This is a genomic window from Lactococcus allomyrinae (genome assembly GCF_003627095.1).
GTDB classification, from domain to species: domain Bacteria; phylum Bacillota; class Bacilli; order Lactobacillales; family Streptococcaceae; genus Lactococcus; species Lactococcus allomyrinae.
The window spans coordinates 1,672,475-1,787,817 of record NZ_CP032627.1 but is presented as its reverse complement, the minus strand read 5'-3'; the positions used below and the strand labels follow the sequence as shown (position 1 = coordinate 1,787,817).

Annotated in this window: 108 protein-coding genes and 1 pseudogene (2 of these 109 running past the window's edge); 86 read left to right on the top strand and 23 right to left on the bottom strand. The window is 37.0% G+C overall.

What is annotated here, in order from left to right:
• The 3 genes from D7I46_RS08240 to D7I46_RS08230 all read left to right on the top strand — a co-directional run.
• On the top strand, positions 1-107 hold the 3' end of the coding sequence (locus D7I46_RS08240; protein ID WP_240424382.1) for an RNA polymerase sigma factor. It extends 349 nt beyond the left edge of the window; the window shows 107 of its 456 coding nt (coding positions 350-456); its start codon lies beyond the left edge, outside the window; its stop codon occupies positions 105-107.
• A complete protein-coding gene (locus D7I46_RS08235; RefSeq protein ID WP_120772461.1) occupies positions 95-1,207 on the top strand; it encodes an anti sigma factor C-terminal domain-containing protein in 1,113 nt (370 codons plus the stop codon). The genes D7I46_RS08240 and D7I46_RS08235 overlap by 13 nt, the downstream gene beginning before the upstream one ends.
• Before the next feature lie 160 nt (positions 1,208-1,367).
• Positions 1,368-1,865, top strand: coding sequence for an ECF transporter S component (locus D7I46_RS08230; RefSeq protein WP_162930863.1), 498 nt, complete (start codon positions 1,368-1,370; stop codon positions 1,863-1,865).
• Positions 1,866-1,891: 26 nt separating this feature from the next.
• Here the strand turns inward: D7I46_RS08230 and D7I46_RS08225 are convergent, their stop codons facing one another.
• Positions 1,892-2,599 (bottom strand): gamma-glutamyl-gamma-aminobutyrate hydrolase family protein, encoded by a 708-nt coding sequence (locus D7I46_RS08225; protein ID WP_120772459.1) that lies wholly within the window; start codon positions 2,597-2,599, stop codon positions 1,892-1,894.
• Between the two features lies 1 nt (position 2,600).
• Positions 2,601-4,892, bottom strand: coding sequence for a Xaa-Pro dipeptidyl-peptidase (locus D7I46_RS08220; RefSeq protein ID WP_120772458.1), 2,292 nt, complete (start codon positions 4,890-4,892; stop codon positions 2,601-2,603).
• A gap of 280 nt (positions 4,893-5,172) precedes the next feature.
• Here D7I46_RS08220 and gla point away from each other — a divergent pair, with 280 nt between their 5' ends.
• Entirely contained in the window at positions 5,173-6,045 is an 873-nt protein-coding gene (gene gla / locus D7I46_RS08215) for an aquaglyceroporin Gla (RefSeq protein WP_120772457.1), read from the top strand.
• 133 nt (positions 6,046-6,178) lie between these two features.
• Here gla and D7I46_RS08210 read toward each other — a convergent pair whose 3' ends face one another.
• Positions 6,179-7,060: an Rgg family transcriptional regulator gene (locus D7I46_RS08210; RefSeq protein WP_120772456.1), complete on the bottom strand. Its 882-nt coding sequence runs from the start codon at positions 7,058-7,060 to the stop codon at positions 6,179-6,181.
• A 463-nt stretch (positions 7,061-7,523) separates the two neighbouring features.
• Between D7I46_RS08210 and D7I46_RS08205 the strand changes: the two genes are divergently transcribed.
• Genes D7I46_RS08205 through D7I46_RS08195 form a run of 3 tightly spaced genes read left to right on the top strand, consistent with a single transcriptional unit; the run spans position 7,524 to position 10,138 of the window.
• Positions 7,524-8,636, top strand: coding sequence for a HesA/MoeB/ThiF family protein (locus D7I46_RS08205; protein ID WP_120772455.1), 1,113 nt, complete (start codon positions 7,524-7,526; stop codon positions 8,634-8,636).
• Complete coding sequence (locus D7I46_RS08200; RefSeq protein WP_120772454.1) at positions 8,599-9,375, top strand: ABC transporter ATP-binding protein; 777 nt, start codon at positions 8,599-8,601, stop codon at positions 9,373-9,375. Before D7I46_RS08205 ends, D7I46_RS08200 begins: the two co-directional genes overlap by 38 nt.
• Entirely contained in the window at positions 9,368-10,138 is a 771-nt protein-coding gene (locus tag D7I46_RS08195) for an ABC transporter permease (protein ID WP_120772453.1), read from the top strand. The genes D7I46_RS08200 and D7I46_RS08195 overlap by 8 nt, the downstream gene beginning before the upstream one ends.
• Before the next feature lie 135 nt (positions 10,139-10,273).
• Here the strand turns inward: D7I46_RS08195 and D7I46_RS08190 are convergent, their stop codons facing one another.
• Entirely contained in the window at positions 10,274-11,062 is a 789-nt protein-coding gene (locus tag D7I46_RS08190; RefSeq protein ID WP_120772452.1) for a CPBP family intramembrane glutamic endopeptidase, read from the bottom strand.
• Positions 11,063-11,361: 299 nt separating this feature from the next.
• Between D7I46_RS08190 and D7I46_RS08185 the strand changes: the two genes are divergently transcribed.
• From D7I46_RS08185 to murC, 7 genes are all read left to right on the top strand, one after another.
• Complete coding sequence (locus tag D7I46_RS08185) at positions 11,362-12,141, top strand: CppA N-terminal domain-containing protein (protein ID WP_120772451.1); 780 nt, start codon at positions 11,362-11,364, stop codon at positions 12,139-12,141.
• Between the two features lie 100 nt (positions 12,142-12,241).
• Positions 12,242-13,198: a serine hydrolase domain-containing protein gene (locus D7I46_RS08180; protein ID WP_120772450.1), complete on the top strand. Its 957-nt coding sequence runs from the start codon at positions 12,242-12,244 to the stop codon at positions 13,196-13,198.
• 418 nt (positions 13,199-13,616) lie between these two features.
• Positions 13,617-14,945 carry an amino acid permease gene (locus D7I46_RS08175; RefSeq protein WP_120772449.1) on the top strand — a complete coding sequence of 443 codons (1,329 nt, stop codon included), beginning with the start codon at positions 13,617-13,619 and terminating at the stop codon, positions 14,943-14,945.
• 43 nt (positions 14,946-14,988) lie between these two features.
• Positions 14,989-16,032: a 3-deoxy-7-phosphoheptulonate synthase gene (locus D7I46_RS08170; RefSeq protein WP_120772448.1), complete on the top strand. Its 1,044-nt coding sequence runs from the start codon at positions 14,989-14,991 to the stop codon at positions 16,030-16,032.
• 372 nt (positions 16,033-16,404) lie between these two features.
• Entirely contained in the window at positions 16,405-19,509 is a 3,105-nt protein-coding gene (locus D7I46_RS08165; protein WP_120772447.1) for a DEAD/DEAH box helicase, read from the top strand.
• Positions 19,510-19,881: 372 nt separating this feature from the next.
• Positions 19,882-20,484 carry a hypothetical protein gene (locus D7I46_RS08160; protein WP_120772446.1) on the top strand — a complete coding sequence of 201 codons (603 nt, stop codon included), beginning with the start codon at positions 19,882-19,884 and terminating at the stop codon, positions 20,482-20,484.
• A gap of 257 nt (positions 20,485-20,741) precedes the next feature.
• Positions 20,742-22,073, top strand: a complete 1,332-nt coding sequence (gene murC / locus D7I46_RS08155) for a UDP-N-acetylmuramate--L-alanine ligase (protein ID WP_120772445.1) — start codon at positions 20,742-20,744, stop codon at positions 22,071-22,073.
• 285 nt (positions 22,074-22,358) lie between these two features.
• On the opposite strand, the gene argR is transcribed toward murC, so the two are convergent.
• On the bottom strand, positions 22,359-22,817 hold the full coding sequence (argR, locus tag D7I46_RS08150; RefSeq protein WP_120772444.1) for an arginine repressor: 459 nt from the start codon (positions 22,815-22,817) through the stop codon (positions 22,359-22,361).
• 67 nt (positions 22,818-22,884) lie between these two features.
• On the opposite strand from argR, the gene argS reads away from it, so the two are divergent.
• The 10 genes from argS to D7I46_RS08100 all read left to right on the top strand — a co-directional run bounded on the left by argS (position 22,885) and on the right by D7I46_RS08100 (position 36,419).
• Positions 22,885-24,579 carry an arginine--tRNA ligase gene (argS, locus tag D7I46_RS08145; RefSeq protein ID WP_120772443.1) on the top strand — a complete coding sequence of 565 codons (1,695 nt, stop codon included), beginning with the start codon at positions 22,885-22,887 and terminating at the stop codon, positions 24,577-24,579.
• Positions 24,580-24,855: 276 nt separating this feature from the next.
• A complete protein-coding gene (arcA, locus tag D7I46_RS08140) occupies positions 24,856-26,091 on the top strand; it encodes an arginine deiminase (protein ID WP_120772442.1) in 1,236 nt (411 codons plus the stop codon).
• A 245-nt stretch (positions 26,092-26,336) separates the two neighbouring features.
• A complete protein-coding gene (gene argF, locus D7I46_RS08135) occupies positions 26,337-27,401 on the top strand; it encodes an ornithine carbamoyltransferase (protein ID WP_120772441.1) in 1,065 nt (354 codons plus the stop codon).
• Between the two features lie 20 nt (positions 27,402-27,421).
• On the top strand, positions 27,422-29,005 hold the full coding sequence (locus tag D7I46_RS08130; protein ID WP_120772440.1) for a basic amino acid/polyamine antiporter: 1,584 nt from the start codon (positions 27,422-27,424) through the stop codon (positions 29,003-29,005).
• Positions 29,006-29,053: 48 nt separating this feature from the next.
• Positions 29,054-29,998: a carbamate kinase gene (arcC, locus tag D7I46_RS08125; protein WP_120772439.1), complete on the top strand. Its 945-nt coding sequence runs from the start codon at positions 29,054-29,056 to the stop codon at positions 29,996-29,998.
• A 179-nt stretch (positions 29,999-30,177) separates the two neighbouring features.
• A complete protein-coding gene (locus tag D7I46_RS08120) occupies positions 30,178-31,308 on the top strand; it encodes an aminotransferase (RefSeq protein WP_120772438.1) in 1,131 nt (376 codons plus the stop codon).
• Between the two features lie 767 nt (positions 31,309-32,075).
• On the top strand, positions 32,076-33,569 hold the full coding sequence (locus tag D7I46_RS08115) for a basic amino acid/polyamine antiporter (RefSeq protein WP_120772437.1): 1,494 nt from the start codon (positions 32,076-32,078) through the stop codon (positions 33,567-33,569).
• Between the two features lie 199 nt (positions 33,570-33,768).
• A complete protein-coding gene (locus D7I46_RS08110) occupies positions 33,769-34,260 on the top strand; it encodes a YbaK/EbsC family protein (RefSeq protein ID WP_120772436.1) in 492 nt (163 codons plus the stop codon).
• 502 nt (positions 34,261-34,762) lie between these two features.
• Positions 34,763-35,860, top strand: coding sequence for a DNA polymerase IV (gene dinB, locus D7I46_RS08105; protein ID WP_120773330.1), 1,098 nt, complete (start codon positions 34,763-34,765; stop codon positions 35,858-35,860).
• A 46-nt stretch (positions 35,861-35,906) separates the two neighbouring features.
• Positions 35,907-36,419 (top strand): GNAT family N-acetyltransferase, encoded by a 513-nt coding sequence (locus tag D7I46_RS08100; RefSeq protein WP_120772435.1) that lies wholly within the window; start codon positions 35,907-35,909, stop codon positions 36,417-36,419.
• On the opposite strand, the gene D7I46_RS08095 is transcribed toward D7I46_RS08100, so the two are convergent.
• A complete protein-coding gene (locus tag D7I46_RS08095) occupies positions 36,404-37,078 on the bottom strand; it encodes a prepilin peptidase (RefSeq protein WP_120772434.1) in 675 nt (224 codons plus the stop codon). The genes D7I46_RS08100 and D7I46_RS08095 overlap by 16 nt on opposite strands.
• A 163-nt stretch (positions 37,079-37,241) precedes the next feature.
• Between D7I46_RS08095 and D7I46_RS08090 the strand changes: the two genes are divergently transcribed.
• Positions 37,242-37,691, top strand: coding sequence for a Dps family protein (locus D7I46_RS08090; protein WP_120772433.1), 450 nt, complete (start codon positions 37,242-37,244; stop codon positions 37,689-37,691).
• 197 nt (positions 37,692-37,888) lie between these two features.
• Here the strand turns inward: D7I46_RS08090 and D7I46_RS08085 are convergent, their stop codons facing one another.
• The 4 genes from D7I46_RS08085 to D7I46_RS08070 all read right to left on the bottom strand — a co-directional run bounded on the left by D7I46_RS08085 (position 37,889) and on the right by D7I46_RS08070 (position 41,254).
• On the bottom strand, positions 37,889-38,275 hold the full coding sequence (locus D7I46_RS08085; RefSeq protein WP_120772432.1) for a rhodanese-like domain-containing protein: 387 nt from the start codon (positions 38,273-38,275) through the stop codon (positions 37,889-37,891).
• 196 nt (positions 38,276-38,471) lie between these two features.
• Positions 38,472-39,437, bottom strand: coding sequence for an ROK family glucokinase (locus D7I46_RS08080; RefSeq protein ID WP_120772431.1), 966 nt, complete (start codon positions 39,435-39,437; stop codon positions 38,472-38,474).
• A 374-nt stretch (positions 39,438-39,811) separates the two neighbouring features.
• Positions 39,812-40,024 (bottom strand): YqgQ family protein, encoded by a 213-nt coding sequence (locus D7I46_RS08075; protein ID WP_120772430.1) that lies wholly within the window; start codon positions 40,022-40,024, stop codon positions 39,812-39,814.
• A 72-nt stretch (positions 40,025-40,096) separates the two neighbouring features.
• Positions 40,097-41,254 (bottom strand): MFS transporter, encoded by a 1,158-nt coding sequence (locus D7I46_RS08070; RefSeq protein WP_162930862.1) that lies wholly within the window; start codon positions 41,252-41,254, stop codon positions 40,097-40,099.
• A gap of 174 nt (positions 41,255-41,428) precedes the next feature.
• Here D7I46_RS08070 and typA point away from each other — a divergent pair, with 174 nt between their 5' ends.
• The 19 genes from typA (at position 41,429) to D7I46_RS07975 (ending at position 57,469) form a co-directional block, all read left to right on the top strand.
• Positions 41,429-43,276, top strand: coding sequence for a translational GTPase TypA (typA, locus tag D7I46_RS08065; protein ID WP_162930932.1), 1,848 nt, complete (start codon positions 41,429-41,431; stop codon positions 43,274-43,276).
• Between the two features lie 142 nt (positions 43,277-43,418).
• On the top strand, positions 43,419-43,688 hold the full coding sequence (locus tag D7I46_RS08060) for a DUF3165 family protein (RefSeq protein ID WP_120772427.1): 270 nt from the start codon (positions 43,419-43,421) through the stop codon (positions 43,686-43,688).
• Positions 43,689-43,917: 229 nt separating this feature from the next.
• Positions 43,918-44,859, top strand: a complete 942-nt coding sequence (locus D7I46_RS08055; protein WP_120772426.1) for a class I SAM-dependent methyltransferase — start codon at positions 43,918-43,920, stop codon at positions 44,857-44,859.
• 660 nt (positions 44,860-45,519) lie between these two features.
• Positions 45,520-46,710: an acetate kinase gene (locus tag D7I46_RS08050; RefSeq protein ID WP_120772425.1), complete on the top strand. Its 1,191-nt coding sequence runs from the start codon at positions 45,520-45,522 to the stop codon at positions 46,708-46,710.
• Positions 46,711-46,863: 153 nt separating this feature from the next.
• A complete protein-coding gene (locus D7I46_RS08045; protein ID WP_120772424.1) occupies positions 46,864-47,736 on the top strand; it encodes an Rgg/GadR/MutR family transcriptional regulator in 873 nt (290 codons plus the stop codon).
• 66 nt (positions 47,737-47,802) lie between these two features.
• Positions 47,803-48,420, top strand: coding sequence for a hypothetical protein (locus tag D7I46_RS08040; RefSeq protein WP_120772423.1), 618 nt, complete (start codon positions 47,803-47,805; stop codon positions 48,418-48,420).
• The gene (locus D7I46_RS08035; protein ID WP_120772422.1) at positions 48,421-48,987 is read left to right on the top strand and encodes a hypothetical protein; all 567 of its coding nucleotides are present in this window, start codon (positions 48,421-48,423) and stop codon (positions 48,985-48,987) included.
• 49 nt (positions 48,988-49,036) lie between these two features.
• Positions 49,037-49,474 (top strand): hypothetical protein, encoded by a 438-nt coding sequence (locus D7I46_RS08030; RefSeq protein ID WP_120772421.1) that lies wholly within the window; start codon positions 49,037-49,039, stop codon positions 49,472-49,474.
• A gap of 166 nt (positions 49,475-49,640) precedes the next feature.
• A complete protein-coding gene (locus D7I46_RS08025) occupies positions 49,641-50,837 on the top strand; it encodes an acetate kinase (protein ID WP_120772420.1) in 1,197 nt (398 codons plus the stop codon).
• 134 nt (positions 50,838-50,971) lie between these two features.
• Positions 50,972-51,295: a hypothetical protein gene (locus D7I46_RS08020; RefSeq protein ID WP_120772419.1), complete on the top strand. Its 324-nt coding sequence runs from the start codon at positions 50,972-50,974 to the stop codon at positions 51,293-51,295.
• Between the two features lie 15 nt (positions 51,296-51,310).
• On the top strand, positions 51,311-51,640 hold the full coding sequence (locus tag D7I46_RS08015) for a hypothetical protein (protein WP_120772418.1): 330 nt from the start codon (positions 51,311-51,313) through the stop codon (positions 51,638-51,640).
• A 509-nt stretch (positions 51,641-52,149) separates the two neighbouring features.
• Positions 52,150-52,866, top strand: a complete 717-nt coding sequence (pyrH, locus tag D7I46_RS08010; protein WP_120772417.1) for a UMP kinase — start codon at positions 52,150-52,152, stop codon at positions 52,864-52,866.
• Between the two features lie 113 nt (positions 52,867-52,979).
• Entirely contained in the window at positions 52,980-53,537 is a 558-nt protein-coding gene (gene frr / locus D7I46_RS08005) for a ribosome recycling factor (protein WP_120772416.1), read from the top strand.
• Positions 53,538-53,772: 235 nt separating this feature from the next.
• Entirely contained in the window at positions 53,773-54,627 is an 855-nt protein-coding gene (locus D7I46_RS08000) for a CvfB family protein (RefSeq protein WP_120772415.1), read from the top strand.
• A gap of 174 nt (positions 54,628-54,801) precedes the next feature.
• Entirely contained in the window at positions 54,802-55,341 is a 540-nt protein-coding gene (gene msrA / locus D7I46_RS07995) for a peptide-methionine (S)-S-oxide reductase MsrA (protein WP_120772414.1), read from the top strand.
• Entirely contained in the window at positions 55,338-55,553 is a 216-nt protein-coding gene (locus D7I46_RS07990) for a YozE family protein (protein ID WP_120772413.1), read from the top strand. Before msrA ends, D7I46_RS07990 begins: the two co-directional genes overlap by 4 nt.
• A gap of 164 nt (positions 55,554-55,717) precedes the next feature.
• Entirely contained in the window at positions 55,718-56,143 is a 426-nt protein-coding gene (gene rplK / locus D7I46_RS07985) for a 50S ribosomal protein L11 (RefSeq protein ID WP_120772412.1), read from the top strand.
• Between the two features lie 200 nt (positions 56,144-56,343).
• Positions 56,344-57,033, top strand: coding sequence for a 50S ribosomal protein L1 (rplA, locus tag D7I46_RS07980; RefSeq protein WP_120772411.1), 690 nt, complete (start codon positions 56,344-56,346; stop codon positions 57,031-57,033).
• Between the two features lie 79 nt (positions 57,034-57,112).
• Complete coding sequence (locus D7I46_RS07975; RefSeq protein WP_120772410.1) at positions 57,113-57,469, top strand: hypothetical protein; 357 nt, start codon at positions 57,113-57,115, stop codon at positions 57,467-57,469.
• Position 57,470: 1 nt separating this feature from the next.
• Here the strand turns inward: D7I46_RS07975 and D7I46_RS07970 are convergent, their stop codons facing one another.
• On the bottom strand, positions 57,471-57,692 hold the full coding sequence (locus D7I46_RS07970; RefSeq protein WP_120772409.1) for a hypothetical protein: 222 nt from the start codon (positions 57,690-57,692) through the stop codon (positions 57,471-57,473).
• 246 nt (positions 57,693-57,938) lie between these two features.
• Entirely contained in the window at positions 57,939-58,340 is a 402-nt protein-coding gene (locus tag D7I46_RS07965) for an HIT family protein (RefSeq protein WP_120772408.1), read from the bottom strand.
• 389 nt (positions 58,341-58,729) lie between these two features.
• On the opposite strand from D7I46_RS07965, the gene D7I46_RS07960 reads away from it, so the two are divergent.
• Together D7I46_RS07960 and D7I46_RS07955 are read left to right on the top strand one after the other, a co-directional pair.
• Positions 58,730-59,500, top strand: a complete 771-nt coding sequence (locus D7I46_RS07960) for an ABC transporter ATP-binding protein (protein WP_120772407.1) — start codon at positions 58,730-58,732, stop codon at positions 59,498-59,500.
• On the top strand, positions 59,493-60,515 hold the full coding sequence (locus tag D7I46_RS07955) for an ABC transporter permease (protein WP_120772406.1): 1,023 nt from the start codon (positions 59,493-59,495) through the stop codon (positions 60,513-60,515). The genes D7I46_RS07960 and D7I46_RS07955 overlap by 8 nt, the downstream gene beginning before the upstream one ends.
• 186 nt (positions 60,516-60,701) lie before the next feature.
• On the opposite strand, the gene D7I46_RS07950 is transcribed toward D7I46_RS07955, so the two are convergent.
• On the bottom strand, positions 60,702-61,322 hold the full coding sequence (locus tag D7I46_RS07950) for a copper homeostasis protein CutC (RefSeq protein WP_120772405.1): 621 nt from the start codon (positions 61,320-61,322) through the stop codon (positions 60,702-60,704).
• Positions 61,323-61,367: 45 nt separating this feature from the next.
• On the opposite strand from D7I46_RS07950, the gene D7I46_RS07945 reads away from it, so the two are divergent.
• Complete coding sequence (locus tag D7I46_RS07945) at positions 61,368-62,192, top strand: putative RNA methyltransferase (RefSeq protein WP_120772404.1); 825 nt, start codon at positions 61,368-61,370, stop codon at positions 62,190-62,192.
• A 68-nt stretch (positions 62,193-62,260) separates the two neighbouring features.
• Here the strand turns inward: D7I46_RS07945 and D7I46_RS07940 are convergent, their stop codons facing one another.
• Positions 62,261-62,542 carry a DUF3270 family protein gene (locus D7I46_RS07940; protein WP_120772403.1) on the bottom strand — a complete coding sequence of 94 codons (282 nt, stop codon included), beginning with the start codon at positions 62,540-62,542 and terminating at the stop codon, positions 62,261-62,263.
• Between the two features lie 288 nt (positions 62,543-62,830).
• Between D7I46_RS07940 and D7I46_RS07935 the strand changes: the two genes are divergently transcribed.
• Entirely contained in the window at positions 62,831-63,754 is a 924-nt protein-coding gene (locus D7I46_RS07935) for a peptidase U32 family protein (protein WP_120773329.1), read from the top strand.
• Between the two features lie 268 nt (positions 63,755-64,022).
• Complete coding sequence (locus D7I46_RS07930; protein WP_120772402.1) at positions 64,023-65,315, top strand: peptidase U32 family protein; 1,293 nt, start codon at positions 64,023-64,025, stop codon at positions 65,313-65,315.
• 60 nt (positions 65,316-65,375) lie between these two features.
• Here D7I46_RS07930 and D7I46_RS07925 read toward each other — a convergent pair whose 3' ends face one another.
• Positions 65,376-66,251 carry an Rgg/GadR/MutR family transcriptional regulator gene (locus tag D7I46_RS07925; protein ID WP_120772401.1) on the bottom strand — a complete coding sequence of 292 codons (876 nt, stop codon included), beginning with the start codon at positions 66,249-66,251 and terminating at the stop codon, positions 65,376-65,378.
• Between the two features lie 79 nt (positions 66,252-66,330).
• Between D7I46_RS07925 and D7I46_RS07920 the strand changes: the two genes are divergently transcribed.
• The 4 genes from D7I46_RS07920 to D7I46_RS07905 all read left to right on the top strand — a co-directional run bounded on the left by D7I46_RS07920 (position 66,331) and on the right by D7I46_RS07905 (position 69,336).
• Entirely contained in the window at positions 66,331-66,666 is a 336-nt protein-coding gene (locus tag D7I46_RS07920) for a hypothetical protein (RefSeq protein ID WP_120772400.1), read from the top strand.
• A 131-nt stretch (positions 66,667-66,797) separates the two neighbouring features.
• Positions 66,798-67,472: a DUF1430 domain-containing protein gene (locus D7I46_RS07915; protein WP_120772399.1), complete on the top strand. Its 675-nt coding sequence runs from the start codon at positions 66,798-66,800 to the stop codon at positions 67,470-67,472.
• Position 67,473: 1 nt separating this feature from the next.
• Positions 67,474-68,094: a putative bacteriocin export ABC transporter gene (locus D7I46_RS07910; RefSeq protein ID WP_120772398.1), complete on the top strand. Its 621-nt coding sequence runs from the start codon at positions 67,474-67,476 to the stop codon at positions 68,092-68,094.
• A gap of 102 nt (positions 68,095-68,196) precedes the next feature.
• The gene (locus tag D7I46_RS07905; protein WP_120772397.1) at positions 68,197-69,336 is read left to right on the top strand and encodes a nicotinamide-nucleotide adenylyltransferase; all 1,140 of its coding nucleotides are present in this window, start codon (positions 68,197-68,199) and stop codon (positions 69,334-69,336) included.
• Between the two features lie 456 nt (positions 69,337-69,792).
• Here the strand turns inward: D7I46_RS07905 and mgrA are convergent, their stop codons facing one another.
• Positions 69,793-70,815, bottom strand: a complete 1,023-nt coding sequence (gene mgrA, locus D7I46_RS07900) for an L-glyceraldehyde 3-phosphate reductase (protein ID WP_120772396.1) — start codon at positions 70,813-70,815, stop codon at positions 69,793-69,795.
• A 219-nt stretch (positions 70,816-71,034) separates the two neighbouring features.
• Between mgrA and D7I46_RS07895 the strand changes: the two genes are divergently transcribed.
• From D7I46_RS07895 to D7I46_RS07860, 8 genes are all read left to right on the top strand, one after another.
• Entirely contained in the window at positions 71,035-71,775 is a 741-nt protein-coding gene (locus tag D7I46_RS07895; RefSeq protein WP_120772395.1) for a MurR/RpiR family transcriptional regulator, read from the top strand.
• A 150-nt stretch (positions 71,776-71,925) separates the two neighbouring features.
• The gene (locus D7I46_RS07890) at positions 71,926-73,314 is read left to right on the top strand and encodes a glycoside-pentoside-hexuronide (GPH):cation symporter (RefSeq protein WP_120772394.1); all 1,389 of its coding nucleotides are present in this window, start codon (positions 71,926-71,928) and stop codon (positions 73,312-73,314) included.
• A 155-nt stretch (positions 73,315-73,469) separates the two neighbouring features.
• Positions 73,470-74,492, top strand: coding sequence for an aldose epimerase family protein (locus D7I46_RS07885; RefSeq protein ID WP_120772393.1), 1,023 nt, complete (start codon positions 73,470-73,472; stop codon positions 74,490-74,492).
• Between the two features lie 2 nt (positions 74,493-74,494).
• Positions 74,495-75,694 (top strand): galactokinase, encoded by a 1,200-nt coding sequence (locus D7I46_RS07880; RefSeq protein ID WP_120772392.1) that lies wholly within the window; start codon positions 74,495-74,497, stop codon positions 75,692-75,694.
• 18 nt (positions 75,695-75,712) lie between these two features.
• Entirely contained in the window at positions 75,713-77,200 is a 1,488-nt protein-coding gene (gene galT / locus D7I46_RS07875) for a UDP-glucose--hexose-1-phosphate uridylyltransferase (protein ID WP_120772391.1), read from the top strand.
• 361 nt (positions 77,201-77,561) lie between these two features.
• Complete coding sequence (gene galE, locus D7I46_RS07870) at positions 77,562-78,545, top strand: UDP-glucose 4-epimerase GalE (RefSeq protein ID WP_120772390.1); 984 nt, start codon at positions 77,562-77,564, stop codon at positions 78,543-78,545.
• Positions 78,546-78,762: 217 nt separating this feature from the next.
• Positions 78,763-79,698: a LysR family transcriptional regulator gene (locus D7I46_RS07865; RefSeq protein WP_120772389.1), complete on the top strand. Its 936-nt coding sequence runs from the start codon at positions 78,763-78,765 to the stop codon at positions 79,696-79,698.
• Positions 79,699-79,807: 109 nt separating this feature from the next.
• Complete coding sequence (locus tag D7I46_RS07860) at positions 79,808-80,971, top strand: uroporphyrinogen decarboxylase/cobalamine-independent methonine synthase family protein (protein WP_420844019.1); 1,164 nt, start codon at positions 79,808-79,810, stop codon at positions 80,969-80,971.
• Between the two features lie 120 nt (positions 80,972-81,091).
• Here the strand turns inward: D7I46_RS07860 and D7I46_RS07855 are convergent, their stop codons facing one another.
• Positions 81,092-81,472, bottom strand: coding sequence for a MerR family transcriptional regulator (locus D7I46_RS07855; RefSeq protein ID WP_120772387.1), 381 nt, complete (start codon positions 81,470-81,472; stop codon positions 81,092-81,094).
• A 67-nt stretch (positions 81,473-81,539) separates the two neighbouring features.
• Between D7I46_RS07855 and D7I46_RS07850 the strand changes: the two genes are divergently transcribed.
• A complete protein-coding gene (locus D7I46_RS07850) occupies positions 81,540-81,908 on the top strand; it encodes a carboxymuconolactone decarboxylase family protein (RefSeq protein WP_120773328.1) in 369 nt (122 codons plus the stop codon).
• Here the strand turns inward: D7I46_RS07850 and recF are convergent.
• Together recF and yaaA are read right to left on the bottom strand one after the other, a co-directional pair.
• Positions 81,905-82,980: pseudogene (recF, locus tag D7I46_RS07845) on the bottom strand (DNA replication/repair protein RecF). The gene D7I46_RS07850 and the pseudogene recF overlap by 4 nt on opposite strands.
• A gap of 60 nt (positions 82,981-83,040) precedes the next feature.
• Positions 83,041-83,403: a S4 domain-containing protein YaaA gene (yaaA, locus tag D7I46_RS07840; RefSeq protein WP_120772386.1), complete on the bottom strand. Its 363-nt coding sequence runs from the start codon at positions 83,401-83,403 to the stop codon at positions 83,041-83,043.
• 713 nt (positions 83,404-84,116) lie between these two features.
• Between yaaA and yfmF the strand changes: the two genes are divergently transcribed.
• The 9 genes from yfmF to D7I46_RS07795 all read left to right on the top strand — a co-directional run bounded on the left by yfmF (position 84,117) and on the right by D7I46_RS07795 (position 95,549).
• Positions 84,117-85,379 (top strand): EF-P 5-aminopentanol modification-associated protein YfmF, encoded by a 1,263-nt coding sequence (yfmF, locus tag D7I46_RS07835; RefSeq protein WP_240424379.1) that lies wholly within the window; start codon positions 84,117-84,119, stop codon positions 85,377-85,379.
• Positions 85,369-86,652 (top strand): EF-P 5-aminopentanol modification-associated protein YfmH, encoded by a 1,284-nt coding sequence (yfmH, locus tag D7I46_RS07830; RefSeq protein ID WP_162930860.1) that lies wholly within the window; start codon positions 85,369-85,371, stop codon positions 86,650-86,652. Before yfmF ends, yfmH begins: the two co-directional genes overlap by 11 nt.
• Before the next feature lie 352 nt (positions 86,653-87,004).
• Positions 87,005-87,907: a helix-turn-helix domain-containing protein gene (locus D7I46_RS07825; protein ID WP_120772385.1), complete on the top strand. Its 903-nt coding sequence runs from the start codon at positions 87,005-87,007 to the stop codon at positions 87,905-87,907.
• A gap of 154 nt (positions 87,908-88,061) precedes the next feature.
• On the top strand, positions 88,062-88,616 hold the full coding sequence (pgsA, locus tag D7I46_RS07820) for a CDP-diacylglycerol--glycerol-3-phosphate 3-phosphatidyltransferase (RefSeq protein WP_120772384.1): 555 nt from the start codon (positions 88,062-88,064) through the stop codon (positions 88,614-88,616).
• A 538-nt stretch (positions 88,617-89,154) separates the two neighbouring features.
• On the top strand, positions 89,155-90,447 hold the full coding sequence (gene hisS, locus D7I46_RS07815) for a histidine--tRNA ligase (protein ID WP_120772383.1): 1,293 nt from the start codon (positions 89,155-89,157) through the stop codon (positions 90,445-90,447).
• Positions 90,448-90,646: 199 nt separating this feature from the next.
• Entirely contained in the window at positions 90,647-92,416 is a 1,770-nt protein-coding gene (aspS, locus tag D7I46_RS07810) for an aspartate--tRNA ligase (protein WP_120772382.1), read from the top strand.
• Entirely contained in the window at positions 92,400-93,287 is an 888-nt protein-coding gene (locus tag D7I46_RS07805) for a YitT family protein (protein ID WP_162930859.1), read from the top strand. The genes aspS and D7I46_RS07805 overlap by 17 nt, the downstream gene beginning before the upstream one ends.
• Before the next feature lie 224 nt (positions 93,288-93,511).
• The gene (locus D7I46_RS07800) at positions 93,512-94,396 is read left to right on the top strand and encodes a YitT family protein (protein WP_120772381.1); all 885 of its coding nucleotides are present in this window, start codon (positions 93,512-93,514) and stop codon (positions 94,394-94,396) included.
• Positions 94,397-94,661: 265 nt separating this feature from the next.
• Positions 94,662-95,549, top strand: a complete 888-nt coding sequence (locus D7I46_RS07795; RefSeq protein WP_120772380.1) for a YitT family protein — start codon at positions 94,662-94,664, stop codon at positions 95,547-95,549.
• Between the two features lie 29 nt (positions 95,550-95,578).
• Here D7I46_RS07795 and D7I46_RS07790 read toward each other — a convergent pair whose 3' ends face one another.
• The 4 genes from D7I46_RS07790 to hslO form a co-directional block, all read right to left on the bottom strand.
• Complete coding sequence (locus D7I46_RS07790; protein ID WP_120772379.1) at positions 95,579-95,809, bottom strand: hypothetical protein; 231 nt, start codon at positions 95,807-95,809, stop codon at positions 95,579-95,581.
• Between the two features lie 90 nt (positions 95,810-95,899).
• On the bottom strand, positions 95,900-96,904 hold the full coding sequence (gene dusB, locus D7I46_RS07785; RefSeq protein WP_120773324.1) for a tRNA dihydrouridine synthase DusB: 1,005 nt from the start codon (positions 96,902-96,904) through the stop codon (positions 95,900-95,902).
• Between the two features lie 186 nt (positions 96,905-97,090).
• Positions 97,091-97,606, bottom strand: coding sequence for a dihydrofolate reductase family protein (locus tag D7I46_RS07780; protein WP_120772378.1), 516 nt, complete (start codon positions 97,604-97,606; stop codon positions 97,091-97,093).
• A 250-nt stretch (positions 97,607-97,856) separates the two neighbouring features.
• Positions 97,857-98,729 (bottom strand): Hsp33 family molecular chaperone HslO, encoded by an 873-nt coding sequence (hslO, locus tag D7I46_RS07775; RefSeq protein WP_120772377.1) that lies wholly within the window; start codon positions 98,727-98,729, stop codon positions 97,857-97,859.
• 159 nt (positions 98,730-98,888) lie between these two features.
• Between hslO and D7I46_RS07770 the strand changes: the two genes are divergently transcribed.
• From D7I46_RS07770 to D7I46_RS07700, 15 genes are all read left to right on the top strand, one after another.
• Positions 98,889-99,575: a hypothetical protein gene (locus tag D7I46_RS07770; RefSeq protein WP_120772376.1), complete on the top strand. Its 687-nt coding sequence runs from the start codon at positions 98,889-98,891 to the stop codon at positions 99,573-99,575.
• A gap of 405 nt (positions 99,576-99,980) precedes the next feature.
• Entirely contained in the window at positions 99,981-101,273 is a 1,293-nt protein-coding gene (locus tag D7I46_RS07765) for an adenylosuccinate synthase (protein WP_120772375.1), read from the top strand.
• A gap of 450 nt (positions 101,274-101,723) precedes the next feature.
• Positions 101,724-102,764, top strand: coding sequence for a phenylalanine--tRNA ligase subunit alpha (gene pheS, locus D7I46_RS07760; RefSeq protein ID WP_120772374.1), 1,041 nt, complete (start codon positions 101,724-101,726; stop codon positions 102,762-102,764).
• Positions 102,765-102,767: 3 nt separating this feature from the next.
• Positions 102,768-103,865 (top strand): hypothetical protein, encoded by a 1,098-nt coding sequence (locus D7I46_RS07755; RefSeq protein ID WP_120772373.1) that lies wholly within the window; start codon positions 102,768-102,770, stop codon positions 103,863-103,865.
• A gap of 1 nt (position 103,866) precedes the next feature.
• Entirely contained in the window at positions 103,867-106,266 is a 2,400-nt protein-coding gene (pheT, locus tag D7I46_RS07750; RefSeq protein WP_120772372.1) for a phenylalanine--tRNA ligase subunit beta, read from the top strand.
• 244 nt (positions 106,267-106,510) lie between these two features.
• Positions 106,511-107,779 carry an MFS transporter gene (locus tag D7I46_RS07745; protein ID WP_205570835.1) on the top strand — a complete coding sequence of 423 codons (1,269 nt, stop codon included), beginning with the start codon at positions 106,511-106,513 and terminating at the stop codon, positions 107,777-107,779.
• A gap of 178 nt (positions 107,780-107,957) precedes the next feature.
• Positions 107,958-109,013: a 3D domain-containing protein gene (locus tag D7I46_RS07740; protein ID WP_120772370.1), complete on the top strand. Its 1,056-nt coding sequence runs from the start codon at positions 107,958-107,960 to the stop codon at positions 109,011-109,013.
• Between the two features lie 236 nt (positions 109,014-109,249).
• Entirely contained in the window at positions 109,250-110,131 is an 882-nt protein-coding gene (gene rsgA / locus D7I46_RS07735; RefSeq protein ID WP_120772369.1) for a ribosome small subunit-dependent GTPase A, read from the top strand.
• Complete coding sequence (locus D7I46_RS07730; protein WP_120772368.1) at positions 110,103-110,321, top strand: hypothetical protein; 219 nt, start codon at positions 110,103-110,105, stop codon at positions 110,319-110,321. Before rsgA ends, D7I46_RS07730 begins: the two co-directional genes overlap by 29 nt.
• Positions 110,318-110,608: a hypothetical protein gene (locus D7I46_RS07725; protein WP_120772367.1), complete on the top strand. Its 291-nt coding sequence runs from the start codon at positions 110,318-110,320 to the stop codon at positions 110,606-110,608. The genes D7I46_RS07730 and D7I46_RS07725 overlap by 4 nt, the downstream gene beginning before the upstream one ends.
• Complete coding sequence (gene rpe / locus D7I46_RS07720) at positions 110,598-111,266, top strand: ribulose-phosphate 3-epimerase (protein ID WP_120772366.1); 669 nt, start codon at positions 110,598-110,600, stop codon at positions 111,264-111,266. The genes D7I46_RS07725 and rpe overlap by 11 nt, the downstream gene beginning before the upstream one ends.
• Positions 111,267-111,275: 9 nt before the next feature.
• A complete protein-coding gene (locus D7I46_RS07715; RefSeq protein ID WP_120772365.1) occupies positions 111,276-112,589 on the top strand; it encodes a DNA recombination protein RmuC in 1,314 nt (437 codons plus the stop codon).
• A gap of 182 nt (positions 112,590-112,771) precedes the next feature.
• Positions 112,772-113,716 carry a 3'-5' exoribonuclease YhaM family protein gene (locus D7I46_RS07710; RefSeq protein WP_120772364.1) on the top strand — a complete coding sequence of 315 codons (945 nt, stop codon included), beginning with the start codon at positions 112,772-112,774 and terminating at the stop codon, positions 113,714-113,716.
• Between the two features lie 132 nt (positions 113,717-113,848).
• Complete coding sequence (locus tag D7I46_RS07705) at positions 113,849-114,541, top strand: metal-dependent transcriptional regulator (RefSeq protein WP_120772363.1); 693 nt, start codon at positions 113,849-113,851, stop codon at positions 114,539-114,541.
• Positions 114,542-114,631: 90 nt separating this feature from the next.
• Positions 114,632-115,343 carry the beginning of an Nramp family divalent metal transporter gene (locus D7I46_RS07700; protein WP_120772362.1) on the top strand. Its footprint extends 839 nt past the window's final position, so the window shows 712 of its 1,551 coding nt (coding positions 1-712); it begins with the start codon at positions 114,632-114,634; the stop codon falls past the right edge of the window.

Genomic DNA, 115,343 nt, shown 5'->3' with positions numbered 1-115,343 from the left:
TATTGACAGGAAATTCTGTCAGTAAAATTAAGATTGATTTGTACCGTGCACGAAAAAAATTGAAAAAAATATTGTTAGAAGAAGGTTATGATGAATGGAAAATTTAGATAAAGAATTCAAAAAATTAGTCAAACAGACCAAACAGCGCAGGCGTTGGGTAGGAGTAGGGATTTCGCTGTTGGCAACAGGAGTGGTTGTTATGGGTGCCGTCTTTGCACGAAATATATATGTGAAACAGGCACTAGAGCAGGAGGCTGTCAAGGCCAATATTGCCTATGAAACGCAAAATCCAAATGTTATTACTAATGTGACGGGACAAACGCTGGGTTTTCTTGGAGGGAGTTATACAACAGAAAATTATAAAAATGTGGATGGCTATCTGGTTCCTATCGGTGGGAATACGGTAAGTTATGGGCAGATGCTTGGAGAAAAACGGAACACTTATACAGGCACGATGTGGTTATCTTCATCAGTAAATGCTAGTATTGGTACTGGTGTGAGCATTATGAATGGACAAAAGCAACCCAGTTTTTATAGTCCAACTGCCGAAAATAATTATATGTTAAATGGCGGAAAGGGAGCTCCTCAAGAATTAAGAACTTTGATAAAATTACCGAATCATTTGGCGGAAGTTGCGATTACTTTTGATAAACCTTATACTTACAAAGAAATTCAACGTATGATTCCTCAAAATTTATTAATTAACTGGTGTTTACTTGCAACTGACGATAAAACAGCGAATATCGGAAGTTCAAATTTATATATTGGCTTGAGTACAAATGTAGATAATTATAGTAAAGGTGAACCAAGCTATGATGAGGCTACAGGGAAATTAGATTCACAAGATGAGCGGAAAATATTAGGAGCCACTACGACGAATACGATTTATGGGCTAGATGATAAGCTCTATGGTGATTTTGTTGCAGCGATTAAGAAAGCGAATACGATTTCTGATTTCACTGCATTAGGCTTTGGCTCTGGGGTAGGGGCGGATGATGGAAAGATAAAAATAACGACATTTTATCCTTACCGAGATGCTCTCAAGCAAGTCAAGCAACACCCAACGCTTGCTACAGCAAAATTCGCGGGAGTAATATTAACAGGACGAACGGAGAACTTTGCTCAACTTAGTGAGAAATCGTGGATTTATGCAAGTAGTGTTGGAGCGACTACCGAGGTGTTACCCTACCTTGAACCTATCACATGAAAGAAAAAGCTGATGATTTCAGCTTTTTTGTAGTGCACCTGTTGAAAACTGGTAAGGAGTACCTGCAATCAATGTGGCATAGTGGTATTTCTTTGCCATGAAATTAACTCTGGCATCACTTGACTGTTGATTTTTACAATGAATTAGCTATAATAAAACAATGAGAAAAAAATTAATATATCGCTTGGCGATAATTGCAATATTGGCAGCCTTGAGTTCGGCTTTGAGAATTTGGATGGCTGCTTTTCCTAATGTCAAACCAATTACAGCAATGTTTTTTGCTTTTGCAATTGTACTAGGATTATCAGATAGTTTATGGATTATGGCACTTACGATGTTAGCGACGGGTTTATTATTAGGATTTTCACCACTAGTCTTGGGACAAATTATTGTTTATGCGATTATTATTGTTATTTTTAAGAGTCTGTCAGTACTGACAGATAATATTTGGCTTTTGTCAGTACTGACAGCTGTGTTGGCGATGGTATTTGGGGTGTTGATTAGTTTTATATCAGGAATGATTTACGGTTTCGGTGCGGGAGGGTTTGTTGGTTACTGGCTTGCAGGGTTACCTTTTGATTTGGCTCATGCCATTTCGACTTTTATCTTTTTTCCAATTGTTATGCTTATTTTGCGCAGAATAAAAACACTCAAATAGAGTGTTTTCTTATTATTCTTAAAAAATTATAATTCTTCTGCGAAATACTTAAAAATTTCCTTATCAAAATGCTCAGTTTGCCAAGTACATTCAGGGTGCCATTGAACAGCCACGAGTCGCTTATCGGTATTTTCGATAGCCTCTACAAATCCATCGGCTGCATGGGCGATGGCTGTTAAATCTTGACCTAAATCTTTAATGACCTGATGATGAAAAGAGTTAACTAGATACTCCTCTGGAAGAAATCCAAGACTGCTGTTCTTTTTTATAGTGACATGATGTGTCGGGATTTCTTGTGGTGTTGGACTTTGACGATGTTTGATCTTGCTTGAAGTTTGACTTAAATCTTGGTAAAGTGTACCGCCAAAATAAACATTAAGGAGTTGTAAACCACGACAAACGCCGAGGATGGCTTTATTTTCGTTAATGGCGGCTTTTACTGCTGCCAATTCAAAAGCATCGCGGATTGGGTCAGTTGTTTCTAATTTTTGATGTGGCTCTTCGTGGTAGAAACGTGGAGCAATATCAGCGCCACCAGTTAGGACAATTTTATCTACGAGTTTCATATATTTTTCAGCATTTTCGGGCTGGTCAACAGGTAAGATAATGGCAGTATGTCCTAAATCTTGAAAAACATCAATGAAAGATTGACGGGTATAACTCACTTTATTCCACCAAAAAGGAGAACGTTCTATTACATTATAAGGAGTTCCTAAGATTCCAATAATGGCCATATTATTTTTTCTCACTTTCTACGGGAATGATAAGTTTTGAATGAGATAAATCAATATCATAAGTCACATGACGATTATCTCGAACAGTATGTTCAAAATCAGTGCTGTAAAGAATAACTCTTAATTTATCAGCCTTTTCTAAATGATAAATTGTTGGTTGTAGGCTAAATTTTACAGTCATCCATTCGTCACTGCTTACAGAAGTTGTTATCATTAAATTCTCATTTTGTAAGTTTAAAAATCCTTTAGTGATGACTTGATAAGGACTAGTGGTCAATGGTAATTCAAGCAGGTCGTCCAGCATGAAATTCCGTCCACGATCAAGCGCTTTTAAATCTTTAATGCGAGCCTTATCCTCTAAACGTTTTTTCTCACCAAAATCTAAAATTTGTGCTGAAAGTAATCCTTTAGTATCATTTATTTTTAATGTCACTTCTAAATCAATAGGTCCATTAATGGTCAATGCTGATGGAAGTTCTATATCAATGACAGTAGCATTGGCACGATTTTCAAATAAATCTTTTTTGAATACATTGAAATCTTTACTGTATTTATTGAAACTTTCATCATCATAATGATTTTGAAATTGAGCAAATGACACAGCAGTTTTACCAAGAGGAACTTGAACGTTGTCAGTAGCACCAAAGTCTGAAAATGCTGTCCAACTTTGTTCCTTAGAATTTTCTTGTAAAATAATTGGAGGGAGATTCAAATTCAAATCTTTACCTAATAATTTTGCCACAAAGTAACTATTAATTGTTTCTGAGAAATCAATAGATTGCCAAGAATTAATATAAATATGTGCTCCGCGATGTAAGAAAGCGTGCTTTGCGTGCCCTTTAGGCAAAGATTTCCAGAAATTATAGGCTTGCTCAGGGGTAACATTCCAGTCCTGCAAGCCATGTACGATTAAAACATCTGCTTTGACTTTATCTGCATAAGTAAGATAATTACGATTATGCCAAAATTGACTGTAATCTCCAGACTCACGCTTTAAGGCACGAGTCATATCAGAAAGCGACTTAACATACTGCTCATTTCCTTTTAAGAAATCAGAGGCATCAAGGTTGCGAGAGTAAGTGAGTGCAGCTAAAACATCTAAATCCTCCCCAGGAAATCCACCAGGTGAACGAACAAGCCCATTTTCACGATAGTAATTGTACCAAGAACTAATGCCTGCTTCAGCGAGAATAACTTCAAGCCCATCAATACCAGTTGTTGCGGCGCCATAAGCCATCGTACCGAGGTAAGATTTTCCTGTCATTGCTACTTTGCCGTTTGCCCAAGTTGCTTTTATTTCGTGAGTTTTTTTACGGGAGGTAAAAGCCCGAGCGCGACCATTGAGCCAATTGATAACTGCAATCATACTGTAGATTTGTTGATAATCACCAGAGGTTTGGAAACCATCAGAGCCACGTGTCCCAACACCTGCTACATAAATAGAAGCGAAACCACGAGCTAGAAGGTAATCATTCAGAGAGTAAGTCCAACCATGACTAAAATGATAAGGAGCGCCATCTACAACAGGTTTCTCATTATTCTTATAATCTTCACATTGTGGAAGTTGATTGTTTACGGTTATCTCATAATTCTCTTTTTCTTTAAGAGAGTCATTCATGTCATGGAGTGCTAAATCATTAGCTTTTTCGTTCGTACCTAGATGATAAGGGCTCGCAGTCATGATGACGGGAAGTTTATGTTCGGAAATTGGTCGAATGATTTGAACTTTGATAAGGTCATAAGTTCCACGATTCTCGGTATCAACTGGGCTTTCAACCCAGATAATTTCTCGTTTGAGTTGAGTGGTGTCAAAAGTTGCGAGGGATTTGTCGTTAAAAAAATGGTACTGATTATCAGTTGGGAGAAGCCCCTCTGAAACCCAGTATTCAACAAGTGTCATCCCGTTTTTACGACGGGTACATAAAAGAAGGTAACAAGCAGAAATTAGATGTTCAGTATTTATCTCTGTATCAAGGTGAGGGAGGTTGAGCGATTTCGCAAATTCGTTAGCTTTTCCTACCTCAAAATCAAAATTTGCTGTAAAGTCGAGAAGCTGCAGGGCTAAAGTCCAAAAAATTTCCCAATCTAATGTTTGCTCAGACTTCAAAAATTGTAGAATATCCATCTCTGGAGCCGCTTGAAGTACGGTCAAATCAATAGGGCTTTGAATCAAAAAGTCTTTTAAAATTTTCTTCTCATCCCAAAATACAGACCATCGAAAACCGAGTTGGTCTAATTCATCTAATTTCTCATCGAAATTTTTTTCAACAATCGAAAAATGATTGAATCGCATACAAATAACCCCCTATTTATGTTCAATTATAAAGATCAAGGCAGTACCCTAACGCTCATTATGTGTCATGAAATTGCAAAGCGACAATCGTTGCTATTTTCTGTAACGAGTGAGTCATTGTACTATTCCTGATAATTGTTATAATTATAGCAAATTTTCAGGGAATTCGCAGTCGTTAAAGGATATAGACCATTTATTGAATATTTGAAGGAGCCTACCTTTTTTGATATAATAGCTGAGGTTATTATATTAAAATTAAATTTCGGAGGACTCCACAAAAATGGATGTTACATGGACAGTGAAATATATCACTGAATTCATCGGAACTGCTCTTCTCATCATTATGGGGAATGGTGCAGTAGCAAACGTTGAACTTAAAGGGACTAAAGCGCATGCACAATCTTGGATGATTATTGGTTGGGGATATGGTCTTGGTGTGATGTTGCCAGCCATTGCTTTTGGTAATGTTACTTCACAAATTAATCCTGCGTTTACGCTTGGACTTGCGGCTTCAGGACTTTTTCCTTGGGCACATGTTGCTCAATACATTATTGCGCAAGTTTTAGGGGCAATCTTTGGTCAATTGTTGATTGTTATGGTTTATCGTCCATACTATCTTAAAACAACAAACCCAAACGCTATTCTTGGTACATTCTCAACAATTGATAATGTAGATGACAATGATGAAAAAACACGAATGGGTGCGACAATCAACGGTTTCTTGAATGAATTCGTGGGTTCATTTGTCCTTTTCTTCGGAGCAGTTGCTGCGACAAATATTTTCTTTGGTAGTCAATCAATCACTTGGATGACAAACTATGCAAAACAACAAGGAGCAAATGTTGCTTCATCGGATACAATCAATCAAATCTGGGCTTCAGTTTCAGGAGCTTCAGCATCTAAAATGATTGCCCATTTATTCCTCGGTTTCCTTGTTATGGGACTTGTTGTTGCACTTGGAGGGCCTACAGGTCCAGGGCTTAACCCAGCACGTGACTTTGGACCACGTTTGGTTCACAGTATTTTACCAAAATCAATTCTTGGAGAGTCTAAAGGGTCATCTAAGTGGTGGTATGCATGGGTTCCAGTTGTGTCACCAATTCTCGCAGCACTCGCAGCTGTTGCCATCTTTAAAATGCTTTATCTTAAATAAAATAAAAATATGATCTTGCGCTCTTTATTCCAAAACACCCCTCATCAACTCTTGATGAGGGGTGTTTTGGAATAAGTAATAGGTTAACTTATCTCTTATTTTTATATTTTAGCTTGTTATAATAAATCAAAAATCAATTGTTTAGTAGCTTTAATTCTTCATCAACTATCGTTGCAGTTTTAAAACAATCAGTATATTCTAAAATTTCTTGACATTTTTCTAATTCTACTAAAGCTGATATATCGCCTTGTTTATATCGCAGTAATGCTTTATTATATTTTAAAGTTAACTTGTCATACATATGATATTCTGCTATATTGATATTTTCGAGAAATTCTATAAATTCTAAAGCTAAACCAAACTGCTTCTGCTCAATAAAAGTAGAAATTAATGTTAACAAGGTTTGTACCGTAGAGTGCTTTGTATAGTGGAGGTTAGAGGTAATTTGAATGGGGTTAATCATATTATGAGCAAGTATAGATAATGTCACAGCGTCAAAAATAGCAATACATCTACCCAAAAGTAAAATTTCAAATTTCCCCCATTCCTTAATTTCGAGAAGATAGTTTCTTATGTAGATGATGTTCTCTTTTTTAACAATATAATCTTTATCAAGAATAGCAATCACAGCTTCTACACTAATTTTGTCAAGTTTATACTTTGTTTTTTGAGGACTTTTTTTTATTGAATTATCTATATCCTTAGAAATTGATTTTAATTTTCTTATGTTGTGACTTAAGAACGCCTCAGATATTTGCATACTATAGAGTAATTCATCTGTAGAATTTAGAGTTTTGTTATAGGCATATTCAAATTCAAAAGTCGTCACATTGATATTTTGAAGGATTGATAGAAAATTCTTTACTGAAAGACCTGAATTTCCGTTTTCAAAACTTGATAATTGAGAAACAGAAATTGTTCCATAAGAAGCATCGAATTGTGAAAATCCTTTAGATTTTCTAAAATTTCTATAAATTTCACCAATATTGTCGTTTGTTTTGTTAGAATTAGCCATAAAAGTATCCTTTCAAAATATAAAAATTACAATATATTGAAATAGCAAATTCATTATTCAAAGGGATAAGAAGAGTTATCTAACGAATATTGTATTTAAGTTTTTGTATATTTAATTTTAATATACTTATAAAAAATAGTCAATTCAGAAAAAACATTTTTGAATATATTATTATATACTATATTTATAGAAAATGTAGATCGAAAATATGAAAAAACCAAAATTTATATTCATGCTTACACTTTTTCTAAGTGTTGCTATATTACTTTATCCAGTTTTTGGAGGCTAGGTTTGGTAAATGAAGACGTCGATTTGCCAATAGAAAGGAGACTACCATGACAATTCGCGTACTTAATGAAAAACAAGTGAACAAAGTTACAGAAGAAGCACGTTAATTTTTTGCTGATTCACAAATAACAAAGGGAGAAAATTTTCTCTCTTTTTTCTATAAGTTGGAGATATTATGTATAAGAAACCGCAAATTAAAGCTGTGCATGGTGTTTTGGTATTAGAGAGTGTCATTCGTATTGGTTCTGGATTAGATTATGCAATAGAAATAGATAATCCTAACCAAAAATACACAAAATTTATTCATTCGCTAAGTGGAATAGATACTGTCGAAGAAATTATTAAAAATAATCCATCATTAAATAGCGATGAAATTTTAGAAGCACTTGAGACATTGGATAGCTATGGTTACCTAGAAGATGCTGAAGACGATAGAAATAATTTATTTAGTGATGATGAACTAAATAAATATAAAGTAAATCTAAATTTTTTTAGCACCTTAAAGTCTTCAAATAAATATGAAATACAAAATAAATTAAAAAATAGTCGTATTCTAATCCTTGGTTTAGGTGGAATTGGCTCCAATATTTGTATTTCATTGTGTGAGCTAGGAATTGGAAATATAACTGCGGTAGATTTCGATACAGTTGATAGTAGTAATCTGAACAGACAATTACTTTATGATGAGGTGCATATTGGACGTTTAAAAACTGAAGCTGCAGCTGAAAGAGTTCATCAATTTAATTCTTCTGTGAATTTTAAAGCAATTAGCCAAGAAATATCATCATTTGAAGATGTCAAAAGAATTGTCAAGAAAGAAAAATATGATGCGGTTGTGAATGTAGCAGATTATCCAACAGGGTACATTGATTCTTGGGTAAATAGAGTTTGTGTAGAATATAAAATTCCCTTGTTCGCTGCATCTGTAAGTAAAAAATGGGGGAGAGTTTATTCAGTTATCCCTCACGAAACAGCATGTTATCAATGTCAATGCCTTGAAGAGGAAAGAAAAAATCCTAATTATCTGAAAGAATTGGAAGCAATTAAAAAAACTAGTGGAGCAGAAACAAGTAGGTACAGAACTCCTAATGGAGCTTTAGGTCCAGCTTGTTTATTCCAAGGTTACTTTGTGGGTTATGAAATTTTAAGATTGATTTTGTTTGGTTCAAAAGCTCTTACCACCAACAATAAACGATTTAATATTGATTTCATGAGCTTTTCGCAAAATTTTGATGAACTTATAAAATTTGATGATTGCCCAGTTTGCGGAGGAAAGAATAATGGATAAGCCTCTTTTAGTTAGTCATGTTAAAAAAAGATATAAAAATAAAATTGCAGTAGATGATATTTCTTTTTCTACGAACCCATTTGAGTGTGTAGCGTTATTAGGAGCTAATGGAGCTGGAAAAACAAGTACTCTTAAAATGATACATGGAGCAAATACGATTAGTTCTGGAAAAATAGAGGTTATGGGATTTGATGTCAAAAAAGACCTTTCAACAGCCAAGAAGAATGTAGGGATTGTATCACAAGAGGATTTACTGGACTTATCTTTAAATATTTATGAAAATTTAATTGCACATGGGCTTTGTTATGGAATAAAAAAGGCTGTGCTAAAATCGAGAACTGAAGAACTGCTAAAATTTGTTGACTTGTACGATGTGAAATTTAAAGAAATTGGGGAATTGTCAGGAGGAATGAGAAGAAGATTAATTTTGGCACGCGCACTTTTGAACCAGCCTAAATTAATTATTTTAGATGAGCCTACTACGGGATTGGATATTCAGTCAAGACATCTTATTTGGGATAAATTATTAGAATTAAAAAAACAAGGCGTATCTATTTTACTGACCTCGCATTATATGGACGAAGTTGAAAATTTAGCAGATAGGATATTGATTGTCGTTGCTGGAAAAATAATAGCAGAAGGAACGAAAGACACTTTGTTAAAGCAATATCGCAAAAAAACATTAGAGGAAGTTTTTCTTGAATTAACAACAAAAGTGAAAGGAGAGATAGATGTTTGATTTATCAATAAAGTCAATATGGTATGTACTCATAAGAGATTATATGAGCTTTAAGAAGCTGTTTAAAATCTCCATTTTTCCAAATTTAGTTAATCCTTTGATTTATTTGTTAGCATTTGGTCTTGGACTTTCTAAATTAGTGGGTAGTGTTTATGGTGTTCCATACTTTGTTTTTGTTGCATCAGGTTTGGTTGCCGCAACGGCCATGTCAGCTGCAACGGCTGAAACGACAACTAACGCATATATACAAATGAAAGTTGAAAAAACTTATGAGGCTATCGCCATGACACCGGTAAATTTGCAAGATATAGTAGCAGGACAAATTATTTGGGCAGGAATCAGGAGTGTGATTTTTGGAAGTTTATTTTTAATCATAGTGGCAGTGTTAGGAGTTATGCATACATGGCTCGTTCTATTTATTCCTTTTGTCCTTTTTATTACAGGTATAGTTTTTGGAACGATGGGTTTAATTTTTACTTTGCTTATCCCAAATAGAGATTACATCAATTATTATCAAGTTTTAGTTATTCAACCGCTCTATATGTTCTCTGCTACTTTTTTTCCATTATCTGTGTTTCCTAAAGGACTTCGGATAATTAGCAATATCTCTCCTTTGTATCACTCAGCTATCATATGTAGGGCATTACTAGCAGGAAATATAGATTTTTACAGTTTAAGTTTTCATTTTATGGTCCTTTTGTTAATGATTTTAGTTCTATTTTTTATCCCTGTTCGACTTGTTCAGAAGAAGATGAGAAAATAATGATGAGATCTATCATAGATTTTTGGAGTTTGATAACTGCAATATTTTTAATGAAAGTTGAAAGAATCCTTAAAAACAAGTGCTGATAATCTTTATCAGCACTTGTTAATTTTTTGGTATTTAAGTTAGTATCTGTTAATGCGAAAGAAGAAATGCGACGAGAATACCAAAAAGATTCCAAAGCATATGAATGCTCATATTGAGATAAAAGTTGCGATATTTGGCATAAAAACTAGTTAAAATAAGACTCATTAAACCATAAGTCAACCAACTGTAGAGGTCTGTTGGGCCGTGCATATATGCAAAGAGGAGCATTGCAACGATAAAAGCAATATTTCTGTGCTTTTTGAAGACAATTTCAAAAATACCTACCCGATAGGTTAATTCTTCAAAGAAGCCTGCTGCAACAGTTTGTATCACAAATATTGCCACAGGAATCAATTTTTGAAGCTGATTTAGAGCCTCTTGATTTGCTGTATCGGGACTTTGATGGATGAGTTGGGCAATGATACCAGTCAGGATAGAAGCAAGAAATAGAAGAGCAAATCCAGCCAATAATTTTATTATTGAAAAGTACTTCCAATTGAATTTTGGGATAATACTTGTTTTTCTTGCAACAAAATAAGAAAATCCGAGTGAGAGTAGAAAGATAAGATAAAAAATAATATTATCTATTACCGAAAAAGGTGGATGGATACTAAAAAATGTTGATGTAAATGTAGGAGCAAGAGAGAGTATGAATAGGACGAGCCATTGCCATTTATTATAAGCTAAGAGATTGCCTATAATTGATAAAATAATAGCCGTAGTAATAAATGAAGTGAGATGATGAGGGGCAAAGAGAAATGAAAAAATCACAGCAAGAAGGATGATTGCAAGGGCCCGAAATTTAGAGAACTGTTGGAGTTTATCTTTACTAATCATGCACATATTGTATCATACTTCAATAAATGACGAGTAAATCTTTGATAATTTTCGAGAAATTTGCGAAAATAGGAATACATATGTTATGAGATTGTATTGATCTTTTTTGAACTGTATGAGTATGATATTGTACTAATATGCTTTTGGCGCACGCTAGTCCTGCTTTAAAATCCGATAGGATTTTATGTTACGGGCTTTTGAGCATCCATGCGCCAGAGGTTCTTCGTGCTAAGCTAACTTGGCAGCAAGACGAAGCGACTTGTTCTATCATGAGAGATTAAATATAACTGGAGGAAACAATGAGTGAGATAATAGATCGTATTGTCGCTTTCCAACCTGTATATCGTGTCCTTCATCGTGAGGAAAATCTGGATTTTTTCCGTGATGTCCTCGGATTGAAAGTTCTAATGGAAGAGGGTGCGATGGTGTGGTTAGGTGGACATGAGGCGAAACTTGACCGTTTTCAATTGGAAGAGTCACCAGGCTTGCGCTCTGTCAATGGATACAAAAAACATTCACGTACAGTAATCAAAGCTGCTACATCTGAGATTGAGCAACTTTTGGCACGTGATTTGGAAAAAGTAGCTAAGGTTTATCGTGGCAAATCTGGCTATACTTTTGAAGCAGTATCTCCTGAAAATGATGTGTTTTTGGTAACCGCAGAAGAACTGACAGATTTGTCAGCACTGACAGAAATCGAAAAAAGTGAAGTTAATGTTGTCAGAGATAAAGACTTTAAAGGCTTATCTGATTTTGTGATTAGTGAGATAGACTTGAATGTAGCCGATAAAGAGATTATTGAATTTTATGAGTCTGTTTTTTCTATGAAAACGATTGATGGAGTATTTGATTTTCCTTTTGTTTCGCTGAAGTTGTCAGTGGCTGACGGAGAAGATGTGAGTGCAGCGACGGATGAAACATTTGATTTAGAATTTTTAATCTTTATGATTGATAAGATGTTTGATTTAGAAGCATTTTCGGCTCAATTTGAGGATGTGGATGGTACTTATTTGGATGCGTCAGCAAAGACTTTCTCATTGGAAGTTCCCAGCCATGTTGAACTTTGGTTTGTAAAATAAGAAATTTAAGCTAATGAAAACTCTGTCAGTGCTGACAGAGTTTATTTATCTACTGACAAGATTTTTGTCATAAAAAATCTCAAGAAAGGAAGTAGAAAAAATGAGAAATCAACAGCAAGTCTTGCAAATGGTTCAGGATTATATTGTGAAAGAAATTTTTCCTGGTGCAAATTTTGCAATCATTGAAAATGAAAAAGTGACAGAATTTGTGATGGGTAATGCTGCAATTTTACCTAAGAAAGTAGTCTTGTCAGCAGGTGAATGCTGGGATTTAGCTTCTGTAACAAAAGTTGTAGGAACAGGTACGGCTGTCATTAATCTTATTTTTGATGGAGTTTTTGAACTTGATGTTCCAGCTCAGAAATATTATCCAGCATTTGCTGACAGTTCTGTCAGTGTTCGACAATTACTGACACATACGTCTGGTATTAATCCATTTATCCCTCAGCGAGACCAGCTATCAGCTAACGAATTAAAACAGGCAATCAATCATATTCAAGTTACTGATGATAAAAATTTTCATTATACAGACATCAATTTTATCCTACTTGGCTTCATGTTAGAAGAATATTATGGTAAAAAACTAGATGAGATTTTTCTCACTCAAGTTTTTAAAAAATGGGAAATGAATGAGACAACTTTTGGACCTGTTTCGCATGCTGTACCAACGAGTTATGATTTGCCAGTAGGAATTGTCCATGACCCGAAAGCACGCGTTTTAGGAGTGGAATGTGGCTCTGCAGGGCTATTTTCTACGATGGCTGACTTGACTGCTTTTGTTAAAGGATATTTTGCTGAAGAAAAATATATCAAATTGTTAAATAACTACGCTTCAGGAGTGAAAAAGAGGAGTTTGGCTTGGGATTTACCAGCAAAAAGTAATGATTGGCTGCTACACACAGGTTATACAGGAACTTTTATTTTAATCAATCCAAGAGCAAAGAAAGCAGTAATATTTTTATCAAATCGAGTCCACCTAAAAGACGAACGTGAGAAATGGATTAAAGCGCGTGATTTGTTAATAAATCTTTTATTAGAGAATTTATCCGATGAGTAATATCGGATTTTTTATTTTTAAACGGACGAATAGAATCTAAAAAATATCAAAAAAATTAAAATGACTGTATATTGGTAAATTATTGACAAATAAAACAATTTTAACTATACTGAATAAATAATTAAAATTCAGAGGTCTAAAAAATGATTTACGCATACAACACATTTTTCTTGTTGTTTAAGAAGGAGGACTTACATTAGCCTATTTGGTGAAATGTGTGAGTCCTCTTTGGCGTTAGTCATTTTGAGGACGATAAGACGTCCTCGGGGCGTCTTTTTTAGTTGCTTAGAACTTTTGTTACTGTGAGGTGGACGGGAACAAAAGAGCAAGGAGGGAAAAAATTGGAAAAAAAGGGACCCTAAAGATTGAGAAATATCAAATATTTCAGAGATTTTTTAAGAAAAAGGGGATTATATAATTGGAGAATAATCAGGGATTGAAGAAAAGAATGGCAACACGCCATATAACGATGATTGCACTGGGAGGAGCAATCGGAGCAGGACTATTTAAGGGGAGCGCCTCAGCGATTAGCGTGGCAGGTCCTTCGGTACTAATTGCTTATTTGGTTGGTGGATTGGTACTATTTTTTGTAATGAAAAGTTTGGAGAAACTTGTATTGGATTCAGAGGAACCACACGGCTTATCAGGCTTGGTTCAACCCTATCTAGGCAATCATGCAGCAGACTTTACAGACTGGGTTTACTGGTCACTTTGGATGATTAATATTATTGCGGAAGCAGTTGCAGCAGCGAGCTTTTTGCAACTATGGTTTCCTAATATTCCAGCGTGGATATTTGTATTAATCATCGCAGTATTGACCTCACTCATTAACTTGTATTCAGTTACTTTTTTTGCTGAAACAGAGTATTGGCTTGCATTCATTAAAATAAGCGTCATTATTTTACTTATTATTTTTGGCGTTATTCTGGTAGCTAAGGAGGTATTTAATACTAATCTAATAGCTACATTTTCTAGGATGAACAATCATGGAGGATTTGCTCCGCATGGAATAAAAGGAGTTATTAATTCTTTGCTCATTGTTATTTACTCTTATGGTGGTTCAGAATTGATTGCTATAACAGTCAGTGAAACAGAAAATCCAAAAGTAGCGATTCCAAAAGCAATTCGAGGCGTGATTGGACGGATTATATCATTTTATATTGTTCCGATGTTTTTATTACTTATCATTTATAACTGGCATACTCTTACTGATTCTTCAATGAGTCCTTTTGTAATGGTATTTAATAAAATGCATATTCCTTTTGCGGGAGATATTGTCAACTTTGTCATTATCTTAGCACTATTCTCTTCTATCAATTCAGGAATTTATGCTTCTTCAAGAATTTTATTTTTCCGACTAAAGAACAGAAAAGGAAAGTATGCAAGCGCTGTTGCAAAGCTAAATAAACATCAAGTCCCTCAAAGAGCGGTACTCTTTTGTTCGGGAACACTCTACATTGGGGTAGTTTTATCTTATTTTCTTGGTGATCAGTTATTTAATTATTTGGCAGGTTCTCTCTCTTATACTGTACTGTTAATTTGGTTCCTTATCAGTAGTGCAGGTTTTGTACTTGCTTGTAAGAACGGGTCACTTTCTGGGAGAAGTATGAGCATATTTGCTCTTGCCGCACTATTTCTGATTTGTATTGGAATTTTATTTACCAATCCTATCGGAGTAACTGTGCTCACTGCAATTCTCTACTTTGTGATTTACATTAGTTATCAAAAAAAGCAAATAAATCAATAATTAAATCAAAAAATTAAAAAATATTTAGAAAAGCGAGAAAAAAATGACATTCAAAAAAGTTAGCGCACAAATTGATGTTGAAGCTGTAAAAGAAATTAACCATCTTAATGCGGAACAACAAGCGAGAAAAGTTAAGCGCGATAAAGAGTTAGAGGCAATTATCAAAGGCGAAGATGAGCGTTTGCTCTTGATTATTGGTCCATGTTCGTCGGATAATGAAGAAGCAGTTCTTGAATATGCACGCCGTTTGGCAAAACTTCAAGAAGAAGTTAAAGAGAAAATTTTTATGGTAATGCGGGTTTATACTGCAAAACCTAGAACAAACGGTGATGGCTATAAAGGATTGATTCATGAGCCTGATGCTGATGGCCATACAGACCTCATCAATGGTATTAAGATGGTTCGAGATCTACATTATAAAGTAATCACTGAAACAGGACTCACTACAGCAGACGAAATGCTTTATCCAGAGAACTTGACAATGGTAGATGATTTGGTCAGTTATTATGCAGTAGGAGCGCGTTCGGTTGAAAATCAACAACACCGTTTCGTTGCATCAGGAATTGATGCTCCCACAGGAATGAAAAATCCAACTTCTGGTAATTTGAAAGTAATGTTCAATGGCGTTTATGCTGCACAGCAGTCTCAAGATTTTCTATTTGGACGTGCTGAGGTAGAAACATCAGGCAATCCGCTTGCTCACGTTATTTTGCGTGGAGGTCAAGACGAAAATGGAAAATATCATCCAAACTATTACACAGATAATCTCTTAGAAACAATCGAGAGTTATGAAAAGATGAACTTGAAAAATCCATTTATTGTTATCGATACGAATCATGATAATTCTGGTAAAAAATACATGGAACAAATTCGTATTGTACGTCAAACATTGATTAATCGTGACTGGCATGACAAGATTAACAAATATGTACGTGGATTTATGATTGAGTCCTATCTTGAAGATGGCCGTCAAGACCACCCAGAGATTTTCGGGAAATCTATCACAGACCCATGTCTCGGCTGGGAAAAGACAGAGCAATTGGTCAAAGAGATTTATACTGCAACTGCGAAAAGTGCTGATAAATGATTAATTCAAACTTATGGAGCAAAATAGCGGAAAAGTGAGCATCAGGCTTTTAAATATTTTAAAGAAAAGAGGTGCTTTTAATGGCATCTTTTTATTACTTTTACTTGCTAAATCGAACGTTGTGAAAAAATATTATTCGCAAAGAATAAGGATTTTTTGGAATACTTAGTGAAAAAAATGTCAAAATATGGTATAATATACGCAAAATTTTGTAATAGATTATTCAGAATCTCGCGATGTTTTATTTCTTGTCCAAACTAAGCAAGGTATCGTATAGGGAACTGTCCTAGAAGAGTATGAAACAATATTGGGCTATAAGCAGAATTTCTGAATAAACATGACGGATGACTATCGAGGAAAAATAATAAAATTATGAGTAGAATGATGCCAGCTAGGGTGCGAAGCGAAGGAATTGCGCTTTATGCAAAAGGGGGATTAAATGACCCTATTGAAGCCGATTTTAAACTGAGCGCAGAGATTGATGGCGAGCAAGTGGTATATGATTTAGATGGGGCACAGGACTATTGTTCTTGTGAAGTTTTTCAGCAAAATCATCGCTACTGTAAGCATATTGCAGCGATAGAAGAATATCTAAAAAACAGAGAAACAACTACGGATACAACCGAAGATAAGGAACATTTACGACCAGAGAGTTTGCTTTACACAGAAAATGTTACTTTTTTGGATGAATTAAATGGGGAAACACAGCTTAATTTTAGTACAGACCAGTATTCAATTGAGGTTCAGATTGAGGATAACAGTCAGCTTTATGATTATTTTTCTGTGGATTATTTCTTGTATTTTGATATAAGATTAAAAAGCGAGAAATTAGGGCGTTCTTATGTGATTAAGGATATTCCATATTTTTTACGTGCTTTGAGAAATTTTAGTCAGTATTCTCTGGGCTCTTTACACTATATCAATCTATTTTTTGATAATTTTGATGAAGCGAGTCAAGCATTTTTAAATTTCTTATTGAAAATTGATGATAAAACGGATGAGGCATTTACAAAATCTTTATATATCAAAAATGGACGTTATTTGAACATCCCTTTTCTGTTTCTTGAAGAAGCAATGGATTTGTCAGCAGCGCTTGAAATGTGTCAGCTTAAAATCTCTGGTAGAATGATTAATTATTTTACTTTTATTCCTTTAGATAATGATTCAGAGTTGTTTGAGTTTAAAGTTGAAAGTCAGCAGGATTATATTGAGTTAAGTGTGATAGATAAGAATTATCACAATTTTTATGGAAAATCATTATTGTATCACGATCATATTTTCTACAAGGTAAGTCAGGAACAAAGACGACTTTTAACCGTTTTGGAGCGACGACTTGCCAATGAAAATCGTATTAATTTTTCATATGCTGATAAAGATAGATTAGCGCAGGCATTGCAGCAATTATCTACTTTGGGACGGATTTCAGCTCCTCGTCATTTTGTCATTAGACCATTTGATGCGATTTTTCGATTTGACCTTACTGACAAACAAACGCTTGCTCTGTCAGTAAAATTTGACTATGGTAATTTTGCGATAGACAGTTTTCATGAACTTGAAACGTTAGAGTTTTCTCGCGATTTACGAAAAGAGCAGAAAATTTTTGCAGTGATGGAGCGGTTTGGATTTCCTCGTTCATTTAATTCAAGTTTGACTATTCTGTCAGTACTGACAGAGACTTTCTTTATCAAAATTTTACCAGCCTTTAATAAATTGGGTAAAGTTGAACTTTCGTCAGTACTGACAGAATTAAAAATGGACGAGATTCCTGAGATTCGTATTGACAGTAATGGTGGTTTACTTGATATCTCGTTTGATTTACCACAGGTTGGCGAATCAGAGTTTGCAAACGTGATTGCAAAACTTCAAGAGAATGCGGAATTTTATATTAGTGAGAGTGGGAAGTTTTACCATTTTGATGAAAAATTTAAAGCTCTAAAATCAGCGCTTAATGAGTTGGATGAGCAGTTTGTCATCAGTGGAAATACGCTTAGAGTCAATGCTAATCGCAGTTTTCAAGTTTCTAAGATTTTTGAGAATATCAGTGGTGCGTCATTCTCAGAGAAATTTAAGTCCTTCTATGAACATCTCACTCAGCCTGAGACATTTCCTTATGAAAAGCCAGAACACATCCGGGCCTCTCTTCGTCCTTATCAAGAGATTGGTGTGCGTTGGATGAGTATGCTGACTCATTATCAGTTAGGAGGAATACTCGCTGATGATATGGGTTTGGGGAAAACTGTCCAAGCCATCACCTATCTTCTCTCCAACTTAAAAGAAGGTGAAAAAGCATTGATTACTGCGCCAGCGAGCCTGACATACAACTGGGCAAGTGAATTTGAAAAGTTCACAGACCAGATTAATTTTGTTGTGGTAGATGGCACTAAGAATGAACGTTCAGAACAAATCGCGACAGAGCATCAGATTTATATTACAAGTTATGGTAGCTTTTTGAAAGACTTTGAAGAGTACCAAGATAAAAAGTTAAATTATCTTTTGCTGGATGAAGCGCAGGTAGTGAAAAATTATAGCAGTAAAACTAATAAATCTTTAACAGCGCTTAACGTTGAACATACATTTGCTCTTTCAGGAACACCACTAGAAAATAGAATTGAAGAAATTTGGGCAATCTTCCAAGTTGTGATGCCTGGATTTTTGCCAAAACGAGAAAAATTCAATAAAATGTCACCAGCAGTGATTTCAAGATTGATTCAGCCGTTCATCATGCGACGTAAAAAAGAAGATGTTCTTGAAGAATTGCCTGAAAAGATGGAAATTACGCTTTATAATAATCTCGCTGATGATCAAAAAGTAATCTATCTTGCTCAACTGGAGTTGATGCAACGCCAAGTGATGCAGATGGATAGTACAGCCTTATCACGTTCGCGAATTGAGATTTTAGCTGGGATTACGCGACTTCGTCAAATTTGTAATACACCTGCGTTATTTATGGATGATTACAAAGGGAGCTCAGGAAAGTTGGAACGTTTGCGAGAGTTACTCGAACAGATTAAAGAATCTGGTCATCGTCCATTGATTTTTTCACAGTTTACCAAAGTTTTTCCTCACATTGAGCGGTTGATGGATCATCTTGAGATGAGTGCTTATAAATTGACAGGTTCTACACCAATCAAGGATAGATTGTCAATGGTTCAAGCTTTTAATGCTGGAAGCCGAGATGCTTTCTTAGTTTCTTTGAAAGCTGGAGGTGTTGGACTCAATTTGACAAGTGCTGATGTTGTGATTTTGGTTGATTTATGGTGGAATCCAGCTGTGGAAGAACAAGCAATCGCACGTGCACATAGAATGGGGCAAAAAAATACAGTTGAAGTCATTCGATTGATTACTCAAGGAACCATTGAAGAAAAGATTATGGACATTCAGGAACGTAAAAAAGACTTGATTGCTAATGTTCTTGAAGGTGATGTTGTTGATAAAGCACTCAGTGAGGCAGAAATTCGTGAAATTCTGGGAGTTTGACTTTAAAAAACTTGAAAATTAAGCTATAATGAATATCGGAACTATACAAATTTTTTCTTTAATACTGTTAAATTTTAACGAGTATCAGTCATGATTTGTAATTAAAAGGACTCAAAAAGGTTTGATAGCTGTGATAAATATTGATTTTATATCATGTTATCCATACGCCAGATGTCCATTCGTTCTATCTTTGCTTTGGCAGCGTGGTAGTTTTTAAGCGTTGTGGCAATGGATGAGCTATACAATGAATTTTAAACAAACTTTTCAATCAAGTTTTTTGATTGACTATACTGAGATAAACTAAAAATTGTTGCAAATGCTACATATCAGCCTTTTGCAGACTGATTAATTATAAAGAAATAGGACAAAAATATGGTAGAAAGAAGAAGAGTTACATTTCCAGTTATCGGTGATGATGAAGTCCTTCAAAAAGATACTCGTGTAATTCTGAATAATCAGCAATTGCTGACCAGAAATCCGAGTCTTCAAGATGAGGCTTCAATTGGTGGAATGGCGAGTAGTATGCCAAAATCGGAAACAAAACGCCCTGATAATTTTAAGCCTTATAAAGCAAAGACAAGCTTTAGCACTCAACATCGTCCGCTCAACTCCAATCACAGTGGTGTAAGTTCTTACGACAAGATGCCTAAAAAGACAAGTGTTGATGAATCGAAAGAGCGTGCTAAACGTGCAGCGGCAACACTTCCTAAGCCTCCCAAGCAATATGTCTCACCTCTTGAGAGAGATAAGGAAGATTTTACTGTTCGACGTTCAACATCAGCAATCTTGAATAAACGTCCTTTGGTCAATGATAATCCGATTCAAGATATGAAGAAGCAAGGGATGAGTGTTTCAGATGCTGTTTCAAGAAGTGGTGGAATGAGAAAATCGACGCCACATGGTGGAGCAGTTAATGAAAAAGGAAGTTATTTTGAAAATAAACGTAAAAATATCTTCGACCGTGGAATTGTCTAATAAAAGTAAATAAAAAAAGAACTCTGTCAGCAGTAACTTATAAACCATAAGTGGTAAAAGTTGCGATTGGCAGAGTGAATTTTTGAAAAGATAAATTTTATATGTGTTAAAGACACATTTGAATTTCAAAATTTTTGGAAATCCAATAGGATTAGATTGTAAGAAAAGAAGGGAAATTTCTGTAAGCTACTGACAATGATAACCGTACTGACAGGATATCAGGAAGATTCTGTCAGTAACTTACAGGACATTTTATCATGGAAAAAACATATCATTTTACCGGAATTAAAGGCTCAGGAATGAGCGCGCTTGCGCTTATGCTCCATCAAATGGGAAAAAAAGTACAAGGTTCAGATTCAACAGATTATTTCTTTACTCAACGAGGACTTGAGCAGGCTGGTGTACCACTCCTACCTTTTGATGAAAAAAATATCAAACCTGAGTTTGAATTAATTGCTGGAAATGCTTTTCGAGATGATAACAATGTGGAGATTGCATTTGCACATAAAAATGGCTTTCCTTTCAAGCGCTATCATGAGTTTCTAGGTCACTTCATGGAAGACTTTGTAAGTATTGGTGTAGCGGGTGCGCATGGTAAAACTTCAACAACAGGAATGTTGGCACACGTGATGAGTAGTATAGTTGATACTTCTTATCTGATTGGTGATGGTACTGGACGTGGAAATGCAGATAGTAAATATTTTGTTTTTGAATCTGATGAATATGAACGCCATTTCATGCCTTATCATCCAGAATACACGATTATGACAAATATCGACTTTGACCATCCAGATTATTTTGAAGGCATTGAGGATGTCACAGCTGCTTTTCAAGACTATGCTAATAATATCAAAAACGGCATTTTTGCATATGGAGAAGATGTTAATCTTCGGAAATTAACAGCAAAAGCTCCTATTTATTATTATGGTTTTGAAGCAAATGATGATTATCGTGCAGAAAACTTGATTCGTAGTACACGTGGTTCTTCTTTTGATGCTTATTTCCGTGGACAATTGCTTGGACATTTTGTTGTACCAGCTTATGGAAAACATAATGTTTTAAATGCCTTGTCAGTTGTTGCTGTTTGCCATAACTTAGGGCTTGATATGGTCGAAGTTGCAGATCATCTGTTGACTTTCCGAGGAGTAAAACGACGTTTTACTGAAAAGAAAGTTGGTGAGATTATCATCATTGACGATTTTGCACACCATCCAACAGAAATCGAAGCGACGCTTGATGCAGCTCGTCAAAAATATCCAGATCGTGAAATAGTTGCAGTTTTCCAACCCCACACGTTTACAAGGACAATTGCCTTTGCTGACGAATTTGCCGCTGTGCTTGACCATGCCGATACAGTTTATCTAGCACAGATTTATGGTTCTGCTCGTGAGGTTGACCATCATGAAATTACTGCACAGGATTTGGCAGATAAAGTGCGTAAACCAGCTAAAGTTGTTGATCTTGACAATATTTCTCCATTACTTGACCATGACCGTGCGGTTTATGTATTTATGGGAGCAGGGAATATTCAAAAATATGAAATTGCTTTTGAAAAATTGCTTGGACAAATATCAACGAACTTACAATAATGAAATATCCAAAATAAAAAGTCTGTCAGTATACTGACAGTCTTTTTTTGACTCATTTTGCGGTAAAATTAATGACTCAACCAAGAAGAAATAGTACAAATTAGATAAAAATGCTGACAGGATTCTGTCAGTAACCATAAAAAATCCAAGTCACAGGAGGGTGGCTTGGATTAAAGGGGTTTATGAAGAAATTATTTAGGGAGTAAAGACAGTATAAATGTAATCGCTTAAATAAAACTTAAAAAATTAAAAAAAGCGGGGACTTTTAAAGACTACAAAATAAATTTAACCAAGCAAGATATATTTTATCTCAGCTGTCAAAACAGTTGCATCCTTTTCAGAAGCACAAATAACAAGTAGAGTGTCCGCTCCAGCGAGTGTTCCTAATATATCTTTGCGATTTTCTCTTTCTTCATCGAGCGCATTTGCCAATATATCTGCTTCACCTAATTTTGTACGAATCACAACTAACGCACCAACAGAAGTTGCAGAAAGGACAAAATTATAAAAATATAAATGCAAATCAGAATGAATCTTCTCATTTCCAGACGTCAAAAGTGAGTAAAAACTCTCGCCTTTATCTCGCTTTTTAATAATATTTAATTTTCTGATATCCCGTGACAAAGTTGCTTGAGTGACTGTCACACCCTCTTTTGCTAACAGGTTTTGTAGCTCTTCTTGGGTCGCTATTTTATTGTTAGTGACGATATCTTTAATAATATTTAATCTTTCGGCTCTTTTCATAGCATAATTATACCATATAATGTTAAACACATTGACAAAATTAGTATTTTTTCTGTATAATTAGAAAATGAACGAAAAACAATTAGTAAGCCAAGCACTGTCCAAAACTCTCGACGGCGTCCTTGAAGTAGAACAAATCGCAGCCATTATTGAAAAACCTAAATCATCTGATTTGGGAGACCTTGCCTTTCCAGCTTTTCAACTGGCAAAAGTGCTTCGCAAATCTCCGCAAGCCATTGCGACAGAAATTGCTGAAAAAATTGATTCAACAGGTTTTGAAAAGGTTTTAGCAGTAGGACCTTATGTTAATTTCTTTCTTGACAAAAACTCAACTGCAACACAAGTTATTCATGATGTTATCGCTAAAGGTAAACATTATGGTGATGAACAAACTGGTGCAGGACGTAACGTTCCGGTCGATATGTCAGCACCAAATATCGCAAAGCCATTCTCAATCGGTCATTTGCGCTCAACTGTTATCGGAGATTCAATTGCTAAAATCTACGAAAAATTAGGCTACAATCCAGTCAAAATTAACCACTTGGGTGACTGGGGTAAACAATTTGGGCTTTTGATTACAGCTTACAAAAAATATGGTGATGAAGCAACAATCACTGCTAATCCTATTGATGAACTTTTGAAACTCTACGTCCAAATCAATGCTGAAGCCAAAGAAAATCCAGCTGTTGATGAGGAAGGACGTGAATGGTTCCTCAAAATGGAACAAGGAGATGAAGAAGCACTTCGTATTTGGAAATGGTTCTCTGATGTTTCGTTGATTGAGTTTAACCGTATCTATGATAAGTTAGATGTAACCTTTGATTATTTCACTGGAGAAAGCTTTTATAGCGATAAAATGGATGCTATCGTTGAAGACTTAGAAAACAAGAATCTTTTGCATGAGTCTAAAGGTGCATTGATTGTTGACCTTGAAAAATATAATCTCAATCCGGCTTTGATTAAGAAAACAGATGGTGCAACTCTGTATATTACACGTGACCTTGCCACAGCTGTTTATCGTAAGAAAACTTTTGATTTTGTTAAATCACTTTATGTTGTTGGAGGAGAACAAACGAATCACTTTAAACAACTTAAAGCAGTATTGAAAGAAGCTGGCTATGATTGGTCAGATGATATGGTTCATATTCCTTTTGGTATGGTTACTCAAGGGGGGAAAAAATTCTCAACCCGTAAAGGTCATGTTGTTAAACTTGAAATGGCACTTGACGAAGCAGTTGACCGTGCTGAAAAGCAAATTGAAGAAAAAAATCCTAATCTTGCTAATAAGGTCGAAGTTGCTAAGCAAGTTGGTGTAGGTGCCGTTAAATTCTACGACTTGAAGACTGACCGTAAAAATGGTTATGACTTTGATTTGGATGAGATGGTTTCATTTGAAGGTGAAACAGGTCCATATGTTCAATATGCTCATGCACGTATCCAGTCTATTTTGAGAAAAGCAGAACAAAAAGTAAATCTTGAAGAAGTTCCTGTTGTGGTTTCTGATTCGGAAGCTTGGGAAATTGTAAAATTCTTGAAAGAATTTCCAAATACAGTCAAACGTGCAGCAGATAATTATGAGCCATCATTAATTGCTAAATATGCAATTTCTCTTGCGCAAGCTTTCAATAAATACTATGCTCATGTGCGTATTTTGGAAAAAAATGATGAGTTGGCATCGCGTCTTGCACTCATTTCTGCTACAGCCGTTGTATTAAAAGAATCCTTACGTTTACTTGGAGTAGCTGCTCCAGAAAATATGTAATATGATTAAAAATATCCGTAGACTAAATCTTGTCTATGGATATTTTTTTATTCTATATTTTAAAATAAACATTTTTGCATAAATCTAAAAATATACGCATACTAAAATAAAGTGAATATAATTATTTAATTGTGAGAAAATTAAGAAACATAAAAAGCTTAAAAAACAATAAAATAAAGCCATGATGATACTTGACATTAAAAAAACAAAGTTGTATAATTTCATTGTAAACGATTCCAATAATACGTTTTTAAACTAAGAAAGGACAATGAAAAAATGAATAATGGAATTAATGTCAACTCAGAAATTGGGAAATTAAAAACAGTGCTTTTGCATAGACCAGGTGCAGAAGTAGAAAACATCACTCCAGACACGATGAATCAACTCTTGTTTGATGATATTCCGTTTTTGAAAATCGCACAAAAAGAACATGATTTCTTTGCTCAAACACTTCGAGATAACGGCGCAGAAACTTTGTATATTGAGCAACTTGCAACTGAGGTGCTTGATAAAGACCGTGCAGTCAGAGATGAATTTTTAACTCGTATATTGACAGAAGCAGGTTACAGACATGGTCGTACTTTCGATGAACTTCAAGAATATCTTGGATCTATGTCAACAAAAGATATGGTTGACAAAATCTATGCGGGAGTTCGTAAGAATGAACTTGACATTAAACGTACGATTTTGAGTGATATGGCTGGTTCTGATGCAGAAAATCTATTCTATTTGAATCCTTTGCCAAATGCATACTTTACCCGTGACCCACAAGCTTCTATGGGTGTTGGAATGACAATCAACCGCATGACTTTCCCAGCTCGTCAGCCTGAATCGTTGATTACCGAGTTCATTATGAAACATCATCCTCGTTTCAAAGATACTCCGATTTGGCGTGACCGTAACCATACGACACGGATTGAAGGTGGGGATGAGCTGATTTTGAGCAAAAATGCTGTGGCTATTGGAGTTTCTGAACGGACTTCTTCTAAGACAATTCAACAATTGGCTAAAGAGTTGTTCAAAAATCCACTTTCGACATTTGATACAGTTCTTGCAGTTGAAATTCCACACAATCATGCCATGATGCATTTGGATACAGTATTTACAATGATTAATCATGATCAATTTACAGTCTTCCCAGGAATTTTCCACGGAGATGGTTCTATTAACACATTTATTCTTACTCCAGGTAAAAATGAAGAAGAAGTAGAAATTGAACACTTGACTGACCTTGAAAAAGCATTGAAAAAAGTGCTTAACCTTACTGAACTTGACCTTATTGAATGTGGAGGAGGAGATGCGATTATTGCTCCGCGTGAGCAATGGAATGATGGCTCAAATACGCTTGCGATTTCTCCAGGTGAAATCGTTACCTATGACCGTAACTATGTGACAATCGGACTTCTGAAAGAACACGGTATCAAAGTTCATGAAATTCTTTCTAGTGAGCTGGCTCGTGGTCGTGGAGGAGCGCGCTGTATGTCACAACCATTATGGCGTGAAGATTTGTAAGAAACTATTTACTGACAAAAGCTACTGACCGTTCTGTCAGTTCAACGTATCAAAAGCAAGCATTGAATCGGCGAATAAAAAACTTGTCAGCGAAGCTGATAAGTCTGTCAGTTCAATGCGCCTAAAGCAAGCATTGAATCGGCGGATAAAAGACTTATCTGCAGAGCTGATAAGTCTGTCAGTATACTGACAGAAGTATTATCGCAATAATTAAATACTAAAATAAAGAAAAGGAAATTTTTAAAATGACATCACCAATTATTACAAAAGCAGAAGTAAATTCAGTATTTCAAGGACGTAGCCTGCTTGCTGAAAAAGATTTCACACCTGCTGAAATTAATTACCTTGTAGATTTTGGTCTTCACTTAAAAGCGTTGAAACAACAAAATATCCCTCATCATTATCTTGAAGGAAAAAATATTGCACTGCTTTTTGCAAAAACTTCAACACGTACACGTGCAGCTTTTACAACAGCAGCAATTGACCTCGGTGCTCATCCTGAATATCTTGGTGCCAATGATATTCAACTTGGAATTAAAGAATCTGTAGAAGACACAGCAAAAGTACTCGGTTCAATGTTTGATGGGATTGAACGCCGAGGCTTCTCACAAAAAGAGGTTGAAGACCTTGCTAAATTCTCAGGTGTTCCAGTCTGGAATGGTTTGACTGACGATTGGCATCCTACTCAAATGATTGCGGACTTCATGACAGTAAAAGAAAACTTTGGTCATCTTAAAGGCTTGACTTTAGTTTACGTTGGTGATGGCCGTAACAATATGGCGAACTCTCTCATTGTTACAGGTTCTATGCTCGGTGTGAATGTCCATATCGTTGCGCCTGATTCACTTCATCCTTCTCAAGAAGTGATGGATATTGCCCATAAATTTGCTGAAAAATCAGGTGCTAAACCTCTTGCAACTTCTAATATCGAAGAAGGTGTTAAAGGTGCAAACATTATTTATTCAGATGTGTGGGTATCAATGGGTGAATCAAACTGGGAAGAACGAGTCAAACTCCTTACTCCTTACCGTATCACAATGGATATGTTGAAACTAACAGGAAATGCTGACAATGGTAAACTTATCTTCATGCACTGTCTCCCAGCTTTCCACGATACTGAAACTGAATATGGTAAAGAAATCAAAGAAAAATACGGTCTGACAGAAATGGAAGTGACTGACGAAGTATTCCGCTCTAAATATGCACGTCAGTTTGAAGAAGCAGAAAATCGTATGCACTCAATCAAAGCAATTATGGCTGCAACTTTGGGTAATCTCTTTATCCCTGCAGTTCCAGAAACTTTTGAATAAAATTTAAGGAAGTAAATAATATGGAAACAGAAAATAAAAAAGGAATAGGGCTTTTAGCCCTAGTTGCTATTATCGTTTCCGGAGCCATCGGCGGAGGGGTATTTAACCTCTCCAATGACTTGGCAACTGGAGCAACACCAGGGGGTGTTGTTGTTTCTTGGATTGTTATTGGTTTTGGTATCTTAATGTTAGTGTTATCACTTAATCATTTGGTGGTAAATAAACCAGAACTTTCTGGTGTATCAGACTATGCACGTGCTGGTTTTGGTAATATGGTCGGATTCATTTCCGGTTGGGGTTATTGGCTCTCTGCTTGGGCAGGTAATATCGCTTTTGCGGTTTTAATGATGACCTCAGTTGACTACTTCTTTCCTGGAGTATTTCAAGCAAAAAATGGCTCTTTAACAATTCTATCTGTAATTGTTGTTTCTATTGTTTCTTGGGGCTTGACATTACTTGTTATGCGTGGAGTTGAAGGAGCAGCGGTTATCAATGCTATTGTCCTAATTGCAAAATTAATTCCGCTTTTCGTATTTATGATTGCTGGGATTGTGATGTTTAAAGCAGGCGTATTTAGCGCTCATTTCTGGCAAAACTTTGCAGCAAACACAGACGCTAATGGTGTGATTAAGAGCTTAACATGGTCAAATATGACTGGTGGAGATCTTTTTGGTCAGGTAACAAATTCTTTGATGGTAATGATTTGGGTATTTGTTGGTATTGAAGGGGCCGCAATGATGGGGGATCGTGCCAAACGGAAATCAGATGCTGGAAAAGCTTCTATTTTAGGTTTGATTGCTCTCTTAGTCATCTATGTGTTACTCTCTCTTTTACCATTTGGCTTCATGAATCAACAAGACTTAGCCAATACTGGTCAACCTGGTTTGGTTCATATCTTGAATGCAATGGTTGGTGGCTGGGGTGGTACGCTCATGGCGATTGGTTTGGTTATTTCTCTTTTAGGTGCATGGCTCTCTTGGACGATGCTTCCTGTTGAAGCAACTCAACAGTTGTCAGACCAAAAACTACTACCCAGCTGGTTTGGTAAACTTAATGATAAGGGTGCACCAAGTAACTCGCTTATTTTGACACAACTTATCGTCCAAATTTTCTTGATTGTAACGTATTTTGTTGCTGATGCGTATAATGTCTTTGTTTATCTATGTACTGCAGTTATCATGATTTGTTACGCTTTGGTCGGTCTGTATCTCTTCAAGCTTGGTATTCAAGAAAAGAAAACAAGCAATATTGTTGTTGGCTTCTTAGCCGCAGCTTTCCAAATCTTGGCTCTGTATTTCTCGGGCTGGCAGTTTGTGTGGCTTTCGCTCATTCTCTATGCTGTTGGTTTCATCCTCTACGCCCTTAGTAAGAAAGAATATGGAGGTAAACTTAGTAGTGTTGAAATGATTTCGACAGTTATTTTGACAGTTTTAGGAATTCTCGCAGTATTTGGAGTTTATGGCAATTGGCTCGGACTTCAAGATGCTTTAGGTATTGATGGAAACACGCTTCTTGTCGCAGTGGTGCCTTTAATCGTCGTAACGTTTATTGTTTACTTTGTTGTACGTGCAGACATCAATAAGAAGAAAATCAGTAATAAGTAGATAATTATAAAAGTGAAAAAGTATTAGATAAAGGAGAGTTTATATAAAATGGTAAGACGTATTGTAGTAGCTCTTGGTGGGAATGCCATCCTAACAGATGACCCAACAGCAAAAGCGCAGGAAATAGCACTTGAAACAACAGCAGAACAATTGATTCCTCTGATTAAAGACAACGATGTGGAAATGGTTGTGACTCATGGGAATGGTCCGCAAGTAGGTAATCTTTTACTGCAACAGTTGGCTTCAGATAGTCCAAAAAATCCAGCAATGCCTCTTGATACCGCTGTAGCGATGACTCAAGGTCAGATTGGCTTCTGGATGGGGCAGGCTTTTACAAGAGCTCTACTTAAAAATAATATGGAGCGCGTGCCAGTAATATCGGTAGTGACACGTACTGTAGTAGCAGCAGATGACCCTGCTTTTGAGAAACCAACAAAACCAATTGGTCCTTTCTATGATGAAGCAGGTGTTGCTGAAATGAAGGCACAGTATCCAGATTGGGTATTTGTTGAAGACTCTGGTCGTGGCTACCGTCGTGTGGTACCAAGTCCAAAACCTACGCGAATTGTTGAAGCTGCAGCGATTAAACCATTGATTTCATCAAGTGTTTTGGTTACCGTATCTGGCGGTGGTGGTATACCTGTGATTGAAACTTCTAGTGGTTACGAAGGCATTGAAGCCGTTATTGACAAAGATTTTTCAGCAGCAAAAGTTGCTGAACTCGTTGAAGCTGACAATTTATTAATCTTAACAGCAGTTGATAATGTCTTTGTCAATTTTAATAAACCTAACCAAAAGAAACTTGAAACAGTTACAATGGCAGAGATGCGTAGTTTTATTGAAGAAGGACAATTTGCCGCAGGCTCAATGTTGCCAAAAGTACAAGCTGCAATGGAATTTGTCGCACGGACCAGCCGTCCTGCAACGATTACTTCTTTGGAAAATCTTGAAGATTTCCTTACAAATGATTCAGGAACAAAGATTATTCCTTAAAATGAAAATGCTACACACTTTGTGTAGCATTTTTTTGGTAAAATGATACTGACAGAATCGCTGTCAGTAAATAAAATAATGTAATTAAATGCTGTCAGTAAGAGAGGAATGCCTAATCTTAATAATGGGCTGAGTATCTACTGACAGACTTTCTGTCAGTAGATAAAATGAGGTATGAGATGGAACTTGTTCAATTTGGATGTGAAGATTGGCTAAACGTTTGGGAGAAATCCGCAAAAGTGGATATTGCTCAATCAACTATTGAGTCAATGACATTAGAAGAAATCTTAGAATTGGAGCCAGATGGTGGTAAATCGTTCATGGCGAATTTGGTGAAAGAAAAATTCAGCTATGGTTGGATTGAAGGGTCGCCAGCATTTAAAAAGGAAGTCGCAAAACTTTATGAAAAAATTCCTGTAGACAATATTCTTTCTACAAATGGTGCGACGGGTGCTAATTTTATGGTTGTTTTAGGTCTTGTCGGAGAGGGAGATCATGTTATTGCTCAGTATCCGTCCTATCAGCAGCTTTATGATTGGCCTAAAACACTTGGCGCAAAGGTAGATTATTGGCATATACACGAAGAAGAAGGGTGGCGTCCAAAACTATCAGAACTTCGTGAGCTTATAAAACCTGATACAAAATTAATCTGTTTAAACAATGCCGCTCAACCGACAGGTGCGATTTTAGATGTAGCATTTTTAAGAGAAGTATCAAAAATTGCTCGTGAAGTAGGTGCATATATTTTGTGTGATGAGGTTTATCTTCCGCTTAATGAGAAAACTGACTATGCACCGATTGCAGATATTTATGAAAAAGGAATTTCAACCAATTCTATTTCAAAAACTTACTCTGTACCAGGAATTCGTGTAGGCTGGGTAGCGACTCAAGATACTGCTTTAGCAGATGAATTTAGAAAAATACGCGACTATACACTCATTTGCACAGGAGTGTTTGATGATGCTGTTGCAGCATTAATTTTAAAACATAAAGAAAAAGTGCTTGCCAGAGCGCGTGGCATTGTCAAAGAAAATCTTGAAATCTTGAAGGAGTGGGTAAAAAACGAACCTCTCGTCTCAATGATATTTCCTAACGATGTATCAGTAAGCTTTGTAAAATTTAACGAACTCGACCCAGAAAAAACGGAAGATTTTGCGGTTAAATTGCTAAAAGAGAAAGGAGTCCTCATTATTCCAGGTAATCGTTTTGATTTACCTGGCTATGCAAGAATTGGTTACTGCACAGATAAAAAGATATTGCGTGAAGGACTCCGTTTAGTGTCAGAATATCTGAGGGAATATGAAAACTAGATGATGTAAAAATATTTTATCAAAATACACGTGCCTTAGACTGTGTTTGTTGATGCTTGTTCTGTTGTTATGTGCTTCACACGCCATTCTACGTTCTACGAATGGACAGTGAAACTCCATTTGCTCTGCTGTCCGTTTGCTTAAAGCAGCAAGAGTAAATGGCAAAGTGTCGAGTCAGGAATGTCAATCCTTGAATTTCGTCTGACTTACCTAAGATGTCAGTGCTTTATCTATGGGTTTCTGAGATAAGATAATCCCATGTCAAAGATGTGAAGGTGTACCTTAAATTCTTTGGTGAGTTGAAACTCCCACAGAATAACTCTTGCCTTTTTATCAGGAAGTGAGATAGCAATATTAATTCGTTGTCACATTTATGATGGATTAGTCAGTGAAAGAGTTATAGCTCCTGATTGAAGAGAGGTCAACTGTAGATTGGTGAGTAGGTGCTAAATGACATTGAGAGTATTCGATAGTTTATTTCAAGATTTAAGATGCGAAATTGGTACAACGAGTAAACTATGTATCTTTAACATTATTTTAAGAGCGGAAAATATTAGTAAATTTTTTTTAATTCTATTTTGATAAAGAATGTGAAAAAGGTATAATAGATAAGGTAAAAAGCATAATTATAAGAAGTTGGGATTAAATAGCTATTTTAATCTGAAAGACGACTTATATTTATAAGGTGGTATAAAAATTTTTTAGTTAATGCAATTGTTGGAGCAATCCGAGAATAGTGTATGACTAGAAATATTAGAAAGTAAAAAATGGAAAACAAGAATGAAAAAGGGATAGGTCTTTTCTCGCTGATTGCGATTATTATCTCAGGTGCAATCGGTGGTGGGGTTTTTAACCTTGCCAATGACTTAGCTACGGGAGCTACACCAGGAGGTGTCGTTGTTTCGTGGGCTTTTATCGCCTTTGGTATTCTGATGCTTGTTTTGAGTTTGAATCGATTGATTTGTATCAAGCCAAAACTTTCAGGGGTGTCAGACTATGCACGTGCTGGTTTCGGAGATTTTGTCGGATTTTTGTCAGGCTGGGGTTACTGGATATCAGCATGGACGGGGACAATTGGTTTTGGGGTCTTGATGATGACTTCAGCGGACTATTTTTTCCCTGGAAAATTTGCCGAGCAAAATGGTTCGCTCACTCTTTTGTCAATTATTATTTTATCAGTGATTTCGTGGATTTTGATGCTTCTAGTTGTTCGTGGGGTTGAGTCTGCAGCTGTGGTTAATGCAATTGTACTTATTGCAAAGTTAATCCCACTTGTTGTTTTTGTTGTTGTGGGGCTTGTCCTTTTTAAAGCTAATGTTTTTACTCAACATTTCTGGCAAACTTTTACAACTAATCTATCTGCTGATGGTTCTATTAAGAGTCTTGCATGGAGTGTCATGACGGGAAGTAGCCTTTTAGGGCAAGTCAAGACATCATTGATGGTTATGATTTGGGTGTTTGTTGGTATTGAAGGCGCAGCAATGATGGGAAATCGTGCAAAGAAAAAGGCTGATACGGGAAAAGCAACAGTGATTGGATTAGTAGTTCTTCTTGTTTTTTATATCTTGTTATCCCTTCTACCTTATGGTTTTATGAGTCAGCAGGAACTTGCCAATGTGAAAGCACCTGGTTTGGTTTATATTTTGAATCAAATGGTAGGCGGCTGGGGAGGCACTCTTATGGCAGTGGGTTTGATTATCTCGCTTTTAGGAGCTTGGTTGTCTTGGACGATGCTTCCAGTGGAAGCAACTCAGCTTCTTGCGGAACAAAAGTTACTTCCTAAATGGTTTGGTAAGCTTAATGAATACAATGCTCCCAGTAATTCATTGATGATTACACAGATTATGATTCAGATATTCATTATTATCACTTTCTTTGTAGCAAATGCTTATAATGTTTTTATTTATATGGCAACTGCGGTTATTATGATTTGTTATGCTTTAGTAGGTGCTTATCTTTTAAAATTAGGAATTCAAGAAAAATCAATAAAGAATAGCTTAATCGGTTTCTTTACATTTATTTTTCAAGCATTAGCCTTATATCTATCAGGATGGCAGTATGTTTGGCTTGCAGCAATCTTGTATATGATTGGTTTTGTGCTATTTACCTATGCGAAAAGAGAAAATAATAGAAAAGTCTCTAAGAAAGAATGGACAGCGATGGCTATGATTACTTTACTTGCGATTATGGCACTTATTGTACTGATTCATGGAGGAGAGGATGGTTCTGCGTTAGATCTTCGTGGATTGCTTGGGTTATAACAGGTTAAATGATAACTTAGAGAAATGTAGTGAAATAGAAAATGCGAGTCTGTACTTTGGGCAGATTCTATTTTTCTTTCTATGTAATTTCTACTATTATGTTGTATATTTTGTTTTTTAAAATGAAAGTAAAACTATCTCTCGAACAAGTGTAATAGTACAAGAATTCAATGATAAAAAATAGTGGAGGAATTTTTTGATGAGAACTTTTGAAGAAGTAGATCACTTGATGGCGGAACTTAATATTCCTTATGACATTGTCAATCATCCTGAGAGTCATTCTACAGAAGAATCAGATGCTTATATTGCTGGTCATGAAGGCTGCAGATCAAAAACATTGATTCTGGCGAATAAAAAATCAACACAGTTTTACATGATTATTATGGATGATGCAAAGCGTGTTGAGATGGATAGATTAGGCGAGATTTTGGGGGTGAAAAGACTTCATTTTGTATCTGAGGAACGTTTGGAAGAAATGCTCGGTTTAAGTTCGGGTATTGTTTCCCTATTTGGCTTGGTTGATACAACGTTTGATAATATGCATATCTATTTTGACCGTCAAATGCTTGAGGAACATAAAATACAAACTTTTCATCCAAATGATAATACCAAAACAATTTTCTTTCCTATGGAAGCTTGTTTTACTATCTTAGAGTCTCAAGGCTATAACTATGAAATAATAGAATTATAAAAGACACTTGTTTTTCAAGTGCTTTTTTGGTATCAAGATAATCAATGCAACTCTTTTTTTATTAGAAAATACAGAAGAAAACTTCTCCTGATTATCTTCATATCTTGATATGACTGAGTTTGTCTTTATCTTTTCCTATCTCAGTATTTTCTGTATTACACTGGACGTTTGATTGCTGTTTGGTGTTTTAGGAGGGAATACGAAACTAGGGAGAGTTGGAGTTAGGTCGTAATTTTCAGTGCTTCTGGACAAATGGTCTCACATCTTTTCATTGAGTTCGCAAGGAGAGAGACAAAATGGCAATTGTTCTTTGAAAAGAAGCATATTTTTATCGGTTTCCGTATCTTGATGGTGTTGATTATAGCTTTTCATTGGGTTCGCACGATTTAAAAATGAGTGAAAAAAGACAAATTCCAGAACCTTTGCTGCTCAAAGAACCTTGAAATTTTCTATTTTTCATCATTTCTTGGCAATCGGGCTTACATCTTGTTATAATAAAGCTATGCTAACCTTCCCATTAATTAATGATACTTCTCGTAAAATCATTCATATTGATATGGATGCCTTTTTTGCGTCGGTTGAGATTAGGGATAATCCAGAACTCAAAGGGAAGCCTGTCGTGATTGCAAGAAATCCTTTGCAGACAGGGGGGAGAGGTGTGGTTTCAACTTGCTCCTATGAGGCAAGAAGCTATGGGATTCATTCAGCAATGAGTGCGAAGGAAGCCTATGAACTCTGTCCTCAGGCCATCTTTATTTCTGGAAATTATGAAAAATACACAGAGGTAAGTAAGCAGGTTCGAGAGATTTTTAGTCGATATACAGATGAAATTGAGGCAGCATCTATTGATGAAGCCTATCTGGATGTCACAGAGAATAAAATTGGTTCGCAGTCTGCTATAAAAATAGCTAAGTTGATTCAGCATGATATTTATGTGGAATTGGGTTTGACTTGTTCAGCTGGAGTTTCTTATAATAAATTTCTTGCAAAAATTGCCTCAGATTATGAAAAACCTCATGGTCTGACCTTGATTATGCCAGAAGAGGCTAAAGATTTTTTGGCAAAGCTTCCAGTGGAAAAATTTCATGGTGTTGGTAAAGCGACGGTTCCTAAGTTACACGCCTTGGGTTTGTTTACAGGAGGAGATGTGCAAAAAGCTGATCCTGTTGATTTGGCAGAACGTTTTGGTATTTATGGATGGGAGCTTTATCAAAAGGCTAATGGAATTCATAATTCGAAAGTAAAAAATTATCGTCAAAGAAAATCTGTCGGAAAAGAGAGAACTTACGGTAAATTGCTTTATTTACCAGATGATGTTAATGCGGAATTGGGGAAGATTTCAGAAAGAGTATCACAAGCTTTGAAAAGACATGACTTAAAAGGAAATATTGTGGTTTTAAAATTGAGATATTCTGATTTTACTACTCTAACAAAACGTAAGACTTTTATAAATCAGATTGATGGTGTAGAAGAATTAACTCAAGCGGCACAGCAGATTTTTGAAGAATTAGATTATGATGAGTCGCTTGGTGTCAGACTTCTCGGGGTTACAGTGAGTGGTTTTGGACCAATCAAAGAGACATTAGATATAACATTTTGAGCGTTTTAAAGTAAATAGAGTGAATTGTAGGATAATAATTTTATTAATGGAGGGTCATGTGGAAATAAGAGCTTTGGAGCGTACGGATTTAAAAAATATACATATCATCAATAATAAGGCGGAAACAATGCGTTTATGGTTTGAAGAACCTTACGAATCTTTGGATGAGTTGACAAGCCTTTATGATAAGCATATTCACGATACTCATGAGCGACGTTTCGTTGTTGATATTGGGGGTGAGTTTGCGGGGGTAGTTGAGTTGATGTCAATAGATTATATTCATCGAACTTGTGAAATTCAGATTGTAATTATGACTAAGTTTTCAGGAAACGGTTATGCGCAAAAATCTCTGAAAAATGGTGTAGATTATGCGTTTAATACTCTCAATATGCATAAAGTGTATCTGTGGGTGGATGTTGCAAACGCACCGGCTGTGCATATTTATAAGAAGTTAGGGTTTGAAATAGAAGGGACAATAAAAGAACAATTTTTTGCTGGAGGGAAATATCATGATAGTTATTTCATGGGTATTCTAAAGTCAGATTATTTAAAGAAATAACTTTGTATGAACTGGTATAGTATTAAAGAGATATAAGCTGTTGTCAAGAATGGAATAAAGGCAATTTCTACACGTTTTTTGTGAATGACGAAATAAGTGATTCCTAAAATACTGGCAATCTGAATAACAATCATCTCCTGCAAAAACGTCAGTGAGAGAGAAGCAGAAAAAAGCCATAAGAAGTCACCGCTCCCGATTTTTAAGTCAAAAATTCCAGCGAGAATTGACAAAATTAGCCAGATATAGTCGGTCAGCACTGACGAACTTGTCAATAAAAGTATAAATGTAAAGATAATCCAGATGACAAGTGGGAAAGAGTGATAGCGATAATCAAAAGTGGATAAAATCACTGATAGAATAATAAATAAAAATTGCGTAAAATCAATCAAACCCAACCAACCACTGACAAAAATGATGCCACAACTTATCTCCAAAAATAGATAAATCAAAGATGTTTTTTTATGACAGTAACGACAACTAAATTTTGAAAAAATCTGAGAAAAGATTGGAATCAAGTCTCTTAAAGATAGAGTCCTATCACAATGATTGCAATGCGAACGTCCAAAAATGATTGACTCATGAGCTGGAATACGGTCAAGAATAACTCCAAAAAATGAACCAAAAACTGTACCGATGATAAATATATATAAAATTCCCATACTTACTTATACGAAAATTTTTGAGAATTGTTTCTGTCAGTACTGACAGAAAATAAATAAGTGAAATATTTTGAAAAAAGCTCTAATTAGTTTATAATTTATTATAGAAAGATTAAAGATTAATGGCGCAAAAGTCACTTAATCGTAAAAATGGAGGTTATTTATGTCAAACGAACACACACAAGAAGTCTTGAACCAAACAGTCGCTGACTTGTCAAAAGCAGCTGCTCTTGTCCACCAAGTTCACTGGTACATGCGTGGTCCTGGTTTCCTCTCACTTCATCCAAAAATGGACGAATTGATGGACGATTTAAATGGACATCTTGATGAATTTGCTGAACGTTTAATCACAATTGGAGGATCACCAGTTTCTACACTTGCTGAGTTCAATGAAATTTCTAAAATTGAAATGAGCACAGCGACATGGGAAAAATCAATCGCAAACCGTCTGACAGAAATTGTTATTGCTTACAAATATTTGACAGATTTGTTCAAAGATGGGATTAAGATTGCAGAAGAAGACGGTGATGATGTGACTGTCGACTTATATACCACTGCACTTGGTGATATTGAAAAAACAATCTGGATGCTTCAAGCTGAACTTGGACAATAAAAATTCTGTCAGTTCAATCCGCCTACAACAAACATTGAATGGACGGATAGAGGAATAATTAGTATCACTAATTATTCTGTCAGAAATCTAAGGTAAATGTAAGCCTTATTCTAAACGAAACGGTAAAAATCGTTTGGAAATAGCTAGTATAAAAACCCTGTCAGTATGCTGACAGGATTTTTATTTGTTTATTTATCTTAATTTCCAGATTTTGTTTTTCCTGTCCAAGCGTTGAGGCCGCCTTTGAGAAGATAAATTTCAGGGACACCTGCTTTTTTCAACTTTTTAGCAACTTTTGCTGCAGAGACAGGACGAGAAGTTTCATACATCAAAACAGGTTTATGCTTAGAAATAGCATTAAGGCTCTGGTCAATCTGACCAGAAGGCAAATTACGCGCTCCAAGGATATGATTAACACGAAATTGGTTGGCTTCACGAATATCAATTAATTGTGAAGTTGCGATTAGACGAGTAAATTCTGGTTCATCAATAACTTTTGCATTGCGACGCAAATTCCAACGAGGGTAAACGAACATCCCAATAATAACTAAAACAAGGATGATATCAATAATAATAATCAAAATAAATCTCCTTCAAGATATAAACGATAGCAGGTAAGTAATTTCTATAAAATTTGTATTTATATCATAAATAATTCGTACTTGCTAGGTAACTAAAGGTACGGGCCAAGTAGAAAATTACGATAGGTCAAAAACTATCATTTCGACTTATCACGTGACACTATTTAGGACGAGCAGTATGGTAGACGCTTTGATAAGTTTATTTAAACTTTAAAGCAAGACTTGCTGCGCCGATAATACCAGCATCATTTCCCAGTACAGCCAATTTAATCTTAGTTGTATTGCGGACTGTTGAGAAAGCATATTTCTTGAAATAACTTTCAACCTTTTCACGCAAGAACTCACCTGCGGCAGATACACCACCACCAATAACGATTGAATCAGGATTTAAAGTTGAACCGAGATTTGCACACGCAAAACCAAGATAGTAAGCAAACTTATCCACGACCGATAAACTAAATTTATCACCAGATTCAGCGGCAACAAAAATATCTTTAGAAGTAACTTCATCACCATTGTCAATAGCAGCTTTAATAGCAGAATCACCTTCGTATTCTTCCGCAAATTGTCGTGCAATACGAACAATACCAGTAGCAGAAGTTACAGTTTCTAGACAACCACGATTGCCACAAGTACATTCAAAGCCATCAGGTTCAACACAAATGTGTCCAATTTCTCCACCAGCTCCAGCGACACCATGAATTAGTTCGCCTGCAGCAATAATACCGCCACCTACACCCGTTCCAAGTGTAATGAAAACAACATCAGGATTATTTTCTCCAGCACCAACCCAACGTTCACCAAGCGCAGCAACATTGGCATCGTTGTCTAATATAAAGGGTAATCCCACACCTTCAGAAATTGGTTTTCCAACTTTTTGAGTGTCTGCCCAATTTAGATTATAAGCTGCCTTGACGGTACCTTCTGCAATATTTACAGAGCCAGGTGTTCCCATCCCAATACCGATAAAATCAGATTTATCTAAGTTATAAAGACTCAAGCGATGATTAATTGCAGCGACAATGTCAGGAACGACGTGTTTCCCATCCTCAAGAATGTTTGTTGGAATAGACCATTTATCCTGAACTTCACCTTCAAGGGTCAAAATACCAAACTTGATTGATGTTCCACCCAAATCAATACCAATAATTTTACCAGCAGTCATTACGTTTCTCCATATCCTAGTCAAAAAGGTAGCCTAGCTAATATCCATTGAAAGTTTATACTAGTTCACCTCTAAGGCTGCCTAAAGTAGATTTAGTGGATGAACAGCAGATATACTGTCTTGGCTGATTGCGAAACGCATTGCTTTCCTCATCCGTAACCTTGATGCAAACTTTTAGAAGTCAGGCAGTATTAGGAATTATACTATGGTTAATTCGTTGTAAAAATCAATAATGAATTGACGATATTAGTAACTTCGTGGCGAACGCCATACATAATACACGAATTTTAGTTGCCACCAATAAAGTTCTATTGGATTTTATTGGTGGAGTAAGTATAAACTTTGTTATGATAATTGGCTAAGCGAATAGTCCTTTAGACTTTTGATTTTTCCAATTCAATTCTCTCTTCGCGTGCTAAAATAAGCCGAGCAGTCAGGTACTCATGGTCACTTTTTTGAAATATTCCTGATTCTAACATTTTAGAAAGTTCGATTTGCATCATTTTGATGGCATCTAATCGATCAGAGAAAAGATTGATGTATCCATATTTTTTCAGCATTTCTTGCACATCATAGAGAGTTTTCATTATTACATTTTACCGTATTTGAAAGCGGTTTTCAAGTCTGGGCGGATAAGTCTATGTGTTTTTATTTGAAATTTATTTTTTGATAACTTTTGTGTAAATTTGCCAACAAAGTCCAGATAAAATAATCCCAAATCCTCCGATAATAAAAGGATAAGAGGCAAAACCAAATTGTTCAAAAATCCATCCTAGTGGGATTGGAATAATAAACATTCCAATGGTTGCAAAAGCGATGTTTAAGCTGATGACTCGTTTAGCGATACTATCTGAATATATATTATAAGTCTGCTTCATACCCATTGGATAAAGAGGAGCTAATCCCAATCCTAGCAATGTTCCTGAAAGATATTGAATGAATAATTGAGGGATGAATCCTAAAATAATGCCTAAAATGAGGAGCGAGAGATGAAATAAAATGATTGTTTGAGTGGAAAACCAACGTGCAGTAAAACCTGTCATAAACCGTCCAATTGTCAACCCGGTCCAATAAAAAGAAGTGATAGCAGCGCCAGCAGCCATTGAAAAATGCAAATGTTCTACCGCAAAACTGGAGTAGAATCTACCTATTAACAATTCTAATGCGTAGAAAAAATAGAATAATGGAAGAATAAAATGCGAAAGCTTTAATTTTGAATCTGCATCTTTTAGCTTATTATCACTAGTCAAAACGGTTTTTTCTTTGAATTTTGAGCGGGTTAAAATTGCTAAAATGAGAATAAGAATCTGAAAGAATGAAATAATCGCAACTCCAAGCTGCCAACTTCGATGGGGTTGGAGAGAAAAAGCAACTATAAACGAACTTGCCATTACACCTACTCCATAGAAAGCGTGTAAGAAGTTCATCAGACTATTGCTGAAATGTTTAGCTGCAAAATCATTAACAGTAATATCAACGGAACCTTGTCCAAAACCTAGCAAGATACAAGAAAGTAGCATCGTAAAAAATGTACTTCCTAATCCGAGAGTAGCAAGGCCAAGGATAGTAAGTAATGTACTGAAAATGATAAATTTATCCATTGTCCAAATTTTTGCTAATTTGGGATAGAGGATTGTTGAACAAAAAGAGAAACCAAGCTGTATTGCTCCAAGTATTCCAATCATATCAATAGGAAAAGAATAGGTTTGACGGATTGCTGGCCAAGCACTTCCCATCACAGAATCGGGAAGACCCAAACTGATAAAAATAATGAAGACGATAAAAATAAGAAAAGTCGATATTTTTTGAGTGGTCATGCTTTCATTATATCGAAAATTAAAAGAAAGCGCTCGAAACATAAAAATTAAAGTATTTTTTAATTCATTTTTAATCAAAAAAGCTTTATAAGACTTGTAAACGTGTGCATTTACAGCTTTTAAAAAAGTGTGCTATAATGAGTTAGATATATACGAAAGTAAGGTATGATAAAATTGACTAAATTACGCGAAGATATTAGAAATGTCGCTATTATTGCTCACGTTGACCACGGCAAAACAACATTGGTTGATGAACTCTTGAAGCAATCACATACATTGAGTGAACGTACTCAACTGGCTGAACGTGCGATGGATTCTAATGCGCTTGAGCAAGAACGCGGGATTACAATCCTTGCAAAAAATACTGCGGTTGAATATAACGGAACACGCATTAATATCTTGGATACACCAGGTCACGCGGACTTCGGTGGAGAAGTTGAGCGGATTATGAAGATGGTTGACGGGGTTGTGCTTGTCGTTGATGCTTATGAAGGCACAATGCCTCAAACACGTTTCGTGTTGAAAAAGGCTTTGGAACAAAACTTAACTCCTATCGTGGTGGTAAACAAAATTGACAAACCGTCTGCTCGTCCAGCAGAAGTTGTTGATGAAGTATTGGAGCTTTTCATCGAACTTGGTGCAGATGATGACCAACTTGATTTCCCAGTGGTTTATGCTTCTGCAATCAATGGTTCTTCATCAATGTCTGATGACCCTGCTGATCAAGAACACACAATGGCAAATATCTTCGATACAATCATTGACCATATCCCTGCACCAGTAGATAATTCTGATGAACCTTTGCAGTTCCAAGTTTCACTCTTGGACTACAATGACTATGTTGGTCGTATCGGTATCGGACGTGTTTTCCGTGGAACAATCAAAGTTGGAGACAATGTTACGTTGTCAAAACTTGATGGTACGACAAAAAATTTCCGCGTGACGAAACTTTTTGGTTTCTTTGGTCTTGAACGTCAAGAAATCCAAGAAGCAAAAGCAGGAGATTTGATCGCGGTTTCTGGGATGGAAGATATCTTTGTTGGTGAAACTGTAACTCCAACAGACCATGTTGAACCATTGCCAGTATTGCACATTGATGAGCCTACTTTGCAAATGACATTCCTTGTCAATAATTCTCCATTTGCTGGTCGTGAAGGAAAATGGGTAACTTCACGTAAAGTTGAAGAACGTTTAGTTGCTGAGTTGCAAACCGATGTATCACTTCGTGTCGAAAGTACAGAATCACCTGATAAATGGATTGTGTCCGGTCGTGGTGAATTGCATTTGTCAATCTTGATTGAAACAATGCGTCGTGAAGGCTATGAGCTTCAAGTTTCCCGCCCAGAAGTTATTATCAAAAACATTGACGGTGTAGATTGTGAACCTTTTGAACGTGTGCAAATTGATACACCTGAAGAATATCAAGGTTCTATTATCCAAGCACTTTCTGAACGTAAGGGTGATATGCTTGATATGCAAATTACTGGAAATGGTCAAGCACGTTTAATTTTCCTTGTGCCTGCACGTGGTTTGATTGGATTCACAACTGAATTTATGTCTATGACTCGCGGTTATGGGATTATGAACCATACTTTTGACCAATATTTACCAACGGTTAAAGGAAACATTGGCGGACGTCATCGTGGTGCATTGATTTCGATGGATTCTGGTCAAGTAACGGCTTATGCAATGGGTTATGTGCAAGAACGTGGAACATTGTTTGTTGAAGCTGGGACTGAAGTATATGGTGGTATGATTGTCGGAGAACACAGCCGTGACAATGACTTGACTGTAAATATCACTAAAGCAAAACAACAAACAAACGTTCGTTCAGCAAATAAAGACTCTACTTCTGTTTTGAACACTTCTAAAATTCTTTCTCTTGAAGAATCTTTGGAATTCCTCGGTGATGACGATTATTTGGAAATCACACCAGAATCTATTCGCTTGCGTAAACAGATTTTAGACAAAGCAATGCGTGAAAAAGCAGCGAAAAAGAAAAAGACTGCTGACGAAGAATGAAGTTAAAACTGATTCAGTGACCCGATTTAACTTTTACTGACAAGTTCCGTCAGTATGCTGACAAACTGTCAATGATGGGCTAAAACTACTTTAATACAATGCTTTAGCTAGAAAAATTTGACCACATCTGGAAGGAGGAAAAATGTTTTACATCATTCTTTTGATTCTGATTGCCTTTACTTATATTTTCTTAATGCCTAAAGACATTCGACGAAGCATGGATATTTTCTTCTTCGCTGGTGTGGGAGTGCTTGTCATTGCTTTTGCAGTAGCACAAGCATTTAGTCACCAGACATTACTTTTGGAAATTTTGGTGATAATTGCAATGCTTGGTGTTATGGTAAAAGCTTGGGTTGAGATTGGGAATCTTGATAAGCGTCATCGTCGTAGCGGTGCAAATCGTAAAAGATAAAAAGAGCTGTCAGTATACTGACAGTTCTATTTCATTTTGGAAATTAACCGAGTTTGGTGCGCTAAAAGATGGGTAATTAGATAAATTGGAGAATTGTGCTTTCGCACGAACCATCCAATTTTCTGTCTTCGTTCTTTTGCTTAGGAGCTAAAGCTCCAAGAACAAAAGACAAATTGCTCCGCTTTTAAGTGAGTGCCTTTCACATCTTAAATGAGAGGAGATATTGAAAATGAATATGGAAAAAGTTGCTCAGGCTTTTGAGTTAGTCATAGCAAATATTGAAAAAATTTCAGAAGAATTAGATACAGATTTTTATGATGCTTTTGTAGAACAAAATGCAACTTATTTAGGTTCTGCACAGTTGTCAAAGCTGTCAGTGCTTACAGAAAATAATGACAAACTTCGTCAGTTAAGCTTGAATAGAATGGAATGGCAGAAACTATTTCAGTTTGTTCTGCTAAAAGGTGCTCAAGTCGCACCAATGCAAGCAAATCATGCAATGACTCCAGATGCAATTGGAGTAATCTTTAATTTTATCATTGAACATTTGAACAAAAATGCAGAACTACGTTTGATTGAGTTTGGGTCAGGTACAGGAAATTTGGCAGAAACGTTACTTGTTAATTTGCAGAAAAAAGTAGATTATGTTGGTTTCGAGGTTGATGATTTGTTGTTGGATTTGGCAGCATCAATGTCAGAGATTATCGGTACAAATGCAACTTTTATGCAACTTGATGCAGTACAATCGCAAGTTATCGCGCCAGCTGATGTTGTAATCAGCGACTTGCCGATTGGATTTTATCCAGATGATAAAACTGCGAGTCATTTTGAAGTGAGAGAACGGTCAGGGCATACCTTTGCACATCATTTGCTGATTGAACAGTCTTTTAAATACTTGAAAGAAGGGGCATTCGGAATTTTTCTTGCGCCGGAGGATTTGCTGACAAGTCCTCAAGGAGAATTGTTGAAAAAATGGATAAGTGCGCATGGTAGCATTATGGCAGTGATTACTTTACCAAAATCATTATTTAATGCAGATTCCAAAGCCATTTATCTCTTGAAAAAAGGACCGGCATCACACGCAACCTTTGTTCATCCCTTGTCATCGCTGACAGACCGTGAAAGTTTGCAAAATTTCATGACAGAATTTACCAAAACTGTCAAATTATGATTTTATATACCGGCTTCAACTTCATCAGTAGGGGATTCTTTTTTTCCTACTAATGTTTAGGGTGCAAACTCTAGGTGTAACAACTAAGCGAGAACATCAAAGATATGAGGTTACCCTGTCCCTGAGGTCTAAGTGCTAAGGCACTAGGGCAGTAGAATGAAAGTAGAAATTGCCATTTCGCCTTATTACTTTAGCGATTTAGAGCAAATGGACGGCGTAGCGAAGCGGATATAGCAGGCACTTGCTTGGTTAAAAACTAATGAACAATGGTTTTCCTAAAAATCAATTCTGTCAGTATGCTGACAGAATTTTTCATCCACTGACAAACTTTCTGCCAGTAAATTTTGGTAACAAGTTCCTTGTCAGTACTTCAACTTAAGAACAATGAATCTAATGATGTGGTTTATATTATACGTTTGTTGCCTCTTGCAAAATCTGACAATGAAGCAGCAGTATAGCACAACTTTATAGAGGAAAAATAGCATCACGACAGATTAATTGAAAACTGACTTTGCTAAAGTTCTATTGTGTTTCAGAATAGAATGAGTAGATTTGTCATCCAGATTTTAGGTGACTTTTATACGACTATGTCGAAACACCAAAACCAAATGATTTGTGTTATAATTTACTCGTATTTATATTCAAGGAAGGTTTATAATCATGACAAAAACACTCGCAGTCAATGCTGGTTCATCATCAATGAAATGGCAAATGTATGAAATGCCAGAAGAAAAAGTTCTTGCTAAAGGACTGATTGAACGCATTGGGCTGAAAGATTCAATTACGACAGTAAAATTTGGAGATCAGAAGGAAGAACGTGTGCTTGATATTGAAAATCATACACAAGCTGTTCATATTTTACTTGATGACCTCAAACGTTTCCACATTGTAGAAGAATTTTCAGAAATCACAGGTGTTGGTCACCGTGTTGTCGCTGGTGGTGAACTTTTTAAAAAGTCAACAGTAGTTACACCTGAAGTCCTTCAACAAGTTAAAGAATTATCAGCGCTTGCTCCATTACATAATCCAGCTAATGCCGCTGGTATTGAGGCTTTCATGAACCTCTTGCCAGATGCAACATCTGTTGTTGTCTTCGACACCGCCTTCCATACGACGATGCCAGAAAAAGCTTATCGCTATCCACTACCCAAAAAATATTACACTGAAAATGGAGTGCGCAAGTATGGAGCGCACGGTACTTCACATGACTATGTTTCAAAAGAAGCAGCAAAATTGCTCGGTAAACCGATTGAAGAAACAAAAATCATCACTGCTCATATCGGAAATGGTGCATCAATCACAGCCGTTAAAGCAGGAAAATCTGTAGATACTTCAATGGGCTTCACACCACTTGCTGGTGTAATGATGGGAACACGTACTGGTGAAATGGATCCTTCTGTTTTCCCTTATCTCATCGCCAATGATTCAGAACTTAAAGATGCACAAGATGTTGTTGATATGATGAATAAAAAGTCAGGACTTCTTGGTGTTTCAGGAATTTCATCAGATATGCGTGAAATCATTGATGCAAAAGATACAAACGCTGATGCTAAGCTTGCCTTTGAAATGTATGTTGACCGTATTCAAAAATTCATTGGTCAATACTTAGCTGTCTTGAATGGTGCAGATGCACTTGTCTTCACTGCTGGTGTGGGAGAAAATTCAGTACCTGTTCGTGAGGCAGTATTAGCAGGTTTGACTTGGTTTGGTATTGAAATTGACCCAGCTAAAAATGTTTTTGGTGTTGAAGGAGAGATTTCAACACCAAGTTCACGTGTAAAAGTTTATGTCATTCCTACGGATGAAGAACTTGTGATTGCACGCGATGTAGAAACGCTAAAAGTGAAATAAGCCAATAAAATTTAAAAATCCTCTAACTTTTTTGTTGGAGGCTTTTTTGTCGTTAAAATTAATATTTGGAGATATAGAAAACAACATATAAATGATATAATAAAACGAAAAGATGACTTTTGTATTTCAAAGATTACAAATAAAGGAGTGGAAATGGATAATGAGTTTGGAAAAACATTTCATGAGATAAGGTTATCTAAGCGTTTATCAATGGATAAAGTTGGAGGAAAAGAAGTATCGAAAGCACAAATTTCACGCTTTGAAGCAGGAATTAGTGAACTGACGATTGAAAAATTTTTTATCTTGTTAGAAAATATGCGTGTGGGAATTGATGAATTTGAAAGTATTCTTGAGGATTATACACTTTCTAATGAATATAAGTTTCGACAAGAACTCATCATGGCGTATGATGCAAAAGATGCACATAAGTTACGTAAAATGTACCTTGAATGTGAAGAGAAAATAAAAAAAGAACCTGATGTCATCTATCATCAACTGACAGCGACGGTTGTGAAAGTAACGCTCAATCTGGTTGTTAAAAATTTACGATTTTCGTCGAAAGAGATAGGGCAAATTCAAGAATATCTGCTTAGTGTGGATAACTGGGGACGTTATGAATTTTGGGTTTTTGGAAATACTGTGACGATTTTAAAAGACAGTATTTTAAGACTTCTCGGAACAGCGGCGTTAGGAAAGACTGAATTCTATCAAATATTACCTAATAATAGACGATTAGCGATTAGAACTTTTTATAATCTTGCCTATATTGCATTAGAACGTGGCAATCTCGAACTTTCATTGAAGTACATTAAGCATTTAGATAATATGGATATTTCAATTGATTACTTATATGAAAAGCTATTAATTAAGTATATAAAAGGTTGGTATGCTCATAAAAAGGGACTTCCCAGAGGTTCTAAAGAAATGTTAGAGTGTGTTGAAATGTTGGAAGAACTCGGCTGTAGCGATAAAGCACGAGAATTACGAGAGGAGATTGCGAGTATATTACATTTTTCAGATATGTAACGAATAAAATTTTGTAACCATTTTTTTGTTAAAATAACCTTAACAAAAACAAAGGAGACTAATTATATGAAAATTAGTAAAATCATAGCGAGTGCAATTCTTACACTTTCAGTCGCAGGGACGGTAGGTGTAGGCTATTCCGTAAAAGCTTCAACGACTACAACAACTGACCGAATCACAAGAGAAGTGAATCTCGAATTTGCCAATCTTCAAGATTCCGATAAAGTGATTCCACAAGCAGATGGAGGTTATCTTTATACTGCAAACAGCGCTTCAGATTCTTCAGCTGTTACCGTTGCACAAGCTAAGACAAATATCATTGCTAGCTATGAAACAAGTTTACAAAAAACAAGTAGTGCTTTAACGATAGTGCCATTAAGCACAAGTTATCCTGTAACCGCAAAAGCACTTAGTCCTGGAGATACTTACTATTCTGATACTTTTTCGGGTTCAGGATGGAAATATTCTGGTTATAAATTCTACAATACAAGTGGAAGCCACTATATGCTCTGGGAAAATGTTAATGCTTCAGGTCAAGTCATGGATGCAGGGGGAACAGTACTTAAATATTTAGGAGCAGATGCATCGTTTGTGAGCGTTTACGACTCTTATAGTATCTATCAAATTTATGGCATTCAAAATCCCGGAAGTTCTGCTGCATTCTATGTTGTAACAGGAGAATAAATGAAAAATAGCAGGATTTTTCTAGTATCCATTTTTCTAGTATCCATTTTTGGCGGTCTGTCAGCGTGCAGTACTGACCACACCATCTCTTCAACAACGCCTATAAGTACTCAGAAAGCTGTCAGCAAGACTAACACTGCATTTCAAATAGGGAGTGATATTGATAATGGTGCGACTACTTTAACAGGAAATGACGCAAAAGTTATTATCAACTCATATAAGCTTACGACGGATGCCTCCGGTGCTAAAGTCATGCGGTTCGTCATTACGTTTGATAATAAGACTAATCATACGGTTAATTTGGTTGATTTTGTGAAAAATCGTGTTCAAATTCATCAAATGTGGGTTTCTCAAGACAAAAAAGATTTTCCGCTGAAGGTTAATACTGCCATGATTGCAAATTCAGAATATGAAAAAATTAAGGCACATGATATGGCACAGGTGGTATTTGATGCTGAAATCTTAACAAACCAGCTTTCACAATCACCAAATGATAATATACTCGTTCTTGGAATCAGCCAAAAAGCAGGAAATCATTTTGCTGGAGGAATGACGATTCCGCTTTAATCATAAAATAATAGAAATATGAGATAATGCAGGTCTCAAGGGAAATAACATGAAAAAATGGCGACTTATTTTCTTTTCACTTTTAATTATTGGTTTACTTGGTGGACTCTCCGCTTGTGGCGCTAAGGAGAATTCTTCATCTAAAACCCAACCGTCAGTTTCATCAAAAGTTACTGTGAAAAAAGACACTTACTCTGAAGTGAAAAATCAGACGATAAACAATGCCCTACGCGCCTATCCAACATTGGCAGATTTTAATAAAGCGATTTCTTATCCAGCTTTAAAGTCACTTCAGATTGATGACAACACGCGAATTATTAAGTTGGTTAATAATGGAAAAGCGGGTGGTTGGGTTATTGTGAAAAAAGGGACTCAACCTGATGCAACAGTTAGTACTGATAACGATGGTTCTCCAGTAAAAGCTAATGACTCTCGCGGTGCTACGGTTGGTGAGATTCGACAAGCTTTTAAAGACTATAAAAAATAATTAGAAATCTATCAATTCGTTTTTGATAGATTTTTGATTTTCACTAAAACATTTTGTGGCTTCATAAAAGTGCCGTTCATGGATTACAAAAGAAATATCATTTGGAATATGATATACTATAGAGGATAAAATAAAACGTATACATTTTGAAAGGACTGAATATTTTATGGGAAAAACACTCGCGATTAACGCAGGTTCATCATCATTAAAATGGCAGCTCTATGCAATGCCAGAAGAAACAGTAATTGCAAAGGGAATTTTTGAGCGTATTGGTCTTCCTGAGTCAATTTCGACGACAAAATTTGGCGGAGAGTCACATACAAGAAAACAAAATATTGTTGATCATAGACAAGCAGTTTTGCTTTTAATGGATGAATTGATTCATTTTAATTTGATTAAGGAATTCCGCGAGATTACAGGTATTGGTCACCGTGTTGTTGCTGGTGGAGAGTTTTTTAAAAGCTCTACAGTGATTACGCCCGAAGTTTTGGAAGAAATCAAAAATCTTTCTATTTTAGCTCCTTTGCACAATCCAGCAAATGTTTTGGGGATTGAAGCTTTCCAACGTTTACTACCAGATACTTTAGCTGTCGCTGTTTTTGATACAGCTTTCCATACGACTTTACCAGAAAAAGCTTATCGCTATCCAATCCCAACAAAATATTATAGTGATTATTCGATTCGTAAATATGGCGCTCATGGAACATCTCATATGTATGTTTCTCAAGAAGCTGCAAAATTCTTAGACCAACCGATTGAAGATTTAAAATTAATTACTGCTCATATTGGTAATGGGGCTTCCATTACTGCAATTGATGGAGGAAAATCAATTGATACTTCAATGGGCTTCACGCCACTTGCTGGTGTGATGATGGGGACGCGTTCAGGTGAAATGGATGCATCGGTGATTCCTTATATGTTGGAAAGCGACCCTAGTTTGAGAACAGCACAGGATGTTATTGATGTTCTAAATAATAAATCAGGAGTGCTTGGAGTTTCTGACTTATCAAGTGATATGCGTGATTTGCAAGCAGCTAAAGAGCAAGGTAATCCTAAGGCTATTTTGGCGTATGAAATGTATGTTGATCGCATCAAAAAATTTATTGCGCAATACTTTGGAGTGCTCAATGGTGCGGATGCTCTCATCTTTACAGCGGGAGTTGGAGAAAACGATACAGATGTGAGACGGGATGTTGTTAATGGTTTATCATGGTTTGGTATGGAACTTGATGAAACAAAGAATGTCCGTGGTGCATTTGGAGAAATTTCGATGCCAGATTCAAAGGTAAAAGTGCTTGTTATTCCTACAAACGAAGAATTAGTAATTGCGCGTGATGTTGAAGTTGCCAAACAAAACAAATAATTTTATGTTTTACTGGCAATTTTTGTAAGTATTTTTATAACTTTTGGACAAATTCTTGAATTTGTCCATTTTTTAATATGACAACGCTTTAAAATGTTGTAAAAGGAGTAGAATAAAGGAAAGGAGAGAACGCTATGAAAGCAAAATTTGATGATGAAGTGGTAGAAGTTTGGGAAATATCAAGAGAAAATGACAAGCCTGATTGGGTCAGTGTTGCATTTGCGGGAAACAAACTTTATTGGACGGAAAAAATCGCAACAAATTTCAGTGAAAATATATCTGGAAGCTGGTTGAATGACCATACAAAACCTGTATATCGTCCAACAAATTCAAAATCAGCAAATACGATAGCTCTGGCGGGGGAAAATCAAGTTTTTCATGGTAAATTTGGCGAGTTTTTGCTCAAAAAATCAGAAAATGATTTAGCTATTGTTACGAGAGAAGCTTTAGAATTTTAGAGATGGAGGTAAAATATGGATTTTCCGAAGGTGACTAAGGCAGAGATGTTGCCGAATGTTCGTTTGCGCTTGGAGTTTAATAATGGTGAAGTACGTTATTTACCAGTCAACGACCAGCTAGAGTTGATTATCAAGCCTTTCCACAAAGAAACATTGAAGAAGACTTATGGTTTGGCATTGTTCTTAGGTGGTGTGAACTCTTGGATGGGTAATGAGATTAAAATTCAGAACAATGGAGATATTCAACTTAATCAAAAATTAATTCCTGCCGAAGTGGCATGGAAATATAGCTTAAAGCACTTAAATAGTGAATGGAAAGAGCCCGAAGAACAGGAAAATGATTAAAATTCTGGAAGTTTTGGGCTTTGGTTTGGTGTTTTTGATTCCAGGTTTTCTGTGCTAGCGTGCGAATCGTGGTTATTTCTGGATAAGAAAAAATCATAAGAAACAGAGAAGAAATTCGAGTTCAATGTGGGCTAGTTTGGGGTGTTTTAGTTATTTGATTTTTGGTTTTGGAATTTTTCTTATGAGTTTTGGGTTAATAACAATCGTTTATAAAATTCTTGAGATGGTTCATATTCTGCAATAGTGAAAGGCTAGAATTAGCCTTTTTTTCACAAGCATTTTGTGGTAAAATAGAGAAAATATAATAAAATAGGTTCAGTGTGAGTAATAATGAGCATTGAGGCTATATTGAGCTTGCTAAAAATTTAGTGAGTTGCGATTACTTCGCAGTGGTCTTTTGAGCATTTTACCTCAAAAGCAACCTTTTTCAAACTAATGATAAAATATTCTATTTTAAAGTTAGTCTAGTATGTAAATAAAAAATTTCGCAGAAATTTGTCGGAGGAATAATGGCTGATATTAAATATAAACGTGTACTATTAAAGCTTTCTGGGGAAGCACTTTCTGGAGAGAAGGGTTTTGGTTTTGACCCCGAGGTTGCAAAAGCCGTTGCTCAAGAGTTAAAAGAAGTGCATGATTTAGGTGCTGAACTTGCGATTGTTTGTGGTGGTGGTAATGTTTGGCGCGGTATCACTGGAGAAAAGGCAGGAATGGAACGCGCTCAAGCAGATTATATGGGAATGCTTGCAACAATTCAAAATGGCTTGTTTATCCAAAGTGCATTGGAAAATCTTGGTGTAGATACTCGTGTGATGACTGCAATCGAGATGAAGGCCGTTGCCGAACCTTACATTCGTCGTCGTGCAGAACGACACTTAGAAAAAGGTCGGGTTGTGATTTTTGCTGGTGGTACAGGCTCACCTTACTTCTCAACAGATACAACTTCAGCCTTACGTGCTGCTGAAATCAATGCTGATGTGATTTTGATGGCTAAAAATGGAGTCGATGGTGTCTATAATGCAGACCCTAAACTTGATGAAACAGCCACTAAATTTGCGACATTGAGCCATATGGATGTGATTACAAAAGGGTTGCACGTCATGGATAGCACCGCATCAACGATGTCAATGGATAACCATATTCCACTTGTTGTTTTCAACATGAATGAGCCAGGAAACATTAAACGAGTGGTCCGTGGTGAAGAAATTGGAACGACAGTAGAGTAATTTTACTGACAAGAGTTGAATTTCATTGACAGAAATTCTGTCAGTGAAAATTTTCCGAGAAAAGAAAGGGAGAAAGCCTGTAACGTACTTGACAGCAGGCAAATCATTTAATTATGGCAAACGAAATAGTAACGACGGCTCAAGACCGTATGAAAAATTCATTGGGAAGCTTGCAACGTGACTTGGGTCACATTCGTGCAGGACGCGCAAATGCAAGTCTGCTTGATCGGATTCAAGTGGAGTATTATGGTGCTCCTACCCCTCTTAATCAGCTCGCTTCAATTACTATCCCTGAGGCACGTGTTCTGATGATTACGCCTTTTGATAAGTCAATTTTGAAAGATATCGAAAAAGCGCTATATGAGTCTGATCTCGGTATCACACCAGCAAATGACGGTTCTGTTATTCGCTTGGTTATTCCAATGTTGACTGAAGAACGCCGTCGCGAACTTGTTAAAGATATGGGTAAAGTGATTGAATCTGCAAAAATTGCTATTCGCAATATTCGCCGTGATGCAATGGATACTGCGAAAAAATCTGAAAAAGCAAAAGAAATCACAGAAGATGACCTTAAATCTCTTGAAAAAGAGATTCAAAAAGCAACTGATGATGCAGTAAAAGAAGCGGATAAGCTCGCAGCAGATAAAGAAAAAGAACTTTTGGATATCTAATTGGTAGTTTTTAAACAATATTTACTGACAAAAATTCTGTCAGTAAATATGGAGCCCTAACTTCCCTGATAGCTATTCTGTCAGTAAAATTATATGGTTTTATTTGAAGAGGCTACAGGATTTCGTACCGTGAGTGTTTATGTGTTACTGCTTCTATTAATGGATGAAGCGCGGAAACTGACGGAGTAAAACAGCAACGAACGGCTCTGTTGAGCCGTTTTTAAAAGAGGTATAAATGAGCATTATAGCAAAAACGATTTCCGCAATTATTGTGGAACAGAGCGAGCGCTTCTATTTTCTCCAGAAAGGAGAAGATTTGCTGCGTTTGGATAAGACTGAAGGAGAATATTCGATTGGTGACGTGGTGACAGGGTTAGTTTATGTGGATAAAGATGAACATAGACGATTAACGACACTGCCACAACAAGCTACGCTTGAACAATTTGGTTGGGGAAGTGTGACTGATGTTCGCCGCGATTTAGGTGTCTTTGTAGACACTGGTCTACCTGGAAAAGATATTGTCGTATCTCTTGATGATTTACCTTTAGAAAAAGAGCTTTGGCCAAAAGTTGGTGACAAACTTTATGTAAAACTTATTGTAGATAAAAAAGAGCGGATTTGGGGACATCTCGCTTGGCATGAAGATTTTTGGAAATTAGCTGGTCCAGCTTTTGATAATATGCAAAATCAAAACCTTCGTGCAATTGTTTATCGAAATAAAGAATCTGGAACTTTTGTTTATTTACCTGACAACAATATGCTAGGCTTCATACATCCTAACGAACGCTTCAGCAATCTACGAGTAGGTCAAGAACTTCAAGTACGTGTGATTGGTTTCCGTAAAGAAGACCGTAGCCTTAACTTGTCTGCGAAACCACGTGCTTATGAAATGCTTGATGCAGATGCACAGATGATTCTTGCATACTTACAAAGTATGGGTGGTAAAATGTCTTTTAATGATAAGTCTAATCCAGATGATATCAAAGCCACTTTCGGTATTTCAAAAGGTCAATTCAAAAAAGCGCTTGGTGGCTTGATGAAAGCAGGAAAAATTAAACAAAGCCAAGCAGGGAGTGAACTGATAGATTAATTATGTTACTGACAAGATTTCTGTCAGTGATAAAGAGGGGATTTAAAATTTAAAAGTAGCTTTACAGGCTACTTTTTTTATGACTGTGCTATAATATTTCACAAGACAATTAAAATAAATAGTAGACAGTTGATAAGGCTAGAGGATTGTCATTATTGATAATGAGGAGGGAAAATGGCAAAAGAAAAAGCAACATTTGCAGGCGGATGTTTTTGGTGTATGGTTCAACCCTTTGAGGAACGCAATGGCATACTCTCTGTAACAAGTGGATATACAGGCGGAGATTTTGAGCATCCAACTTATGAACAAGTGAAAATGCATATTACAGGTCATACGGAAGCAGTAGAAATAATCTTTGATAATGAAAAGATTAGTTTCAAAGATTTAGTTGAAATTTACTGGACACTAACAGACCCAACGGATGCCTTCGGACAATTTGAAGACCGAGGAGATAACTATCGCCCTGTTATTTTTGTGGAAAATGAAGCACAAAGAGTGATAGCAGAAGAAAGTAAAGCTCATCTTCAAGAAACAGGAAATTTTGATTCACCTATTGTGACAAAAATTGAACCTGTGCAAAAGTTCTGGCCAGCAGAAGAGTATCATCAAGGTTTTTACAAGAAGAATCCAGAACATTACGCTGAGTCAAGTCGAATTCGTCATGAATTCATTGAAGAAAATTGGACTAATGAAAATAAGGAAATCAAGAAATGAGCACACCATTTTATACATTTTTGATGCGCCACAGGTCGCCAGTAGAGGTTGATGACATCACTCGTCTTGCTAACCTTGTCTTTCGTGACCCACTTTTTCCAAAACAATCTAAGAACTTTGAAGAAGTCTCCTCATATTTAGAAACTCATGCTCCGTTTTATTTTAACCTAACATTGTTTGATGATATCTGGCAGCTGTATTTAGAATCATGAAATTCCATGGGTCATTTTTTCACAGCTATGGACAAAAATTGATTGACAAAAGATAAATAAAACAGTAGAATAGATAGGTATGCATTTTTGTCATACAGGCGTGGAAGCTGCAAAGGGCAGCATCATACCACATCACGAAAACAAATATAAGGAGAACATTTATCGTGGCTAAACAAGTAGAAAAACTCGTTAAATTGCAAATCCCTGCCGGTAAAGCAACACCAGCTCCACCAGTTGGTCCAGCTTTAGGTCAAGCAGGTGTTAACATCATGGGATTCACAAAAGAATTCAACGCTCGTACAGCTGACCAAGCTGGTATGATTATCCCAGTTGTTATCTCAGTTTATGAAGACAAATCATTTACATTCATCACAAAAACTCCTCCAGCAGCAGTTTTGTTGAAGAAAGCAGCAGGTGTTCAAAAAGGTTCAGGTGAACCTAACAAAACAAAAGTTGCTTCAGTAACCAAAGCACAAATCAAAGAAATTGCAGAACTTAAAATGCCTGACCTTAACGCATCATCAGTTGAATCTGCAATGTCAATGATTGAGGGTACTGCGAAATCTATGGGATTCACTGTTACTGACTAAAATTTCGTTCAAATTTACTTCGTTGACAGAATCCTCGCCTGCCTCAGTAGGCTTCAGAACCTGTCGCCTCGAACTTCAAACGAAATTTCAAGGCAATCCATTTTGGCTTGCTCAGAAAAAGTCACACATGCAATCCACACATTTAAGTGGAAGGCTGTCGTTAAGACAGACAACCGATAATACCACAAGGAGAAATAGAAATGGCTAAAAAAAGCAAAGCATTGCGCGCTGCGATTGAAAAAATCGACGCAACTAAAGCTTACAGCGTAGAAGAAGCTGTAGCACTTGCAAAAGAAACTTCATTTGCAAAATTTGATGCAACTGTAGAAGTTGCTTACAATCTTAACATCGACACTAAAAAATCAGACCAACAAATTCGTGGAGCAATGGTATTGCCAAACGGAACTGGTAAAACTGCTCGTGTTCTCGTTTTCGCTAAAGGAGCGAAAGCTGAAGAAGCAACAGCGGCCGGTGCAGACTTTGTAGGTGCTGAAGAACTTGTTACTAAAATCAACGGTGGTTGGTTGGACTTTGACGTTGTTATCGCAACACCTGACATGATGGCAGTCGTTGGTCGTCTTGGACGTGTCCTTGGTCCACGTAATCTTATGCCAAACCCTAAAACTGGAACAGTTACTATGGATGTGACTAAAGCAGTTGGAGAATCAAAAGCTGGTAAAGTTAACTACCGTGCCGATAAAGCTGGTAACATTCATGTGCCAATCGGTAAAGTTTCATTTGACACAGATAAACTTGTTGAAAACTTTAAGGCAATTAATGCTGTAGTTGTTGCTGCTAAACCATCAGCAGCTAAAGGAACTTACATTTCAAACCTTTCAGTTACAACAACTATGGGACCTGGTGTGAAAGTTGATACAGCTTCTTTCTAATGAAGGTATAAAAAAGAGATTTCGGTCTCTTTTTTCTTATATTGATTGTACAATTTTAAAAATCGTGTTAAAATAGGGTATGTTACTATTTCTATGGGGTTTTATTACAGTCGTTTTTGGCATTACCTACCTTTTTCAGATTTTGAATTTAACATTGATAGGTCTTGAACTAGTGGCAATCCTACTCCTTTTTCTTAGTTTTTGGGAGAGTAAAAAAGGAAGGTATAGCCGCATCATTGCTATGAATATTGTCATGGTCGTTGTTATTGGCGTGTTATACTATTCACAGCATACATTCACTTATATTCAGCACCATGATACAGAAAAACTACTAGTCATTATTGGCGGTTTCATTATATCACAGGTGATGGGGATTTTTTGGGGAATACAATTTTATAAACAGCAGAAAAAATCAAATAAAAATAAAAAAAGCTGAGTTATTCAGCTTTTTTATTTATCTTCTCCACAAGTTCATTTATTTTATCAATTTTAGGTTGTGTTGCGGCTTGAAACTCAGTGACTTTTCTTTGAATATCTTGACTAGTGCGTTCAGCTTTTTTTGCTTCTGTTTGCACACGTTCAACATTCAATTTTAAAGTATCAATTTCTTCTGTCAATTCGGATAACAGTTTTTTCATATCATTAAAGAATTCTATCATAGGAACCTCCTGATTTATACTATACTAGTTTTATTTTAAAAGCCCATAGGGCTAGCCATTTACTTTATTTCATATCTGATTGTAATATTCAGCTAAAAATGGTCAGTGAAAACTATAAATTAATGTGCATGGCGATATTTTTATGCTATAAAAATGGATTAGACTAACTTTATCATAGATAGATATTATCAAAAGGTTGATTTCTGATGATTAAGCGGGAGTTTCCCCTCTTGTTCACAACCATAGTCAATCTTTAGTAATTTCAGCAGCGATTGCGGATAAATCAAAATCATGTTGTGTAAATTTACCGATAAAGCCATCATTTTCTGCATAACGTGGAATAAGATGAATGTGTGTGTGGAAAACAGTTTGACCAGCAATTTCCTCATTATTTTGTAAAATATTCATTCCCTTAGCACCAAGATTTTTCATAATTTTATTGGCAATATTGGGCACTTTAGTAAAAAGTTGTGCAGACTCTTCTCCTGTCATCGCAAGGAGATTTCGATAATGTTTTTTAGGAACTAGAAGAGTATGTCCTTTAGTCGTTTGAGTGATATCAAGGAAAGCGAGAACTTCATCGTCTTCATAAACTTTAGTACTAGGAATTTCTCCAGCGATAATTTTGCAGAAGATACAGTTATCCATTTGAATGGCCTCCGAAATTTGTTAAGAAAATGTTATAATATACTAAGATTATACCAAGATGTGAGCAACGCCGTCAAGAAGTGTAGAGAAATAGGAAAATGTGATTCTGCTCAAAGAAGCAGGTTCTATCTTGTCTTTTCTCCTAGCTTCTGTGGTGTGAACTCAATTATACTAAGCTGTGAGTCTGATTGGCAATAAATAATCAAAATATATCTTGGCTTTTCATACTTTTGATAAGCCGATGAACAGTGAAATGTTGAAAGTATGGAGCTAGGAAATGTGGGATTTTTTTGTGAAACAGAGTTCTTATACTCTATTACTTTTCATTTATTTCTAATCATCTGAACTCAATTATATCAAATTTAATGAGAATTGGAGAACATAACGTAGTGCTAAAAGTAACGAATCTAACTGGAGGATATCTAGGAAATCCAGTATTAAAAGAAGTTAATTTTGAGATTGGTGATGGAGAACTTGTTGGCTTGATTGGTCTGAATGGAGCAGGAAAATCGACAACAATTCAAGAGATTATAGGGCTATTAACACCATATTCAGGACAAATTGAATTAGATGGTCTAACTTTACAACAAAATCTTGAAGGTTATCGCCAAAAAATTGGTTTTATTCCAGAAACGCCAAGTCTTTATGAGGAATTAACTTTACGTGAGCATATTGAAGTTACTGCGTTAGCTTATGGAATTCCTATTGAAGTTGCGATGGCGCGCGCTCAAAAACTATTAGAAACCTTTCGATTAAGTGATAAATTAGACTGGTTTCCAGTAAATTTTTCAAAAGGGATGAAACAAAAGGTAATGATTATTTGTGCTTTTTTGTGTGAACCATCACTTTATATTGTTGATGAGCCGTTTATGGGTCTTGACCCTCTAGCAATTCAGGATTTGATTGACTTGATGTTAGAAATGAAGAAAACCGGTAGTTCAATCTTGATGAGTACGCATATTTTGTCAACGGCGGAAAAATTCTGTGATAAATTTGTAGTTTTGCATGAAGGTCAAGTGATTGCTACAGGTACAGTTGACGAGTTGCGGGCAAAGTTTGGTCAACCTAATGCAAGTCTAGATGAAATTTATTTGTCGTTGACCAAAGGAAAGTTGCCAAATCTTACACAATCAAAAGAGGTAGGTCCTACTCATGAATGAAATATTTAATCAGCGAAGAAAGGCGTGGTACTCCCAGAATATTAAATATCTTCGTTATGTTTTTAATGATCATTTTGTATTATTTTTGATGATTTTGTTTGGTGCTATTGTCGTACAGTATGTAAATTTTTTACAAAATCATCAGTTAAATACTTTTGGAAAAGTGATTTTGATTATTTTTGCTACAGGATTGAGTCAGGTTTTTGGACATTTAGCTACTTTTGTAGAGCCAGCAGATAAAGTATTTTTGCTTGTTAAGGAGCTTGAGGTTCGTAAGTATTTACTGTCTTGTTTGGTGCGTTCGTTATTTTTTCCTGCTCTGATTTCTGGAATTATAGTTTTGATTGTGACTCCTCTTTTGGAGTTTCCGGTTTATTTGTTAATACTTTGGTTTGTCTTGCTTGTTTTAGTGAAAGCGGGATGGCTTGGACAAAAACTACGGAAAATGCAAATGAATAATAATTTGGATTGGTCAAGTTTGATTGCTTTGGAACAAAGCCGAAAGACAGCAACTTTACGATTTTTTGCCTTATTTACAAATGTAAAAGGGTTAAAATCTCGAAGTCATCGAAGAAAATATTTGGACTTTTTACTTCCGAAAACAAAACGGACTTATGAATATCTCTTTACGCGTGGTTTTTTGAGAAGTGGTGATTATTTAGGGCTAACTTTACGCTTATTGACTTTGGCATTACTGACGATGATTTTTGTCAGCAATGGAATTGTCGCGATTATTCTAGTTTCAGTTTTTAATTATTTGCTTATATTCCAGTTGATTTCTCTAAGAGAATTTTTTGATTATCAACTTTTGACACGAATATATCCATTGAAAAAAACGGCAAAAAATGGTGGTTTAAGAGCCGTTTTGTTTAGAGTTATGTTATTTGTAACTTTAATTGAATTGATTGTTGGGCTAATTTTCTTGCGTCCCACATGGTTTGTCGCAGTTATCCTTTTGGTTGATTTTATATTGACTAAATTTTATGTGAGAATGAGATTAAAAAACAAAAAATAATTCTGTCAGTATACTGATAAAACGGTCAAACTTGTTGACCGTTTTTTATCTGATAGATTTAAAAATCTTTTTAATCGTATTAAACTGACAGAAATTTTTGTATCATAAATTGAAGTGATTATTTCATTGGTGAGAGATTCTTTTTTCTTCACCAATGTTAGTAGAACGAAAGTAGCACTTGCTAAGTTAAATGATTTTTGTACCGTGGACAAAATTTGTTCCTGTCATTTGAGATAGTGACTCAAAGTTATCACTATTTACACCACCGCCAATTAAAATATTGAGGCGACCAGAGGCATATTTAACTAAATTTTTAATTTTATCGGTATTTAGAGGTTGATTGAGTGGACCACCATGCATCAGGATTTTATCAATCCCAGCTTCAATAAGCTCATCAATTGCTGCTCTTTGGTCTTCAATCTCGTCAAATGCCATATGAAAGGTGATGGGAAGCCCTTGAGATGCAATCATTAAGGTATCAAGGGCGTCACTATCAATTTTATTATCCTCAGTCAGCACCCCAAAAACAAGATTTTGAGCACCAGCTTCGATTGCTTTGAGGATATCAGTTTCCATTATTTTCAATTCGTAGGAGTTATAGATAAAATTCCCTGAGCGTGGGCGTATCATGACAGCAAGAGTTGTTTTACTTTCTGAAACTAAGCGAGCGGCCTCTTCAATAACCCCATAAGAGGGTGTGGTACCGCCGACGGCCAAGTTATCACAAAGCTCAATGCGCTCCACCCCATTGCGTACTGCTTGCGGAATTTCAGTAAAATTTTCAACACAGAGTTCTCGAATAATCATAGTTTTTCCTTCCAAAAGTGCTAAATTTATTATAACATTATAACTATGTTAAAGAAAATAGAAAAAGCTTACTTACTATTGGAGAAAAATGTTGAGTTTCTGAGATGTCCGCTTTGCCATACTTCTTTTCAGGTGGAAGCTTATGCGCTTCGTTGTGAAAACAAACACACTTACAATATCAATAAAAAAGGATTTGTCAATTTTTTACAAACAAAAGCGGACACTGAGCATTATACAAGAAAAATGTTTGAACCACGCAGACGGCTGATTCAGTCTGGGATGTACTCGTCAGTACTGACAGAAATAAAAAAATACTTTGTCAGTGGAAATTTACTTGATGTTGGTACGGGAGAAGGCTCATTTTTAGAGTTTCTTGATAATGATGGCGCAAAATTTGGTTTTGATATCGCTAAAGATGGCATAGAGATGGCGACGGAGTTAGAAACTAATAGTTTTTTAAGTTTGGCTGATTTGACCAATTTGCCATTCGCTGACAGAAGTTTGTCAGTGATTTTAAACATTTTTACACCATCAAATTATGCTGAATTTCATCGGGTACTGTCTAAAAATGGGCGAGTGATTAAAGTTGTCCCAGAACAGTTTTATTTGCAAGAACTGCGTGAGAGTTACGAGATACCGATAGACTATGATAATACTGCAGTTGTTGAGCGCTTTAAGGCAGAGTTCAAAAAAGTGACAGAACAGGAAATCAACTATACTTTTAAAATTCCACAGGAATTACGCGAAGATTTTCTTGCGATGAGTCCGTTAGAGTGGAGCGTTTCGGAAGAACTGAAAAAACAAGCAAGGCAAAATCCTCCACAACAAGCGACGATTCATGTCCGTATTTTAGTTGGTAAATCCGATTAAAAATCTGTTTTGAGCATATCAAAAAAACTGCCTATTCTATGTGAACGGGCAGTTTTTGCTTGATAGACTTATTTTAACAAAGTTTTAATAACTTTTGCGATTCCTTTTTTCAAAGAGATATAAACAGCGAGAGATAAGAAGAACGCGACTGGAACAGCAATCAAACTTGTCAACATCGAAACTAAAACGTAAGTAATAATAGCAAGGAAGATAGAAAATACAGCAATGTTCACAAAGAAAGTTAATTCTTGCACCCGCTTGTTAAATTGTTTTTGTTCACGTCCTTGAGTTTCGGTATAATTATAATATTCTTGTTTTTCGTAAAAGTCCTTGAGATTTCTTAATTCCATAGTATATTAGCAACTTTCCTGAGTTTATTATGTAATTTATTATAGTATAAAAAGCAACGCCTTTTATTATAACAAAATTAATTTGGTTACACAAATGTTACTGTAAGCGTAAAACATGATTAAGTATTTAGGAAAAGTCAAATAGTATGATTTTGATTTTAAATCATGGATTGTCCATTTGCCCTAGATTTGCCTTTTTGGCACATAGTGTTCAGTGGTTTAAAAGCGCTGGGTGGTAATTTTTATGATTTCTGGACAAGCTGCCTCACATCTTGGTATAATATCATTATGATTACAATTACTTCTACAGTTGAGAGTGTTGAGCAAGCTAAGGCTTTGCTGGATGCTGGAGCTGATCGTTTATACATTGGTGAGGCAGCTTATGGTCTGCGCGTGCCAACTGCGCTTACGTATGATGAATTACGTGAGATTACTGAACTTGCACATCAGGCAAATAAAACTGTGACAGTCGCAGTGAATGCACTGATGCACACAGAAATGATGTCAAAAATCAAACCTTTTTTGGACTTTTTAGTTGAAATTAAAGCTGACCGTATTGCAGTTGGAGATGCTGGAGTGATTTTTGTTTTGCAACGAGACAAATATAAACTCCCTTTTATTTATGATGCCTCAACGATGGTTGCATCAAGTAGACAAGCGAATTTTTGGGCAGAGCAAGGTGCTGTTGAGGCGGTACTCGCCAGAGAAATTCCTAAAGAAGAGCTTTCTGATATGAAAGGAAGTTTGAGAATACCAGGTGAAGTTTTGGTTTATGGCGCGACGGTGATTCATCATAGTAAACGCCCTTTGGTACAAAATTATTATAATTTTATCAAAACCGAAGAAACTGGGAAAAATCGGGAACGCAATCTTTTCGTTTCTGAGCCGAAAAAAGAGGATACACATTATTCGATTTTTGAGGATAATCATGGCACACACGTATTTGCAAATGATGACATCAACATGATGACAGAGTTGAAGCAACTTACAGAAATGGGATTTGACCGCTGGAAGCTTGATGGAATTTTTACGCGAGGAGAGAATTTTGTCCAGATTGTAAAACTTTTTGTTGAAGCTAAAATGTTGATTGAAACAGGCCAGTTTACTGAGTTGAAGGCTTTTCAGCTTGAAGAAGAGGTACGAAAACTCCATCCGTTAGGACGAACAATGTCGCATGGTTTCTATGATTTAGATAAGAATGCAATCAAATGATTCTGTCAGTTCAGTGTGCCTAAAACAAGCATTAGATCGGCGGTATAAGAATAATTAGTCTCACTAATTATTCTGTCAGCATACTGACAGATTTTTTTATGTACTGACAAAAAGCGACAGACTGTCAAATAAGCTTGTCAGTGCTGACGGTTTTATTTTCTAAAAAAAACCTGTAAAATAGAGCAATAAGAAGTTTTGGTCAATTCTTTCGACAGAGTATTGACCTTTTCAAAATAACTCACAATCTTGAAAATTGGAGAATAGAAAAATGTCAATTAAAAAAACACGTCCTGAGGTTCTTGCGCCAGCAGGGACACTTGAGAAACTAAAAGTAGCCATTGATTACGGTGCTGATGCAGTTTATATTGGTGGTCAGGCTTATGGACTTCGTTCACGTGCAGGCAACTTCACATTTGAAGAAATGGCTGAAGGTGTTGCTTACGCAAGTGAACATCATGCAAAAGTTTATGTTGCAGCGAACATGGTGACACATGAGGGAAATGAGCAGGGCGCAGGAGAGTGGTTTCGTACTTTACGTGATTTAGGGATTTCGGCTGTTATTGTATCAGACCCCGCGTTGATTGCTATTGCAGCAGCAGAAGCACCTGGTCTTCCTATCCACCTCTCTACACAAGCATCAGCGACGAATTATGAAACACTTGAATTTTGGAGACATTTGGGACTTGAGCGAGTGGTTTTGGCACGGGAAGTTTCGATGGAAGAATTGCGCGAAATCCGCGAGCACACTGATGTTGAGATTGAAGCCTTCGTCCACGGTGCAATGTGCATTTCCTACAGTGGACGCTGTGTTTTGTCAAATTATATGAGTATGCGTGATGCCAATCGTGGCGGTTGTTCACAGTCTTGTCGCTGGAAATATGACCTTTATGATATGCCATTTGCTGGCGAACGTCAATCCATTAACGGCGAAGTCAGTGAAGAATTTTCGATGTCAGCCGTTGATATGTCTATGATTGAGCATATTCCAGATATGATTGAAAATGGAGTGAATTCGCTTAAAATTGAAGGACGGATGAAATCTATTCACTACGTCTCAACGGTCGCTAATGTTTACAAAGCTGCAATTGATGCGTACCTAGAATCACCTGAGCATTTCGAGACGATAAAACCTCAACTGGTTGATGAGTTGTGGAAAGTTGCGCAACGTGAATTGGACACTGGATTTTATTATGGACTACCTGATGAAAACAAACAATTGTTTGGTGCGCGCCGCAAGATTCCAGAATATAAATTTGTCGGCGAAGTCATTGATTTTGACGCTGACAGCATGGTTGCAACGATTCGTCAGCGTAATGTCATCACGGAAGGCGACCAAATCGAGTTTTACGGTCCAGGTTTTCGCCATGTCGATACAGTTGTAAAAAATCTCCGCCTCGCAGAAACGGACGAACACATTGACCGCGCGCCAAATCCGATGACGCTGCTTCATATTGACGTGCCATTTGCCGTAAAAGCTGGCGACATGATTCGCAAAAACGGCGCAGGCCTCATCAATCTTTATGACAAGAAAACTGGTAGCGCAAAAACGGTTCGTGCCTGATACTGTCTGTCAGTATACTGACAGAGGCTATAATCCAAAAATCTCATTGATCAATTTTTGTCAGTGAGATTTTTGAATACTTGAAATTTCCTGTCTCATGAGATTTGCGGTACCAGCACAATCTAAAAATTCCATAATTTCGAGACAATGTTTCAAGGTATCTATTTCACTTATCTTTCCATCTTTATATTCACACATCGCTCTATTGTAAACAAAGGTTATTTTTTCATAGGTATCATATTCATGAATCTTGATTTCATCAAGATAATCTAATAAATTATTTGCAAGGTTGATTTGATTGTTTTCGGTAAAAACGCTGACTGCATTAAGGATAGTTCCAATCATTGATTTTTTAACATAATGAATGCGTGTGCTCTGTTGAGTAGGACTGACCATATGTTCAATTAAAGTGTATAAAGTTGAAATATCAAAAATGGTAGTACAGTAACCTAATAGAGTTACATCAAAGAGACCCCATTCTTTTATTGTGAGAAAATAATTTTTTAGAAAATGTATGTCATTGATTGGAACAAGGTAGGAGGAGTCAATTATAGATAGTATAGACTCAATGGCTATTTTATCTAAAAGAAATTTTTTCTTGTTAGGGGTTTGAGCAATCGCTTTTTCAAGTTCTTTTAATATATTTTTTAACTTAGTAATATTTGGGCGAAGATAGGCATCAGAAATATTGAGATTAAAGAGCAAGATATCTTTTGATTCTAAGTAATTATTATATGCAAATTGAAATTCAAAAGCATTAACATTGATGTTTTGCAAAATATTAAAAAATTTATCTACAGAAAGAGAATGGTTTCCATGTTCAAAATCAGAGAGTAAGCCTCTTGAAACGTCATCTCCAGCAGCTTCTTTTTGTGTGAAACCTTTAGCTTCACGAAAGAGTCGAAAAACTTCCCCATAATAATTTTCTTTTTTCATAAAAGTTCCTTCTTGTCGATATATCGAATGTTATATAAAAATAAAATCATTAAAAGGAAAAGCTAAATCTATTTCTTACATGTCAATTATGATTTCGCTAAGCTCTATTACTAATGTAATCAATGCTGATAAACAAACAACACTTTTGCGAGAGGCTAAAAAAGGTTGGCGAGATAATAAACAGTACTATGCACCAACTCTCACAGCTGGAGTCTTGTCAGTCATACAAAGTCATCCAGAGAATTTGAAAGGTTTATTGATTGATTTACTCAATCAGCCCAATGTGCTTCTTGCTTCATCTAATTCTTTGATGATAGCTAATTCTGAAAAAACTTGGAATGAGAGTGTCAAAACCTATACTTTTCCAAGTGGTCTTCCCTATACTAATGTTATGTATGTTAACACTGCCTTGTAGAAAAAGGGAATATTCAACTTCCTACAAATGTAAAAAATCAGATAAAGCAGCTTGGAGTAGGAGATTATGCTATCCTAATTCCTAAAAATCAGAAAAATAATTTTGCCTCATTGGAGAACTATTGGACGAAGATGGAAAATAATCTCGTTCCATATCTTACTAAAAATCCTACGGTTTCTCTCTATTCATCAAGTAAACCACTTTTTGGTTTTTCAGTAATGCATAATCAGTTTAATAATTACTCATCAATACCGAACCCTTTGATTATCGTTTATAGTGCAAAAACTTTTGAAAAGGGCGATGCTAAGCAAGTTGCTATTAATACTTCATCTTATTTATCAAATGGACAAATTCTTACGACTAACCGTGAAATGGTTAACCAAGTTTTTGAAAAATATCATTTACAAAACGACCAAGGCTCATTTTTTAATGGTTATCAAGTAGTGAGTACAAATCTAGCCACTCAGATAAATAAAAGGAATCTTCTATTTGGGGTAAATATATTGTGTTTACTTTCATCTCTCCTTTTGATTTCCCTACTCAATTCGATTTATCTCTATCAAAATCGAAAAACGTTTTTGCTACAGCGCTTATCTGGTAAATCTTGGTTGGATATTCATATGGTTTATTTAGCTGTCGTTATGATGTTAACCGTTGGGGTTTCAATTATAGCGCGACTTTGGCTTCATGTACCAAATGAAGCGCTTATTGTTCCTGTGATTTATTTGTTGTTGGTCTGTGTTCTGTTCGCTTTGCAGGTTTATCGAGAACGTGAGGCAAATGTGCTTTATTTGAAAGGACTTTGATATGATTGAATTAAAAAATATTGGAAAAAAGTTTGATGAGCATGAGATTTTGAAAAATTTTAATTATTCTTTTGAGGCAGGCAAAGTTTACGGTTTAGTCGGTGCTTCAGGTTCTGGCAAAACGACACTTTTAAACATTATTGGTAAGTTGGAAAAAGCAAATCAGGGTGAGGTTCTTGTTTATGGGAAAAAGTTGACAACCCTCAAGGAACAGCTCTATTTTCGTGATTATGTCGGCTATCTTTTTCAAAATTATGGTCTCATTGATAATGCCACGATTGAGGAGAATCTAAATTTGGCCTTTGTTGGAAAGAAAGTAGCAAAGCTTGAACGTAAAGCACTTATGAGAAATACCTTAGAAAAAGTTCATCTTGAGCCTGATTTGAAACGCAAAATCTATTCATTATCTGGTGGAGAGGCTCAGCGTGTGGCGATTGCCAAAGTGATGATAAAAAATCCGCCCATTATACTAGCAGATGAACCAACGGCTTCTTTAGATGAGAAAAATGGAGCTGAGGTCATTCAGCTGATTTTAAGTTTACTTGATGACAAAAAAGTGATTATCATTGCCACTCACACACCGTATGTGTGGAAAAAGATGGATGAGTTAGTACAGTTGTAGGTAGAAGAATTAGATGTCATTTGATAAAAAAGTACTGACAGACATCCTGTCAGTGCTTTTTTTATCCTGTCAGCGCAGAAAATTTGATAGAATAGAGTTAATATGATTACAAATAATATCTCAAAATCTAAACTCACAGGAAAGAAAATTGGCGTTTATTTTGGCACGTTTGCACCCTTGCACGCTGGGCATCAGCAGCAAATTTATAAATGTGCAAGCCTTAATGACGGTGTTCTTCTTGTCGTATCAGGGTATGACGGTGACCGCGGTTCGCAAATTGGTTTGCCTCTTGAAAAACGTTTTCGTTATCTGAGAGAAGCTTTTAATGATGAAGAAAACATAAAAGTAGCAATGCTGAACGAAAATGATATCCCAGCAATGCCAAATGGCTGGGATGAATGGGTCGCGCGTTTGCTGGATTTGATTCAACAAAATACTTATGAAGAAGTGCTATCAGTAACATTTTATGTCGGAGAGACAGAGTATGTGGTAGAACTGACAAACCGCTTTCCTGCTGACAGCAATCATTATGCTGTTGAAATTGCTGACAGACATGATATTGAGTTGTCAGCAACTCAAATTCGGGAGAATCCACAAGAGCATTGGGCAGATATCAATCGAGTGTTCAGAAGAAATTTCTCAAAAGTTGTCACCGTGATGGGTTCAGCTTCCACAGGTAAAACGACACTTGTCAGACGTTTAGCACGCTCAATAAATGCACCATTTTCTGAAGAGTACGCGCGGGAGTATGAAGAAAAGTCAAACATTGATGACGATGAGTTGCGTATGGATGATTACGCCCGTATGATTACAGGACAATATGACGCTAATTCACGAGAGATTAACTCAGCAGCTAACCAAGGCATTGTTTTCCTAGACACAGATGCAATTGTCACAAGAGTGTATGCAAAACTTTATCTTTCTTCATCAGACTTTGAACAACTTGAACCACTTTTTCAAAAAACAATCGCTGATGAACGGATGGATTTAATTTTGGTTATTCCACCAATTACAGACTATGTAGACGATGGTTTTCGTAATATGTCGTGGGAGGATTCTCGCTATGAGTTTCATGTTGAATTGATGCGACAACTTGAAGAATTTAAGTTGATGGACAAGGTTGTTGTTCTTGATGACGAAGGAGATAATCGTGATAAAGCAGGTTATCTGAGTCGCTATCATCACGCGATTGATGCCGTGCATGAATATACAGGAGTCAAAATTGAACGTTTGAAATACTAATTTACTGACAAAAAGTCAGTAAATTTTTTTAACTATTTTATATGATTTCTAAACTGTTGTGAATGAATCCAAGACTTATTCAGCAGGAGCTTTAACTCAGCACTGAATTTAAGCATACACCTAGCTAGGGGATTGCGATTGTGACTAGTCGCTTTGCCTTTTGCTCTTGGAGCTTCAGCTTGCTTGGTGCATATGACCATTGGTTGTGAGACTAAAGTGTCAATGACAAATAGCAAAACGGACAGCGTAGTGCTGAAAGCGCGAAGATATCGATGTAGTGAGTATTTACAGTACAGTGAACTTCACTATCTCCCTAAGAGCTAGAGGGATTATCACACACTTGCTTTGATAAAGAAATTAACGTAAACCCGCAATTTCACGAAAAAATCATATCCCTTAAAACTGTACTAAATAGAGAAAGTGCAACGAATAGTAAAATAAATCTGAGCGGAATATTTAGATATTGGATGTTATTAGTAAGTTTTCAATGGTTTGTAATTCTTCGCTAGTAAATTCTAAATGTTCCAAAGTAGCAACATTTTCAATAATTTGCTGTGGACGACTTGCTCCGATGAGTGCTGAGGTGACAGGGTTAATTTTTCTCGCGCTATCATCACGCAGCACCCAGGCTAGTGACATTTGCGCTAAACTCTGCCCTCGTTTTTGAGCTAAATCATTAAGCCCCTTAATTCGAGACAACATTTTTGGAGTTAAACTGTCATCATGTAATGTCGCATAATGCGGATCACGCATTCGTGAATCATCAGGAATTCCGTATAAATATTTCCCACTCAAGAGTCCCTGAGCCAGTGGTTTAAAAGCAATTGTGCCAATCCCTGAGCTTGTTAATGTGTCTTGAAGCCCATCTTCAATCCAGCGATCAAGCATTGAATAACGTGGCTGATGAATCAAAAGCTTAAAGCCCAATTGCTCAGCTGCTAAGATAGCGGCCTCCGTCTGCTTAGCAGAATAGTTAGAAAGTCCGACATAGAGTGCTTTCCCAGAATCAATAGCCGTTTTTAAAGCCCCCATCGTTTCCTCAATTGGGGTATTTGGGTCAGGTCGATGCGAATAAAAGATGTCAACATAATCCAGTCCCAAGCGTTCAAGTGACTGATCAAGACTTGCCAATAAACTTTTACGACTTCCCCAATTTCCATAAGGACCAGGCCACATTACGTAGCCAGCTTTCGTAGAAATAATCAACTCGTCACGAAGCGATTTAAAATCTTCCTGCAAAATCTTACCAAAATTCAATTCAGCTGAACCAGGGACTGGGCCATAATTATTAGCAAGGTCAAAATGGGTAATTCCTAAATCAAAAGCTGTATGAATCATTTGGCGTGCATTTTCAAAGTTGTCCACTGAGCCAAAATTATGCCACAATCCTAGAGAAATAGCAGGTAATAATAAACCTGAATGTCCAGCAGGACGATAAATCATCTGATTATAGCGCGCTGGATTTGGAATATAAGACATTATTTTCCCCTCAAAATTTTAAAATAAAACGATTTCAACGACATTATAGCACATGTAAGCGTTAAATGTTATAATTTTTATGAAGAAGATAAAGATATATTTTGAGAGTGAGTTAAAATCTCCAGTTTATTTTGAAGCAATGATTTTATCCTGAGGTTAGGGTACAATCAGTAGAATGATGATGGAGATGGTACTGCAAAGCTAAAGGAAGTAAAGAAAATGTCAAAACTAACGAGTGCTGAGAGTTATACTTGGCAAATTATCCAAGAAAATTATGAAAAAATACCTCAGATTCCAATTTCAGAACTTGCAGAATTGGCACATGTTTCCATCTCAACTGTTAATCGCACCGTAAGAAAAAAAGGTTTTTCAGGATATGGTGAATTTCGTTATTCAATTCGTGAGAAAAAACTTCCAGAGATTAGTGGTTTTTCAACAGAAGTTTTGGGTGCGATTGCTAAAAATGAAGAAGAATTGCTACAAACAATTAACAACATATCAGCTTCTGAAGTAGAGGCAGCGGTTAAGCTGATTCACGAAGCAAAAGAAATCAAAATCTTTGCTCGAGGTCTAACCATTAATGTTGCTAATGAACTTTTAAGAAAGTTACAGCTTTTCCATAAGACAGTTAGTATTTATGATGACCCAAAACAGATTGCATATTATGCACAGTTTGTAAATGACGATGGCTTAGTTCTTGCGCTTTCTCTTTCGGGTGAAAATCCTGAGATTAATATTCCCCTAAAAATAGTTAGACAAAAAAGAGGAAAAATTCTAGCATTGACAGCTGATGCAGAGAGTGAACTTACCAAGCTGTCCGATGTTAGTCTAGTTGGATATAAAAGTAGGTTGGAAGTGAACTATTTCGACCTTGATGTTCATAGCAGACTTCCTCTCTTTATCTTGGAGCGTGTGCTTGTGGATGCCTATTCAATATATCAAAAGAGTAAACAAAAATAATATTTACTGACAATCCGTCAGTAATTTTTTTATTAAGAATTGGAAGTGTTTCCAAAGAAGTGTTTAAGAATTGGAAACTCTTTCTTAAATTTGAATGCTATACTATAAATGTGAGCGATTTCAAAAAAGAAATCTATAAGGAGGATTCCCATGAATAAGGGAAAAATGAAACAACGTTTATCGTATGCATTCGGTGCGTTAGGGCACGATGTCTATTATTACTCAATCAGTACGTTTTTTATAGCCTTTGTGACGGCGCAAATGTTTGCAGGTTCACCGCATGAAGATGCAATGATTGCGTTGGTTACTGGTTTGGTCGTTATTATTCGGTTAATCGAAATTGTTTTTGACCCAATTATTGGTTCAATCATTGACAATACACAAACACGCTGGGGAAAATTTAAGCCTTGGCTAGTTATCGGAGGGATTATGTCCTCTCTGATGATTATGCTGATGTTCTCTGACTTTTTCGGTCTAGCTAAAAGTGACAACCGAACATTGTTTGCAATAGTATTCATCATTGCCTTTATCATTCTAGATGCCTTTTATTCATTCAAAGATATTGCTTTTTGGTCAATGATTCCAGCCTTGTCAGAAAAAAATTCAGAACGTGAAACTTTAGGAACATTTGCTCGTTTCGGCTCAGCTATTGGAGCACAAGGTGCAACAATTCTTGCTATCCCAATCACCATTGCCTTTACGAAAGGTGGACATATTCAAGGAGCACGTGGATTCTTTGCATTTGGTGTTATCGCTGCTTTAGTTCAAGGGATTTCGGCTTTAGTCACTGCTTGGGGAACTAAAGAACAACAGTCAACAATTCGTCAACAAGGAACAAAAACAAATACACTTGATGTCTTTAAAGCTTTGGTAAAAAATGATCAGTTGATGTGGCTATCTCTTTCTTACATTTTGTTTGCGATTGCTTATGTTGCTACAACTGCAACACTGATTTTGAACTTTACCTTTGTCATCGGTAATGCAAGCCTTTACTCAATCACAGGTATTGTCGGATTCATTGGCTCAATTATCTTGGTTCCAATGTTTCCAACCTTAGCTAAAAAATTCGGACGTCGTAAAGTTTTAACTGGTGCGATTATCTCAATGCTTGTTGGCTATATTCTATTTGCTGTCGGTAGCTCAGTTCCAATGACAGTTGCTGGATTAATCTTTTTGACCACACCATATCAACTTGTCTTCTTATCTGTCTTGATGACAATTACGGACTCAGTCGAATATGGCCAATGGAAAAATGGCGTTCGTAATGAAGCAGTGACGCTTGCCATGCGTCCATTACTTGACAAAATTGCTGGTGCTTTCTCAAATGGAATTTACGGATTTGTTGCTATTGCAGCAGGTATGACAGGTTCTAAATATGTCGAAGGGCACACTTATGGAGTGGGAACGTTTAAATTTTACGCCTTCATTATTCCGGCCATCTTGATGGTGATTTCACTTACCATTTATCTCTTCAAAGTGAAATTGACTGAAAAACGTCACCAAGAAATCGTAGCGGAACTTGAAGAACGCTTCAAATAATAAATTAACTTACCAATATGACTGCACTTCTTAAAGTTTTAAAAGTCATGTTATCCCCTATGTCAAGTCAGTTCGGGAGAGCAGCTTTATGATGATTCAAGTCTATTGGTAGAATGATGGGGCTGACAATAAGTTGGCTCTATTTGGGGAAAAGCATGAAAATTACAACAGCAGATTTTGGACTTGGTGCAAAACTTTTCACCATTGAAAACAAAATGGGAATGGCCATCTCTTTTACCAACTTTGGCGCGCGAGTCGTTGATTGGAAAGTAAACGGAAAAAGTATCATTTTAGGATTTGATTCGGTGCAGGAGTATGTGGAAAAAGACATATTTCCCGGAGCGACCGTTGGGCGTATAGCTGGACGAACCAAAGATGGTATTGTAGTTATTAATGGAAAGACTATACAACTTGAGCAAAATGATTTTCCGCAAGCCATCCACGGTGGACTAAATCCTACACAATCGCAGCTTTGGCAAGCTGAGACATTTGAAATGAAAGATACCGCTGGTGTGAAATATTTTCTTAAATTAAAAGATGGTGACGGCGGTTATCCAGGGAACCTTCAGTTTACAGTTATCCATACTTTTAATGAATTAGGCGAGTGGAAAATAGAATATTTTGCCGTATCTGACAAAGACACGGTCTTCAATCCAACAGGTCATGTTTATTTTAACCTCAATGGTGATGCCAGTATTCCACTGGACAATCATCGACTCCAAATAGCCGCTTCGCGTTATGTTCCGCTTTTGGATAAGACAGAGGTTGTTCGTGGAGAAATTGCCGATGTGACAGGAACGCCATTTGATTTTCGAGCAGACAAGCTTCTTTCGGAAGCTTTTGCGAGCAATGATTCGCAAATTACATTGGTTGATGGAATTGACCATGGCTTTGTACTTGACGAAGTGAGCATAGACAAAGTACAAGCACGCTTGTCACTTGATGATTTGAGTATTTCGGTTTACACGAACCAGCCAAGTATTGTTATATTCACCGCGAATTTTGGTGATTTAGGCACGATTTATCGTGGAAAAGCAGAAGTAAACCATGGAGGAATGACTTTTGAAACGCAAGTTGCGCCAGGTTCACCGCAAATTCCAGAATTGGGCGACATTTCGCTCAAAGCAGGTAATACATACCACGCAGAAACAATCTATAAAGTAAATATAGGAGAGTAAAAATGTCAGTAGTAGTAGAAAACAGTACGATTTTATCAGCTTTGACAGAAAAATTTAAAATGGTCTTTGGTGGAGCAGATAATATAGAATATTTCTTTAGTCCAGGCAGAATTAACCTGATTGGTGAGCATACCGACTACAATGGAGGCTATGTTTTTCCAGCATCTATCACAATCGGAACAACTGGTTTGGTTCGTTTACGCAAAGATGATAAAATCAAACTTTTCTCAGAAAATTTCTCAGAAGCAGGAATAATAGAATTTAATCTTTCAGAAAGCAACCAAAAATATGACGAAAGCTGGTCAAACTACGTCAAAGGTATGATTACCATGCTTCAGGAAGCAGGATATACGATTGATAAAGGTTTTGAGCTTTTAATCAAAGGCGAAATCCCAACAGCATCAGGACTTTCTTCATCTGCCTCACTTGAGTTGTTAGTTGGTGTTATCCTTGATGATTTATTTGACTTAAATGTTCCACGTCTTGAACTTGTGCAGCTTGGTCAAAAGACGGAAAATGATTTTATTGGTGTCAATTCAGGGATTTTGGATCAGTTTGCCATTGGCTTTGGTGAAGTGAAAAAAGCGATTTTGCTGGATTGCAATACGCTTAAATATGAAATGGTTCCTGTCGAATTGCGCGATTATGACATCGTCATCATGAATACGAATAAACCACGCGCCTTGACCGAGTCAAAATATAATGAACGGTTTGCTGAAACACGAGAAGCACTGAAACGTATGCAAATAAAGCTTGATATTAAAGCGCTTGGCGAACTTTCAAACGAAGAATTTGATACTAATGTTGATTTAATTGGTGATGAAACACTCATCAAGCGCGCTCGTCATGCCGTTTATGAAAATAACCGTACAAAAGTCGCTCAAAAAGCTTTTGTTGCAGGAAATCTGACAAAATTTGGCGAATTGCTTAATGATTCTCATGCTTCACTAAAAAACGACTATGAGGTCACAGGACTTGAGCTTGATACTTTAGCGGAAACTGCCCAAAAACAACCAGGTGTTTTAGGGGCTAGAATGACAGGTGCAGGATTTGGCGGTTGCGCTATTGCACTGGTTGCCCATGATAATGTTTCTGCGTTTGAAAAAGCAGTTGGTGATGAATATGAAAAAGTCGTGGGTTATCCAGCAAGCTTTTATGTTGCTCAAATTGGTTCAGGAACAACAAAATTAGACGTAGAATAATTTAGATTGGAAGTAGAAATGTCAATATATCAAACCATTCAAGATTTTGTAGATTTGGCGCTGAAAAATGGAGCGATTGAAGCGATGGACGATATCTACTTGCGTAATCAACTGCTTCATTTTTTGGGACTTAATAACTGGGAACAGCCGAAAATAAGCGAAAATAAAAATCAGGAAAATTCTTTACTTTTAATGGAACAACTGCTAGACATTGCCCGTGAGAATCATCGATTTGACGAAACGGAGTCTGAATTTTTCGAAGCGGCATTAATGAATTTTATCACCCCAAGACCTAGCCAAATTAACCATGATTTTTGGGGAAAATATAAGAAAAGTCCTAAAAACGCGACAGACTATTTTTATCATCTAGCGCGTGAAATTAACCAAGTCAAAACAAGAGATATTGCCAAAAATATCGCCTTTGTTCATCCAACAAAATACGGTGATTTAGAAATTACTATTAACCTTTCCAAACCTGAAAAGGACCCCAAAGCGATTGCAGCCGCAAAAGCACAAAAAAATTCAGTCTATCCTAAATGTGCACTGTGTCTTGAAAATGAGGGGTTATATGGTGGAAGTAATCATCCTGCAAGAAGTAATCATAGAGTGATTCGGATGGAACTTAATGGAGCAAACTGGGACTTTCAATATTCACCATATGCCTATTACAATGAGCATTCGATTGTTTTTAATGAAAAGCATCAGCCGATGAAAATTAATCGTCAGGCCTTTGAAAATTTGCTGGATTTTCTTGATGTTTTTCCGCACTATATGATTGGTTCAAATGCTGATTTGCCAATAGTCGGTGGCTCAATCTTAACTCATGACCATTATCAAGCAGGACGGCATACCTTTCCGATGATGAAGGCTAGTATTCGTACGCAAATCCAACTTGAAAATTATCCCGATATTCGAGCAGGAATCGTAAATTGGCCTATGTCTGTCATGCGTCTTAAAAGTAATAATAAAGCAGAACTTTTAACTGCAAGCACGGAAATTTTAGAGAAATGGCGTCACTATAATGATGAAAGTCTGGAAATTACTGCTGTAACAGTTGATGGTGTGCAACATCATACGATTACGCCAATTGCAAGCAAAAATAAAGAGGGTTATATTATTGATTTAGTTTTAAGGGACAATAATACCAGTTTAGAATTTCCTGATGGAATATTCCATCCTCACCAAGAATTGCATCATATTAAAAAAGAGAATATTGGATTGATTGAAGTAATGGGGCTTGCTATTCTTCCACCAAGACTGAAAACAGAACTTAAAGAAGTTGAAAAATATCTTATTAATGAACCAAATGAAATCAACGAAATTCATCTTCCGTGGGCTAAACAATTGAGAGAATCACAAAAAATAAACCCAGAGGATGTTCATGAAGCCGTTCAGCAAGCAATTGGTGCCGTCTTTGAAAAAGTCCTTCGGGATGCAGGAGTTTTTAAAGATAACGAAGAAGGTCAAGCTGCTTTTTATAAATTTATTGATTTTATCAACAATTGAATTAGAAATAATAAGACTATAAAGTCAGGACTTGTTTTGATATAGCTGGGTTTGCATGATCAGAAATGGGTGAAAAAAGATAAAGATAAATCTTTTTAAGAAATTTCATTTATCTCCGAGATTTCCTATTTTTCATCGTTTCTTGCAAATCTTGCTTACATCTTGGTATAATGAAACCAAGATTTATTCAGTGGGAATTCTGGCTTTCTATTTAATTGAGCTAGAAGACATTCAAAACATAGTGCAACTCTATCTCTCAACTAAGCGATTGTGACATCGTAGTGTCAACAGCATAGTCCAAACCAAAGGGTAGAGATAGCACATATTTATTTTGATAGATCTGTGAAACATGGAGGTGTTTATGACAGTTTTAGTACTTGGCGGTGCAGGATATATAGGTTCACACGCAGTTGATACACTACAAGCATCTGGTTATGATGTTGCTGTGGTGGATAATTTAGCGACAGGACACGCTGAGGCGGTACCGCAGGCGGTACGTTTCTATGAAGGAGATGTCCGTAATCGTGATTTCCTTCATGAAGTTTTTAGGAAAGAAACAAACATTGAAGGCATTATGCATTTTTGTGCCTATTCCCTTGTTGGAGAATCAATGCAAAAACCATTGAAATACTTTAATAATAATGTTGGAGGCGCTCAAGTTATCCTAGAAACAATGGAAGAATTTAACGTCAAACATATCGTATTTTCAAGTACAGCGGCAACTTTTGGTATCCCAGACACAAGCCCAATCTCAGAAACAACACCGCAAAAACCTATTAATCCTTATGGTGAGAGTAAACTCATCATGGAAAAAATGATGAAATGGCAATCAACGGCAACTGACATGACTTATGTAGCACTCCGTTATTTTAATGTGGCTGGAGCCTCAAATGATGGGCACATTGGTGAAGCACACAAAAATGAAACACATTTGATTCCAATTATATTGCAAGTTGCACTAGGAAAACGCGAGTTCATCACAATTTATGGTAATGACTATAATACCGTTGATGGCACCTGTGTTCGAGATTATATAGATATGGAAGATCTGATTGATGCACATATCAAAGCATTAGAATATCTTAAAGCTGGAGGGAAGTCAGACCAATTTAATCTTGGGAGTTCACAGGGTTATAGTAATCTTGAAGTCCTTGAAACTGCAAGGAAAGTAACAGGTAAGAAAATACCAAGTAAAATCGGTGAACGACGACTTGGTGATCCTGATGAGCTTGTCGCTGATAGTACAAAAGCAGGGGAAATCTTACATTGGCAGGTAAAGCATGGTTTAGAACATATCATTGAAAATGCTTGGAAATGGCATAGTTCTCATCCAGAAGGTTACTAATGAACAGGGAAACAACACATTGAGTGTTGTTTTTTTGTGCTCAAAGTAGTAAAATCAAAAAAATAGAAAAATAAATTCAGAATTTTTTATAATAAATTTTATTTAGGAAACAATTCATCTCTCGTTCAGAAAAAATCAAATCTTTCAGCTTTTCCTCAACATTAGTGGTTATGAGTGAAACTTTATTGATAAAGTAGCAACTTCAAAGGAGTCTAATATGTCTTTTTCTCTTCAACAACTTAAATATTTTACAGAAATCGCACGCATTGGTTCGATAAATCAGGCTGCGGAAGCATTGTATATTACACAGCCAAGCTTATCGAAATCAATGAAAGACCTTGAGGAAACAGTAGGAAGCACGCTTTTTAAAAGGACAAGCAAAGGGATTTCTTTGACACAAGATGGCACTGAATTTTTGGGATATGCTAGACAAGTCCTAGAGCAATCTGATTTATTAGAATCTCGTTGGCTTAATAAACAACCTTCACGTAGACTTTGTGCCATTTCTACTCAACACTATGCTTTTGCGGTAAATGCTTTTGTCAATATGGTAAAGAAAACGGAAAGCAGTGAATATGAATATACTTTGCGCGAAGCACGGACTTATGAGATTATCGAAGATGTGAAGGCACTGCGCTCAGAGTTGGGTGTGCTTTATAAAAATAATTATAATGGGCAGGTGATTGATAAAATCCTTCGAGAAAATCGGCTCGTTTTCCACCCTTTATTTGTTGCAAAACCCCATGTTTTTGTGAGTTCGACCAATCCGTTAGCCAATCGGGAGTTTGTGACTTTAGAGGATTTAGAGGGGTATCCACGTTTGTCTTATGAACAAGGCGAGCATAATTCTTTTTATTTTTCTGAGGAGATTTTGAGTACGATTTATGCGAAAAAGGATATTAAAGTTGGAGACCGTGCAACGATTTTTAACTTAATGATTGGCTTAAATGGTTATACCATTTCAACCGGAATTGTGAGTAGTGATTTGAATGGAGATAATATCATCTCCATTCCTCTTGCTGTTGAGGATCAGATTGAAATCGGCTGGATTTCACAAAAATCTGCGCTTTTGAGCCTTCAAGCCCAACTCTACTTAGATGAGTTAAAGACTGTGGTTGCACCGTATGATGTGGAGTTGCATGATGATATATAGTTTTTAGTTATAACGATTGATATTTTATAAGTATTATACAGGGTGATAAGATAATGATATGATAAGACATACCTAATTAGGTATGTCTTATTTTATTTGTGAGGAAAATATTATGTCAAAACATTTTGCAATTGTCGGGAGTTTACTTCGTCCAGCGGATTTGCTTGCGATAAAAGATGAGCTTCAAGGGCGTACAGATATTACTTATCCATTTTATGATGCTATTTCTAATTATGCTGAAGTTGAGGAAAAAGCTACGAAAGTGATTGTTGAGGAACAAAAAGTGCATGGACTTTCTGTTATTTCTGATGGGGAGTTTTCAAAATCACTTTGGCATACAGATTTTGTTTGGGGACTAGGTGGCGTTGAGCGCTATGTTGCTGAGCATGGTTATTATTTCCGTGATTTTGACGGTGAGAGCAGATATGAAACACGTAAAGATATTGGTGTACGCATTGTCGGAAAGTTATCAGGTAAAAACCACCATTTTATTAGTATTTTTAAGCGATTAAAAACTTTAGCTGGAGAAAACCAGACGGTGAAACTTTGCGTTCCATCTCCTTCGCATATTTTCGGAGAATTATCTTGGTCGGATAATGTTGGAATTGGTGCTGTTTATGAAAATACAGATGACTTGCGGAAAGATTTGGTTCAAGCTTATAAGGATTTTGTGAGTGAATATGCAGATAATGGTGGAGAGATTTTGCAATTTGATGATTGTCTTTGGGAAATTTTCGCAGAAGATAACCCAAATTCACCATTTACAGGGCAAGCGATTGACCAAAATACTGCAGCACTAGAATTAGCCCAAATATTTATTGAAATAAACAATGAGGTAATTGATTATGCACATGATTTGGGCTTGACAGTGTGGACACATAACTGTCGTGGAAATTATGCAAGCAGAAATATGGGTGCGGGTTCTTATGATAAAATCGCAGATTTATTTTTAAAGAATTTTAAGTATGATCGTTTCTTTCTTGAGTGGGATGATGAACGCGCAGGCTCTTTAAAAGCGCTAGAAGTGTTTAAAAATCGGGATACTGAGGTGGTTCTGGGGCTTTTGTCAAGTAAAACACCAAAATTGGATGATGAACTGCGTGTGAAAAAATTGTTAGAGGAAGCGGCACAGATTTTACCAAAAGAAAGGCTCTATCTTTCACATCAATGTGGTTTTGCTTCATGCGATAATGGGAATGAGCTTACTCAAAAAGAACAATGGGCAAAAATTGAGCAAGGTCAACATTTGGCAGAAGAATTTTGGAATGAGTAAATATACTATTTCTATTTTAAAAAGTTATAGAGGTTTTATTACTGGAATTTTGTTCTAGGTGTGATGATACTTATTTTGTGTCGTGATGTTGTGAGATAATTAATACATAAAAACTCGGAATTAATTTTCCGAGTTTCGTTTTTCTAATAAGTCATAATAATGATGTTTTTTGTTTTGTAGGAACTTAATATGATTTTCAATTTCTTCTTTTTGAGTAAGAAGTATCCTTTCTTGCTCAATGAGGAGAGAAATGCGCTGAATAATGGTATGTTCGCCTTGCTCGCGAAGTTTTGAGTATTCGACGATTTTGGTAAGTGTCATTCCTGTTGCCTTGGCGCGACTGATAAATTCAATCCAACGGAGGTCATCATCTGTGAAGACTCGATAATTGTTGGTATTTCTTTGAGGTTTGAGAAGTTCAAGATCCTCATAATAACGTAATGTTGATATAGATAGACCTGTCAGCGCTGAAATTTCAGAAATTTTATAAGTAGTTGTCATTTTTAGCTTGCCCTCAAGTATACTTGATAGTTTATAATGATTTTATCATAGATTGGAGGAAATAATGATGAACAAAAAGGAAATTGGCTTGAAAAATCTTGCGAAGATTGATGGAGCAGCTGCGGAGGATGTGTTTGAAGCACTTAAAAATATTGCGCCAGACTTGAATGATATGATGTTGGAATTTGCATTTGGGACGATTTATGATAGAAAGTGCTTGGATTTCAAACAGCGTGAAATGATTACGATTACGAGCCTTTTGACACAAGGTGGTTGTGAAAATCAGTTGCGTGTGCATATTCAAGCTTCTCTAAATGTTGGACTGACACAAGAGGAAATCGTGGAAACTTTTATTCACTGTGCACCTTATGTCGGATTTCCTAGAGTGCTTAATGCTATTTTTGCGGCGAAAGAAGCATTTAAAAAAGCAGATTAATCTGCTTTTTTGATTTCACCTTTTTCAACGTTAAAGATACTTAGGCCATCGGGTAAATTTTTGAGGTGATCAAGTGTTGTTGTGGTGATAAAGGTTTGGGTTTTATTGAGTGCCGTCGCAATGAGGTCAAGCTGACGGTGATTATCCAGCTCACTCATGACATCGTCTAGGAGCAAAATTGGATATTCGCCAGTTTCTTCAAAAATTAAATCAATCTCAGCGAGCTTAATCGAAAGGGCAACTGTTCGTTGTTGACCCTGACTGCCAAAATCAGCGACATTAATCTCATTGATAAAGAATTGGAGGTCATCGCGGTGAGGACCGATGCTTGTCTGGTGGCGGAAAATGTCATGGTCTTGACGAGCGAGAAGTTCTGATGCGAAGTTTTCTTTGACATTTTGAACGTAAGATATTTTTAATTCTTCAAGATTGTGAGTGAGTTGCTTGTGAATTTTTTTTGCATGATTTTCGAGTTTCTGGATAAACTGTTGACGCTCACTCATGATTTTGTTACCATGCTCAAGCAATTGTTCATCGAGAACGGCAAGAAAATTCTTGTCAATCTTGGCTTTGTCAAATTTTAGATACGCATTTCGCTCTTTTAAAGCACGATTGTAGCGCATACTGTCATAAAGATAAATGGGACGTATTTGCCCGAGTTCAATATCCATAAATCTGCGACGAATACTTGGTGCTCCTTTGATGAGCTCAAGGTTTTCGGGAGCAAACATAATGAGGTTGAGTTGACCGATATAGTCGGCAATTCGATTTTCTTTGAGATGGTTGACTTTTGCAATCCGCCCTTTTGTGGTAAGTTGAACTTCAAGGGGACTTTAGTATGTGATTTTTCAACTAAACCAGTGACTCTCATTTCATCTTTGTTCCAACGAATGAGTTCTTTGTCGTGGCTCGTTCTGTGACTACGTGTAAGCGCGAGAAAGTGGATAGCTTCAAGGATATTGGTCTTTCCTTGAGCATTTTGACCAAGGAAAATGTTTAGATTAGGATGGAAAGTAAGCTGAAGCTCATCGTAATTTCTGAAATTTTTGAGTTGAATATTGGTAAGTTTCATAGATTTAAGTCTGTCAGTATGCTGACAGGATTTTTGACTACTGACAGAACTTTGTCAGTATTATTTTCTTCCTGGGAAACGTGGTGCTTGTTTTTTCTTTGGTTTTTGGCTTTTATTTTCAGTATTGAGTTTTTTGACTAAGGCTTTAACACGCGCTTCCTCTATCTTGTCAGCTTCATGCTCTTTTATCGCTTCGTCAGTGGCTTTTTCAAATGTAACAGAAAGATTGAAGTTAGGAAATTCTAGGGTATCACCGTCACGTAATTTTTTTCCACGGCGGTTTTCGGCTTCGCCATTGTAAAAAATTTGTCCTTCGTGTTCAGCTAGAAAAAGTTTAGCTTGTCCACCTGTTGCAATTAGTCCGAGTTCTTTTAAGACTTTTCCTAGAGTGATATATTCTTCAAATAGTGTATATTTTTGCATAGCCTTATTTTAACATAATTTTTGCTTTTATTTTGTGGAAAGTTGTTGGCAGAATGAAGTCAAGACTTATTCAGCAGGAGTTTTAACTCACTACTGAATTTAGGGTAGAACCTCTAGGGGTAATAACTAACCGACTCAAAGCTGCAACAGTCTGCTTAACACCTTTGATATGAGGCCACCCTGTCCCAGAAACCTAAGTGCTATTTCCGCTTCGCTTCACTGTCCACTCTCGCTAAGTGGCTAAAGCCACAAGTCGAGTCGCAAAACACTAACACCCTATGGGCAGCCGGACGCCACTCCGACTAGGCGCTTTAGCGCTGTAGCGAGGATGGACAGCGTAGCAGAGTGGAGATAGTATGCGCTTGCTTTGATAAAATACTTTTTTAGCTCAGAATAAGGTATTTTTATTGGAAATCTATCACAAAATTGTCCGAGATTTTGGTATAATTGAGTTTGCAACACCAGAAGCTCTGGTACAACCTGACGGCTCCGCTTCGCTACGTTATCCATTCGCTCTAAGGTACTGAAATACTAAGACGAAAGTGGCTAGTTTAGTGCGCTTTTTGACTAGAGAAAAAGGACGTAGTAAGTGTAATGAATGAAACGGCGCACCACCGTATCATGGCATTGTTTTGCATCATGAAGTTGTGGAATAACGGCAATCCGTTGTTGGTTTTTTCAACGGATGAGCTATAAATGAAAGTGATAGTGAATTGGCGGAATATAAAATAGCAGATGGAGTAAGGCTCCATGTGATAAATGAAACAAAGTTTAAAACAGTACGGGTAATGGTCCGCTTCCGAGAAAAAATATCAGAAAAAAATTTGGGAAAACGTGTGATTATTTCCAATATGTTGGAAACAACGAACGCAGTATATACAACGGGAGGAGATTTTAGTCGTAAGCTTTCTTCGTTGTTTGGTGCAACTTTTACTACAGGTGTATCAAAAAAAGGAAATCAGCATATCCTTTCGATTAACATGAATTTTGTGAATCCTAAATTTGTGAATTTTGATACACTGGGAGAAGCAATTTCGTTTTTAAAGACAGCTTTTTTTGAGCCAGATGTGGTCGAAAATTCATTTAATCCAACAATTTTCAAACGAGAACAAACCAACTTGATTCATTATTTAGAATCTATGAATGATGACCGAGCGTATTATGCGAGTCGTAAGTTGGCAAATTTGTTTTTTGAGGACAAAGAGCAAGCTTTACCAAGTGTTGGAACGGTTGAGCTGATTGAAAGAGAAACGCCAGAAGCAGTTTTTGATTATTATCAAAAATTGCTAAAAAATAATGCGACGGATATTTTTGTGCTGGGTGATGTAGATGAAAAACGCGTTGTTGAGCTGTTTTCAGACTTTGAATTTACTGACAGAACGACTGTCAGTGATGTTTTTTATTCACAAGTATTGACAGAAAATGTGTCAGTGCTGACAGAAAAAAAAGAAACTGCACAATCTCTTTTACAATTAGGCTATCATTTGGGTGTGCATTATGGTGATGCGGATTATATGGCTTTACAAGTGATGAATGGTCTGCTTGGTGGTTTTGCACATTCAAAATTATTTGCTAATGTGCGTGAAAAGGCAAGTTTAGCTTATTCCATTTCTTCAACTTTTGACTCTTTTAGTGGTTTTTTCAAGATTTCGGCTGGGATTGATGCGGCAAATTTTGACCGAGCAAAACAGCTTATCTTTGACCAACTTTTGGCATTACAAAAGGGAAATTTTACAAGTCATGAGATGGAACAAACAAAAACAATGCTCCGTAATACTTATTTTGTAAGCAAGGATTCACCTTCTAACAATATTGAATTGGAATTTGTGAAAGCTTTGATTCCAGAACGTTTTTTGTCTACTGACAGCTTTTTGTCATCACTGACAGAAGTGTCAAAAGATGATGTTCGGCGTGTCGCCAGCCATTTGACGCTGCAAGCGGAGTATTTCATGGAAGGGGAAGCACTTGGAAACTAAATTTTATGAAAAAACGGGTGAAACTTTATTTAGTGATGTCTTGTCAAATGGTTTGACGGTATATTATCTTCCTAAAGCTGATTATAACAGGACTTATGGCTTGTTTACAACCAATTTTGGTTCACTTGATACGACTTTTATTCCTAGAGGGGCGACTGAATTTCAAACTTTTCCAGAGGGAATTGCTCATTTTTTGGAACACAAACTTTTTGAAAAAGAAGATGGAGATGTCATGTATAAGTTTGGTGCATTGGGAGCTCAAACTAATGCATTTACTAGCTTTTCTAGGACTTCGTATCTTTTTTCTACCAGAGAAAATAGTTACGAATGCACACAGCTTTTATTAGACTTTGTGCAAAAACCATATTTCACAGAAGAAAATGTTCACAAAGAACAAGGAATTATCCAGCAGGAAATCCAAATGTATCAGGATGATTCTGATTTTAGACTTTTTGCAGGATTGCTTGCTAAAATGTATCCAGAATCACCACTTGCAGCAGATATTGCGGGTACGCCCGCAACAATTAATGCCATAACATCAGAAGATTTATATCAAAATTATGAAACTTTTTATCATCCATCAAATATGAATTTGTTTTTGACAGGCCCATTTGATATTGATAAGATGGCTGACTTTGTGAAAAATAATCAAGAAAACAAAACATTTGTGAAAATCGAAGAAATCAAACGGCAACCATTTCAAGCAGAAAACCCTCGCTCTTTCGACCAACTTGAGCTAGAAGTGGCGATGCCTAAATTTGCATTGGGACTTCGAGGAGAAGACGAGATTCCTAAGTCTTCAAAGGAATTATTAATTTATAAATTGTCCAATCAGATTTTCCTTGATTTACTTTTTGGACGGACAAGTGAACGTTATGAAAAGCTCTATAATGTAGGGTTAATCGATGATTCATTTGGTTTCAGCTTTGATTTAGAGAAGCAATTTCATTTCTCAATTTTGACGGCTGATACAGAAAATCCAGAAAAATTAAGTCAGGCTTTGCAAGAAGCGCTAAAAAGTTATAAAATAGATAAAGATTTTAGTGTAGAGCATCTCGATTTGCTAAAACGTGAAATGCTTGGTGATTATTTTAGTTCTTTGAACTCTTTGGAATATATCGCTAATCAATTTGCATCCGAGATTTATGATGATTTGAACTTTTTTGATCTTCCTGAAATCCTAGAAAAGATAACACTTGATGTTATTGAAAAGTACGCAGAAAAATTTATTAATGAAATGAAACTGGTAGAATTCACTATTTTACCAAAATGAAAAAAGAAAAATCAGAACTTTTTGTGATTTTCTAAAGACTGACAAACCTGTCAGCACTTACCAAGTAAAAATGTATTTCTGTCAGTACTGACAGCATTCATCATTGCAAAATTGATGAATAAACTTCTCAAAAAGAAGTATAAATCAAGTTTTTGAGAAGCAGTGTTTTGCCTTTAAATAATAACCACTTTGCATGAGAGCGAAGGAGGTGGTCGGATGCTGCGCCATATTTTAAAAAGTCACTGACAGACCCCTGTCAGCGCAATATCTATGTCGAGATTCCCAAAATCTCATAAAAACCAAGAACAGTTATAATAAAAAATCCATGTGTAGTACAACAACGAAGGGGGACATGGTGGCAATCAAAACTATTGGACAAGTCCTAAAAGAAAAGCGAACAGCGCTAGGACTTGGTCTTTCCGAAGCAGAACAATTAACTCAAGTACAAAAATTATATATCGTCGCATTAGAAACAGACGACTATAAGGCTTTGCCCGGCGAATTTTACATCAAAGCCTATCTCAAACAATACGCTGAAAGGCTTGGCTTAAATGCAGATCGAATTATCCAAGCTTACGATGAAGGAAAAGGGATCACAGTTGAGGATAAAGAAGATATTCAGGAAACCTATCATTTTGTGAAGCCAAGCGATAGGGTCGATCCTGAAGAAGATGGACCGAAGACGTGGCAGCATTATGTTCCTATTATCTCCTTATCCTCAGCAGCTGTGCTAATTTTAGTTGCTGTGGTTGTCGCAGTGATCATGAATCATCCAGAAACGCCAACTCTAATTACTAATGATTATTCAACATCAAAGAGTGAATCAGTCCAAAAATCTACAGTAGCAAGTACGAGCAAAACATCTGAAAGCTCAGTGCCAAACATAAGAGTTCCTGATACAAAGATAGCGGTAACAGGTTCTGGCTCAGCGATTACAGCAAATATTTCCAATATCGAAGACCCAGTGAAAGTGGAGTTTTCCGTTGCTGATGGCAGTAATATATGGGTTGGAATGAGTAATTCTGACCTGACAGCAGCAGGAAAAACTCTCTCAAGTACAATGAAAACAATCTCGTCAGTGCTGACAACAGGAGTGACGAGTTCAGTGATTTCAGTTGGAACAGTAAATGGATTGACCATCACAATCAATGGTCAAAAGTTAGATTTGTCACTACTTTCTACGACTGGTCCAGCAACAATCACATTACAAATCGATCGCAAAAGTACAACGACAACAAATGCAACTGGTCAGTAATGTTACATGTACTGACAGAAATTCTGTCAGTACATGGATATAAAAGACAGCATTTTAAACCACAAAACTTTATCTTTAGTTACTGCAAAGTACACTTTTATCTTGCGTAGATTTATAATTAACTAAATTTTGAATCAATGTTTTAAGGAGATTTATGAAACAAAAACTACCTAATCAACTTACCATATTGCGAATTTTTATGATTCCAATTTTTCTCATTGTACTCTACCTGCCCAAAGGTGCGACTATTGGTTCAACGAATGTTGCATGGATTGTAGCAGCAGTAATTTTTGCTGTGGCTTCTTTCACAGATTGGCTTGACGGATATCTGGCTCGCAAGTGGCATGTCGTTTCCAATTTTGGTAAATTTGCTGACCCACTTGCTGATAAAATGCTGACAATGACAGCTTTTGTCATGCTTATTGCTCTAAATCTTGCACCAGCATGGCTTGTCGCAATCATTGTCTGTCGTGAACTTGCTGTTACAGGACTTCGCCTTCTTCTTGTTGAGCAAGGGGGAACGGTACTTGCTGCGGCTATGCCAGGAAAAATCAAAACCTTTACACAAATGCTCTCAATCATTTTTCTTTTGATAGGTGATCCAGTTTATATTGGAACAATTTTACTCTATGTTTGTCTTGTTTTCACCATTTACTCAGGATATGATTATTTTGCAAAAAATATGTCAGTTTTCAAAAATGCAGATTAATTTATAAAACTTACTAAAGTTGCTTGATTTGAGCGACTTTTTGCGTTACAATAAATGATAGATAGAGAGTGAGTATCTGGTGAAAGCTCACAAGATTTGAAAGAGGCAACTCTTATTCGTGACATGATTTCGATGATAACGTTATAATCAATCTGAGGCTCATTCGTGAGCGAATTTTAGGTGGTACCGTGCAAATTCAGCACCCTAGAGCAAGTGAGCTTTAGGGTGCTTTATTTTTGAAAAAAGCGATTACAATCTACAAAATTGTTCTTATAACAGTCCGATTCGAATAATGTCAATCTTTCCCTAGACGAACTAATAAATATTGCATTTTTTATACTAATTCACCTTCAATTCTATCTGGTAGAGTTGGTAGAGGGACCGCAGATATACTGCCTTTGGTTCTTTGTAAGCAGTCGTTTTAGAGCGAATGTATAACGTGCGAAGGAGGTGGGGGACCTCATCATAACTCTGATTTCAAAGTTAGTCTAGGATATCCTAACAAAAAATAATTTTTCATCATCTTGAAAGGAAAAAAATGAAACTTCAAAAACCCAAAGGAACAGCGGATATTCTTCCAGCTGAGTCTGCCAAATGGCAATATATTGAGGAAATCGCTCGTGCTGTATTTAATGACTATAATTTCAGAGAAATCCGCACGCCAATGTTTGAAAGTTACGAACTTTTCAGTCGTGCCACAGGTGAAACCAGCGATATTGTTACAAAAGAGATGTATGACTTTTATGATAAGGGAGACCGCCATATCGCGCTCAGACCAGAAGGAACTGCTGGAGCAGTTCGTGCATACATTGAGAATAAGCTCTATGCTCCTGAAATCATCAAGCCTGTCAAAATTTGGTATGAAGAACCAATGTTTCGATATGAACGTCCGCAATCAGGACGTTTGCGACAATTTCATCAATTTGGTGTGGAATGTTTAGGAGTTAAAAATCCAGCTATTGATGTTGAAATCATTGCTATGGCAGATAGTTTTTTCCGTCAATTAGGTCTTACAGGCATTACCCTATCGCTCAATTCGCTCGGAGACATGGAAAGTAGAAAAGCATATCGGAAAGCTCTGATTGACTATCTGACGCCCTTTGAAGCACAACTTTCAGAAGATAGTCGTCGTAGACTCCAAGAAAATCCCCTTCGTGTGTTGGATAGCAAAGAGCCAGAAGATATTGATATTGTGAAAGAAGCGCCATCAATTTTGGACTATCTCAACGAAACATCAAAGAATTATTTTGAAGAAGTCAAGCGCCTCCTTGAAACTTTAAATATCAATTATACTATTGACTCTAATATGGTTCGTGGTCTTGATTATTATAACGATACAATTTTCGAGTTTATTGTTAACTTTGAAGGCAAAGATTTGACCGTTTGTGGCGGAGGTCGTTACGATGGATTAGTCGAATATTTTGATGGACCAGCTACACCAGCCTTTGGGTTTGGTCTAGGGATTGAGCGGTTACTTTTAGTTGCTGAAAAACAAGAAATTGAATTTATACCCGAAGAAAATCTTGATGTTTTCATTGCAGTGATGGGGGACAAAGCAAATTTTGAAGCCACTAAGCTGACTGAATCGCTACGAGAACAAGCTTTCAAAGTAGAACGTGATTTTTCAAACAGGAAACTTGGCGCTCAATTTAAAACAGCAGAAAAGCTAGGAGCAGAGCTCATTATTACTGTCGGAGAAGACGAGGTTCGTACAGGTAATGTTAAAATTAAACATAATCAGACCCGCAAAGAAGTATCAACAACGCTCAAAGAAATTTATGAATCATTTGCACCAGTATTTGAAGAAATCTATGCAGATATAGAGAACTAAAAAAGTAAAAAATGAAGTCAAGACGAAATTCGAAGCTTAGTGCTGTTTTATCGCCTACCTAAGAGGTGGGGATATTAGCACGCACTTGCTTTGATAAATTTTCAAAATACTAGAAAGAAGGAAGCAGGATTTTCCTAGAACCTGATGAGAATAAAGTGTTGCTATTTTTTCGGGTTAGATAGGGAAATTCACATCTTATATGAAACGTACGAATTACGCAGGGAATATCACAGAAAAATATTTGAATCAAGAAGTTACCGTTAAAGGTTGGGTAGCAAAACGTCGTAATCTTGGAGGTCTGATTTTCATTGATTTACGTGACCGCGAAGGAATCGTCCAAATTGTAATTAATCCAGAAACAGCATATCCTGAAGTTGCACAAGCTGCAGACAGAGTACGAAATGAATTTGTTCTTGAGGTTACAGGTAAAGTCGTTGAACGTGCTAGTAAAAACGAGAAAATTAAAACGGGAGGAATTGAGATTGAAGCAACAACAATTGAAATTCTTTCAGCATCAAAAACAACACCTTTTGAAATCAAAGACGGTGTTGAAGTTCTTGATGATACACGCTTGAAATACCGTTATCTTGATTTACGTCGTCCAGAAATGTTGGCAAATATCACAATGCGCCATGGAACAACACGAGCAATTCGCTCTTACCTTGATGGCGAAGGATTTATTGATGTTGAAACACCTTTTCTTAATAAATCTACACCAGAAGGGGCGCGTGACTATTTAGTGCCAAGTCGTGTGAATAAGGGAGAATTTTATGCGCTACCACAATCTCCACAACTCATGAAACAACTGCTTATGACAGCTGGACTTGACCGCTACTATCAAATTGTCAAATGTTTTCGCGATGAAGACTTGCGTGGCGATCGTCAACCGGAATTTACTCAGGTCGATTTAGAAACATCATTTTTATCAGAGGAAGAAATCCAAGAACTCACCGAAGGATTGATTGCCAAAGTCATGAAAGAAGTGAAAGAGATTGATGTAACACTACCTTTTCCACGAATGAAATATGATGATGCCATGAACTTCTACGGTTCAGATAAACCAGATACACGTTTTGAGCTTTTGCTTCAAGACTTGACTGAACTTGCACATACTGTAGATTTCAAAGTTTTCACTGAAGCACAAGCGATCAAAGCGATTGTTGTAAAAAATGCGGCGGATAAATATTCGCGTAAAGCGATTGATAAGCTTACAGAGCAAGCAAAGCAAAATGGTGCAAAAGGTCTGGCTTGGGTTAAGTTTGAAAATGGTGAATTAGCAGGTTCTGTTGCGAAATTTCTAGCCGATAAGACAGCAGAATTTCAAACAGAACTTCAACTTGAAAATAATGACTTGGTTCTCTTTGTAGCTGATACACTTGAAGTTGCAAATGCGGCACTGGGAGCGCTTCGACTTACTGTTGGAAAGCAACAAGGTTTGATAGATTTCCGAAAATTTAACTTCCTGTGGGTTATTGATTGGCCGATGTTTGAGTGGTCAGAAGAGGAAGAACGCTATATGTCTGCTCATCATCCATTTACATTACCAACCAAAGAAACACAAGCATTTTTGTCAGCTGATGGTCACAGCAAAGTCTCAGAACTAAGCAAAGTACGGGCTCATGCTTATGACATCGTACTTAATGGCTACGAGCTTGGTGGTGGCTCATTGCGTATTAATACGCGCGAGCTCCAAGAAGAAATGCTCAAAGCACTTGGTTTTAATTTAGCGGATGCAAATGAACAGTTTGGTTTCTTACTTGAAGCATTAGACTATGGCTTCCCTCCACATGGTGGTTTAGCGCTTGGTCTTGACCGTTTTGTCATGCTATTAGCTGGTAAAGACAATATTCGTGAGGTCATTGCCTTTCCTAAAAATAACAAAGCAACCGACCCGATGACGCAAGCACCAAGTGTGGTTGCAGAAAAACAACTGGAAGAATTGAGTATTAAACTTGCAAACAATAATTAAAGTCTTAAAGTCAATTGGACTGGAGAAATTAGTCAATAAGTTTTCTGCGGCAGTAGTTTATGGAGTGTTTTCTTCTTTCGCATTGAACTTTTTCTACCAGCCTGGACACGTCTATGCTTCTGGTGCCACAGGGGTGGCTCAGGTTGTATCTGAGTTAGTTACTCGATTGGTTGGACATGATATTCTACCTATTTCTGTAACGCTCTTTCTTGTAAATGTGCCGTTAATTATGCTCGCATGGCGAGGAATCGGTAAACAATTTACCGTTTATACTTTGATTACAGTTTTTATGAGCTCTGTGTTTATCCATTTTATACCAGTGACCTCGTTAACAAACGACCCAGTCATCAATGCTGTTTTTGGTGGTGCTATCATGGGATTTGGAGTAGGGAATGCGATGAAGGCTGGTATTTCAAGTGGAGGAACGGATATCGTTAGTCTTTATGTTCGGAAAAAAACGGGGCGTACGGTAGGAACTTTGTCTTTTATCGTGAATGGTATTGTTGTCTTTGTGGCGGGGATCCTGTTTGGTTGGGAATATATGCTTTATTCTATCATTGCTATATTTGTCAGTTCACGTGTCCAAGATGCGATTTTTACACGACAAAAACGATTGCAAGTGATGATAGTTACACAGAATCCTGATTTGCTCATGCATAAGCTATTTGAGCGTTTCAATCATGGTGTGACGATTTTGAATAATACTGAGGGAGGATATACTCATGAAAAACGGACAGTATTATTAACTGTGATTACAATGTATGAGTATCAAGATTTCAAATCTATCATTGGAAGGTATGATCCAAAAGCTTTTGTTTCAATCTCGGAAAATGTTCGGGTATTAGGAAACTTTACTGAAGTCAGTGATTAATAACTAAACAAATAAAGAAAGGGAGAAAGTCCGAGTCTGAGCTTTCTCCCCTTCTTATATCTTTTTTAATAAAAAAATGTCATCAAAAGATTTATGAAAATTAATCTCAAAATATGGTGAGATAAAGAAATAAGGTAAAAATACCTGATTTTATTAGAGGCTAAAGTGAAAGTTTAAGAAAATCTTTTATAATAGGCTCTGTTATATCTTAAAGGAGGAATTACATGAGGAATTTAGCAAGAGTACATTTTTTATATCTTCTTGCCATTACTCTGGGTACAGGGATTTACGCATTTGGATTTGTAGCGTTTAATATGGCTAATCATCTTGCACAAGGGGGAATTGCAGGGCTTTCTTTGATTGGATATGCACTTTTGCATATTGATCCATCTTATACACAGCTTATTTTGAATATCCCGCTTTTGATTTTGGGCTATCAATTTTTGGGACGTCGGACTTTTATTTACACGATATGGGGAATTTTAAGTTTAGCTATCTGGATTTGGATTTTTCAGCGAGTAGACTTTTCCATTAATATTGACCACGATAATTTGATTGCAGCGTTATTGGCTGGTATATTTGCAGGTACAGGGATTGGAATTGTTTTTCGATTTGGTGGAACTACTGGAGGGGCGGATATTATTGCGAAATTATTCCAGATTAAAAAAGGTGTTCCTGTTGGTAGAATTCTTTTTATGTTTGATTCCGCTGTTTTGGCTCTTTCGTTGAGTTATATCAATCTTCAACAGATGATGTATACGTTAATTGCGAGTTTTCTCGCGATGCAAGTGGTTAATATTATTCAAAGTGGTGGATACACGGTTCGTGGAATGTTGATTATCACTAATAAACATACTGAGGTGGCAAAGGCAATTATTGAGGAAATTGGGCGTAGTGCGACTTATCTTCATGGTGAAGGGGCGTATTCAGGAAATTCAAAAGAGGTCTTATATGTTGTCTTAAATCCAGGGGAGATTCAGGAAGTAAAAGAGGTATTATCTATTGTTGACCCTAATGCTTTTACTTCAATTATTAATGTGCATGAAGTGATTGGAGACTTTGCTCCTAAGCAGGGGAGATTTAAAGAAATTAAAAAGTCAAAGAAGTGATAGATAGGGATGTTGATTTTGTCATTAAGAAATCTATATCATGTTAAATAAAAAAACCGAAACAAGTAAAATTTCTTTCGGTTTTTTTGTTTTAATGGGCTTCGATGAGTGATGATTGAGTCAATAATAGGGGGTTCATGGGAAGGTAAAAAATATTAGTATAGACTATTTCAAAGTTTGACCAAATTCCAAATTTTAAGTACAATAGTGATAAAGACCTTGCCCTTTTGGCAGGGATATTTTGTGAAATTTTTGGGGGATTTATATGAAAAATTTAGCAAGAGTACATTTCTTGCATATTGTTGCAATTGCATTGGGAACAGCAATTTATGCTTTTGGGTTTGTTGAGTTCAATATGGCTAATCATCTTGCCGAGGGCGGTGTGGCTGGTCTTTCGCTGATTGGACATGCCTTGTTTCATATTGATCCTTCTTATACACAATTGATTTTAAATATTCCGCTTTTGATTGTTGGTTACCGCTTTTTGGGTCGTCGGACTTTTATTTATACGATTTGGGGAATTTTGAGTCTTTCAATTTGGATGTGGATTTTCCAACGGGTTGATTTTTCGGTTAATGTTGGTCATGATAATCTGATTGCGGCGCTATTAGCGGGTGTATTTGCTGGTATTGGAATCGGTTTTGTTTTCCGATTTGGCGGGACGACTGGTGGTGCTGATATTGTGGCGAAGTTGCTTCAGATTAAGCGTGGTGTTGCAGTCGGGAAAACATTTTTTGCTTTTGATGCTTGCGTTATGCTTTTGTCACTTAGTTATATTAATCTGAATCATATGATGTATACTTTGATTGCGAGTTTTGTTGCTGCACAAGTGCTTAATGTTGTGCAAAGTGGTGGTTATACGGTTCGTGGAATGTTGATTATAACGAGTAAACATCGGGAGATGGCAAAGGAGATTATTGAAGAAACGGGTCGTGGGGCGACTTATCTTCATGGTGAGGGAGCTTACTCTGGACACTCAAAAGAGATTTTGTATGTTGTTTTGAATCCAGGTGAGATTCAAGAGGTAAAACAGATTTTATCTATTATTGACCCTAATGCTTTTACTTCAATTATCAATGTACATGAGGTTATTGGAGATTTTACCTACCCACGCAGTAGATTTAAAGAGGTGAAAAAGATTAATAAAAAATAGCTCATAGGAGCTATTTTTTATTATGATATTTATCTTGAAAGACGATCGGCTTCGAGTTGTCCCACAGATTTGACTCCTTCAACTTGGAAGCTATCAGCATTGACCCCTGTTTTAATCGCTTCTAGCTGTTTAATCGTCTTATCCAATTGAATTAAGTTTTGCATATTGTAATCAAAGGTATAATTGCTAATTTCACGCTTTGCTTTTTTCAAATGAATAACGGCTTTTTCAATTTCTTCGGTAGCTCTAGTTGTACGCATGAGAAAACCCTTTCTTTTTTTGGAATTGTATAAACATTTCTAGCTCTATTATAAACAAAAAATCTGGAAATTTCCAGATTCATCTCTATTTTATTTTACATGATTAACGAAAGCGTCAAGGATTTGAATAATCTCCTCTTGGGATTCGGCTTGATTGACGGCGACTTTTACTTTGGCGGCACGCGGTGCCCCTTTGAGGTAGTAGGCGGCGTGTTGGCGAAATTCGCGTGAGGCGAGATTGTTGCCTTTTAGTTCGACGAGACGGGCGAGATGGAGCTTGGCGATTTCTATTTTTTCTTCTACGCTTGGCTCTGGGAGCAATTCTCCTGTGCGAAGATAATGCTCGGTGCGGTGCAGTACCCAGGGATTTCCAAGTGCAGCGCGTCCCATCATTACAGCGGTTACGCCTGTTTCGTCAATCATGCGCTTGGCATCTTCGGGCGAGTGGACATCGCCGTTTCCGATGACTGGGATATTAACATTTTCAGTTAATTTTTTGAGCCAGTGCCAATTTTCTTGAGCGTTGCCAGTGTAAGCTTGGGCTTTGGTTCTCGCGTGCATGGCTACCGCGGCAGCGCCACCTGCTTCAATCGCCTTGGCATTTTCCACGGCAAAGAGGTGGTCATTGTCCCAGCCGATACGGATTTTGACCGTGAGTGGTTTTGAGATGGCGGAACTGACGGCTTTGACAACGTCATACACTTTGTCGGGGTCGAGTAGAAGCCTAGAGCCTGCTTCATTTTTTGTAACTTTCGGCACGGGGCAGCCCATGTTAATGTCAATGATGTCCGCGACAGTATTGGCTTCAACGAACTTTGCGGCTTCAACGAGCGTATCAATCTCGCCGCCAAAGATTTGCATGGAGAGGGGGTGCGGCACACCCTCGAAGTCCATCATTTCAAGTGTTTTTTTGTTGCGGTGCTCAATGCCCTTGTCGGAAATCATCTCGGTCACGACAAGTCCTGCACCAAATTCTTTCGCTGTTTTGAGAAAAGCTTTGTTATTAATTCCCGCCATTGGGGCAAGTACGATTTTATTTTTTATCTCGATGTCGCGGATTTTCCACGACTCGTTGTAGATTTTGTCCATTTCCATAGAGACTATTATATCAGGATATGACGGAAATCGCCAAGAAGTGATACAAAATAGAAAAATGTGGTTCTGCACATTGTGCAGGTCTCATTTTATCTTTTTGTTTAGCTTCTGATTTCCGTCATTCGACTACCGTTTTCATTGTATTTCACAAGCTTTTGAGGATTGAAAATCACTGACAGAAGGCTATCAGTGATTATTTTTTACTAAATAATGGAGTTCAATGAATTGTCCATAAGTTTTACTGCTGACAAGTTGAAGTTGCTCTGCGTAATTTCCTGTGGGAAATAGGGGAATGCCAGCTCCCAAAAGGACTGGCGCAATCGTCACTTGAAGCTCGTCAATGAGATGATGTTCGAGGAAAAGTTTGATAATTTCGCCGCCGCCGATGACCCAGATGTTGTCAGCACTTTCTGTCAGTTCTGACAGAATTTTTTCATCAGTAAATTTGATGCTGTCAGTATTTGGAAGTTGCTGACGGGTCATCACGTAGCAAGTTTTGCCCGTGTAAGCCCATTCGTTCGGCTGTTCGCGCAGGAGCCAGTCGTAAGTTTTCTTGCCCATCACAACGGTGTCAATCGTTTCATAAAAAGCACCGTAGCCATTGTCTCCCTCTCCCTCGACATCGAATAGCCACTGAAGGCTGTCGTCCAGCGTTGCGATGTAGCCGTCAAGTGTGGTTGCGATAAAAAGTTTTACAGTCATTGGTTGGTGTCCGTTTCATTTGAGTAGTGATTTCACTCAGCTTTTAATCACTGAAATTTCCTGTCTGCTCTTCTTACTGAAAATTTGCTGACGGTCATTTTTGGTCAGTATGCTGACAGCTTGCCGACGGGTCTTTGTGCTTCAGCGCTTGCTATTGCGACTAGGTGCTTTAACACCGTAGCGAGCATGGACAGCGGAGCGAAGCGCAGTAGAATTCTCGGACAGAATGACCTTGTAAGGTTGTAGCTTGTCAGTTGCCTAAAATCAGGTTGTTCAACTCATTTTCATCAAATTCATACTTTCTCTCGCAAAATTGGCAGACGACCTCAGCGCCGTGGTCTTCTTCAATCATCTCGGTAATGGCCTGTGCCCCAATCGATTTGATGCCTTGACGGAAGCGCTCTTTGTTGCAGTCGCAGTCAAATTTGAGGGGTGATTCTTCAAGAATGGTAAAAGGTATATTGCCATAAATCGCTGACAACATAGCTGTCAGTGGCTCATCGCCCGTCAGTAAGCTTGAAATAGAAGGCATTGTTTTGATATTATGCTCCATTTCGCTGATTTCTTCGTCCGTTGCATCTGGCAATGCTTGCAACATGAAACCGCCAGCGATCCTGACTGTATCAGCATTTTCGTCAAGCAAAACATTCAAACCGACAGAAGATGGTGTTTGTTCAGAAGATAGAAAATACCAAGCCAAATCCTCACCGATTTCGCCGGTGATGAGGTCAACTTGCCCACTGTAAGGCTGTTTCAACCCCATGTCCTTAATCACGACAAAAAATCCATTTCCGACAAAAGGTGCGACCAGCACTTCGCCTGTGGAAATTTTTTTGTAGTCTAAATCTTTATTTTGTACGTAGCCTTTGACCTGCCCTTTGCTGTCTGCATTAGCAATAATTGCGCCCATCGCGCCGTCACCCAGCACCTTAACCGTGATTTTTGCATCGCCTTTTTCATTTGCGCCCAAGATTTGCGCCGCAATCAACGTTCGTCCCAGCGCCACAGTTGACGAAGGCATTGTATTGTGGCGCACTTGTGCCTCGCGCACTGTGTCGGTAGAATCCAAAACAAAAGCGCGAAAATGTCCATTTTTTGAGATTGATTTAATGATTTTGTCCATGAATTAATTATAACAAAAAGTACGGAATCTAAACTTCGAAAATTGCAAAATTTCGATAAGAAATATTGCAAGCAATTTTTAAAAATAATATAATGAAATAAAATTGAAAGTACAGGTACTTGTCTTACACGAGAAACAAGTCAATCTGTGGGATAAGAAATGAAAAAACAAATCTGTGAGCAGTGTGGTGGCAATGAGTTCATTGAGATAGAAAATGGTGTTGAGTGTGCGTTTTGTCATACTCAATATATTGATTCAGCGCTCGAAGAAGCGAATAAAATAAAGCAGATTAAAATTGATGAGAAAACCTCCGAAACAGCTCAAGAAGAGAAAGTATATAAATTTAAGACAAAATTTTGGACGATAAATATTATTTTATTCTCGATTGCCTTACTTGTCTTTTTTGTGATTGCAATTGTTGGAGCTCTAAAAAATCCTAACAATTCCGAAATCAACGCTTTTTCAAAAAGTAGCAGCAGCTCGTATGGACCATATGGTTCTCCTACTGCATCAAGCAGAGATAAATATGAGTTTGCAGCAAATCATCTTTCAGAGATTCCAGGTTGGACAAATCATCTTTTTTATTCAATTCACTGTGCAACCGAAACAAAAGATGGAGCAGATGGGAAAATGACGTATACAGGAGGAACATTGTACTCAACTTTAGCAGCTGCACTTCCAGCACCGACTCAGATTTATAGCACGGTAGATGATGAAGGGCAAAACGTTCTTAATGCGGTTTGGAGAACGCCGGCTACTTCCAAGAATAATGTTGAAATTGATATTCAATATAATCAGAAATCAGGTCAAATTGTGAATTGGAATTTTGCAGGTTACAAAAATTAGCTATTTCCAAACATTTAACCAGAATTACGTATTTTCTTTTCACTTTTTGCTAAAATCAGCATCAAAGTTTGATAAAATAAAAGTAAGTGCGACAGGAGCTTTCACAGCAGAATTGAGTCCGCCCTTCTTGAAGTCAGTGAAAAATGATAAAATGGAACCTGTGCTATGCACAGACCTCCGTGGCTTTGCCACTACGCTGTCCGTTTGATTGCCATTTAGCGCCTTACAGCCAATGGATAGCTAAAGCGGCAAGAGCAAAAGGCAACCACATTTTCCTATTTTTCATGACTTTAAAGCAGTCGGGCTCACATCTTATGAAAATGCCAGCCATATCTACCTCGCGAGGCAAAATTGCGACGCAAAGGCGGTGGAGCGTGCAAATTTTAATGAAAAGGACATTAAAAAATGCCATCAGTAGTAGTTGTCGGAACGCAATGGGGAGACGAGGGAAAAGGTAAAATTACCGATTTTTTGAGTTCAAATGCCGAAGTCATCGCTCGATATCAAGGAGGAGACAATGCAGGTCATACTATTGTTATCGACGGTAAGAAGTTCAAACTACATCTGATTCCGTCAGGAATCTTTTTCCCAGAAAAAATCTCGGTGATTGGTAACGGTGTTGTTGTCAATCCAAAATCGCTCGTTGAAGAGATTGCTTATCTCGCTGAAAATGGTGTTTCAGCTGATAGTTTGCGAATTTCAGATCGGGCGCACGTGATTTTGCCTTATCACAAAAAACTTGATTTTCTTCAAGAAGAAGCCAAAGGCGATAAAAAAATCGGTACAACCATCAAAGGAATTGGCCCAGCTTACATGGACAAAGCAGCGCGTGTCGGGATTCGGATTGCGGACTTGCTTGATAAGGAAATTTTTGAAGAACGCTTACGCATCAATCTTGAAGCCAAAAATCGCGAATTTATTAAAATGTATGACTCGGAAGCACTTGAATTTGATGACATCTTTGAAGAATACTACGAATATGGTCAACAACTCAAAAAATATGTGACCGATACATCAGTGATCTTGAATGATGCTTTAGATGCAGGCAAACGTGTGCTTTTTGAAGGCGCGCAAGGTGTCATGCTTGATATTGACCAAGGCACTTATCCATTTGTAACCTCATCAAATCCTGTTGCAGGCGGTGTCACGATTGGCTCAGGTGTTGGTCCAAGCAAGATTTCCAAAGTCGTCGGTGTCTGCAAAGCCTATACTTCACGTGTTGGCGATGGTCCGTTTCCTACTGAACTTTTTGACGAAGTCGGTCATCAAATTCGTGAAGTCGGTCACGAATATGGCACGACAACTGGTCGTCCTCGACGTGTAGGCTGGTTTGACTCAGTGGTTATGCGCCATGCCAAGCGTGTGTCGGGACTGACCAACCTCAGTTTGAATTCTATTGATGTCTTGTCAGGACTTGATACAGTGAAAATCTGTGTCGCTTACGAACGAAGCAATGGCGAACGCATCACGCATTATCCAGCTTCACTCAAAGAACTCGCAGATTGCAAACCGATTTATGAAGAATTGCCAGGCTGGTCTGAGGACATCACCTCTGTAAGAACACTCGAGGAACTTCCAGAAGCAGCTCGCAACTATGTGCGCCGTGTCGGAGAGTTGGTTGGCGTGCGCATTTCGACATTTTCTGTTGGACCAGGACGTGAACAAACTAACGTTTTAGAGTCTGTATGGGGTGTTTAAGTCATCTAAACATTGAAAAATAAGGCTGTCAGTACTGACAGCTTTTAATAATCATGAAAATTGCGTTAAATTCTTAAAAAGATTTGACAAATTGGTGTAAAGTGATAAAATAAAAATAATCACGTAAGAAGAGTAAGTTGTAGGTAGAGTTTGAGGGAATTATGGTCACCGACTGAGAGCCATAGTACAAAACGGCAGCTGAAGTTCACCTTGCGTAAAGTTTCGTTTTTAAGTGAGAGATAGTCTTGAACCTTTGCTTGCTAAACGGACAAATTAAATAAGCTAATTAAGTGATAAAATAGGATGGTACCGCGGTTTTCGCTCCTTTGGAGAATGAAATCGTGGTATTTTTTTATTTATTAATAGAAAGGATAACAAAACTGACCTGCTCTTCTCAATAACTTGATGGTTATTTGCAGAGAAGTAGTAGCTATATTTTGTATGTTAAACATGGATTTAAAAGAAAAAATTGAGGAACTGCGCGCACGCACGCTGACAGAACTTCTGTCAGTAACTGATGAAAAAACACTGGTCAATCTGCGGACGGTTATGCTGGGTAAAAAAGGTGAATTGACTGAAATTCTCAAAGGGATGAAGGATTTGACGAATGACGAGCGCCCTGTGATAGGTAGCTTGGCTAACGCTTTTCGTGATGAATTTGGTACAAAGTTTGAAGCGAAGAAAGCTGAAATTGAGCAAGTTGCGATGAATGCAGCATTGGGAGCTGAAACGCTTGATGTGACTTTACCGGGATGTAAGCAAAGAAGAGGCACGCGCCACATTCTCACGCAGACACAAGAGGAAATCGAAGAAATTTTCCTCGGCATGGGCTACGAAATCGTGGACGGCTACGAAGTTGAAACGGACCACTATAATTTCGAGCGCATGAATTTGCCCAAAGACCACCCTGCACGCGATATGCAGGATACTTTTTACATCACGAGCGAAACGTTATTGCGCACACACACCTCGCCGATGCAGGCAAGGACAATGGATGCGCACGACTTCAGCAAGGGCGGATTGCGCATGATTGCGCCTGGGCGTGTTTACCGCCGCGACACCGATGATGCGACGCACAGCCACCAATTTCATCAAATTGAGGGGCTTGTCGTGGATAAAAACATCACTATGGCTGACCTCAAAGGCACGCTTGATCTCGTGATGAAAAAAATGTTTGGTCAAGACCGCGAACTTCGCTGGCGGCCGAGTTATTTCCCATTCACTGAGCCATCGGTTGAGGTCGATATTTCTTGCTTCAAGTGCGGCGGAAAAGGCTGCAACGTCTGCAAACACACCGGCTGGATTGAAATTCTTGGCGCTGGTATGGTTCACCCAAATGTGCTGGAAATGTCGGGGCTTGATGCTAACCTATACAGCGGCTTTGCTTTTGGACTGGGGCAAGAACGCATCGCCATGCTGAGGTACGGGATTAATGATATTCGTGGATTTTATCAGGGGGATTTAAGGTTTTTGGAGCAGTTTGGGAAGTGAAAGATGGATTTAGAAGAACAATTTTTTCAGCTTGAAAAACTAGATAATTTCTCTGCGGTTCCAGCTATTTCGAAAACTGAAATAACAGATCCGTTAATTTTAAGCAAAATTAATAATTTACTTGTTACTACTGGGAAAAATATCCAAGCTATCGAACATTCTAAAGTAATGGCTCAGCAGAATCAAAAATTACTGAAAGATGTTTATCGAGTGACAATTCCAAAAGGAACAGAACTTCTAACTAAAAATTCAGGGCAAACAACGGGTTTATTAGTTAAAGAAGGTACACGGAATAGTATAAAAGGATTTGCTAATTTAGAAAAAATCAATCTTACAGAACTTGCATCAGGAATAAATCCTGCAACTGCTGCTTTTGAAGTTGCAAGTATGGTTACAGCTCAACACTACATGGCGGAGATTGAAACAGAGTTAAAAGCAATAAATGGAAAATTAGACGCGTTGGTTAATCTTCAAAAAAATGATATTGTAGGAAATTTGAAGTCAATTTCTCAAGAAGTTGAAAATCTTTCTAAGTACTCATCAGAAAATATTTTAGATAAAGATACTCGGAATATAAAACGCAAGTCAATCGAAGATTTTCGGGTTCAAGTGAATAAAGAATTTCAAAAATCGAATGACTTTTTGAATCAAAATGTTGAATTTCTAAATTCAGAAGATTTGAAAATTAAAGAAGAACATATTGCTGATTTTCAATTCTGGACTCAAATTCAAACATTCTCACTTAATTTATTGGAAGAGTTGGCAAAACTAGAGTTTCAGTATAGTTCAAAAAATTCAAATGCAAGAAAGCAGGCTTTTAGTATTTATGAAAAAAATATTGAGAAAGCTCAAAATATCATAAAACAGATAGAAGCCTACAGCATTTATCATTCAGGTATTAAATCTATCCAATCTAAGTTAAGTGGTTGGGGACAGAAAAAAATTGATGAGAAGATTAATTTTCCCATTCGAAGCTTACAAAATATCAAATACATGAAATTTGATAGCGAAAAACTTATAGCTTTGGAAAGTAATTCAGTTGAATTAATTTTAGAAGATGGCAAGGTTTATTACTTGCCGGAAAAAATAGAGGAAAAATAAAATGCAAGTATCATACAAATGGTTAAAACAATTGCTGCCAGACCTGACGGCGACAGCAAAAGAGCTAGAGCAAAAAATGTCCACGACGGGCATTGAGGTCGAGGGCGTGACAACACCCGCTGAGGGCTTGTCAAAGCTCGTGGTCGGCGAAATTTTGTCGTCGGAGGACATTCCTGAAACGCACCTGCACATCACGAAGGTGAACGTTGGTGAAGACGAACCGCTGCAAATCGTCTGCGGTGCGCCAAATGTGCGCGTGGGCATGAAGACAATTACAGCCTTGGTTGGTGCGCGGATTGTTGATAATATCAAAATCAAAAAAGGCAAAATTCGTGGTTTCGAGAGCCAAGGAATGCTTTGTGCGCTTGACGAAATCGGTATTGATGAAAAAATCAACCCAATGAAACACGAAGAGGGGATTTTTGAAATGCCAGCGGACAGCAAGGTTGGCGACAGCATTTTCCCTTATCTGGATATGGACGATGAGATTATTGAGCTATCCATCACGCCAAACCGCGCAGACGCGCTGTCTATGCACGGTGCAGCTTGGGAAGTGGGTGCTATTTACGGCTTACCGGTCAATCTCGAAAAACGTGAACTGATAGAAAATCCGTCAGTACTGACCGCTGACAAGGTTGCGGTCATTGTCGAAACCGATAAAGTGCCAACTTATAAGATTCGGGTCATCGAAAATGTCAAGATTGATAAAAGTCCACAATGGCTACAAAATCGCCTGATGAATGTAGGTGTGAAGCCGATTAACAACGTGGTTGATGTGACGAATTATGTCCTCATGCTGTTTGGACAACCGCTACACAGCTTTGATTTTGATAAGTTTGGTAGCAATGAAATCCTCGTTCGTCAGGCAGCTGACGGCGAAAAAATCATGACACTTGACCATATCGAGCGTGAATTAGCTACTGACGACATTGTCATAACGAGCAATGGTGCTCCTGTTGCACTTGGTGGCGTTATGGGAGGTGCTGACAGTGAAATTACTGACGAAACGACGACGGTTGCGCTTGAAGCCGCGCTTTTTGACGGTACATCAATCCGTAAAACTTCACAAAAATTTGCACTTCGTTCTGAGGCCAGTTCTCGTTTTGAAAAGGGCATTAACGAAGGCACGGTGCGCACTGCGCTTGACTTTGCGGCTAGTCTGATTGTTGAGTTGGCAGGAGGGCAGGTCTCGTCTGGTGTGGTTGAAAGTAACGACTATCAGCCTGCTCTTCCGAAAGTTTCGATTACGCTCAGTCGTGTCAATGCTGCACTTGGAACAGCATTATCACTTGATGAAGTCAAAAAAATCTTCGTTCAACTTGGTTTTTCTGTAGAAATTGCTGGCGAAACTTTCACTTGCGAAATTCCATCACGACGCTGGGACATCAGTATTGAAGCCGATTTGGTCGAAGAAGTGGCGCGGATTTACGGCTATGATAAGTTACCAAGCACTTTGCCAGTATCGCAAAATGCAGGTGAGCTGACCGCCATGCAAAAATTCCGTCGCAAGGTTCGCACGATTGTTGAAGCGGCAGGGCTTGACGAAGTGATTGGATATTCACTTGTAACTCCTGAAAAAGCCACAGAATTTGTGGGCGAAATTGATACAACAAATCTAATGATGCCAATGACTGAAGACCGTATGACGCTCCGTGTCAACATGATTCCCGGTTTGCTTGACATCATTAACTACAATCAAAATCGTAAAAATGCAGATGTCGCCATTTACGAGATTGGAAATATTTTCTTGCCAAGTACAGCTGAGGATGGTCGTCCAACTGAAGTACCTAATTTGGCATTCGCCATTTCTGGAAATGTAGTAGATAAAACTTATGCTCAAGTTCCTGTTCCTGTAGACTTTTACTATGTCAAAGGCATTGTTGAAAATGTGCTTGAAAGTTATCAAAATGTATCTTTTGTCCCATTTTCTGAAAATTCCGCAATGCATCCAGGACGTACTGCTCTTGTCAAAATTGGTGAACGTGTGATTGGCTTTGTTGGTGAAATTCATCCAGCAATTGCTAAAAAGTATGATATTGCTGAAACTTATGTCGCTGGTCTTGACTTGCAAGTTATGCTTGAAGAGTTACCAGCGCAAACAATCTTTGCTGATATTCCAAAAGTACAGGCTGTCAAACGCGATATTGCGCTGTTGATTGACGTAGAGAAAACTCATGCTGACATCATTTCTGTCATTACTGACAGCCGTGTTAAAACGCTTATGGGTGCTGAGTTATTTGACATCTATCAAGGTGAAAAATTACCACTAGGCAAGAAATCGATGGCGTATAGCTTGATTTTTCAACCAGCTGATAGTAGCATGACGGATGAAGAAATTGCGGCAGCAGTCAATAAAATTACTAAAAATTTAGTTGAAAAACTAAATGTTGAAATTCGTTAAAATCAAAAGTTACTGACAAAATCCTGTCAGTAACTTTTTCTATTCTCAAAACAATGCCAGCGCGAATTTTGAGTCTGTCAGCAAATTTGATATAATGAAAACGATATCAGTTATTATAATTATGAAAAACGTTAGATTTATTAGGAAAGTAATCTCTATCCCATATTGAGAATATATAATAAAAGCTGAATCAAAGAAAGGAAATTCTTCTGATAAATTTTACAGGAGATTTATAAACGTTATGATAAACACTCAAGCTCCACCGCATTGGCGACGGAACTTTTATTTATTCCTATCGGGTCAATTGCTCTCTGGCATCACATCAATGGTTGTGCAGTATGCAATTATTTGGTATCTTGCAGAGCGAACAGGATCAGCTTCGATTTTGAGTTTTGCGACAATTGCTGGCATGGTACCAATGGTTATCTTCAGTCCTTTTGTTGGACCATTAATTGATAAATGGAGTAAAAAAACAGTGCTGATTAGTTCAGATGCTGTTGTTGCTTTTCTTGCTATTATACTTTCTGCAGTAGCGCTAATCCGTGGAGAATTTCCTATTGTTCTCGTTTTCATTGTGATTACTATGCGGGCATTAGCACAGACTTTTCAGATGCCAACTGTGCAATCGGTGATGCCGACAATGGTTCCAACAGATGAATTGACTCGTGTGAATGGTCAATTTGGCATGATGCAATCACTCATTTTCATTGTATCACCAGCACTAGGGGCATTTCTGTACTCTATTGTTTCAATGCAATGGTTAATCTTAACTGATGTCATTGGTTTTGTTATTGGTGCAGGTTTGTTGCTATTAGTGAAGTTGCCTACTGTCTCTTCAACAGGAGAGAAAGTTAGTCTTTGGAAAGATACTAAAGAAGGATTTACACAGCTTCATTCAAATCGTGGAATGTGGTGGATAGCCTTAATAGGTGCTTTATTCATGCTGCTTTTTATGCCAGGAATGAGTATGTATCCTCTAATCACAATCCAATATTTTGGTGGAACGATTGGAGATGCGGGTGTGATTGAAGTAGTTTATTCAAGTTTCATGCTTCTAGGAGGTTTGTTCATAGGAATATTCGGAAAAAACAAAAACAGAATATTGCCAATGATTATCTCGCTAATACTTATCGGAGTAGTGATAGGACTTGGAGGACTTTTACCAGCTAATCGGACAGGTTTTTATATTTTTGTAGTCCTTAATGCTATTGCTGGGATTGCAACTCCATTTTTTAGTTCTCTACAGATGGCAATGATACAACAAAGCTTTGAGGCAGAGTATTTGGGACGAGTGATGGGGATGATAAATGCGCTGACAAGCCTTGCGGGACCAGTAGGCTTAATATTTGCAGGACCACTGGCAGAAGGAATCGGTGTTGAAAAAGTATTGTTAATCAGCGGTAGCGGAGGAATTATCTGTGGAAGTCTACTTCTACTCTTTCCGCTAACTAGACAATATGATAAAAATTTACAAAAAAGAATAAAGTTACTGACAGAAAAAAATAATTACTGACCAAATTTTGTCAGTAATTATTTTCTAAATTTAAACAAAAATATTAATGAAAATTTGCTTACAAAAAGAAAGAACGCTTCCTAAAAAGTATGTTTCTGTATCTTCTGATTTGTTTAATTAACATTTGTAATGATTATGAAATAAAAAACGGGCGGTGATGTGTTAGAATAGATGAAGTATGAAGAAGCTAATTTCTAAAAAAGTAAAGCAAGTTGGAGTATTTGCAGGTGTGTTGCTGATGGTCTCATCAGGACTTCCTGTAGGAGCTGATAGCACTCAAAATGAAGTGAATCAGCAAATTCAAACATTCCAAACTCAGCTAAATGCAGAGCTTACACAAGTAAATGACCTTTACAGTAAAGCTCAGTCATCACAACAAAAAGTTCAGCAAACTCAAGGTAAGATTGACGATTTGCAATCTGGAATTGCCCAAACACAAGATGATGTAGCAAGCCTAAAAGAAGTGATTGCTCATCAAATGCGTGCGATGCAATCCAATGGTGGGATGACGATGTCAGTGATTGATGTGATTGCATCATCAAAAAATCTCTCAGATATGGTTATGCGTCTAACAAGCTTGAATGCCGTAATGACAGCAGAATCCAACCAGGCAAAAGCTTTGGTTGAAAAAGAGAATACTCTAAGAAGTATGAAAACAAGTTTGGAAGCAACTCAAGTAAAATTAGTTCAAGATCAGAAAAATTATCAAGAACAAGTGACAGATTTGCAAGGCGATATCTCGACATTGAAAGATAAAATTGCATCAAATCAAAAATTATTGAGTACAATGCAAGCAAAAGCAGCAGCTGAACAAAAAGCTCATGATGAAGCTCTAGCAAAATCTATAGCTGAAGCACAGCAAGCTCAAACGCAAACGAGTGTGTCTTCTAGTTCAACAAATAACACATCAAATTCAGGTTCAAACTCAAACCCTCCAAAACCGGTTATCCCACCGACAAGCTCAGGTCGCACAATAAATGTTCAAGCGACAGCTTATGCTCTAAATGGAATTACAGCAATGGGAATTGACTTGAGTAAGAACCCAATGTGTATTGCCGTTGACCCAAGTGTTATTCCGTTGGGTTCAATGGTAGAGGTTCCTGGCTACGGAGTTGCAATTGCAGGAGATACAGGTGGAGCTATTGTAGGAAATATTATTGATGTTCATTTCCCAACAAATGCTCAAGCAATTGCATGGGGACGTCAAAATCTTCAAATTACAGTCTTGAGCTGATTTTGGTAAGAATCAAAAATTCATTAATTCATCTCTAGAAATGAAGTCAAGACTTATTCAGTGGGAATTTCAACTCACCACTGAATTTAGTCGGACGAAATTCAAAGCTTAGTGCTGCTTTATCTCTGACCTAAGAGGTCGGAGTATTAGCACGCACTTGTTTTGATAAAATGGTATTACAGACTAAAAAATAATAAAAGGCTTACAGTTAAGCCTTTTTTTGTTATAATGAGAATATGATAAAAAATGGACGTATTGTCAAATCTTTAGCAGGTTTTTACGATGTTGCGGTGGGAGATAAGGTTTATCAAACACGTGCACGAGGAAACTTTCGTAAAAAAGGAATGAAACCTGTCGTTGGAGATTTTGTGGATTTTTCTGCTGAGAAAAATTCGGAAGGTTATATCCTTAATATACATGAACGAAAAAATAGTCTGGTTCGTCCGTCAATTGCAAATATTGACCAAGCAGTAGTTATTATGTCAACAGTCAATCCTGACTTTAGTCTGAACTTGTTGGACCGCTTTTTAGTTTTTTTAGAACACAAAAATATACACCCTCTTATTTATATTTCAAAGTTAGATTTAATCACAGAGCAATCAGAATATGAAAAATTTAGGACAAATTATGAGGGGATTGGCTATGAGATATTCTTTGATGCAGAGTATTTGGTTAAAGTCCTTCATGACAAAGTGACTGTTTTTATGGGACAGACGGGTGCTGGTAAGACAACTTTACTTAACAAGATTGCACCAGAAATGGAGCTTGCAACAGGTGAAACCTCAGAGAAACTTGGGCGTGGACGACACACAACACGACATGTTGAGTTTTTTGAAGTTGCAAACGGCTTGATTGCTGATACACCAGGGTTTTCAAGCCTTGATTACGAGGTGGACAACCAACCAGATTTGAATGCTGCGTTTCCAGAGATTTTGAGAATAAGTCACAATTGTAAATTTCGAGAATGCACACATACACACGAGCCAGAGTGTGCCGTAAAAGAAGCATTGGAACATCAAGAGATTTTAAAAAGTCGATATGAAAATTATTTGCAATTATTAAACGAAATCAATAAAACGAGGGAAACTTATGCAAAAAGACGGAAAAAACAAGTTTAAAGATAACATTTGGTTTAGACAAGGCGTGCTCATTTTCCTAATTTTGGTATGGGTAGTAGCCATTTTGTTTAGAAATCAGATGAGTATGGGGATTAGAATCATCGTGATGGTTGTTCTTTTAGCATTCTCAATAGCTACAGTTTATTGGATTAATCGGGCATTTTTTGGGATTGGAAAGAAGAAAAAGTGAAAGAAAAATCAAAAAAGATAGCCATTTTTTTCTTGGGTATAGCTGTTGTCGCACAGATTGTTGCCACTTTGTTTTTGAGAAGTGGAACAGGATACATGATGATGCTTATTTTGACATTACTTGGGATTTGTTTTGCAATCTGGTTTGGTGTGCGCTCTTTAACCGCTGTGACAAAGCCTCGGGAGTCAGGTTCTGCTTCTACCATTATTCAGGAAGAAACAGCGCATGACAAATGGCTCAAGGAAAACTTAGAAGAAAATAAGGAAAATGATAGAAATGAATTTTAAAAATAAAATTGCACCATCAATTTTGTCAGCAGATTTTGGATATTTTGTTCGAGATGTTAAACGTATTGAGGCAGCAGGTGCGGAAGTTGTTCATATTGATGTGATGGATGGACATTTTGTGGATAATCTGACGTTTGGTTCAGGAGTTGTAGCAGCTTTACGTCCACAAACTGATTTATTTTTAGATGTTCACATGATGGTCGAAAATCCTGAGACATATGTTGAGGAGTTTGCAGTAGCAGGTGCGGATAGCATGAGTATTCATGTTGAAGCGACTCACCACATTCATGGTGCACTGCAAAAAATTAAAGCAGCTGGGATGCAAGCGTCAGTGGTCATCAATCCCGGTACATCAGTAGAAACAATAAAACCAGTATTATCAATGGTTGACATGGTACTCGTCATGACAGTTAATCCAGGATTTGGTGGACAAAAATTTATCCCTGAAATGATGGATAAAGTGCGTGAACTCAGTCAGATTCGTAAAGAAAAAAATCTAAATTTTGAAATCGAAGTAGATGGCGGCATCACAGATAAAACGATTGAACAAGCTAAAAATGCGGGTGCTAACGTATTTGTCGCTGGTTCTTATGTCTTTAATGGTAATGTTGAGGAAAATATTGCCAAATTAAAGGAAAGATTAATGACAAAGATTTAAGGAGAAAATGTGGAGATTATCATTATCATTTTACTGATTGTTCTGATTTTACTTGCAGTTGCTAACTTCTTTAAAAAAACAGACAATAACAAAACAAGCAATCAGCTCAATTATATTCAGCAAAATCTCTCGGAAATGCGATCGGATGTTAATCAACAGCTTGGACAAAATCGCCAAGAATTGTCAGCAAACTTACAGACAGTGAGTAATAGTGTGAACAGTAATCTGTCAGTACTGACAGAAAATATTAACACAAAATTTGACCATCAGTTCAAAGATTTGCAGAGTTCAAATGAGCAAAAGCTGGAGAAAATTTCATCAAGTCTGACAGAATCTACTGACAGAACAGTGAGTACCTTGTCAGTACTGACAGAAAGTATTACAGAACGTTTTGACCAAAAGTTCAAAGATTTACAAGAGTCTAACGATAAGCGCTTGAGTCAAATTCAAGAAACGGTTGATGAAAAACTTCAGGAAACACTCAATCGCAGAATTTCACAAAGCTTTGAGCAAGTGACCTTGCATTTAAAAAATGTTGAGGAAGGGCTTGGAGAAATGCGGAGTCTTGCCAGTGATGTGGACAGCTTACAAAAAGTCATGACGGGGGTCAAAACGCGGGGTATTGTTGGCGAAATCCAGCTCGGACGGATTTTGGAGCAGATGTTCACAGCGAGTCAATATCGTGAACAAGTCAATATCCAAGGCGGCAACGCAGTAGATTATGCGCTAATTTTGCCTGGGAAAATTGCTGATTCGGAGTTGCTTTTGCCGATTGACTCAAAATTCCCAATGGAGGATTATCAACGCCTGCAGACAGCGCTAGAATCCAATGACACAGCAGAAATTGAAAAAACACGAAAAGCCTTATTTAATGCAGTAAAATCGCAAGCTAAGTCAATTAGTGAAAAGTACATCGTTCCGCCGAAAACGACAGATTTTGCAATGATGTTCTTGCCAACAGAAGGATTATTCATGGAAGTCGTCAATAATCCTGAACTCTATGAACAAATCAGTCGAGACTACAAGGTCAATATCACAGGTCCAACAACAATGACGGCCGTGCTAAATAGCTTGCAAATGGGATTTAAAACGTTACAAATTGAGCAAAAATCATCAGAAGTCTATGAACTTCTTGGAAGTATTCGCACCGAGTTTGACAAATTTGGCGGTCAACTTGAAAAAGTACAAAAGAAATTGCAAGAATCTGAATCGGAAATCACAAAGCTTATTACAACTCGTACTAATGTGATGCAAAGAAAATTGAAGAGTATTGACGCAGCTCCAGATAGTGTCAGTAGTAAGTTGCTAGACTTGGAAGACTAACCGCATAGCTAATTCTATGGCTGGGAAAATGCCACGTGCATTAACGTAATGCGCATTTCGTCTCAGAATATAAAACATTGACGTTTTTTACAACGGCTTAGCTATATATAGACTAACTTTAAAATAATACATTTTATTAGTTAATTCAGCATAGTATACTTTCATATAAGAAAGGAAATATCATGGTTCTCATCAAAAACTTAGAGTTAGGCGAATTTTTTGAAGGCTTTTACCTCATCAAATCCGTCGAACTCAGGCAAACAAGGGCGGGTAAAGATTATCTGGCTATCAGCTTCCAAGACCGTACAGGAACAATCTCTGGTAATATCTGGGATGCTAACAACAAAGCAGTAGAACAGTTCCGAGCAGGGAAAGTTGTTCACATGAAGGCGCTCAAAGAGCTTTATAATGGAATGCCACAGGTTAATAAGATTCAATTGCGCTTAGCGACAGACAGCGAGCCAAATAATTCCAAGGATTACCGCGAAAAATCACCAGTCAATGAAGCTGATTTACGTGAATACGTTCAATCCATTGTTTTCAAGATTGAAAATGGTACATGGAATCGAATTGTTCGAAGTATTCTAAAGAAGTTTGATAAAGAATTTTATGAGTTTCCAGCGGCAAAAACAAATCATCATGCCTTTGAAGGCGGACTTGCCTATCACACAACGACAATGCTCCAATTGGCAGAAAAAATCTGTGAAGTTTATCCACAACTAAACTCTTCGCTTATGTTTGCGGGTGTCTTGTTGCACGACATGGCGAAATGTCTTGAATTTACAGGATTTGAAAATACAAGTTACACTCTTCGAGGAAATCTTCTTGGACATATTGTCTTGATAGATGAAGAGGTAAGTAAGGCAGCGCTTGAACTAGGAATTGGGGATGAAAAAGAAGATTTACTTTTGCTTCGCCATTGCCTGCTCAGTCATCACGGCGAACTAGAATACGGCAGTCCGATTCGTCCGCAAATCATGGAAGCTGAAATGATTCATCAGATTGATATGATGGATGCAAGCATGATGATGATGGAGACGGCGACAGCTAACCTAGAACCAGGGCAATTTAGTCAGCGTGTTTGGGCGCTTGATAATCGTAATTTCTATAAACCAAAAATAGATTAAGCTGTGGTTAACCACAGTTTTTTTATATTCTGGACAGATAAAAAAATAAATTTATAGCCAATGCTAAACTTATTGACAAAATAAAAAGGTAGTGCTATAATTTTGTTATCTTAAAAATTGAAAGAGGATGATGTGTTAAAATTATCAAAAAATGAGCAAGATTATCTCAAAGCGATTTATAATTTGGAAAGTAAAAATGATAATGAAGCAGTAAGCATTCATTTAATTGCTAAAAAATTAGATGTAGCTTCTCCAAGTGCCACCGAGATGATTAAAAGATTATCCAAAAAAGAACTCGTCATCTATACTCCTTATAGAGGTGTAAGCCTATCTCATATGGGAATGGTACAGGCACGTTTTATAATAAAAAGTCATAGAGTTTGGGAAACTTTTTTAGTAGAGAAACTTGGCTATCTCTCAGAAGAGGTACATGATGAAGCAGAAAATCTGGAACACGCTTCTTCACCGAAACTCGTCGAATATCTTTATGCGCTTTTAGGTTATCCCAAAGTAGACCCTCACGGCTCAGAGATTCCTTCAGAAGTATTTTGGGAAATGCAACAATCAGAGATTGATTTGGAGCAGGCAAAAATTGGTGAAAGATATTATATTACGACAATGGCTGAGTCTTGTAAAGATTTCTTTAGAAAACTCGAAATGTCAATGCCCCACTTGATTAAAATCATTGAAAGACTTCAAGATGGCTCAGTCATCATAAAAGAAGATAACGGAAAATGCTCGATTATTCCTCACTTTCTTCAAGATGAAATCTATCTGATGCAAAGAAATGGCTTTACAACTAAATTTGATGAAGAAAAGGAATGATATTAAGGATAGGATTGTTGAACCTAATATAATGAGAAAGTAAAATTGGAAAATAGATGTTGAACAAATTTCAACTTAGAAAAGGTAAATATGAAAAGTCGTAACTCCCAACGTATGAAGTTAATCCATCATACGAATGGGAAATCATTAGAGGAAATTAATGGCACGATTGAAGTGCCAAAGGATTCTAAATTTTTTAAGACTCTACTCGCTTATTCGGGACCAGGTGCTTTAGTAGCCGTTGGTTATATGGATCCAGGAAATTGGTCTACATCAATCACTGGTGGACAAAATTTCCAATATTTATTAATTTCTGTTATTTTGATGTCTAGTCTTATTGCTATGTTGTTGCAGTATATGTCTGCTAAGTTGGGGATTGTCAGTCAGATGGACTTGGCGCAAGCAATTCGAGCGAGGACAAGTAAAGCTCTAGGTATAATTTTATGGATTTTGACTGAGCTTGCCATCATGGCAACAGATATTGCAGAGGTGATTGGAGCCGCAATTGCGCTCTATCTTCTTTTTAACATTCCGCTAGTATTAGCTGTCTTTATCACGGTATTAGATGTCTTTTTGCTCCTTTTATTGACAAAGATAGGTTTTAGAAAAATTGAAGCATTGGTGGTCTGTCTGATTTTAGTTATCTTAGCTGTCTTTGTTTATCAAGTTGCTCTGTCTAATCCCGATTGGAAAGGAATTATTGAAGGATTTGTTCCTAACCAACGTACTTTTTCAACTCATCCAGAAATTGCGGGAATGACACCTTTGACTGGTGCATTAGGTATTATTGGTGCTACGGTTA

Coding starts and splice junctions, on each gene's coding strand:
- D7I46_RS08235 (WP_120772461.1), top strand. CDS start 95: ATGGAAAATTTAGATAAAGAATTCAAAAAATTAGTCAAACAGACCAAA.
- D7I46_RS08230 (WP_162930863.1), top strand. CDS start 1,368: ATGAGAAAAAAATTAATATATCGCTTGGCGATAATTGCAATATTGGCA.
- D7I46_RS08225 (WP_120772459.1), bottom strand. CDS start 2,599: ATGGCCATTATTGGAATCTTAGGAACTCCTTATAATGTAATAGAACGT.
- D7I46_RS08220 (WP_120772458.1), bottom strand. CDS start 4,892: ATGCGATTCAATCATTTTTCGATTGTTGAAAAAAATTTCGATGAGAAA.
- gla (WP_120772457.1), top strand. CDS start 5,173: ATGGATGTTACATGGACAGTGAAATATATCACTGAATTCATCGGAACT.
- D7I46_RS08210 (WP_120772456.1), bottom strand. CDS start 7,060: ATGGCTAATTCTAACAAAACAAACGACAATATTGGTGAAATTTATAGA.
- D7I46_RS08205 (WP_120772455.1), top strand. CDS start 7,524: ATGTATAAGAAACCGCAAATTAAAGCTGTGCATGGTGTTTTGGTATTA.
- D7I46_RS08200 (WP_120772454.1), top strand. CDS start 8,599: ATGATTGCCCAGTTTGCGGAGGAAAGAATAATGGATAAGCCTCTTTTA.
- D7I46_RS08195 (WP_120772453.1), top strand. CDS start 9,368: ATGTTTGATTTATCAATAAAGTCAATATGGTATGTACTCATAAGAGAT.
- D7I46_RS08190 (WP_120772452.1), bottom strand. CDS start 11,062: ATGATTAGTAAAGATAAACTCCAACAGTTCTCTAAATTTCGGGCCCTT.
- D7I46_RS08185 (WP_120772451.1), top strand. CDS start 11,362: ATGAGTGAGATAATAGATCGTATTGTCGCTTTCCAACCTGTATATCGT.
- D7I46_RS08180 (WP_120772450.1), top strand. CDS start 12,242: ATGAGAAATCAACAGCAAGTCTTGCAAATGGTTCAGGATTATATTGTG.
- D7I46_RS08170 (WP_120772448.1), top strand. CDS start 14,989: ATGACATTCAAAAAAGTTAGCGCACAAATTGATGTTGAAGCTGTAAAA.
- D7I46_RS08165 (WP_120772447.1), top strand. CDS start 16,405: ATGAGTAGAATGATGCCAGCTAGGGTGCGAAGCGAAGGAATTGCGCTT.
- D7I46_RS08160 (WP_120772446.1), top strand. CDS start 19,882: ATGGTAGAAAGAAGAAGAGTTACATTTCCAGTTATCGGTGATGATGAA.
- murC (WP_120772445.1), top strand. CDS start 20,742: ATGGAAAAAACATATCATTTTACCGGAATTAAAGGCTCAGGAATGAGC.
- argR (WP_120772444.1), bottom strand. CDS start 22,817: ATGAAAAGAGCCGAAAGATTAAATATTATTAAAGATATCGTCACTAAC.
- argS (WP_120772443.1), top strand. CDS start 22,885: ATGAACGAAAAACAATTAGTAAGCCAAGCACTGTCCAAAACTCTCGAC.
- arcA (WP_120772442.1), top strand. CDS start 24,856: ATGAATAATGGAATTAATGTCAACTCAGAAATTGGGAAATTAAAAACA.
- argF (WP_120772441.1), top strand. CDS start 26,337: ATGACATCACCAATTATTACAAAAGCAGAAGTAAATTCAGTATTTCAA.
- D7I46_RS08130 (WP_120772440.1), top strand. CDS start 27,422: ATGGAAACAGAAAATAAAAAAGGAATAGGGCTTTTAGCCCTAGTTGCT.
- arcC (WP_120772439.1), top strand. CDS start 29,054: ATGGTAAGACGTATTGTAGTAGCTCTTGGTGGGAATGCCATCCTAACA.
- D7I46_RS08120 (WP_120772438.1), top strand. CDS start 30,178: ATGGAACTTGTTCAATTTGGATGTGAAGATTGGCTAAACGTTTGGGAG.
- D7I46_RS08115 (WP_120772437.1), top strand. CDS start 32,076: ATGGAAAACAAGAATGAAAAAGGGATAGGTCTTTTCTCGCTGATTGCG.
- D7I46_RS08110 (WP_120772436.1), top strand. CDS start 33,769: ATGAGAACTTTTGAAGAAGTAGATCACTTGATGGCGGAACTTAATATT.
- dinB (WP_120773330.1), top strand. CDS start 34,763: ATGCTAACCTTCCCATTAATTAATGATACTTCTCGTAAAATCATTCAT.
- D7I46_RS08100 (WP_120772435.1), top strand. CDS start 35,907: ATGGAGGGTCATGTGGAAATAAGAGCTTTGGAGCGTACGGATTTAAAA.
- D7I46_RS08095 (WP_120772434.1), bottom strand. CDS start 37,078: ATGGGAATTTTATATATATTTATCATCGGTACAGTTTTTGGTTCATTT.
- D7I46_RS08090 (WP_120772433.1), top strand. CDS start 37,242: ATGTCAAACGAACACACACAAGAAGTCTTGAACCAAACAGTCGCTGAC.
- D7I46_RS08080 (WP_120772431.1), bottom strand. CDS start 39,437: ATGACTGCTGGTAAAATTATTGGTATTGATTTGGGTGGAACATCAATC.
- D7I46_RS08075 (WP_120772430.1), bottom strand. CDS start 40,024: ATGAAAACTCTCTATGATGTGCAAGAAATGCTGAAAAAATATGGATAC.
- D7I46_RS08070 (WP_162930862.1), bottom strand. CDS start 41,254: ATGACCACTCAAAAAATATCGACTTTTCTTATTTTTATCGTCTTCATT.
- D7I46_RS08060 (WP_120772427.1), top strand. CDS start 43,419: ATGTTTTACATCATTCTTTTGATTCTGATTGCCTTTACTTATATTTTC.
- D7I46_RS08055 (WP_120772426.1), top strand. CDS start 43,918: ATGAATATGGAAAAAGTTGCTCAGGCTTTTGAGTTAGTCATAGCAAAT.
- D7I46_RS08050 (WP_120772425.1), top strand. CDS start 45,520: ATGACAAAAACACTCGCAGTCAATGCTGGTTCATCATCAATGAAATGG.
- D7I46_RS08045 (WP_120772424.1), top strand. CDS start 46,864: ATGGATAATGAGTTTGGAAAAACATTTCATGAGATAAGGTTATCTAAG.
- D7I46_RS08040 (WP_120772423.1), top strand. CDS start 47,803: ATGAAAATTAGTAAAATCATAGCGAGTGCAATTCTTACACTTTCAGTC.
- D7I46_RS08035 (WP_120772422.1), top strand. CDS start 48,421: ATGAAAAATAGCAGGATTTTTCTAGTATCCATTTTTCTAGTATCCATT.
- D7I46_RS08030 (WP_120772421.1), top strand. CDS start 49,037: ATGAAAAAATGGCGACTTATTTTCTTTTCACTTTTAATTATTGGTTTA.
- D7I46_RS08025 (WP_120772420.1), top strand. CDS start 49,641: ATGGGAAAAACACTCGCGATTAACGCAGGTTCATCATCATTAAAATGG.
- D7I46_RS08020 (WP_120772419.1), top strand. CDS start 50,972: ATGAAAGCAAAATTTGATGATGAAGTGGTAGAAGTTTGGGAAATATCA.
- D7I46_RS08015 (WP_120772418.1), top strand. CDS start 51,311: ATGGATTTTCCGAAGGTGACTAAGGCAGAGATGTTGCCGAATGTTCGT.
- pyrH (WP_120772417.1), top strand. CDS start 52,150: ATGGCTGATATTAAATATAAACGTGTACTATTAAAGCTTTCTGGGGAA.
- frr (WP_120772416.1), top strand. CDS start 52,980: ATGGCAAACGAAATAGTAACGACGGCTCAAGACCGTATGAAAAATTCA.
- D7I46_RS08000 (WP_120772415.1), top strand. CDS start 53,773: ATGAGCATTATAGCAAAAACGATTTCCGCAATTATTGTGGAACAGAGC.
- msrA (WP_120772414.1), top strand. CDS start 54,802: ATGGCAAAAGAAAAAGCAACATTTGCAGGCGGATGTTTTTGGTGTATG.
- D7I46_RS07990 (WP_120772413.1), top strand. CDS start 55,338: ATGAGCACACCATTTTATACATTTTTGATGCGCCACAGGTCGCCAGTA.
- rplA (WP_120772411.1), top strand. CDS start 56,344: ATGGCTAAAAAAAGCAAAGCATTGCGCGCTGCGATTGAAAAAATCGAC.
- D7I46_RS07975 (WP_120772410.1), top strand. CDS start 57,113: ATGTTACTATTTCTATGGGGTTTTATTACAGTCGTTTTTGGCATTACC.
- D7I46_RS07970 (WP_120772409.1), bottom strand. CDS start 57,692: ATGATAGAATTCTTTAATGATATGAAAAAACTGTTATCCGAATTGACA.
- D7I46_RS07965 (WP_120772408.1), bottom strand. CDS start 58,340: ATGGATAACTGTATCTTCTGCAAAATTATCGCTGGAGAAATTCCTAGT.
- D7I46_RS07955 (WP_120772406.1), top strand. CDS start 59,493: ATGAATGAAATATTTAATCAGCGAAGAAAGGCGTGGTACTCCCAGAAT.
- D7I46_RS07950 (WP_120772405.1), bottom strand. CDS start 61,322: ATGATTATTCGAGAACTCTGTGTTGAAAATTTTACTGAAATTCCGCAA.
- D7I46_RS07945 (WP_120772404.1), top strand. CDS start 61,368: ATGTTAAAGAAAATAGAAAAAGCTTACTTACTATTGGAGAAAAATGTT.
- D7I46_RS07940 (WP_120772403.1), bottom strand. CDS start 62,542: ATGGAATTAAGAAATCTCAAGGACTTTTACGAAAAACAAGAATATTAT.
- D7I46_RS07935 (WP_120773329.1), top strand. CDS start 62,831: ATGATTACAATTACTTCTACAGTTGAGAGTGTTGAGCAAGCTAAGGCT.
- D7I46_RS07930 (WP_120772402.1), top strand. CDS start 64,023: ATGTCAATTAAAAAAACACGTCCTGAGGTTCTTGCGCCAGCAGGGACA.
- D7I46_RS07925 (WP_120772401.1), bottom strand. CDS start 66,251: ATGAAAAAAGAAAATTATTATGGGGAAGTTTTTCGACTCTTTCGTGAA.
- D7I46_RS07920 (WP_120772400.1), top strand. CDS start 66,331: ATGTCAATTATGATTTCGCTAAGCTCTATTACTAATGTAATCAATGCT.
- D7I46_RS07915 (WP_120772399.1), top strand. CDS start 66,798: ATGGAAAATAATCTCGTTCCATATCTTACTAAAAATCCTACGGTTTCT.
- D7I46_RS07910 (WP_120772398.1), top strand. CDS start 67,474: ATGATTGAATTAAAAAATATTGGAAAAAAGTTTGATGAGCATGAGATT.
- D7I46_RS07905 (WP_120772397.1), top strand. CDS start 68,197: ATGATTACAAATAATATCTCAAAATCTAAACTCACAGGAAAGAAAATT.
- mgrA (WP_120772396.1), bottom strand. CDS start 70,815: ATGTCTTATATTCCAAATCCAGCGCGCTATAATCAGATGATTTATCGT.
- D7I46_RS07895 (WP_120772395.1), top strand. CDS start 71,035: ATGTCAAAACTAACGAGTGCTGAGAGTTATACTTGGCAAATTATCCAA.
- D7I46_RS07890 (WP_120772394.1), top strand. CDS start 71,926: ATGAATAAGGGAAAAATGAAACAACGTTTATCGTATGCATTCGGTGCG.
- D7I46_RS07885 (WP_120772393.1), top strand. CDS start 73,470: ATGAAAATTACAACAGCAGATTTTGGACTTGGTGCAAAACTTTTCACC.
- D7I46_RS07880 (WP_120772392.1), top strand. CDS start 74,495: ATGTCAGTAGTAGTAGAAAACAGTACGATTTTATCAGCTTTGACAGAA.
- galT (WP_120772391.1), top strand. CDS start 75,713: ATGTCAATATATCAAACCATTCAAGATTTTGTAGATTTGGCGCTGAAA.
- galE (WP_120772390.1), top strand. CDS start 77,562: ATGACAGTTTTAGTACTTGGCGGTGCAGGATATATAGGTTCACACGCA.
- D7I46_RS07865 (WP_120772389.1), top strand. CDS start 78,763: ATGTCTTTTTCTCTTCAACAACTTAAATATTTTACAGAAATCGCACGC.
- D7I46_RS07855 (WP_120772387.1), bottom strand. CDS start 81,472: ATGACAACTACTTATAAAATTTCTGAAATTTCAGCGCTGACAGGTCTA.
- D7I46_RS07850 (WP_120773328.1), top strand. CDS start 81,540: ATGAACAAAAAGGAAATTGGCTTGAAAAATCTTGCGAAGATTGATGGA.
- yaaA (WP_120772386.1), bottom strand. CDS start 83,403: ATGCAAAAATATACACTATTTGAAGAATATATCACTCTAGGAAAAGTC.
- D7I46_RS07825 (WP_120772385.1), top strand. CDS start 87,005: ATGGTGGCAATCAAAACTATTGGACAAGTCCTAAAAGAAAAGCGAACA.
- pgsA (WP_120772384.1), top strand. CDS start 88,062: ATGAAACAAAAACTACCTAATCAACTTACCATATTGCGAATTTTTATG.
- hisS (WP_120772383.1), top strand. CDS start 89,155: ATGAAACTTCAAAAACCCAAAGGAACAGCGGATATTCTTCCAGCTGAG.
- aspS (WP_120772382.1), top strand. CDS start 90,647: ATGAAACGTACGAATTACGCAGGGAATATCACAGAAAAATATTTGAAT.
- D7I46_RS07800 (WP_120772381.1), top strand. CDS start 93,512: ATGAGGAATTTAGCAAGAGTACATTTTTTATATCTTCTTGCCATTACT.
- D7I46_RS07795 (WP_120772380.1), top strand. CDS start 94,662: ATGAAAAATTTAGCAAGAGTACATTTCTTGCATATTGTTGCAATTGCA.
- D7I46_RS07790 (WP_120772379.1), bottom strand. CDS start 95,809: ATGCGTACAACTAGAGCTACCGAAGAAATTGAAAAAGCCGTTATTCAT.
- dusB (WP_120773324.1), bottom strand. CDS start 96,904: ATGGAAATGGACAAAATCTACAACGAGTCGTGGAAAATCCGCGACATC.
- D7I46_RS07780 (WP_120772378.1), bottom strand. CDS start 97,606: ATGACTGTAAAACTTTTTATCGCAACCACACTTGACGGCTACATCGCA.
- hslO (WP_120772377.1), bottom strand. CDS start 98,729: ATGGACAAAATCATTAAATCAATCTCAAAAAATGGACATTTTCGCGCT.
- D7I46_RS07770 (WP_120772376.1), top strand. CDS start 98,889: ATGAAAAAACAAATCTGTGAGCAGTGTGGTGGCAATGAGTTCATTGAG.
- D7I46_RS07765 (WP_120772375.1), top strand. CDS start 99,981: ATGCCATCAGTAGTAGTTGTCGGAACGCAATGGGGAGACGAGGGAAAA.
- pheS (WP_120772374.1), top strand. CDS start 101,724: ATGGATTTAAAAGAAAAAATTGAGGAACTGCGCGCACGCACGCTGACA.
- D7I46_RS07755 (WP_120772373.1), top strand. CDS start 102,768: ATGGATTTAGAAGAACAATTTTTTCAGCTTGAAAAACTAGATAATTTC.
- pheT (WP_120772372.1), top strand. CDS start 103,867: ATGCAAGTATCATACAAATGGTTAAAACAATTGCTGCCAGACCTGACG.
- D7I46_RS07740 (WP_120772370.1), top strand. CDS start 107,958: ATGAAGAAGCTAATTTCTAAAAAAGTAAAGCAAGTTGGAGTATTTGCA.
- rsgA (WP_120772369.1), top strand. CDS start 109,250: ATGATAAAAAATGGACGTATTGTCAAATCTTTAGCAGGTTTTTACGAT.
- D7I46_RS07730 (WP_120772368.1), top strand. CDS start 110,103: ATGCAAAAAGACGGAAAAAACAAGTTTAAAGATAACATTTGGTTTAGA.
- rpe (WP_120772366.1), top strand. CDS start 110,598: ATGAATTTTAAAAATAAAATTGCACCATCAATTTTGTCAGCAGATTTT.
- D7I46_RS07710 (WP_120772364.1), top strand. CDS start 112,772: ATGGTTCTCATCAAAAACTTAGAGTTAGGCGAATTTTTTGAAGGCTTT.